We start from the raw sequence: 111,209 nt of genomic DNA on the forward strand, positions 1-111,209 counted from the left end.
TGCTGCGCTCCGCGCGCTGGTTCACCGCCGCCAAGGCGAAGGCCGAGCGCTCGTACCGTCCCGCGAGCGGCGCCGGCGAACAGTGGAACTCCTGGGCCGCGCACCAGGCGTGGACCACGGTCGAGGTGGAACCGGACGACGACGGGGACGCGCCCTCCGACTCGGCCAGGGACGCCTACCGCGCCCTCTTCGTCGACGGCACCGCACACGGCCGTGACGGCTGGACGGGAACCGGCCCTCAGGCCACGGTGTACGTGAAGCTGGTGCGCTCGGGCAAGGGCGAGCCGTGGCGGGTGGACGAGGTGCGTACGGTGGAGGCAGCGATACCGACACCGGACCCGTCCACGTCGGCCGCGGCCGCCACCCCCGCAACTCCTCTTTCTCCTTCTCCTTCTGCCCGACCCGAGTGAGGGAACGATGACTCGACTCAGCCGCGAACAGAAGCGGGAACTCAAGCGCGCGGGACGCGTGCCGGCCGGGCTCACCCCGATCGACGTACGGGTCTCGGCCGAGGCCGGCGCGACGGTCGGTGGCATGCCGGTACCGCCGGCCGCCGGGGAGTCCCTCCAGAGCGCCGCCCTGGACTACCTCCACCGCCTGGCCCTCGCCACCGGTCACCCCGTCCTCGCCACGGTCCACGACGAACGCATCGGCTATGTCGTCCCGCTGCAGATCCAGGTCGACGGCTCCAGCCACTACGCCGGCGAGCCGGTACGGGTGGGCGAGCCGCAGGGGTTCGTGGCGCGGACGGCGAGCGGGACAGCCCCGGAGCCGCCCGCCTCGGCCCCGGCCCCGCGCCGCGACAGGTCGACGCATGTCCTGCGCGCGGTACCGGAGTCGGCGGCCCCGGGCGGACTCCCGGCCGAGCAGGGCGTTCCGCACACCCCGCAGCCCTCCTCGCCACACCCTCACCAGGACCCGAACTGGCAGGCGGTCGCGCATGCCCCTGCCCAGGTCCGGCCCCAGGCCGAGGCTCAGCAGCAGTGGCAGCCTCAGGCGAGGCCGGAGGCGCCGGCGCACCCCGAGCATCGCCCGCAGCCGCAGCCGCAGCCGCAGCCGCAGCCGCAGCCGCAGCCGCAGTCGCAGCCCCAGCCGTCCGTCCAGGCGGAGGTACGGCCGGACGCGCGGCCGGAGTCGCCGTCGCACCCGCAGGGGCAGCCGAGGCGGGAGCCCAGCACGATGCGGTTGGGGGCGAGCGAACCGGCGCTCCAGGCGGAGCCGTTCACCCCCACACCGCAGCCCGAGCGCCCGAAGCGGGAGCCGAGCACCCTCCCTCTGTCGGCGGCGAAGCCCGCGCCCGCGCCGGAACCCGCGCACGCTCCCGAGCCCGCGCACGCTCCCGAGCCCGCGCACGCTCCCGAGCCCGCGCACGCTCCGGAGGCCGTGTCCGCGCACGCCCGCGCACAGACCCCCGAACCGGCACCCGCACCGGCACCGGCACCCGAACCGGCACCCGCACCGGCATCCGCACATGCGCCTGCCTACGAACCCCCGCACGCCCCCGACCACAAGTCGGCCGCACCCGCCCCCTCCGAGCCGGCGCCGCCCGTGAAGCGCGAGCCGCGGACGATGCCGCTCACGGCGGCGAGGGAGAAGCAGGGCGCGCAGGGCGACGCGTCGCAGCCGGCGTCGGGCGCGGTCGTTCCGTCGACGTTCGTGCTGCGCGCGGTGCCGGAACCGACGGAGGGCCCCTTGGCACGGCCGTCGCGCACCCCGGACCTGCGCACCCCGGACCTGCCCCTCACCCTCCCCGGCGTCCCGGTGGACTCGGACGCCCGAACCTCGGCTCCCGAGCCCGCCCAGGACACCGCCCCGGCCGTCGGCACGGTCTCACCCCCGACCGGCGAGTTCGGCCCGCTCACGGCCCCGGCCTCCCTGGACCCGCAGCCGTGGCCCGCGGCCCCCACGGGCCCCGCCCCGGAGTCGGCGCACCCGCACGCCTCGGAGCCGACGCACATCCCGTCCTCGGAGCCCGCCCCGGAGTCCGGGCCCGTCTCGCTGGAGCCCCAGCCCTGGCCCCCCGCTCCGACTCCGGCCCCGATGCAGCACCAGACGCCGCCCACCACCACGCCCACCCCGGAACGCGCATCCCTCTCCACGCCGGCCCCTGCGGAGGAGTCCGCGTCCGACGCCTACTCCGCCCCAGAGTGGAAGGTGCTGGAGGAGGACGACGCGCCGAAGCCCGCGCCGGTACGGGAGTTCGACGCGGTGGCCGAGGCGGTGCTGGACCCGGAGGAGGACGGCGGCACCCCGTCACCGTTCGCGGAGGCCGTCTCGCGCATCAACGAGGCCGTGAAGCTGGGCCGCATCCAGGTAGCCGCGGAGATGGCCGAGCAGACGGTCGCACAGGCGACGGTGGCGCTGGGCCCCCAGCACGCCGAGGTTCTGAAGCTGCGCGAACTCACCGCCTACATCGCCTACTTGGCCGGTGACGCCCTCCGCTCGTTCCATCTGTCGCTCGACCTCGCCGGCCTCCGCCACCGTATGCGCGATCAGCGGGCCGCGTACGGCAACATCCAGAGCGCGGCGGCCGCCTGGCGGGCGGTCCGTGACCCGCTCCAGGGGCTGCACCTGGGCCGCGACCTGATCGCCGTCTGGACCGACCTCGCCGCGGACGCCGGTCCCGCGGCCGACGACCTGGAGCAGCTGGAGAAGGCCCGCACCCGCATGACCCGCCTCACCGACCGGGCCCGCGCCCTCGACTCCGCCCCCTACGCTCATGGCCAGTGACCCCGTTCGAAGCCGCCGACGCCCCCGGTCACCCGCTCGACGGACCACCTCACCGCCCCACCTCACCGCCCCACCCAAGCACCCGACCGCCCCACTCCTACAACCGACCGCCCCACCGACAGACACGACCAGCCCACCCACGCACCCGACCGCCCCACCGGCCTTCCCCGAGTGGCCCGCGAGCGCTCCTCCTCCACGGCGCCCCCCGAACACCGCCATACCCTCCGCCCCCGGGTCGAGGTGGCCGTCAACGAGCTGACCGGCACCCTGAGCTGGCGCACCCTCGACCGGCCGACCCAAGCGCCGCCCGCCCAGCACGGCGCCCCCGGCCCGCCTCACCGCCGTACGCCGGCGCCCCAAACGGTCGCCCCTTGGAGCGCTCGCATCGCGGCCCTCCGCTCCGCCGGTCTCGACCCCTCCCGCACCCCCGTGAGGGGTGCCGCCCCCATCCCGACGCACCCCGGAGCCGTCCGGGCCGCGCTGAGCGTCGACGTCGGAGCGCTCGTCCCGGAGCGGCGCACCAGCCGGTCGGCCCGGCTCGGCGCGCTCCGCTCCGCCGTGGCCGCGGACCTCGCTCACGGCGCCGGCATGCCCACCTCGGTCGCGTCCCGCCTCAGGTCGACGACCGCGACCCCGGCGCACACCCACGCCCTCGCGGCCCGCCGCACCTCGGCCGTGACCCGCCCGTCGACCCCCGCCCCCGCTCCCGCCCACCGCCGGTCACTCTGACCTGCCGCCGTACACACAAACGGGGCCGACCGCGGCGCTCCCCACCGCCGGCCGCCCCCGGAACGACAACGGCCCGGACCTACCTACCGGGCGTCACCACCCGGAACGCCACGCGCCACGCGCCGCGTGCCTCACTCCGACAGCTCCCACACCGCGTACGCCAGCGCGTCCCCGTTCCGGTCGAGCGCCGTGTCGTTGATGTTGGCCGTGGTGTCGCAGGACGAGTGGTAGCAGCGGTCGAAGGCCTGGCCGGACGTACCGCCCCACTTGGCCACCTGCGCCGCGGTCTTCGTCCGGCTCGCCCCCGTGAAGAGCCCGCCGACGGGAACGCCGGCGCTCTTGAACGGCGCGTGGTCGGAGCGGCCGTCGCCCTCGGTCTCGATCTCGGTCGGGACGCCGATGCCCGCGAAGTAGTCCTTGAAGGTCTGCTCGATGACGGGGTTGTCGTCGTAGACGAAGTACCCGGGGTTAGGCGAGCCGATCATGTCGAAGTTGAGGTAACCGCTGATGCGGGCCCGGTTCGCGGAGGAGAGGTTGTTGACGTAGTAGCGGGACCCGACGAGACCCAGCTCCTCCGCGCCCCACCAGGCGAACCGGAGGTGCTTCGTGGGCTGGTAGCCGGTGCGGGCCACGGTCAGCGCGGCCTCCAGCACCGCGGCGGACCCGCTGCCGTTGTCGTTGATGCCCGCGCCCGAGGAGACACTGTCCAGGTGTGAACCGGCCATGACAACCTGGTTCGTGTCGCCGCCCGGCCAGTCCGCGATCAGGTTGTAGCCGGTGCGCCCGCTGGACGTGAAGGTCTGTACCGTCGTGGTGAAACCGGCCGCGTCGAGCTTGCCCTTCACGTAGTTGAGCGACGCGAGGTAGCCGGCGCGGCCGTGGGCTCTGTTGCCGCCGTTGGCGGCGGCGATGGACTGGAACTGGGTCAGGTGCGCCTTGACGTTGGCCACGGGCAGGTCGGGCGCCGCGGCGATCGTCGCCGCCGGAGCGGCGGCCGCCCGGTCGGGGGCGGGGGCGGCCCCCGCTATGGAACCGGTGGTGAACAGCGTGGTCGCCGTGACGGCCGCGGCGACGGCGGTGGCGACGGCGGCGCGGCCCGCGACTGGAACAGAGAGCTTCATGGTGGGGGGCTCCGAATTCCATGGGCCCGCCCCGGACGACACTGTTGATGTGTCCATGGCGAACCCGGTGAATGAGGTGCCTGGATGGTGCGGGCGGGACTGACTCTCCGTCAAGGGTGCTATTTGGCCAGCGGGGTTCGCGCCTCGACGGGGTCCACGACGACGCTCAGTTCCTCCAGCCGCTTGCGTGCCACCCGCGCCGTCCGCAGCGCGTCCCACGTCAGCAGGGACAGCGCCAGCCACACCAGCGCGAAGCCCGCCCACCGCTCGGGCGGCATGGCCTCACCGAAGTAGAGGACGCCCAGCAGGAACTGGAACACCGGCGCCAGGTACTGCAGCAGCCCCAGCGTGGACAGCGGCACCCGGATCGCGGCCGCCCCGAAGCAGACCAGCGGCAGGGCGGTCACCAGTCCGGTCGCGGCCAGCAGCAGCGCGTGCCCCGTCCCGTGCGGACCGAAGGTGGCGTCCCCGCGCGAGCCCAGCCACAGCAGATAGGCCAGCGCGGGCAGGAACTGGATCGCGGTCTCGGCGGCGAGCGACTCCACGCCGCCCAGGTTGACCTTCTTCTTCACCAGCCCGTAGGTGGCGAAGGAGAAGGCGAGACAGAGGGAGATCCACGGCGGCCGCCCGTAGCCGATCGTGAGGACGAGGACGGCCGCGAAGCCGACGCCGACGGCCGTCCACTGGACGGGCCGTAGCCGTTCCTTCAGCAGCAGGACGCCGATGGCGATGGTGACGAGCGGGTTGATGAAGTACCCGAGGGAGGCCTCGACCACCTGGTGGGTGTTGACGGCCCAGATGTAGACGCCCCAGTTGACGGTGATCACCGCCGCCGCGACGGTGATCAGGGCGAGCCTGCGTGGCTGTCGCAGCAGCTCACCGGCCCAGGACCAGCGACGCAGGACCAGCAGCAGGACGGCGACGACCGCGAGGGACCAGACCATGCGGTGGGCGAGGATCTCCGCCGCGCCGGAGGGCTTCAGCAGGGGCCAGAAGAGGGGGACGAGCCCCCACATCCCGTACGCGGCGAAGCCGTTCAGCAGCCCTATCCGGTGTTCGCCCCTCGACTGCGCTGCCACGGCCCCTCCTCCTCGCCCGGCCGCACCGCCGCGACCCCGACCCCTCGACCCTCCCGAAGGTAACGCCGAGCACCCCCGGCTGTCATGCCCGTATCGGCATACGGTCATGACAGCCGGGGGTGAGGCGCCCAGAGGGGGAGGCCGGGGCCCGACCTGGGGGTTGCTCCAGGCGTCGACCGGCGGGCGGGGTGCCGACCGGGTCTTTCGGGCGTCCGCAGGGAGGGGCGGACGCAAGGTGGTGCGGGTGCTGCCTCGGGGTGAGCCGGGGGCGGCCCGGTGCAGCCCCGGGAGCGCGGGACGCAGGCCGGAGGCGCTCCGTACGCCTCCTCGGGGGTAAGGACGCCGGCCGAAGTGCTCAGCCCCGTCCGGTCACGCCTTCAGCGCCACCGCGATCGACTCGGCGATCGGCGTGGTCGGACGGCCGATGAGGCGGGAGAGGTCGCCGGAGGAGACGACCAGCTCGCCCTTGGCGACGGACGCGTCGACGCCCGCGAGGACCTCGGCGAGGAACGGGGGGAGCCCGACGCTGGTCAGAATGCCGGTGAGCACCTCGCCGGGGACGGAGTTGTTCGCTATCTCCTTGCCGGTCTGCGCGCTCAGCTCGGCCGCGTACTCGCCGAAGCTCCACGCGGTGTCGCCGCCCAACTCGTACGTCTTGTTCTCGTGGCCCTCACCGGTCAGCACGGCGACGGCGGCGGCCGCGTAGTCCGCGCGGGCCGCGGAGGAGACCCGGCCCTCACCGGCGGCGTGGGTGACGGCGTTGTGCTCCAGCACCGGCGCGAGCTGCTCGGTGTAGTTCTCGTTGTACCAGCCGTTGCGCAGCAGGGTGTACGGCAGCCCGGACGCGAGCAGCACCTCCTCCGTGCCCCGGTGGTCGTCCGCGAGCGCGGCCGTCAGGCTGCCCGGCGCGCTGGTGTACGCGAGGAGCGCCACCCCCGCGGCCTTGGCGGCGTCGATCACGACCTTGTGCTGGCCCACCCGGTCGGCGCCGATCTCGCTGCCGGAGATCAGCAGCACCTTGTCGCCGGCGGCGAGGACGCCGTCGAAGGTCTCGGGGGCGCTGTAGTCGGCGACGGCGATCTTCACGCCGCGCGCCGCGAAGCCGGCGGCCTTCTCCTCGCTGCGGACGACGGCCGTGATCTGCTCGGCCGGTACCTTCTCCAGCAGGCCCTCGATGACGAACGTGCCGAGGTGGCCGGTGGCTCCGGTGACGACGATGCTCATGGTGGAACTCCTCCAGGGGGCGGATGCGACACTCACCCTAGGGGGTGCACTAACTCTTCGAAAGTACCCACTTTGAAGTAAGGTACTGGCATGGCCGTAAGCAAGGTGTCGCCGCCGCCCGCAGGCAAGTACGAGATGGGCCCCGAGGGGATGTGTCCGTACCGCCTCGTCCTGGAGCACGTCACCAGCCGCTGGGGCGTCCTCGTCCTGATCGAGCTGCTGGAGCGGTCGTACCGCTTCAGCGAGCTGCGCCGGGCCATCGGACGGGTCAGCGAGAAGATGCTCACCCAGACCCTCCAGACCCTGGAGCGCGACGGCCTCGTCCACCGCGACGCCAAGCCCGTCATCCCGCCACGCGTCGACTACTCCCTCACCGACCTCGGCCGCGAGGCCGCCGAACAGGTGCGGTCGCTCGCCCTCTGGACGAGGGACCGCATGGACGCCGTGGAGGAAGCCCGGCGGACGTACGACGAGTCCAGGCAGCCGTAGGGCCAGGCCGGGCAGACGTGTGACCAGTCCGGGCGGACGTAGGGCCAGGCCGGGCGGAGTGCGGCGAGGCCCGGGGCTGAACTGCCCCGGGCCTCGCCGCCCGCTCGTCCTGCGCTCGTCCTGCGCTCGTCCCGCCTGGTCGGCCGCGGTCAGCCGACCACCGTCCAGGTGTCCCCGCCGGCCAGCAGTGCCGCGAGGTCGCCCTTGCCGAACCGGTCGATGGCGGAGTCCAGCTGGTCGGCCATCTGCGTGTCGTAGACGGGCCGTTCGACGGACCGCAGGACACCGATCGGCGTGTGGTGCAGCGTGTCCGGATCGGCCAGCCGCGACAGCGCGAACGCCGTGGTGGGCGACTGCGCGTGCGCGTCGTGGACCAGGATCCGGGACTCGTTCTCCGGGGTCACGGTGACCACCTTCAGATCACCGGTGGCCTCGTCCCGTACGACACCCCGCCCGCCGTCCGCGCCGAACCGGATCGGCTGCCCGTGCTCCAGCCGGATCACGGCCTCCTCGGCCTGCTGCCGGTCCTTGAGGACCTCGAAGGCGCCGTCGTTGAAGATGTTGCAGTTCTGGTAGATCTCCACGAGCGCCGTGCCCGGGTGGGCGGCGGCCTGCCGCAGCACCTCCGTCAGGTGCTTGCGGTCGGAGTCCACGGTCCGCGCCACGAACGACGCCTCCGCCCCGATCGCCAGCGACACCGGGTTGAAGGGTGCGTCCAGCGATCCCATCGGCGTCGACTTGGTGATCTTGCCGACCTCCGAGGTGGGGGAGTACTGCCCCTTCGTCAGACCGTAGATCCGGTTGTTGAAGAGCAGGATCTTCAGGTTCACATTGCGCCGCAGGGCGTGGATCAGATGGTTGCCGCCGATCGACAGCGCGTCCCCGTCGCCGGTCACCACCCAGACGGACAGGTCGCGCCGCGAGGTGGCGAGCCCGGTCGCGATCGCCGGCGCCCGCCCGTGGATGGAGTGCATCCCGTACGTGTCCATGTAGTACGGGAAGCGGGAGGAGCAGCCGATGCCCGAGACGAAGACGATGTTCTCCCTGGCCAGCCCCAGTTCGGGCATGAAGCCCTGGACGGCGGCGAGGATCGCGTAGTCACCGCAGCCCGGGCACCAGCGCACTTCCTGGTCGGACTTGAAGTCCTTCATGGACTGCCGGGCCGTGGCCTTGGGCACGAGGGACAGCGCCTCGATCGTGCCGCCCGTGCCCGCGGTCTCCGTGGACCTCTCAGCCATCGATGGCCTCCTTGAGAGCCGTGGCGAGCTGCTCCGCCTTGAACGGCATGCCGTTCACCTGGTTGTAGGAGTGGGCGTCGACCAGGTACTTCGCCCGTACGAGCGTGGCGAGCTGCCCGAGGTTCATCTCGGGGATCACCACCTTGTCGTAACGCCGCACCACCGTGCCGAGGTTGCGCGGGAAGGGGTTGAGGTGGCGCAGATGGGCCTGCGCGATGGACTCCCCGGCCGTCCGCAGCCGCCGTACCGCCGCCGTGATCGGCCCGTACGTCGACCCCCAGCCCAGCACCAGCGTGCGTGCCCCGTGCGGGTCGTCGACCTCGATGTCGGGGACGTCGATCCCGTCGATCTTCGCCTGCCGCGTGCGCACCATGAAGTCGTGGTTGGCCGGGTCGTAGGAGATGTTGCCCGTGCCGTCCTGCTTCTCGATGCCGCCGATCCGGTGCTCCAGCCCCGGTGTCCCGGGCACAGCCCACGGCCGGGCGAGGGTCTGCGGGTCGCGCTTGTACGGCCAGAAGACCTCGGTGCCGTCGTCCAGCGTGTGGTTGGGCCCCTGGGTGAACTGCACGGTCAGATCCGGCAGTTCGTCGAGCTCGGGGATGCGCCAGGGCTCGCTGCCGTTGGCCAGGTAGCCGTCGGAGAGCAGGAACACGGGCGTGCGGTACGTGAGCGCGATCCGGGCCGCTTCGAGGGCCGCGTCGAAACAGTCGGCCGGGGTGCGCGGCGCGACCACCGGCACCGGGGCCTCGCCGTTGCGCCCGTACATGGCCTGGAGCAGATCGGCCTGCTCGGTCTTGGTCGGCAGCCCGGTGGACGGCCCACCGCGCTGGATGTCGACGACGAGCAGCGGCAGTTCGAGCGAGACGGCGAGCCCGATGGTCTCCGACTTCAGCGCCACACCCGGCCCGGAGGTCGTCGTGACCGCGAGAGAACCCCCGAAGGCGGCCCCCAGCGCGGCCCCGATGCCCGCGATCTCGTCCTCCGCCTGGAAGGTCCGCACCCCGAAGTTCTTGTGCCGGCTCAGCTCGTGCAGGATGTCCGAGGCCGGCGTGATCGGGTACGAGCCCAGGTACAGCGGCAGATCCGCCTGCCGCGAGGCCGCGATCAGCCCGTACGACAGGGCCAGGTTCCCGGAGATGTTCCGGTACGTCCCCACCGGGAAGGCCTGGGTCGCCGGGGCGATCTCGTAACTGACCGCGAAGTCCTCGGTGGTCTCCCCGAAGTTCCAGCCCGCGCGGAAGGCGGCCAGGTTGGCGGCCGCGATCTCCGGCTTCTTGGCGAACTTGGCCGCCAGGAACCGCTCGGTGCCCTCGGTCGGCCGGTGGTACATCCAGGACAGCAGACCGAGCGCGAACATGTTCTTGCTGCGCTCGGCCTCCTTGCGGCTGAGGTCGAACTCCTTGAGCGCCTCGACGGTGAGCGTGGTCAGCGGCACCGGATGGAGGCTGTACCCGTCCAGCGACCCGTCCTCCAGCGGACTGGTCGTGTACCCGACCTTCTGCATCGCCCGCTTGGTGAACTCGTCCGTGTTGACGATGATCTCCGCGCCGCGCGGCACGTCCCCGATGTTCGCCTTGAGAGCGGCCGGGTTCATCGCGACGAGCACGTTGGGCGCGTCACCCGGGGTGAGGATGTCGTGGTCGGCGAAGTGCAGCTGGAAGCTGGAGACGCCCGGCAGGGTGCCGGCGGGGGCGCGGATCTCGGCGGGGAAGTTCGGCAGGGTGGAGAGGTCGTTGCCGAAGGTGGCGGTCTCGGAGGTGAAGCGGTCGCCGGTGAGCTGCATACCGTCACCGGAGTCCCCGGCGAACCGAATGATCACCCGATCGAGTCGCCTGACGTCCTTCGGCCCCGCCGGATTGCGCTGTTCCCTCAGTTCTCCCAGAGCGGACTCGTCGGCCTGCTCCGCTGGGCTGCTGACCTGGCTGGTCACTGAACTGGACCTCCCTTGAGGCGGCTGTCCGGGAACGGCCGACCCGACGGCCCTCCCAGGACCAACCCTACGTCGGTGAGGCCGACGAAAGCCTCGAAGTCCACCCGGAGACCGGACGGGCGACGGAAGAGGAGGAATTGGGAGCCCCCGTCTGACACGGTGTCAGATAATCATGAATTCAGATAGGTGAGCACTGCCAGGACCCGTCGGTGGTCCCCGTCGCTCTGGGACAGCCCGAGCTTCAGGAAGATGTTGCTGACGTGCTTCTCGACGGCCCCGTCGCTGACGACCAGTTGCCGGGCGATCGCCGAGTTGGTCCGCCCCTCCGCCATCAGCCCCAGCACCTCACGCTCCCGGGGGGTGAGCCCCGCGAGCACGTCCTGCTTCCGGCTCCGCCCGAGCAGCTGCGCGACCACCTCCGGGTCCAGCGCCGTACCGCCCCGGGCCACCCGCACCACGGCGTCGACGAACTCCCGGACCTCGGCCACCCGGTCCTTCAGCAGATACCCGACGCCACGGCTGGACCCCGCGAGCAGCTCGGTGGCGTACCGCTCCTCCACGTACTGCGACAGCACGAGCACGCCCAGCTCCGGATGCGACTTCCGCAGCTGTACGGCGGCCCGCACGCCCTCGTCGGTGTGGGTCGGCGGCATCCGCACATCGGCGACGACGACGTCCGGGAGGTCGCCCTGCGCCGCGAACTCGGTGATCGTCTTGATCAGGGCGTTCCCGTCCCCGACCCCCGCGACGACATCGTGCCCCCGGTCGGTCAGCAGCCGCGTGAGCCCCTCCCGCAACAGCACCGAATCCTCGGCGATGACCACCCGCACCCTGTCCTCCACGCCTGTTCCCCCCACTGCACCCCGTACCGCGACAGCCCCCAGCATTCCAGCATCCGGCCGCCCAGTCCCCACACAGCGAAGGAAACCGGGGTGGAACAGGGACGCGCCCACCCCCAAAAAACACACGAGCGCACCCACGCCAAGGCACCCCCAACCGCAACTCACCCACGGCAGAGGGCGCCCCAGGCGAAACGGCACCCCCAGCCCCAGCCGCCCGCAGGGCCCCCTCAGGCCGCCCGCCAGGGCAACTCCGCCGTCACCCGAGTCGGCCCCCCGCCCGGCGAGTCGACCACCAGCACCCCATCAACCGCCCCGATCCGCTCCGCGAGCCCCGCCAACCCGGACCCCGCCCCCGCATCCGCCCCACCCACCCCGTCATCGATCACCTGCAACATCAGCCGGTCCTCGACCTTCCACACATCCACGGTCACCCGAGACGCCCCCGCATGCTTGCTGACGTTCTGCAGCAGCTCGGACACCGTGAAGTACGCGATCCCCTCGATCGCAGGCACCGGCCGCGCCGGCAGGTCCACCTCCACCACCACCGGCACCGCACACCGCGCGGCCACCGCGGACAGCGCCGCGTCGAGCCCCCGGTCGGTCAGCACCGCAGGATGGATCCCCCGCGCCAGATCCCGCAGCTCCTGCAACGCGGTCTTCACCTCACCGTGCGCCGAGTCGACCATCACCGCCGCCGCCCGGGGGTCCTCCGCCAGCTTCTCCTTCGCCAGCCCCAGATCCATGGCCAGCGCCACCAGCCGGGCCTGTGCCCCGTCGTGCAGATCCCGCTCGATCCGCCGCAGATCGGCCGCGGCCGTGTCGACGACGACCCCCCGGTCCGACTCCAGCTCGACGACCCGCGCCCCCAGCCGCGACGGCCCCAGCAGCGTCACCACCATGCCCCGGTCGACCATCGTCAGACCCCGCAGGATCCACGGCGTGGCCATCGTGAAGAGCAGCCCGACCAGCGCGGTCACGGTCACCTCGAACGGGTTGTTCAGATACACGGAGTGCGTCTCGTCCCCGTACAACTGCAACCCGTCCTGCCCGGCCCACACGGGGAACACCCAGAACCACAGCGGGTACGTCAGCAGCGCCCACCCGTACGTCCAGAAGGTCACCGCCACCCCGAACGAGAACACCGACCACGGGAACTGCACGACCGCGTACAACAGCTGCCGCCATGACGCCCCGCTGCGCAGCACCGCGCCCATCCACGCCATCGCCCCGCGCCCCCGCATCCGCAGCGGCTCCGGCGCGTCCACGTCCACCCCGAGCAGCACGCGCGCCCGCGCCCGCTCCAGCGCGCCGAACGCCCGGCACCCGGCCAGCCCCGCCGCCAGCACCGGCACCCCGAGGAACGTGATCAGCAGCCCGGCGCCGACGGACACCATGGTGATGGCGTAGGTGAAGAGCAGGATCCCGATCGGCAGCCCCAGCAGCACGTACCCGAACTCCCGCCAGCTGCGCGCCTCGAACGGCGCCCGCAACCCGGCCGGCACCCGACGCCGCCGCTCCTCGCCCCAACTCCCGTACTCGTCCCGGTACTCCATGGCCATCACCGTCGCCCGCCTCCGCAGATCCCGCACTCCCGATGTCGTACCCCCACCCTCCTCGTCCCCGCCCGCCGGAACCATGGAGCGGGTCGGCGTCTCGATAGGGGGGTTTTCCCCACCCCCGCGCCCCTGAGGAAGGATGGGGCGCAGCCCCGGCTTCTCAGGGGCGCGGGAAACTGCGCGAGAAGCCCCACGCACCCGCACCCGCACCCGCGCACGCCGAAGGGGCACCCACACCGAGCAGGCGCCCCTCACAATCCCGCAGTGGACCTACCGCCCCCGCCAGGGCAACTCCGCGGTCACCGTCGTAGGCCCACCCACCGGCGACTCGATCACGAACAACCCGTCCACCGCGTCCAGCCGCTCCGCCAGCCCGGCGATCCCGCTCCCGCCGTCGAGCCGCGCACCCCCGTGCCCGTCGTCCCACACCTGGATCAGCAGCCGGTCGTCGGACCGCCACACATCCACCGACGCGGCCTTCGCCCCACTGTGCTTGCTGATGTTCTGCAGCAGCTCGGAGACCGTGAAGTACGCGATCCCCTCGATCGCCGCGGCGGGCCGCACGGCCAGATCCACGCTCACCTTCACCGGCGCCGTGCACCGCGAGGCCACCGCCGACAGCGCCGCGTCCAGCCCCCGGTCGGTCAGCACCGCAGGATGGATCCCCCGTGCCAGATCCCGCAGCTCCTGGAGCGCCAGCTTCACCTCACCGTGCGCCTCCTCCACCATCGTGGCGGCCGCGTCGGGATCCTCCAGCAACTTCTCCTTGGCGAGCCCGAGCCCCATCGCCAGATTCACCAGCCGGGCCTGTGCCCCGTCGTGCAGATCCCGCTCGATCCGCCGCAGATCGGCCGCGGCCGTGTCGACGACGACCCCCCGGTCGGACTCCAGTTCGGCGATCCGCCGCTCCAGCTCATCGGACGGCGACAACAGCGACCGCACCATCACCCGGTCCACGTTCGTCAGCCCCCGCACGATGTACGGCAGCACCGGCCACGCCACGAACAACCCCGTCAGGGTGATGACGAACGTCGTGACGGCCCACGGCATCCGGATCAGCTCGTACAGCATCGACCGCCAGCCGACCGGATCCTTCACGCTCATCCACACCTGCGCGAAGAGGCCCTCGTCCGCCCGCCGCCCGTTCCCCCGGAACGGCAGCGGACTCGGTTCGTCCACCCGCACCCGCAGCAGCGCCCGCGCCCGCATCCGCTCCAGCCGTCCCAGCTGCCTCGCCCCCATCAGCGCGGCGGCGAGCAGCGGAAAGCCGATCACTGTCAACGTCAGGAACGCGCTGGTGAACAGCACCGTCGTCACATACACGAACCCGAGCAGCGCGAACGGCAGATTGGCCAGCAGATGCGCGATCTCCCGCCAGGTCTGCCCTTCGAAAGCGAACCGCGCGGGCGGCAGCGGGTCCGAGGACGTCTGACTGGACGGCAGTGGACGACCGTACGGCTGCCCGGAGCCGGTCGGGGAGGAGAGGGGTTCGGTCATGCCCACCAGCCTGCCCGCCGCCTCCCGGCCCGCGCCATGAGGCGGACCGCCCCGGCCACCCTGGGGAAAACCCCACCCTGTCCCATACCTCCCCCTCCCGGCCCGATCACGGCGGCACTCGGGCGTGCCGACCTGTGACGGGCTGCTTACGCTCTCTTTAGCAGGGCCTAGACTCCCGTGCGTACAGATCGTCGAACAGCGACGTACGTACGGCGTCCGCATCCCGTACGTACGTATCGCCAGGCCAGGGAGCGAGGGACGGACGTGCCGGAAACGACCGTCGCCGCAGCGGCGCAGCCGAGCGTCGCCGTCGCGGCGGACTACTTCCAGTCCTACTCGGTGGTCGGACTGCTCGCCGCCGTGGGCGTGCTCTTCGTGGCCGTCGCCTTCGGGGCGGGACGGCTGCTGCGCCCGGAGGTCCCCACCCGGGAGAAGCTCCTGACGTACGAGTGCGGCGTCGACCCCGTCGGTGAGGGCTGGGCCCACACCCAGGTCCGCTACTACGTCTACGCCTTCCTCTACGTCATCTTCGCCATCGACTCGATCTTCCTCTTCCCGTGGGCGACGGTCTTCGCCGATCCCGGCTACGGGGCGACCACCCTCGTCGAGATGTTCGTCTTCCTCGGATTCCTCGCCGTGGGCCTGCTCTACGCATACAAGAAGGGCGTCCTGGCATGGACGTGACGCCAGAAGTGAACCCGCCGGAGCCGGGGGCCGCGCAGCCCGTTCTCCTCCCGGAGCCCAAAAGGCTGGGCGCGCTCGCCCGCCTCGCCCCCGAGCCGATGAAGGTCATCCTGAACTGGGGCCGCCGCTACTCGCTGTGGGTCTTCAACTTCGGCCTCGCCTGCTGCGCGATCGAGTTCATCGCCGCGTCCATGGCCCGCCACGACTTCATCCGCCTCGGCGTCATCCCGTTCGCGCCCGGCCCCCGGCAGGCCGACCTCATGGTCGTCTCTGGCACGGTGACGGACAAGATGGCCCCGGCCGTGAAGCGCCTCTACGAGCAGATGCCCGAGCCGAAGTACGTCATCTCCTTCGGCGCCTGCTCGAACTGCGGTGGCCCCTACTGGGACTCCTACTCCGTCACCAAGGGCGTCGACCAGATCATCCCGGTGGACGTCTACGTCCCCGGCTGCCCGCCCCGCCCCGAGGCTCTCCTCCAGGGCATCCTGAAACTCCAGGAGAAGATCGCCCGCGAATCCCTGGGCGAGCGCTACGGCACCGCCCCCCGCCCCTCCACGGCGGCGCTGCAGAGCGCGCTGGTGAAGCCGCCGACAACCGAGGCCGGATCGGCCGGATCGGCCGGATCGGTTGAATCAGTCGAATCGGTTGAATCGGGGGACAAGTGACCGGCTGGCTGCCCACCCCCGTCGAGGAGCTCTTCGGCCCCGAGGCCACGGCCGAGGAGTCGTACGACGTCCTCACCGTGGACGTCCCGCCCGCGTCCTGGACCGAGGCGCTGCGCACGGCCCGCACCACTCTGGGCTGCACATACTTCGACTGGCTGAGCGCGGTCGACGAGCCGGGCACCGGCTTCCGCGTCTCGGCCCACGTGGTGGCCCTGGCCCCGGTCCGACGCCTCCTGCTGCGCACCACGATTCCCCACGCTTCGCCGCTCCTGCCGTCCGCGGTCGACATCTACGCCGGCGCGGCCTGGCACGAACGCGAGACGCACGAGATGTTCGGCGTCCGCTTCGAGGGCCACCCCGGCCTGGACCACCTCCTCCTCCCGGAGAACTTCGAGGGCCACCCCCTCCGCAAGGACTTCGTCCTGGCCGCCCGAGTGGCCAAGGCCTGGCCCGGCGCGAAGGAACCGGGGGAGTCCGCGGCGGGCGCGGCACACGGAGGCCCGAAGCGCCGCCAGATGCTCCCGCCCGGCGTCCCCGACCCCAACGAATGGGGCCCCCTCAAGGGCCAACTCCCCCCGGCCCCGGCCCGCCCCGCCCGAGCCGCGGCGGCCCGCACCCCCGGCGACCGCCCGGTACGCCGAACCCGCTCGGTCACCGAGGGCTCGGCGAGCCAGGCCACGCCCCCCGAGGCACCGGCCGGCCCGCCCACGTCCGCGCCCCCGCGCCGCTCCCGCACGGCATCGGAAGGCTCAGCGAGCCAGACGGCCACCGGCCCGACCCGGGAGACCCCCGACGGCCCGCCCACGTCCACGCCCCCGCGCCGCTCCCGCACGGCATCGGAAGGCTCAGCGAGCCAGACGGCCACCGGCCCGACCCAGGACGCCCCGGACGGCCCGCCCGCACCCGCGCCCCCGCGCCGCTCCCGCAGCGCGTCGCAGGGCTCGGCCAGCCAGCGCGCCACCCCCGCCGCCTCACCCCAGCCGCGCCGCACCGCAGGCAGCCCGGACGCCCCCTGGCACCACGCCCGCCCGGCTTTCGACACCCCGCCGACCGAGCCGAAGCCTCAGCCTGATCCGGAGCCGAAGGCCGAGCCGGAGCCCGAGGCCACGCCCGAGCCGAAGACCGAGCCGAAGGCCGAGCCGGAAGCGGGCCCGAAGCCGACGCCCGAGCCCGCGCCGGAGGCAGGTGCCGAGCCCGAAGCCGCGCGCACGCCGCCCAGCGACCCCGACGGCGACGGGACCCCGGCCCACCCCGACGACAACGGGCCCCCCGCCGAGCCAGCCTCCGAAGGCACACCCGCCTCCGAAGGCACACCCGACCCTGACGGCGGTACCCCCGACCCCGAACCCGAACCCCCCACAGGAGGCGCGCAGTGAACGACGCTCTGGACGTCGCCCTGCGACTCCTCATCGTCTTCGTCGTCTTCCTGACGTTCCCCTTGATCATCGGTCAGACCGAGCACAAGGTCATGGCCCACATGCAGGGCCGCCTCGGCCCCATGTACGCCGGCGGCTTCCACGGCTGGGCCCAACTCGTCGCCGACGGCGTCAAGTTCGCCCAGAAGGAAGACGTCGTCCCGGCCGGCGCGGACCGCCGGGTCTTCCAACTCGCCCCGGCCGTCGCCCTCCTCCCGTACCTCCTCGTCCTCCTCGCCATCCCGATCGGCCCGGGCGAGGGCGCCGTCGGGGAGGTCATCGACGCGGGCGTCTTCTTCGTCCTCGCCGTGATGGGCGTTGGCGTCCTCGGCTCACTGATGGCGGGCTGGGCGTCCGCCAACAAGTTCTCCCTCCTCGGCGGCCTGCGCACCGCCGCCCAGCTCCTCGCCTACGAACTCCCGATGCTGCTCACGGCGGCCTCCGTCGCGATGGCGGCCGGCACGGTCTCCCTCGTCGGCATCGTCGACGCCTTCGAGTGGTGGTGGCTGCCCTGGCAGATCGTCGGCGCGATCGTCTTCTTCGTCGCCGGCCTCGCCGAACTCCAGCGCCCGCCCTTCGACATGCCCGTCGCCGACTCCGAGATCATCTTCGGTGCCTACACCGAGTACACCGGCCTCCGCTTCGCCCTGTTCCTCCTCGCCGAGTACGCCGGCATCGTCGTCCTGTGCGGTCTGACGACCGTCCTCTTCCTCGGCGGCTGGCACGGCCCGTGGGGCGACGAGGGCCTGGGCTGGGTCTGGACCCTGCTGAAGACCGCCGTCCTCGCCTTCGTCGTCATCTGGCTCCGCGTGACCTACCCCCGCCTGCGCGAGGACCAGCTCCAGAAACTCTCCTGGACCCTCCTCGTCCCCCTCTCCCTCGCCCAGATCGCCCTCACCGGCGTCGTCAAGGTGGTGATCCAGTAGCCATGCCCCCCATTCCTGGTTCCGGCCTCGCCAAGGGCCTGGCCGTCACCCTCCGCACGATGACCCGCAGGACCGTCACCGAGCAGTACCCGGACGTCCAGCCGGAGCTGCCGCCCCGCACCCGTGGTGTCATCGGGCTCTTCGAGGAGAACTGCACGGTCTGCATGCTGTGCGCCCGCGAGTGCCCCGACTGGTGCATCTACATCGACTCCCACAAGGAGACGGTCCCGCCCGCCGCCCCGGGCGGCCGCGAGCGCAGCCGCAATGTCCTGGACCGCTTCGCCATCGACTTCGCCCTCTGCATGTACTGCGGTATCTGCATCGAGGTCTGCCCCTTCGACGCCCTCTTCTGGTCCCCGGAGTTCGAGTACGCGGAGACCGACATCCACGAACTCACCCACGAGCGCGACAAGCTCCGCGAGTGGATGTGGACCGTCCCCTCGCCCCCGGCCCTCGACCCCGCCGCCGAGGAACCCAAGGAACTGGCCGCCGCCCGTAAGACCGCCGAGAAACTGGCGGCCTCCCAGGCCGAGCCGGCCGGCACCGAGGGAGAACCCACATGACCCTCACCCAGGCACCGCAGGGCTTCCTCTCCCCGACGGGTGTGGAGATCGCCTTCGTGCTCGTCGGCCTCGTCACCTTCGGCGCCGCGATCGTCTCCGTCACCACCCGCCAGTTGGTGCACGCCGCCCTCTGGCTGGTGGTGGCGCTCGGCGGGCTCGCCGTCGAGTACCTCCTGCTCACCGCCGAGTTCATCGCCTGGGTGCAGGTCCTCATCTACGTCGGTTCCGTCGTCGTCCTCCTCCTCTTCGGACTGATGCTCACCAAGGCCCCCATCGGCCGCTCCCCGGACGCCGACTCCGGCAACCGCTGGGCCGCCCTCACCGTGGCCGTCGCCTCCGCCCTCGTCTGGGTCGTCGTCGACGCCTTCCGCACCACCTGGATCGACCTGGACGGCCCGGCCGCCGGCTCCACCGAGGCCACCGGCGAGAGCCTCTTCCAGAACTGGGTCCTCCCCTTCGAGGCCCTCTCCGTCCTCCTGCTGGCCGCCCTGGTCGGCGCGATCGTCCTCTCCCGCAAGGCGAAAGCGGCCGCGCCCCCCACTCCGCCCAGGACCCAGAAGGCCCAGCCGCAGGCCCCCACCGGACCCGAGTCGGCCGAGTCGGCCGACTCGGCCGAGGGAGGTGCCCGCTGATGCACCTCGCCTATCCCGTCGTGCTCTCCGCCCTCCTCTTCTGCACGGGCCTGTACGGCGTCCTCGCCCGCCGCAACGCGATCCTCGTCCTGATGTCCGTCGAGCTGATGCTCAACGCGGTCAACCTCAACCTCGTCGCCTTCGACGTCTGGCTCAGCAGGACCGCCGAGGAGACCCTGCACTCCGGCCAGGCCCTGACCCTGTTCACGATCACCATCGCCGCCGCCGAGATCGGCATCGGCCTGGCGATCGTCCTCGCGGTCCACCGCAACCGGGGCACCGCCGACATCGACAAGCTCCGCGACACCGCCGAGCACCCCGACGACCCCGACGGAACTCCCGGCCCCGACGTCGACGACACCCGCGAGCCCGGCCTGCCCGGCCGCCCCGAGCGGAGCGAGAAGGCTGAGGCCACCGCGTGACCACGACCACCCTCGCCGTCCTCGTCCCCCTCCTCCCGTTCCTCGGCGCCGCCGCCGGCCTGCTCCTCGGTCGCACCGCCCCCGGCTTCGTCCGCCCCCTCGCCGTGCTGCCCACCCTGACGGCCTTCGCCCTGGCCACCCTCGTCGCCGTACGCCAGGGCGGCGACCGGACCCTCGACGCGGCCACCCAACTCACCCCGACCGGCTCGGTCCCGATCGACCTCGCCCTGCACATCGACGGCTTCGCCGCCCTCGTCGCCGTCCTGGTCGGCCTCGTCGCCACCTGTGTGCAGATCTACTCGACCGGCTACCTCCGCGACGACCCGCGCTACCCCTCCTACGCCGCCCTCGTCTCCCTCTTCACCTCCGCGATGCTCCTCGTCGTCTACTCCGGCGACCTGATGGTGCTCCTGGTCGGCTGGGAGATCATGGGCATCTGCTCGTACTTCCTGGTCGGCCACTACTGGGAGACCCCGGAGGCCCGCGCCGCCTCCCTGAAGGCCTTCCTGGTCACCAAGCTCGGCGACGTCCCCTTCCTGATCGGTCTGTTCGCCCTCGCCACGGACGCCGGGTCGTTCCGCATCACGCGGATCCTCGCCACCGTCGCCGACGGCGGCCTCGACCACCCCACGCTCGTCGCACTCCTGCTCCTCGCCGGAGTCGCCGGCAAGTCGGCCCAGTTCCCCCTCCACACCTGGCTCCCCGACGCGATGGCGGGCCCCACGCCCGTCTCCGCACTGATCCACGCGGCGACGATGGTCGCCGCCGGTGTCTACTTCGTCGCCCGGCTCCTCCCGGTCTTCGCCGCCTCCTCGGCCGCCCTGGTCGTCCTCGCCGTCATGGCCGCGCTCACCATGGCCGGCTCGGGGCTCGCCGCCCTCGCCCAGGACGACATCAAGCGAGTCCTCGCCTATTCGACGATCGGCCAGCTCGGCTACATGACCGGCGCCCTCGCCGTCGGCGACCGCGGCGCCGCCGTCTTCCACCTCCTCTCGCACGGCGCCTTCAAGGCGCTGCTGTTCCTCGCCGCTGGCGTGATCATCCACGCGTCCGGCACCAACTCCCTGGCCGCCATGTCCCGCATGAGCCACCTGCGCGCCCGAGTCCCCGACGCCTTCTGGACGATGACCGTGGCGCTGCTCGCCCTCGCCGCGATCCCGCCCTTCAGCGGCTTCTTCTCCAAGGAGTCCGTCCTCGGAGCCGCCGAGCACGCCGCCACCGGCCACACCCTCACGGGCCCAGTCGAGCACGTCCCGGCCGCCGCCGGCTGGACCGTCCTGGTCGCCGGTGTCCTCACGGCCCTGCTCACCGCCGCGTACGCCGCCCGACTGTGGCTGCTCGCCTTCCGCGGCCAGGGCACCGAGGCCCCCGACCACGGCCGTCAGCCCCGCGCGATGACCGTGGTGCTGTGGGTGCTGGCAGTCCCGTCCCTCGCCCTCGGCGGACTCGCCTACGGCAGGCTCCCCGACTGGTTCGACGGCGACGACCTGGCTCCCACCCTGGCCACGTCCGTCCTCGGCACGGGCGCCGCCCTGATCGGCGCCCTGGCGATGTACGCGGCCTGGCGGTACACCACGGCGGTGGCCCACCCGCCGCTGGGGGCGGTCGCGGCCCACCCCGACGCGGACGCCGGCACCGTCGAGGCGGAGGCCATCGCCAGCCACACCCCCGCCTACGGGGACGTGGCCTCGGCACCCGATCCGGCCGACCCGGGCCGCCTCCTGCTAGGCCCGCTGCACCGCCACGCCGCCGTCGGCTTCCACCTCGACGCCGTGTACTCGGCACTCTTCGTCCGCCCGGTCCGGTCCGGCGCGAGCCTCGTCCGGTTCCTCGACCGCGAGGTCGTCGACACCTATGTGAGCGGCGCGGGCGCCCTGCCCCGCCTGCTGGGCGCGGCCGTCCGCAAGGCCCAGACCGGCAACGTCCAGACCTATGTGAGCGCGCTGCTCGCCGGCACCGTCGTCCTGGTGGTCGCCGCCCTCGTCGTCGCCACGGGAGCGTGAGCAGGCGTGATCGATATCAACGAGTCCGTGATGCAGGTCCTTCTGGCGTTGATCGTCGTCGGCCCGCTCCTCGGCGCCGCCGCCGCTCTCCTGCCGGCCCCGCCCGGACTGAAGGGGAAGTCACCCGAGCAGGCAGTGCTGCGCCACGGGATCACCGTGACCGGCGTGGTCCTCATCGCCGCGATCGTCCTCGCGCTCGGCTTCGACCACGACCAGCCGTCGAAGATGCAGGCCAGCACGGACATCAGCTGGATCCCGGCACTCGACGTGCGCATCCACCTCGGCATCGACGGCATCTCCCTCCCCCTCCTGGTCCTGACCGCGCTGCTGACCTTCCTCTGCGCGCTCTACTCCTACTTCAAGCAGCAACATCAGCGGCTGACGCCGCGGGCCACGGGGCCCTCCCCGAAGGCGTTCGTCGCTCTCCTGCTCGTCCTGGAGTCCGGCACCCTCGCCACCTTCGCCGTCCTCGACCTGCTGCTGTTCTTCCTCGCGTTCGAGATGGTGCTCATCCCGATGTACTTCCTCATCGCCCGCTGGGGCGGTGAACAACGCACGCAAGCCGCTTGGAAGTTCATCCTCTACACCCTGCTCGGTTCCGTGGTCATGCTGCTGGGCCTGCTCCTGATCGGAATCAAGGCGGGCACATTCGACATGGTGGCACTCGCCACTGACAGTCACCCCGAACTGACCACGTCCGTGCAGGTCATCGCCGCTTTGTCGATCGGGATCGGGCTCGCGGTCAAGACCCCGATGTGGCCCCTGCACAGCTGGCTGCCGGACGCCCACACCGCCGCCCCGACCGTCGGTTCGGTCCTGCTGGCCGGCGTCCTGCTGAAGATGGGCACGTACGGGTTCGTGCGCATCCTGCTGCCGATCACCCCCGACGGGTTCCGCACCTTCGCGCCGTACCTCGCCGCCTTCGCGGTCGTCGGCATCATCTACGGCTCCCTCGCCTGCCTCGCGCTCGCCCGACAGGGCGCCAAGGGCGACCTCAAGCGCCTGATCGCGTACTCCTCCGTGGGCCACATGGGCTTCGTGCTCCTCGGCATCGCCACGATGACCCCGACCGGCGTGAACGGCGCGCTCTTCGCCAACATCGCCCACGGCCTCATCACCGGCCTGCTCTTCTTCCTGGTCGGCGCCCTGAAGGACCGCACCGGCACCACCGACCTCGACACCCTCGCGCAGGAGACCGGCGCCGCCCTCTACGGCAGGGCCCCCCGCCTCGGCGGGCTCCTCGCCTTCGCCGCCGTCGCGTCCCTGGGCCTGCCCGGACTCGCCGGGTTCTGGGGCGAGATGCTGGCCCTGTTCGGCGCGTTCGAACCCGCCGAGGGCCTCAGCCGCCCGGCCTTCCTCACCTTCATGACGATCGCCGCGTTCGGCACGCTCCTCACCGCCGCCTACCTGCTGATCGTGGTCCGCCGCGTGTGCATGGGCGCCGTCCCGAAGGGACCGGGGGAGGGACCACACCGCACGGACGAATCGACGTACGCCCTCGCGGACGTACAGACGTACGAGTTCGCGGCCTGGACCCCGCTCGTGGCCCTCACCGTCCTCGCCGGCCTCTGGCCCGCGGCCCTCCTCGGTCTGACCGACCCGGCCGTGCAGCAGCTCCTCGCAGGAGGCACCCGTTGAGCCCCTTGGCCCAGCCGCCGGTCCACGCCGAGTCCGCCCAGGCCGCCCAGACCCTGGCCGAGTCGGTCGTCCAGTCCGTGGACTGGCTCGCGATCGCGCCGCCCACCGTCGCCGCGGTCGTCGGCCTCGCCGTGCTCGTCGCCGACCTCTTCACGGACGACCGCAGGAAGGCCCTGCTCGGCTGGGTCTCCGTCACGGGCCTCGCCGTCTCCCTGCTGGCCCTGCTGCCCCTCCTGGACGCCGACCGCGCCACCTTCTGCCTGACCGGCGACCCGGACGTCTGCAGCTACACCGCCGACCGGTTCACCCTCGTCATCCAGTTCCTCGTCCTCGGCGGCGCCCTCCTCGCCGCCCTGCTGTCCATGACGGCCCTCAAGGACGACCGGAAGAACCTCCCCGAAGGGGAGTTCTGGTTCCTGCTGCTGTCATCCGCCGCCGGAGCCGCCCTCCTGCCCGCCGCCCGCGACCTCGCGACCCTCGTCGTCGCCCTGGAGGTCGCCTCCCTGCCCGCCTTCGCCCTCGTCGGCATCCGGCACGGCGACCGACGGTCCTCCGAGGCGGCCCTGAAGTTCTTCCTGTCGTCCGTCACCGCGACCGCCGTCAGCCTCCTGGGCATCAGCTTCGTCTACGCCACGACAGGCACCCTCTACCTCACCCAGATCGCCGACCGCGTCGAGAACGTCGACGGCCAGCTGCACACCCTCACCCAGGCCGGCGTCGTCCTCACCCTCATCGGCTTCGCCTTCAAGACGGCCGCCGTCCCCTTCCACTTCTGGGTCCCCGACACCTACGTGGGCGCCCCCCTGCCCGTCGCCGCCTACCTCTCCGTGGTCGGCAAGGCGGTCGGCTTCTCCGGCCTCATCCTCGTCACCGTGGTCGCCCTCCCGTCGTACGCCGACGTCTGGGGCCCCGCCCTCGCCGTGCTGGCCGCCCTCACCATGACCGTCGGCAACCTCGGCGCCCTGAGACAGGGCGCCACGCGCGCGTACAGCGCGGTCCGGCTGCTCGCCTGGTCCTCCGTCGGCCAGGCCGGCTACCTCCTCGTCCCGATCGCGGCGGCCGCCTACGCCGACGACACCGCCGACGCCGAGAAGGCGGTCGGCTCCACCGTCGCCTACGCCCTGATGTACGCCGCCGTGAACCTCGGCGCCTTCGCCGTGGCCGCCCTCGTCGGCCGCACGAAGTCCCTGAACCGGCTCAGCGACTACCGGGGCCTGTACGCGTCGAGCCCCCTGTCCGCCCTGCTCCTGGCCTTCTTCCTGCTCTGTCTCGCCGGACTGCCGCCGGGCGTCATCGGCCTGTTCGCCAAGGTCACCGTCTTCTCGGCGGCCGTCGACGCCGGCCTCGGCTGGCTCACCGTCGTGATGGCCGTCAACGTGGTGATCGCGCTCTTCTACTACCTCCAGTGGACGGCGCTGCTGTTCCGCGCCCCCGAGGGCGACACCGCGGCCGCGCCCCGACCGCACCGCGTCCCCGCCCCGCTCACCCTGGCCCTCGCCCTCACCGGAATCGTCGGCATCGCCCTGTCCGGCGCACCCCAGCTCGTCCTGCGCTTCGCCGACATCGGCCTCTTCTGACGAAGCCGCCGCCCCGCCCTCGCCGAAGCCTCGGCCCCTCGGCGCCCCCGGCGAGGCGGCGGCCACGCCCTCACCCGCCCGGCCCACCGGCCGGGCCACGCGCACCAGGGAACTCGTCATCCCCGCCTGGCGTTGACCAGTTCGGGAGGGTCCACTGAGAAGTGGAATCAACAGCTACAGCGAGCAAAGGGTTCCCCTGCCGCACGATCTGGAGGGCGTACCGTGCACCGCCGGCACAACGGGCTCAGGACCGCCGTTCTCCTCGGGGGACTGTCCGCACTCATCATCGTCATCGGAAGCCTCTTCGGCCGTACGGGCCTGATCATCGCGATCGTCGTCGCCCTCGGCACGAACGCGTACGCGTACTGGAACAGCGGCAAGCTCGCTCTACGCGCAATGCGCGCCCGCCCGGTCAGCGAGTTCGAGGCCCCGGCGCTCTACCGCATGGTCCGCGAGCTCTCCATGCAGGCACGCCAGCCGATGCCGCGCCTGTACATCTCCCCGACGGACGCCCCCAACGCGTTCGCGACCGGCCGCAACCCGCGCAACGCGGCCGTGTGCTGCACCGACGGCATCCTCCGCCTGCTCGACGAGCGAGAGCTGCGCGGTGTCATCGGCCACGAGCTGAGCCACGTCTACAACCGCGACATCCTCATCTCGTCGGTCGCCGGCGCCCTCGCCTCCGTGATCATGTTCCTGGTCAACTTCGCCTGGCTGATCCCCATCGGCCGCTCGGACGACGACGACGGCCCCGGCCTCCTCGGCATGCTGCTGATCATGATCCTGGGGCCGCTCGCCGCATCCCTCATCCAGCTCGCGATCAGCCGCTCCCGCGAGTACGAGGCGGACGCCTCCGGCGCCCAGCTCACCGGTGATCCCCTTGCTCTCGCCAGTGCCCTTCGCAAACTGGAAACGGGTACCAAGCAGCTCCCGCTGCCCCCCGAGCCCCGGATCGAGACCGCGAGCCACATGATGATCGCGAACCCCTTCCGGCCGGGCCGGGGATTCTCCAAGATGTTCTCGACACACCCGCCCATGGCGGAACGCATCGCCCGACTCGAGAAGATGGCAGGTCCCCCGCAGTGAAGACCGTACTGAACATCATCTGGCTGATCCTCAGCGGCTTCTGGCTCTTCCTCGGCTACCTGTTCGCAGGGTTGCTTCTGTGCATCACCATCATCGGTATCCCGTTCGGCATCGCGTCGTTCCGGATCGGGATCTACGCCCTGTGGCCCTTCGGGTACAGCGCCGTGGAGCGGCGTGACGCGGGCGCGCCCTCCTGTCTGGGCAACATCCTGTGGCTGCTCCTGGCGGGCTGGTGGCTGGCGCTGACCCACATCGTCACCGGCCTCGTCCTGTGCGTGACGATCATCGGCATCCCCTTCGGCATCGCCAACTTCAAGCTCGTCCCGGTCTCGCTGATGCCCCTGGGCCGCGAGATCGTCCGCTCCGACCAGCCGTTCGCCCAGCAGCGCTGGTGACGTGACGGGGCGGCCCGTACGCACGCCTCAGCGGCGCCGCCGCAGGCCGTACACGGCCGCCCCCACGCCCAGCACGACCGCGCCCACGGCCACCGACGACGAGGGCAGCGAGAACGCCAGCACGGCGCATCCGACGAGTCCGACCACCGGCACCACCCGGGACCGGGGCGCCGAACTCAGCGTCCAGGCGGACGCGTTGGCGACCGCGTAGTACGCGAGGACCCCGAAGGACGAGAACCCGATCGCGCCCCGTACGTCGACCGTGGCGGCCAGCACCGCGACCACGGCCCCGACGGCCAGCTCGGCCCGGTGCGGCACCTGGAAACGGGGGTGCACGGCGGCGAGCGCCCCGGGCAGGTGCCGGTCCCGGGCCATCGCGAGGGTCGTGCGGGAGACCCCCAGAATGAGCGCCAGCAGCGACCCGAGCGCGGCCACGGCGGCCCCCACGCGCACCACGGGCACCAGCCCCGGCACCCCTGCCGCCCGCACCGCGTCGGCCAGCGGAGCCGAGGCCCGCCCCAGCCCACCGGAGCCCAGCACGGCGAGCGCGGCGACCGCCACGGCCGCGTACACGACCAGCGCGATGCCCAGCGCGAGCGGGATCGCGCGCGGGATGGTGCGCGCCGGATCCCGTACCTCCTCACCCAGGGTCGCGATCCGGGCGTACCCGGCGAAGGCGAAGAACAGCAGCCCGGCCGCCTGGAGCACGCCGCCCAGGCCCCCCGACGTCCCGATGTCCAGCCGCCCGGCGTCGGCCTCGCCGGAGCCCAGGCACACGACCACCACGGCGGCGAGGACCGCCAGCACCACGGCCACGATCGCCCGCGTCAGCCAGGCCGACTTCTGCACACCGCCGTAGTTCACGGCCGTCAGCGCCACCACGGCCGCCACCGCGACGGCGTGCGCCTGCCCCGGCCACACGTACGCGCCCACGGTCAGCGCCATCGCCGCGCACGAGGCCGTCTTGCCGACGACGAACGCCCAGCCGGCCAGGTACCCCCAGAACTCCCCGAGCCGCTCACGCCCGTACACATAGGTGCCGCCCGACTCCGGGTACAGGGCCGCCAGTCGCGCCGACGACATGGCGTTGCAGTACGCGACCACCGCCGCGATCCCGAGCCCGAGCAGCAGCCCCGACCCGGCGGCGCGCGCCGCCGGCCCCAGCGCGGCGAAGATCCCGGCGCCGACCATCGTCCCGAGCCCGACGATCACCGCGTCCCCGACGCCGAGCGTGCGGCGCAGCTCGGCGCCCGATCCGGCCTGTGTCATGTGCCGCACCCTACTGACCGGTGCAACCACCGGATGTCGGGCAGGCGTCCTCCCGGACAACAGGGGCTGGACAGACGCGAGGTACGGCCGGGAACCCGGCCGCTGTCCGCTGTGGGGGGAAACACAGCACGGGTACCGCACGGGTACGGCACGAAAGGGCAGGTGCACGGCATGAGCATCATCGGCTGGATCGTCCTGGGGCTGTTGGCCGGAGCCATCGCCAAGCTCCTGCTGCCGGGCCGCGACCCGGGCGGCTTCATCGGCACGACCCTCATCGGCGTCGCGGGCGCCTTCATCGGCGGCTGGATCTCCGCCCGCTGGCTGGACCACCCGATCTCCGAGAACTTCTACGACGGCCCCACCTGGGCGGCGGCGATCGGCGGTTCCCTGGTCCTGCTGATCGCCTACCGCATCCTGTTCGGCCACTCCCGCCGCTGACCGCGCGGCCACGCCGGGACACACGAAAGGGTGGGCAGCACGGCGAACCGTGCTGCCCACCCTTCCTTGTACGCTCGTGCGCTCGTACGTTCCTGCGCACGGAAGCACCGAGGCGGGAATCGCTCCTACGGGCGCTCCCCGCCGTTCGTCACCGGTAGTTGACGAACTGCACCGCGAAATCGAAGTCCTTGCCCTTGAGCAGGGCGATCACGGCCTGGAGGTCATCGCGGCTCTTGGAGCTGACGCGGAGCTCGTCACCCTGGACCTGGGCCTTGACGCCCTTGGGACCCTCGTCGCGAATGATCTTCGCCACCTTCTTGGCGTTCTCCTGGGAGATGCCTTCCTCGATCGACGCGAAGATCTTGTACTCCTTGCCGGACAGCTGGGGCTCACCCGCGTCCAGCGACTTCAGGGAGATCCCGCGCTTGATCAGCTTGGACTGGAAGACGTCGAGGATGGCCTTCACCCGGTCCTCGGAGTTCGCCTCCATGAGGATCTTCTCGCCGGACCACGAGATCGAGGCGCCGACGCCCTTGAAGTCGTAGCGCTGGGAGATCTCCTTGGCGGCCTGGTTGAGGGCGTTGTCGACCTCCTGCCGCTCGACCTTCGAGACGATGTCGAAACTGGAGTCGGCCATGTCCTGTGGCTCCTTGTATCGGTGAAACGGGAGGCGACAAGCCTAGCCACCCCGCCCCCGCGCGCACTGATCAATCAGGTGGCGAAGCACCCCCGAGCATCAGGTATCGTTTACGACGTCGCCACGGAGCGCCGCCGAAAAGCGGTTCGAAGGACGACGAATCCCAGGCGGTGTGCCCGAGTGGCCAATGGGAGCGGACTGTAAATCCGTCGGCTTAGCCTACCCAGGTTCGAATCCTGGCGCCGCCACGTGGAGGGAAGCCCCTTCCGGACTGTGAGAGCAGTTTCGGGAGGGGCTTCTTCGTGTGCGCGGTGCGTGCGGATCCGGTCAGGGCATCCGGCGGCCAGGCACACTGACTGCATGTCATCGCGTCGCAGGAACTGCCCCGAGTGCCGTCGTGAGATCGCCGTCGTGGCGGGGCGGTTCGCGCGGCACGATCCGCCGGGGGCGAGCGGGGAACTCGTGTCGTGTCCCGGGTCGCGCAGGCCGGCCCAGATCGGGGCGGCCCAGCCCGCGCTCGACGGTTTCGTCGTCCCCGAGTTCCCCGGCCAACTGCCCCTCTTCTGACTCCAGGGGTGGCTCCAGGGGGCAGTCAGCGGCCGGCCCGGGTGCCCCGCCCCCGTAATTGCCCGCCCCCGCAAGCGCCCGCCCCCTCAGTTGCCCGCCACCGACTTCACCGCCACCGACACCGGTGTCGAACCGCTGATCAGCTCCAGGGTGAGACCGGCCGTCGCAGGGGTGTCGAGGAGTTCGAAGAGCGTCGCGGCCACGTCGTCACGGGGGACCGGACCGCGCCCGGTGGACGCCTCCAGGCGTACAAGACCCGTGCCGGCGTCGTCGGTCAGCATGCCGGGCCGCAGGATCGTCCAGTCCAGCGCGTCCAGGCCGCGCACATACGCGTCGGCCTGCCCCTTGGCCCGCAGGTACGCGTCGAAGACGTCGTCGCCCTCGTGGCCCGGATCCGCCCCCATGGACGAGACGACCAGGTGACGTCGTACGCGCGTGCGCACCGCGGCGTCCGCGAACAGGACCGCCGCCCCGCGGTCGACCGTGTCCTTGCGTGCCGTTCCACTGCCCGGACCCGCGCCCGCCGCGAACACGGCCGCGTCGGCGCCCTGCAGGTGCGCGGCGACCTCCTCCACCGACGCCGACTCCAGATCGCACAGCACCGGTTCGGCACCGGCCGCGCGCAGATCGTCCGACTGTTCTGGGCGGCGGATGATCCCCGCGACCTCCTCACCACGCGCAGCGAGCAACCGCTCCAGCCGCAGCGCGATCTGACCATGACCTCCAGCGATGACAATGCGCATGTTTCCGACCGTACGCCCGACCCGACGCGTTTGCCGCGCAACCATCGGGCCGTCCCGAGTGTCTCAACCATGTTCGCCGTACCGGCGAGCACCGGAATTCACGGGGGGACCCATCACCGTCATGCGTAACGCCATGTCCACGACCGTCGTACGTACGTCCATGAAGCGCGCATCCGTCGCGGGGGCGCCCGTGGCCCGCCGGGCCTTCACCGGGGTCGGCTGCGCCGCGGCCGTCCTCGTCACGGTGGCCGCCTGCGGGACCGTGCAGAACCTGACCGCGGGCCAGAAGGTCGACAACGCCGTCGAACGGCTGGGCGAGCAGAAGTCGCTGGCCTTCGGGATCCGGCTCGACGCCGACCCGGACGACCTCGTCGCGCTGATGGGCGAGGACAGCGAGGAAGTGCCGCCGGAGATGGCGGAGTTCTTCACCGGGCTGCGCGTCGACGTGTCGGTCACCTCCAAGAAGCCGCTCGCCGCGTCCGGTGAGAAGGACGTCACCGGCATGGGCATGAAGATCTCGGGCGAGGAGGGCGTGTTCGCCGAGTACCGCCTCGTCGGCGACTACACGTACTACCGCGCCGACATGCGGGCCATGGGCGACGCCATGGGCATGCCCTTCCCGACGGCCGACGAGCTCGACGAACTCCCCGAGGAGGAGCAGCACATGCGGCCGCTCCTGGAGGGTGACTGGGTCAAGGTCAACACGGCCGACCTGCAGGACGCCGCCGAGGACGCGGGCGCCGGCTCCGGCTCGGGCGGCTCCGACGAACTCGACGCCAAGACCCAGAAGAAGATCCTCTCCGCCGTCCGCGGAGTCGTCGCCCGCGAGGTCGACTTCAAGACCAAGAACGGTGAGGACGGCGCCGAGGTCATCACCGCCAAGGCCAACTTCCGCGACCTGCTCACCGGGATCGTCGACAAGCTCCAGCCCATCGAGGGCGACCTCCCGCCGGGCGCCGAACTCCCCACGGGCGAGGACATGAAGGACGCCCCGAACAAGAAGGTCGCGGTGGACTTCACCCTCAAGAACGGTGACCTCACCCGCATCGAGACCGACCTCGCGGTCCTCGCCGACGACGCGAAGGGCGTCAAGGCCCCGCTCGTTCTCACCTTCGGCAAGGCCGGCGACATCAGCGCCCCCAAGGGCGCGTCCGAGATCCCGGTCGAGGAGTTCGGCGGCCCGCTGGGCAGCGGGATGTTCGCCGTCTGACCGACACAGGCCCCTCTCCGGACCGGGCACGCGCGCGTGGAGCACGAAAGCGCCCCACGCGCGCGTGCCGGGGCACCCGGATCACGACGGCTCCCCCCGCCCCTGCCGAGGCAGTTCCGGCGCCGTGCTCGTCGCCGTGCCGCAGTACTCGCGTACCGCGCTGGTGCGCGCCACCACACGCCCCCGGTGCACGACGATCCTGCTGTACGCCAGCGACAGGACCCCCGAGAGCCGCGCACCCCGCACCGCGAGCAGCTCGGCGGGGAAACCGGCCTCGACACGCACCTCGGGCAGCCCCAGGGCGGCACGCGCCGCCCCGCTGACGGTGTCGTACGCCTCCTCGGGACGCAGCCCGTACCGGGACGCCAGCAGGTACGCCGCTTCCAGGGGGTCCCCGCGGCCAACCGGGTTCGACACGTCGCGCAGCGCCCCGCTGCCCGCCGCGACGCGCACGCCGGCCGCGCGCAGCAGCCGTACGGGCGCCGTGCCCCGGCGGTCCACGGTGCCGCAGCCGCCCTGCGGGAGACAGACGACGGTCACCCCGGCCGCCGCGAGCTGGTCGGCGGCGCGGGCGGCGGCCTGGGAGGGAAGGCGGGCGAGACCGCCGCACGGGCCGAGCGTCACGCCGGGCCGCAGGCCGCCCGCCATGGCCGCGAGCCGCGCGAGCCGGGCGGGGTCGTCGCCGTCGGTGTGCAGGTCGACCGGGCAGTCGTGCTCGGAGGCGATCTCCAGGACCGCCTCCACGTACCCGGTGGGATCGGGGTCCAGGTCCGGGCAGCCGCCGACCACGGAGGCGCCCATCTTCACCGCGTCCCGCAGGATCGCGAGGCCGTCCGCCCCCGCCACCCCGGTCAGCACCCGGGGCATCGCCACTGTTCGCACCTCGACGAGGCCCCGCAGCGCCTGCCGCGCGGCGTGCACCGCCGCCAGCGCCCCCAGCCCCTGCACACCGCCCACGTGGACGTGCGAGCGCAACGCCGTGGCCCCGTGCCCGAGTTGCAGCAGCGCGGCCTCGGTGGCCCGCCGCTGGACGTCCAGGTCGTCGTACGGGACGGGCCCCTCGAAATCGGCCGACAGGGCCGTGTCGCCGTGCGCGTGCGGCTCGACGGGGGCCGGCAGGAGCAGATGACCGCCGAGGTCCACCCGGGTGGCGGACACCCCGGACGTGGCGGGCCCGGGGCCCAGACTGCCCGCCGTGCCGACCGCCTCGATCCGCCCGCCGCCCAGCCGGACGTCCACCACCCGGCCGTCGGTCAGTCGCGCCCCGCACAGCAGCAGGGCGCCGGCCTCGTCCGGGCCCGAGGGCGGGCCGGAGGAGGAGGGGGACGGCTGCGGCTGGCTGTCGGGCATCGCGCTCCTGGGGCTACAAGATCACGCAGAGTGAGTCGAGCCTAGGCGGGCCACCCGGCCTCGTCGCGGAGGAGCGCAATAGTCGTACCGGAGCGGTTCGCCTGCCGGGTGAGGGGGCGGCGACGGGCGGTGGGAGGCGGGGGGACTGCCGGGAGAGCCGGGGGCGGTGGTGTGTGTGGGGCGCGTGCGGCCTGCGGAAACGGGACGGGCGACGGTTCCCCGGGTACACCCCGGCGGCTCCGGGAACCTCCGTGGACGACCGGCGGACGGCGCCCGGGCGACCCATGGATCCGGGCCGGGAAACGGATTTGGGCGATCGGCGGTGGGGCGTGTAATGTCTTCATCGCTCGCCCCAATAGCTCAGTCGGCAGAGCGTCTCCATGGTAAGGAGAAGGTCTACGGTTCGATTCCGTATTGGGGCTCTGGTGTGAAAGGTTCCCGTCGCGAGGCGGGATCCGATCGCATCACAGCGGTGTAGCTCAGTCGGTAGAGCAAGCGGCTCATAATCGCTGTGTCACCGGTTCAAGTCCGGTCACCGCTACTGACAGTAGCCGATTGCGGGGTCGGTCCTTCGATCGGCTACTCTTCTATGCGTTAAACCCTGTCCCATCCGTTCGTCAAGGAGCACTCACGTGGCTGCCACCGACGTCCGCCCGAAGATCACGCTGGCCTGCGTGGAGTGCAAGGAGCGGAACTACATCACCAAGAAGAACCGGCGTAACAACCCGGACCGACTGGAGATGAAGAAGCACTGCCCGCGTTGCAACGCGCACACCGCGCACCGCGAAACGCGATAAATCAGGCTCGTACACGAGGCCGTCCCCGAGTGATCGGGGGCGGCCTCGCGTCGTTACATCGACCAGTACCGGTCAGTACCCGCCGGTGCCCGTCCGTACCGCCGTATCCGCAGCAACCAGGAGGTGCCGAGCCCATGGCGCTCGACCAGTCCTTCGTGGGGCGTACCTACCCGCCCACCGACCCCTACGAGGTCGGCCGGGAGAAGATCCGCGAGTTCGCGGAGGCCGTGGGGGACACCAACCCCGTCTACACGGACCCCGAGGCGGCCAAGGCGCTCGGGTACGCCGATGTGATCGCCCCGCCGACCTTCGTGTTCTCGATCACCTTCAAGGCGGCCGACCAGGTCGTCCAGGACCCGCAGCTCGGCCTCGACTACAGCCGCGTCGTGCACGGCGACCAGAAGTTCGCCTACAAGCGCCCGGTGCGCGCCGGTGACCGCCTCACCGTCACCTCGACCATCGAAGCGATCAAGTCCCTCGCGGGCAACGACATCCTGGACATCCGCGGCGAGGTCCACGACGAGTCCGGCGAGCACGTCGTGACCGCCTGGACCAAGCTCGTGGCCCGCGCGGCCGAGGAGGCGTGAGAACCCGATGACCGCGAAGATCTCCTACGACGACGTCGAGGTCGGCACCGAACTGCCCGCCCAGAGCTTCGACGTGACCCGCGCCACCCTCGTCCGGTACGCGGGTGCCTCCGGCGACTTCAACCCGATCCACTGGAACGAGAAGTTCGCCAAGGAGGTCGGCCTCCCGGACGTCATCGCGCACGGCATGTTCACCATGGCCGAGGCGATCCGTGTCGTCACCGACTGGACCGGCGACCCGGGCTCGGTCGTCGAGTACGGCGTCCGCTTCACCAAGCCCGTGGTCGTCCCCAACGACGACGAGGGCGCCACCATCGAGGTCAGCGCCAAGATCGGCGCCAAGCTCGACGACAACACCGTCCGCGTCGACCTGACGGCCATGAGCGGCGGCCAGAAGGTCCTGGGCATGTCCCGGGCGGTCGTCCGACTGGCCTGACGGCCCACGCCGCACGGCCGCACCCCCACGGTCCCCCGCCCCTCCCCGGTGCGGGGGTCTCGTACTCTTGAGCCCGTGCAGGAACTCCACGACGCCCCCCTCGCCCCGCTGACCACCTTCCGGCTGGGCGGGCCCGCGCGCCGGCTGATCACCGCGACCACCGACGACGAGGTCGTCGCCGCCGTCCGCGAGGCCGACGACACCGGTACGCCGCTGCTGCTCATCGGCGGCGGCTCCAACCTGGTGATCGGGGACCAGGGCTTCGCCGGAACCGCGCTGGTCATCGCCACCAAGGGCTTCGCGCTCGACGGGACACGGCTGGAGCTGGCCGCCGGCGAGGTGTGGACCGACGCGGTCGCCCGGACCGTCGAGGCCGGGCTCGCCGGGATCGAGTGCCTGGCCGGCATCCCCGGCTCCGCGGGCGCCACACCGATCCAGAACGTCGGCGCGTACGGCCAGGAGGTCGCCTCCACCATCACCGAGGTCGTCGCCTACGACCGCCGCACCCGCGAGACCGTGACCGTCGCGAACACCGAGTGCGCCTTCTCGTACCGCCACAGCCGCTTCAAGGACGAGCCCGAGCGCTATGTCGTGCTGCGGGTCCGGTTCGAACTGGAGGACGCGGGCGGCCTGTCGGGGCCGATCAAGTACGCCGAGACGGCCCGCACGCTCGGCGTCGAACCCGGCGACCGGGTGCCCCTCGCCGACGCCCGCGAGACCGTGCTCAAGCTGCGCGCCGGGAAGGGCATGGTGCTCGACCCCGAGGACCACGACACCTGGTCCGCCGGATCGTTCTTCACCAACCCGATCCTCACCGACGAGCAGTACGCCGCCTTCCACGCGCGCGTGCGTGAGCGCCTCGGGGACGACGTCACCCCGCCCGCCTACGCCGCCGGCGACGGCCACACCAAGACCTCCGCCGCCTGGCTGATCGACAAGGCCGGCTTCACCAAGGGATACGGCACCGGGCCCGCCCGGATCTCCACCAAGCACACCCTGGCCCTCACCAACCGGGGCGCCGCCACCACCGAGGACCTGCTCGCCCTGGCCCGAGAGGTCGTCGCCGGAGTCCGGGACGCCTTCGGCATCACCCTGGTCAACGAGCCGGTGACGGTCGGCGTCAGCCTCTAGGACACCCCGGGCGGGGCGGCGAGCCAGTCGTCCACGCCGGCCAGCAGCTTCTTCCGCTCCTGCTCCGGGGCCGCCGACCCCCGGATCGACTGCCGGGCCAGCTCCGCCAACTCCTCGTCCGTGAAGCCGTGGTGCCGGCGGGCGATCTCGTACTGGGCCGCGAGACGCGAACCGAACAGCAGCGGGTCGTCCGCGCCGAGCGCCATCGGCACCCCGGCGTCGAACAGCGTCCGCAGGGGGACGTCCTCGGGTTTCTCGTAGACGCCGAGCGCCACGTTCGAGGCCGGGCAGACCTCGCAGGTGATCTGCTGCTCGGCCAGCCGCTGCAACAGGCGCGGGTGCTCCGCCGCCCGCACCCCGTGCCCCACCCGGTTCGCGTGCAGGTCGTCCAGACAGTCCCGCACCGACGACGGACCGGTCAGCTCACCACCGTGCGGCGCCGACAGCAGACCCCCCTCCCGGGCGATCGCGAACGCCCGGTCGAAGTCCCGCGCCATGCCCCGGCGTTCGTCGTTGGAGAGCCCGAAACCGACGACACCCCGGTCCGCGTACCGCACCGCGAGCCGGGCCAGCGTGCGCGCGTCCAACGGGTGCTTCATACGGTTCGCCGCCACCAGCACCCGCATCCCGAGCCCGGTCTCCCGCGCCGTCGTGTCGACCGCGTCCAGGATCACCTCCAGCGCCGGGATCAGCCCGCCCAGCCGGGGCGCGTACGACGTCGGGTCCACCTGGATCTCCAGCCAGCCCGAACCGTCCCGGACATCCTCCTCGGCGGCTTCCCGCACCAGCCGCCGGATGTCGTCGGGCTCCCTGACGCACGAGCGCGCCGCGTCGTACAGCCGCTGGAAACGGAACCACCCGCGCTCGTCCGTCGCCCGCAGCCTCGGCGGTTCCCCGCTGGTCAGCGCCTCCGTCAGCGCCTCGGGCAGCCGGACCCCGTACTTGTCGGCCAGTTCCAGCACGGTCGTGGGCCGCATCGACCCGGTGAAGTGCAGATGCAGATGGGCCTTGGGCAGTTCAGAGAGATCACGTACACGCTCCATCGCCCGATCCTGCCGCACGCCCCCGCCGTCCCGGTAGCGGAATCCTCGAACGTGGTCTTGCTCGCACACATGAATAAGGGGCCGCGCCCGGACACCGGACGCGGCCCCGCGAACGCTCAGGACGTCAGTCCGTCGCCTCCGCCAGCAGCTTCTGCACGCGCGAGACACCCTCGACGAGATCCTCGTCACCCAGCGCGTACGACAGACGCAGATAGCCGGGGGTGCCGAAGGCCTCGCCGGGGACGACCGCGACCTCGGCCTCCTCCAGGATCAGCGCGGCCAGCTCGACCGTGTCCTGCGGGCGCTTGCCGCGGATCTCCTTGCCGATCAGCTCCTTCACCGAGGGGTAGGCGTAGAACGCGCCCTCGGGCTCCGGGCAGAACACGCCGTCGATCTCGTTGAGCATCCGCACGATCGTCTTGCGGCGGCGGTCGAACGCCTCCTTCATCTTCTCGACGGCCGACAGGTCGCCGGAGACGGCGGCCAGCGCGGCCACCTGCGCCACGTTGGAGACGTTCGACGTGGCGTGCGACTGGAGGTTGGTCGCGGCCTTGACGACGTCCTTCGGGCCGATGACCCAGCCCACGCGCCAGCCCGTCATCGCGTACGTCTTCGCGACACCGTTGACCACGATCGTCTTGTCGGCCAGCTCCGGCACGACCACGGGCAGCGAGTGGAACTCGGCGTCGCCGTAGACCAGGTGCTCGTAGATCTCGTCGGTCAGGACCCACAGGCCCTTCTCGGCGGCCCAGCGGCCGATCTCCTCCACCTGAGCGCGCGTGTAGACCGCGCCGGTCGGGTTGGACGGGGAGACGAAGAGGAGGACCTTCGTGTTCTCCGTGCGGGCCGCCTCCAGCTGCTCGACGGAGACCCGGTAGCCCGTGGTCTCGTCGGCGACGACCTCGACCGGGACACCGCCGGCGAGACGGATCGACTCCGGGTACGTCGTCCAGTACGGAGCGGGGACGATGACCTCGTCGCCCGGGTCGAGGATCGCGGCGAACGCCTCGTAGATGGCCTGCTTGCCGCCGTTGGTGACGAGGACCTGCGACGCGTCGACCTCGTAGCCGGAGTCGCGCAGGGTCTTCGCGGCGATCGCGGCCTTCAGCTCGGGCAGACCGCCGGCCGGCGTGTAGCGGTGGTACTTCGGGTTCTTGCAGGCCTCGACGGCCGCCTCGACGATGTAGTCCGGGGTCGGGAAGTCGGGCTCACCGGCGCCGAAGCCGATCACCGGGCGCCCGGCGGCCTTGAGGGCCTTGGCCTTGGCGTCCACGGCGAGGGTGGCGGACTCGGAGATCGCGCCGATGCGCGCGGAGACCCGGCGCTCGGTGGGAGGGGTTGCAGGGCTCATGGACCCCATCGTTTCAGACAGGAAACGCGCCGGGCACGCGGGTTTCACAGACTGAACAGCAACGGAACAACCGTCCGTATCCGCGGCCGGAAACAGTCGATCTTCGACGAGCAACGCCCCTGCGGACGCTTTCTGTTCGACGACAGGCCTCGGACCACGTATGCTCTCTCCTCGTTGGCCTTCACCGGCCGCGCCCGCCAGGTGCACACCGAGCACTCGGTCGGATGCGGTACGTTGGGGGAGAACCGCAAAGGGTCGTAGCTCAATTGGTAGAGCACTGGTCTCCAAAACCAGCGGTTGGGGGTTCAAGTCCCTCCGGCCCTGCTACACACTCCTCACGCCAGGATGTGTGCGCATGTACGTACAGCAATGTTCCGCCGTGCGGCTCAGACCGGGCGCGGCACGGCCACGACCCGGACCGGAATCAGGTGAGGATGAATGACGGACGCCGTGGGCTCCATCGACACGCCTGATGCCCAGGACGAGGTGCCCGAGGACAAGAAGAAGACCCGCAAGGGCGGCAAGCGCGCCAAGAAGGGCCCGCTGAAGCGCCTCGCGCTCTTCTACCGCCAGATCGTCGCGGAGCTGCGGAAGGTCGTCTGGCCGACCCGCTCCCAGCTGACGACCTACACCACGGTGGTCATCGTCTTCGTCGTCATCATGATCGGTCTTGTTACTGTGATTGACTTCGGCCTCGACAAGGCCGCCAAGTACGTCTTCGGCTGAGCCGAGAGCGAAGGGCGCCGTTACCTGGCGCCCCTTTCGCGTGTTCCACCCCCATGATCCAGGAAGAAGCAGCCACGTGTCTGACCCGAACCTGAAGGACGCCATGGAGCCTCGCGGTGAAGGTGCCGAGTCCGTGGACGACGAACTCGACATCGTCGAGGGCTCAGACTCCGAGGACGAGTTCGAGGCTGCCGAGGCCGAGGCGGGGGAGCCGGCCGAGGAAGAGGCGCTGCACGTCGAGGACGACTCCGACGACACGGACGCCGACGAGGACGAGGCGACCGAGGAGGTCGTCGAGGAGGAGACCGAGCCGGTCGACCCCGTCGAGGCCCTCCGCGAGGAACTGCGGACCCTGCCCGGTGAGTGGTACGTCATCCACACGTACGCCGGTTACGAGAACCGCGTGAAGACCAACCTCGAACAGCGTGCCGTCTCGCTGAACGTCGAGGACTTCATCTTCCAGGCCGAGGTGCCGCAGGAAGAGGTCGCGCAGATCAAGAACGGCGAGCGCAAGACGATCCGCCAGAACAAGCTCCCCGGATACGTTCTCGTCCGCATGGATCTGACGAACGAGTCCTGGGGTGTCGTCCGCAACACCCCCGGCGTCACCGGCTTCGTGGGCAACGCCTACGACCCGTACCCGCTGACCCTGGACGAGATCGTCAAGATGCTCGCGCCGGAGGCCGAGGAGAAGGCCGCCCGCGAGGCCGCCGAGGCCGAGGGCAAGCCGGCGCCCGCCCGCAAGGTCGAGGTCCAGGTGCTGGACTTCGAGGTCGGCGACTCGGTCACCGTCACGGACGGCCCGTTCGCCACGCTGCAGGCGACGATCAACGAGATCAACGCGGACTCGAAGAAGGTCAAGGGTCTCGTGGAGATCTTCGGCCGCGAGACTCCTGTCGAGCTGTCGTTCGACCAGATCCAGAAGAACTGAGTCCAAGGACTGAGTTCTCCGGAGCGAGTCAACCCACGCTTCCGACCAGGTCAGGCGAGCTGTCCGCAGCTTGTCTGACCTGCTCGGTTTTTAGCCGCGCATCTATACCCGCTATCGTTGCGCGGTATGCCTTCATCTGGCCGCGAACCGGATGAGGGCGCACTCGAATCGAAAGGACCCGGAGAGTAATGCCTCCCAAGAAGAAGAAGGTCACGGGGCTCATCAAGCTCCAGATCCAGGCCGGCGCGGCCAACCCGGCTCCGCCGGTCGGCCCCGCGCTCGGTCAGCACGGCGTCAACATCATGGAGTTCTGCAAGGCCTACAACGCCGCGACCGAGTCGCAGCGCGGGTGGGTCATCCCGGTGGAGATCACGGTCTACGAGGACCGCTCCTTCACCTTCGTCACCAAGACGCCCCCGGCCGCCAAGATGATCCTCAAGGCCGCGGGTATCGAGAAGGGCTCCGGCGAGCCGCACAAGACCAAGGTCGCCAAGATCACCGAGGCGCAGGTCCGCGAGATCGCCACGACGAAGATGCCCGACCTCAACGCCAACGACCTGGACGCCGCCGCGAAGATCATCGCCGGTACCGCGCGTTCCATGGGCGTCACGGTCGAGGGCTGAACCCCACCTTCGTAGAACCATGCAGCTGCCGTAAGCAGGGGCAGCCGCACGTGGTAGGGCCTGCTCGGCCCGTACACCACGACTCCTTTCAGAACACACAGGAGCAGTTGTGAGCAAGCGCAGCAAGGCTCTCCGCGCTGCGGACGCCAAGGTCGACCGGGACAAGCTCTACGCCCCGCTCGAGGCCGTCCGTCTCGCCAAGGAGACCTCCACCTCCAAGTTCGACGGCACCGTCGAGGTCGCCTTCCGTCTGGGTGTCGACCCGCGCAAGGCCGACCAGATGGTTCGTGGCACCGTGAACCTCCCGCACGGCACCGGTAAGACCGCCCGGGTCCTGGTCTTCGCGACCGGTGACCGTGCCGAGGCCGCGACCGCCGCCGGCGCCGACATCGTCGGCTCCGACGAACTGATCGACGAGGTGGCGAAGGGCCGTCTGGACTTCGACGCCGTCGTCGCCACCCCGGACCTCATGGGCAAGGTCGGCCGCCTCGGCCGCGTGCTCGGTCCCCGTGGTCTCATGCCGAACCCCAAGACCGGCACCGTGACCCCGGACGTCGTGAAGGCCGTCAACGACATCAAGGGCGGCAAGATCGAGTTCCGCGTCGACAAGCACTCGAACCTGCACTTCATCATCGGCAAGACGTCGTTCGACGACACCAAGCTGGTGGAGAACTACGCCGCGGCGCTGGAGGAGATCCTCCGTCTGAAGCCGTCGGCCGCCAAGGGTCGCTACATCAAGAAGGCCGCGATCAGCACCACGATCGGCCCCGGCATCCCGGTCGACTCGAACCGCACCCGCAACCTCCTCGTCGAGGAGGACCCGGCCGCCGTCTGAGCCTGACGCTCACCGGCAGCCGCGTCGCGGTCGCACAGCCCGAGGACGAGCCCCGCAACCTTTCGAGGTGCGGGGCTCGTCCCTTTTCGGCACACGGGCATACGGGCTCCGCACCGGTCTTCACGGCTCCTTCCGGCGTACGGGTGGGCATACGCGCGCGCATGTGCTGCCCTGGTGGGCGGAGCACGGTGAATCTCCCTGGGGGGTGGGGACGGATGACCAGGACGAGCACGCGTCGCCGTACGGCGGTGTCGTTCGCGGTGGTGGCCGCGCTGACGGGGGTGGTGGCCTGCGGCTCCCCGGACGCCGACGGGAACGGCGGGGACGATCCGTTCGCGGCGCTCAAGCTCGCGGACTCCTCCACCCGCGACGCCGACTCGTCGCGGATCGAGTCGACCGGCGACCTGGGCGAGCTGATGTCCATCGAGGCGGACGGCGAGGTCGACTGGGCCGACGGCCTCGACGGCACCATGACCATCACCTACACCGGCGGCCAGGCGGCCGACCAGATGCGCCGCCTGGGCGTCACCTCGACCGAGGCCCGCTATCTGCCCGACGCCTACTACGCGGACATGGGCGACCTGTTCGCCGGGCAGTACGGCGGCAAGCGGTGGATCCGGTACGCGTACGAGGACATGGGCGAGATGATCGGCGGGGCCTCCGGCGCATATGTGCGGGAGCACTTCAAGAGCGTCACACCGAACCAGTCCGTCCGGCTCCTGCTGGCCTCCGGCGACGTCGAGAAGGTCGGTGAGGAGGACGTCCGCGGGGAGCGGACCACGCACTACGCCGGCACCGTGGCCGTCGCCGACCTCCAGGAGCGCAACGCGAACCTCGGCGAGGAGATGCGGGCCGAACTGGAGGAGCAGCTCAGGGCCGCCGGGATCACCACCGTCGACATCGACCTCTGGATCGACGACGACGACCTGCTGGTCAAGAAGGTCGAGAAGGCCGAGACCGCGAACGGCACGGTGAACTCCACGGTCCACTACAGCGACTACGGCGTCGACGTCTCCACCGAGGAGCCGCCGGCCGCCGAGACGGTCGACTACAGGGACCTCATGAGCTCTCTGCCGACGAGCTGAATTCGCGGGACAGGCACGACCGGGCGGCGCTAGTGTCCCAGCCGTCCCACAGAGGTGGGGCGTGAGGGACCAGGGGGACACATGAGGTTTGCCGCGCGCGGCTCCGTAAGCTCCGTACACGGCCGCAGGGCGGTCGGCGTCGCCGTCGCGGCCGCGCTGCTCGGCGGTGCTACCGCCTGCGGCACGGAGGCCCAGGCGGAGGCGAAGCCGAAGACGCCGGCCGAGGCCGTGGCCCGGGCCGCGGAGCGGACCACGGAGGTCACGTCGCTGCGGTACCGGGTGCGGGGCACGCTGCCCGGGCACGGGAAGGTGCGGGCCGAGGCGTCCATGGGCGTGCGGCCCTCCGTGCTGCGCATGGAAGTGACCGGTCTGGGGGCGAGCGAGGAGGGCTCCGTCCAGATCCGGTTCGTGGACGACGCCATGTACACGGAGGTGGACGAGACGACTCTCGGCGACGCCGGGTTCGTGGGGGTGGAGACCGCCGGCCGGCACTGGTTCAGGGCGGCACCGGCCGCGTGGGGTGGCCTCAGCGTGGACAACCAGTCCTATCGGATCCTGCCCCGGCAACTGGAGGGCAGCCCGCTGGTGCAGTCCACGATCCTGAACGGCGCAGAGGACGTGCGGGAGGCCGGCACCGAGGAGGTGGACGGCACCCGGACCACCCGCTACCGCGGCACCGTCACGGCCAAGGGGCTGAGGGCGGCTCGCGGGACGGCCAAGGGCAAGAAGGCCCAGGAGCTCTGGATGAACAGCTTCGACCAGTTCATGGGTCTGGGCCTGAAGGTGGGAAGCGCGCTCGCCATGGAGCTCTGGGTCGACGAGGACGGCGGGACCAGACAGTTCCGGCTGCGCGGGGAGACCAGCACACTGGACAAGAAGGGGCGCTGGGTCGACACCGGTCCCCTCGACATGACCGTCACCTTCCTGGCCGTCGACCCGTCCGTGTCCGTAGAGCCCCCGGCGGCCGACGACACCGTGGACCTCGACGAGGTGGTGGGCCGCCCCGGATCCGGCTGAGTCGGGGCCTGCTCGGGAGCGGATTTGCTTGACACGTCGTGTGTCATCTAACCTTCCGGAGAAGCCAAAGACCGCTGGTCGTTGCCGTGCGCTTGCAAGAGGGCTCGGTGGCCGAAGGATCCGCTGAACCGCGGACGACCCGCGCAGGTGACTGTGGAAGTTGCTCCTGGTCCGGTTCCGTGTCCGCACGGAATTCGTCCGGTCGAGCTACGCCCCGTGCGCCTGCGCCGGGGCGTTTCGTTCTGTTCGGCCCCTTCTGAGCGGTCCTCATCACCCGGAAGGAGGCCGACGCTCTATGGCAAGGCCCGACAAGGCTGCCGCGGTGGCCGAGCTCACGGAGCAGTTCCGTAGCTCGAACGCCGCCGTGCTGACCGAGTACCGGGGTCTCACCGTCGCGCAGCTCAAGAACCTGCGCCGTTCGCTCGGTGAAGACGCCCAGTACGCCGTGGTGAAGAACACGCTGACCAAGATCGCGGCCAACGAGGCCGGGATCTCGACGCTCGACGACCTGTTCAACGGTCCGACGGCGGTTGCCTTCATCACCGGTGACCCGGTGACGTCGGCGAAGGGTCTTCGTGACTTCGCCAAGGACAACCCGAACCTCGTCATCAAGGGCGGCGTCCTTGACGGCAAGGCGATGTCCGCCGACGAGATCAAGAAGCTTGCGGACCTCGAGTCCCGCGAGGTTCTGCTCTCCAAGCTGGCGGGTGCCTTCAAGGGCAAGCAGTCCCAGACTGCTCAGCTCTTCCAGGCGCTTCCCTCGAAGCTCGTCCGCACCGTGGACGCTCTTCGCGCCAAGCAGGACGAGCAGGGCGGTGCCGAGTAACTCGGCTCGCGCATTGATCCGCGTCGCCTGAGGCGCGGGTCGTAGCGGGCCGTAAGTACGCCCGCCGTTTCGATACATCCGGCACCTGCCGAATTAGTGGAAGGATCGCCCATCATGGCGAAGCTCAGCCAGGAAGACCTGCTCGCGCAGTTCGAGGAGATGACCCTCATCGAGCTCTCCGAGTTCGTGAAGGCCTTCGAGGAGAAGTTCGACGTCACCGCCGCCGCGGCCGTCGCCGTCGCGGGCCCGGCCCAGGGTGGCCCGGCCGCCCCGGTCGAGGAGGAGAAGGACGAGTTCGACGTCATCCTCACCGGTGCCGGCGACAAGAAGATCCAGGTCATCAAGGTCGTGCGTGAGCTGACCTCCCTGGGTCTGAAGGAGGCCAAGGACCTCGTGGACGGCGCCCCGAAGCCCGTTCTCGAGAAGGTCGCCAAGGACGCCGCCGAGAAGGCCGCCGAGTCCCTCAAGGGCGCCGGCGCCTCCGTCGAGGTCAAGTAAGGCCCACGGGTCCACTCAGGACCCGCTCGCGCCAGGCTCCGGGCTCGGGGCTGTAACGCGGACGTACCGAAGGGCGATCACCCATGTGGGTGGTCGCCTTTCGGCGTTCCGGGACGTCGAGCGACGGCTGCCTTGCACTGTCGGTGGCGGCGAGTATGGTGATCTTCGTCGTGCCTCCGAGCACCCCTGGTGACCGGCCGCGAGTGACGATCGCAGCATCTGGTTCGGGCATGGGGGGCCTTGACGAACTGCACGCAGCGCGCAATTCTCAGGACGCGTCGTCACACGGATCCGAACTCCGAGGCATGGATCGACGGCGAAGAGGGCAGTATCGATGTGCATCGAGGGCGTGGCTTGCCGCAGGCGTTGAGGAACAACGAGGGTTTCCGAGGGTCCGTAAACCCGCACTGGACATCAGTGGGCCAAGTGGCTACACTGACCCTTTGCGCTGCCTGTTAGCTGCCTCCTGCCCGTCACCAGGGGCATGCCCTCGCTCGAGCACCGACGATTGAACGTCCCTCACCTGGGGCTTTCCATCTCCGCGCCCGGTCGAGGGGGCCGGTACGCGCGTAGTGAGTCCGAGCCCTCGGAAGGACCCCCTCTTGGCCGCCTCGCGCAACGCCTCGACCGCGAATACGAACAACGGCGCCAGCACCGCCCCGCTGCGCATCTCCTTTGCAAAGATCAAGGAGCCCCTCGAGGTTCCCAACCTGCTCGCGCTGCAGACCGAGAGCTTTGACTGGCTGCTCGGGAACACCGCCTGGCAGAGTCGGGTCGAGGAGGCTCTCGAGAGCGGACAGGACGTCCCCACGAAGTCCGGTCTGGAGGAGATCTTCGAGGAGATCTCCCCGATCGAGGACTTCTCCGGGTCGATGTCGCTGACCTTCCGCGACCACCGCTTCGAGCCGCCGAAGAACAGCATCGACGAGTGCAAGGAGCGCGACTTCACGTACGCCGCCCCGCTCTTCGTCACGGCCGAGTTCACCAACAACGAGACCGGTGAGATCAAGTCCCAGACGGTCTTCATGGGCGACTTCCCGCTCATGACGAACAAGGGCACCTTCGTCATCAACGGCACCGAGCGTGTCGTCGTGTCGCAGCTGGTCCGTTCGCCGGGCGTCTACTTCGACTCCTCGATCGACAAGACGTCCGACAAGGACATCTTCTCCGCCAAGATCATCCCCTCCCGGGGTGCCTGGCTGGAGATGGAGATCGACAAGCGCGACATGGTCGGTGTCCGTATCGACCGCAAGCGCAAGCAGTCCGTGACCGTCCTCCTCAAGGCCCTCGGCTGGACCACCGAGCAGATCCTGGAGGAGTTCGGCGAGTACGAGTCCATGCGCGCCACCCTGGAGAAGGACCACACCCAGGGCCAGGACGACGCGCTGCTCGACATCTACCGCAAGCTGCGTCCGGGCGAGCCCCCCACGCGTGAGGCCGCGCAGACGCTGCTGGAGAACCTGTACTTCAACCCCAAGCGCTACGACCTCGCGAAGGTCGGCCGCTACAAGGTCAACAAGAAGCTGGGTGCGGAGGCTCCGCTCGACGCGGGCGTCCTGACCGTCGAGGACGTCATCTCGACGATCAAGTACCTGGTGAAGCTGCACGCGGGCGAGACCGAGACGGCCGCCGACAACGGCCAGACGATCGTCGTCGAGACCGACGACATCGACCACTTCGGCAACCGTCGTCTGCGCAGCGTCGGCGAGCTCATCCAGAACCAGGTCCGTACGGGTCTGGCGCGTATGGAGCGTGTCGTCCGCGAGCGCATGACGACCCAGGACGTCGAGGCGATCACGCCCCAGACCCTGATCAACATCCGGCCGGTCGTCGCCTCCATCAAGGAGTTCTTCGGCACCAGCCAGCTGTCGCAGTTCATGGACCAGAACAACCCGCTGTCGGGTCTGACGCACAAGCGTCGTCTCTCGGCGCTGGGTCCCGGTGGTCTGTCCCGTGAGCGGGCCGGCTTCGAGGTCCGTGACGTGCACCCGTCCCACTACGGACGCATGTGCCCGATCGAGACGCCCGAAGGCCCGAACATCGGTCTGATCGGTTCGCTCGCCTCCTACGGCCGCGTCAACGCGTTCGGTTTCGTGGAGACGCCGTACCGCAAGGTCGTCGACGGTCAGGTCACCGACGAGGTCGACTACCTGACGGCCGACGAGGAGGACCGCTTCGTCATCGCGCAGGCCAACGCCACGCTCAACGACGAACTGCGCTTCACCGAGAACCGCGTCCTGGTCCGCCGCCGTGGCGGCGAGGTCGACTACGTCGCCGGTGACGACGTGGACTACATGGACGTCTCGCCGCGCCAGATGGTGTCGGTCGCGACCGCCATGATCCCCTTCCTGGAGCACGACGACGCCAACCGTGCCCTCATGGGCGCGAACATGATGCGTCAGGCCGTGCCGCTCATCAAGAGCGAGTCCCCGCTCGTCGGCACCGGCATGGAGTACCGCTCCGCCGTCGACGCCGGCGACGTGGTCAAGGCCGAGAAGCCGGGTGTGGTCCAGGAGGTCTCCGCCGACTACATCACCACCGCCAACGACGACGGCACGTACATCACGTACCGCCTGGCCAAGTTCGCCCGCTCCAACCAGGGCACCTCGGTCAACCAGAAGGTCATCGTCAACGAGGGCGACCGGATCATCGAGGGCCAGGTCCTGGCCGACGGTCCGGCCACCCAGAACGGCGAGATGGCGCTGGGCAAGAACCTGCTCGTGGCGTTCATGCCGTGGGAGGGTCACAACTACGAGGACGCGATCATCCTGTCGCAGCGCCTCGTGCAGGACGACGTCCTCTCCTCGATCCACATCGAGGAGCACGAGGTCGACGCCCGTGACACCAAGCTCGGCCCCGAGGAGATCACCCGGGACATCCCGAACGTCTCCGAGGAGGTCCTCGCCGACCTCGACGAGCGCGGCATCATCCGCATCGGTGCCGAGGTCATCGCCGGTGACATCCTCGTCGGCAAGGTCACGCCCAAGGGTGAGACCGAGCTGACCCCCGAGGAGCGCCTGCTCCGCGCGATCTTCGGCGAGAAGGCCCGTGAGGTCCGTGACACCTCGCTGAAGGTGCCGCACGGCGAGACCGGCAAGGTCATCGGCGTCCGCGTCTTCGACCGCGAGGAGGGCGACGAGCTTCCCCCCGGTGTCAACCAGCTGGTGCGCGTCTACGTCGCGCAGAAGCGCAAGATCACCGACGGTGACAAGCTCGCCGGCCGTCACGGCAACAAGGGCGTCATCTCCAAGATCCTGCCGATCGAGGACATGCCGTTCCTGGAGGACGGCACCCCGGTCGACATCATCCTCAACCCGCTCGGTGTGCCGTCCCGAATGAACCCGGGACAGGTGCTGGAGATCCACCTCGGCTGGCTCGCCAGCCGCGGCTGGGACGTCTCCGGTCTCGCCGACGAGTGGGCGCAGCGGCTGCAGGTCATCGGCGCCGACTCCGTCGCCCCCGGCACCAACGTCGCGACCCCGGTCTTCGACGGTGCCCGTGAGGACGAGCTCGCCGGTCTGCTGCAGCACACCATCCCCAACCGCGACGGCGAGCGCATGGTGCTCCCCTCCGGCAAGGCGAGGCTGTTCGACGGCCGCTCCGGTGAGCCGTTCCCGGACCCGATCTCGGTCGGGTACATGTACATCCTCAAGCTGCACCACCTGGTCGACGACAAGCTGCACGCCCGGTCGACCGGCCCGTACTCGATGATCACCCAGCAGCCGCTGGGTGGTAAGGCTCAGTTCGGTGGCCAGCGCTTCGGTGAGATGGAGGTGTGGGCGCTGGAGGCTTACGGCGCCGCGTACGCCCTCCAGGAGCTGCTGACCATCAAGTCCGACGACGTCACCGGCCGCGTGAAGGTCTACGAGGCCATCGTCAAGGGCGAGAACATCCCCGAGCCCGGCATCCCCGAGTCCTTCAAGGTGCTCATCAAGGAGATGCAGTCTCTCTGCCTGAACGTGGAGGTGCTGTCCAGCGACGGTATGTCCATCGAGATGCGTGACACCGACGAGGACGTCTTCCGCGCTGCGGAGGAGCTCGGCATCGACCTGTCCCGGCGCGAGCCGAGCAGCGTCGAAGAGGTCTGACGGGAGTTCGGCCGGGCTCGTGAAGAGCCCGGCCGGCCCCAGGACCCCCGTATCAGACCAAAGACTTACAACCCTGAGAGGGATTGACGCATAGTGCTCGACGTCAACTTCTTCGACGAGCTCCGGATCGGTCTGGCCACCGCTGACGACATCCGTCAGTGGAGCCACGGCGAGGTCAAGAAGCCCGAGACGATCAACTACCGCACCCTGAAGCCCGAAAAGGACGGACTCTTCTGCGAGAAGATCTTCGGTCCGACCCGGGACTGGGAGTGCTACTGCGGCAAGTACAAGCGTGTCCGCTTCAAGGGCATCATCTGTGAGCGCTGTGGCGTCGAGGTCACGCGCGCCAAGGTGCGCCGTGAGCGGATGGGTCACATCGAGCTGGCCGCTCCCGTCACCCACATCTGGTACTTCAAGGGCGTTCCGTCGCGGCTGGGCTACCTGCTCGACCTCGCCCCGAAGGACCTCGAGAAGGTCATCTACTTCGCGGCGTACATGATCACGTACGTCGACGAGGAGCGCCGTACGCGTGACCTGCCCTCCCTGGAGGCGCACGTCTCCGTCGAGCGGCAGCAGATCGAGAACCGTCGCGACGCCGACCTCGAAGCCCGCGCCAAGAAGCTCGAGACCGACCTGGCCGAGCTGGAGGCCGAGGGCGCCAAGGCCGACGTGCGCCGCAAGGTGCGCGAGGGCGCCGAGCGTGAGATGAAGCAGCTGCGCGACCGTTCGCAGCGCGAGATCGACCGTCTCGACGAGGTGTGGACCCGGTTCAAGAACCTCAAGGTCCAGGACCTGGAGGGCGACGAGCTCCTCTACCGCGAGCTGCGTGACCGCTTCGGCACGTACTTCGACGGTTCGATGGGTGCCGCGGCGCTGCAGAAGCGCCTGGAGTCCTTCGACCTCGACGAGGAGGCCGAGCGCCTCCGCGAGATCATCCGCACCGGCAAGGGCCAGAAGAAGACCCGTGCGCTCAAGCGCCTCAAGGTCGTCTCCGCGTTCCTGCAGACCAGCAACAGCCCCAAGGGCATGGTGCTCGACTGCGTGCCGGTCATCCCGCCGGACCTGCGTCCGATGGTGCAGCTGGACGGTGGCCGCTTCGCGACCTCCGACCTGAACGACCTGTACCGCCGTGTGATCAACCGGAACAACCGACTGAAGCGGCTTCTCGACCTCGGCGCGCCCGAGATCATCGTGAACAACGAGAAGCGCATGCTCCAGGAGGCTGTCGACGCCCTCTTCGACAACGGTCGTCGTGGTCGCCCGGTCACCGGTCCCGGCAACCGCCCGCTGAAGTCCCTCAGCGACATGCTGAAGGGCAAGCAGGGTCGATTCCGTCAGAACCTGCTCGGCAAGCGTGTGGACTACTCCGCGCGTTCCGTGATCGTCGTCGGTCCGCAGCTGAAGCTGCACCAGTGCGGTCTGCCGAAGGCGATGGCGCTGGAGCTCTTCAAGCCGTTCGTGATGAAGCGGCTCGTGGACCTCAACCACGCGCAGAACATCAAGAGCGCCAAGCGCATGGTGGAGCGCGGCCGCACCGTCGTGTACGACGTCCTCGAAGAGGTCATCGCCGAGCACCCGGTGCTGCTCAACCGTGCTCCCACCCTGCACCGACTCGGCATCCAGGCCTTCGAGCCGCAGCTGGTCGAGGGCAAGGCCATCCAGATCCACCCGCTCGTCTGCACCGCGTTCAACGCGGACTTCGACGGTGACCAGATGGCCGTCCACCTGCCGCTCTCCGCGGAGGCGCAGGCCGAGGCCCGCATCCTGATGCTGTCCTCGAACAACATCCTCAAGCCCGCCGACGGCCGTCCGGTGACGATGCCGACCCAGGACATGGTCCTCGGTCTGTTCTTCCTCACCACCGACGGCGAGCTCCGTGACACCAAGGGCGAGGGGCGTTCGTTCGCCTCCACGGCCGAGGCGATCATGGCGTTCGACGCCGACGAGCTCGCGCTGCAGTCCGCGATCGACATCCGCTTCCCGGTGGGCACCATCCCGCCGCGCGGGTGGACCCCGCCGGCGCGCGAGGAGGGCGAGCCGGAGTGGCAGCAGGGTGACAGCTTCCGGCTGAAGACCACGCTCGGCCGTGCGCTCTTCAACGAGCTGCTGCCCGAGGACTACCCGTTCGTCGACTACTCGGTGGGCAAGAAGCAGCTCTCCGAGATCGTCAACGACCTCGCCGAGCGCTACCCCAAGGTCATCGTGGCGGCGACGCTCGACAACCTGAAGGCGGCCGGCTTCTACTGGGCGACCCGTTCCGGTGTCACCGTGGCCATCTCCGACGTCGTCGTTCCCGAGGCGAAGAAGGAGATCGTCCGCGGGTACGAGGCGCAGGACGAGAAGGTCCAGAAGCAGTACGAGCGCGGTCTGATCACGAAGGAAGAGCGCACGCAGGAGCTCATCGCGATCTGGACCAAGGCGACCAACGAGGTCGCCGAGGCGATGAACGCGAACTTCCCGAAGACGAACCCCATCTTCATGATGGTCGACTCGGGTGCCCGCGGAAACATGATGCAGATGCGTCAGATCGCCGGTATGCGTGGTCTGGTGTCGAACGCCAAGAACGAGACGATCCCGCGTCCCATCAAGGCGTCCTTCCGCGAGGGCCTGTCCGTGCTGGAGTACTTCATCTCCACGCACGGTGCCCGTAAGGGTCTGGCGGACACCGCCCTGCGTACCGCCGACTCGGGTTACCTGACCCGTCGTCTGGTGGACGTCTCGCAGGACGTCATCATCCGCGAGGAGGACTGCGGCACCGAGCGCGGTCTGAAGCTGCGGATCGCCTCGAAGGACGAGACCGGGGTCCTGCGCAAGGCCGAGGACGTCGAGACCAGCGTCTACGCCCGCATGCTCGCCGAGGACGTCGTCATCGACGGCAAGGTGATCGCGCCGGCCAACGTGGACCTGGGCGACGTGCTCATCGACCAGCTCGTGCACCACGGTGTCGAGGAGGTCAAGACCCGCTCGATCCTGACCTGTGAGTCCAAGGTCGGCACGTGTGCCATGTGCTACGGCCGCTCCCTGGCCACCGGCAAGCTGGTCGACATCGGTGAGGCGGTCGGCATCATCGCCGCCCAGTCCATCGGTGAGCCCGGTACCCAGCTGACGATGCGTACCTTCCACACCGGTGGTGTGGCCGGTGACGACATCACGCAGGGTCTGCCGCGTGTCGTCGAGCTCTTCGAGGCCCGTACGCCCAAGGGTGTCGCGCCGATCTCCGAGGCGGCCGGTCGCGTCCGCATCGAGGAGACGGAGAAGACCAAGAAGATCGTCATCACGCCGGACGACGGCAGCGACGAGACGGCGTTCCCGATCTCGAAGCGCGCCCGTCTGCTGGTGAGCGAGGGCGAGCACGTCGAGGTGGGCCAGAAGCTCACCGTGGGTGCCACCAACCCGCACGACGTGCTGCGCATCCTGGGTCAGCGTGCCGTCCAGGTCCACCTGGTCGGCGAGGTCCAGAAGGTCTACAACTCGCAGGGTGTGTCGATCCACGACAAGCACATCGAGATCATCATCCGGCAGATGCTCCGCCGTGTGACGATCATCGAGTCCGGCGACGCCGAGCTGCTGCCCGGTGAGCTGGTCGAGCGCTCGAAGTTCGAGACCGAGAACCGTCGTGTGGTCCAGGAGGGCGGTCACCCGGCCTCCGGTCGTCCGCAGCTGATGGGTATCACCAAGGCCTCGCTGGCGACGGAATCCTGGCTGTCGGCCGCCTCCTTCCAGGAGACGACCCGAGTCCTGACGGACGCGGCGATCAACGCCAAGTCCGACAGCCTCATCGGCCTCAAGGAGAACGTCATCATCGGTAAGCTCATCCCGGCCGGTACGGGCCTGTCCCGCTACCGCAACATCCGGGTCGAGCCGACCGAGGAGGCCAAGGCCGCGATGTACTCGGCCGTCGGCTACGACGACATCGACTACTCGCCGTTCGGCACGGGCTCCGGCCAGGCCGTCCCGCTGGAGGACTACGACTACGGTCCGTACAACCAGTAGGCGAGCGGTCGCAGTCGCTTGAGTTGAGGGGCGGTCACCTTCGGGTGGCCGCCCTTCGGCGTCTCGCAACGGGCCTGCTGGGGTGGTTTACCGGCACCCGCGGGTCGTCCGGGATGGCGTACGGGCGCCCGGGGTGGCATTCGGGCGCGCGGGACGGGCGTACGGGTGTGCGATGTGGCAGAACCGGGACAGAACCGGTGCGGGGGAACCGGTGCCGGGGGCCGTGCGTTGTCGCATCATGGGGGGACAACCAGTCCGGGGGAGTTTCTCGTGTCGAATCCGTCGTGGCAGCCGATGCCGTGGCAGCAGGCGCAGGGCAGTGGTCCCTCCATGCTCGCCGCACATGCCGACCGTGAGCGTGCCGTCGATGTGCTGAAGGCCGGCTTCAGCGAGGGCCGCCTCCCGCAGGACGAGTACGAGAGGCGCGTCGAGAGGGCCTACCAGGCGCGCACGGTGGGGGAGCTGACCCTTCTGGTCGCGGACCTGCCCCAGGGGCCCACAGCGGCGCAGCCGAGCGTCATGGCGCCCATGGTCCCGAGAACGTTCATGCCGGCGCCCGTGCTGCCGCCGCCCACCAACGGCAAGGCCGTGGGCGCGATGGTCTGCGGTGTGCTCACGACCATGACGCTGGGGCTCACCGGCGTCCCGGCGGTCATCCTGGGCCACACCGCCCGCGCCGAGATGAAGCGCACCGGCGAGGGCGGTGAGGGCTTCGCCCTGGCCGGTCTGATCCTCGGCTGGCTCTCCGTGGCGGGCTGGGCCTTCTTCCTGCTGGTTCTGATGATCGCGGGAGTGTCGTCGAGCAGCGGAACCTGAGCTCCGGCGGGCCGGCGGCGCGGACGTGTCGGTGCGGAGACGTTCGTCGTTAAACCACTGCCCGCCCATTTGTTTTGACCATAGCGAATGAGGTAGGTACGCTCAGACCTTGTGCCTGGGGTGTGCCCTGGCTCTCGTGCGTGCCTTCAACCGCACAGGGGGAGCCGTAAGCGGCCGCCGTACTCTGCGCCCTTTCTGCCTCGCGGCGGGAGTTCAGCAGTTTCGACACACCCGACCGCGTGGGTCGGCGAATGTTCCGGGTTAGCTTCACCATTCGGCACACAGAAACCGGAGAAGTAGTGCCTACGATCCAGCAGCTGGTCCGTAAGGGCCGGCAGGACAAGGTCGAGAAGAACAAGACGCCCGCACTCGAGGGTTCGCCCCAGCGTCGCGGCGTCTGCACGCGTGTGTTCACGACCACCCCGAAGAAGCCGAACTCGGCCCTGCGTAAGGTCGCGCGTGTGCGTCTGACCAGCGGGATCGAGGTCACCGCTTACATTCCGGGTGAGGGACACAACCTGCAGGAGCACTCCATCGTGCTCGTGCGTGGTGGCCGTGTGAAGGACCTGCCGGGTGTTCGCTACAAGATCATCCGCGGTTCCCTCGACACCCAGGGTGTCAAGAACCGCAAGCAGGCCCGCAGCCGCTACGGCGCCAAGAAGGAGAAGTAAGAATGCCTCGTAAGGGCCCCGCCCCGAAGCGCCCGGTCATCATCGACCCGGTCTACGGTTCTCCTCTTGTCACGTCGCTCATCAACAAGGTGCTGCTGAACGGCAAGCGCTCCACCGCCGAGCGCATCGTCTACGGCGCCATGGAGGGCCTGCGTGAGAAGACGGGCAACGACCCGATCATCACGCTGAAGCGCGCTCTGGAGAACATCAAGCCGACCCTCGAGGTCAAGTCCCGCCGTGTCGGTGGTGCGACGTACCAGGTTCCGATCGAGGTCAAGCCCGGTCGTGCCAACACGCTCGCGCTGCGCTGGCTGGTCGGTTACTCCCGCGCCCGTCGCGAGAAGACCATGACCGAGCGTCTGCTCAACGAGCTTCTCGACGCCTCCAACGGCCTGGGTGCCGCTGTGAAGAAGCGCGAGGACACGCACAAGATGGCCGAGTCCAACAAGGCCTTCGCGCACTACCGCTGGTAGTCGCAGACCCCATCGAGACCGAGAGAAGACTGAAGCCTTATGGCTACCACTTCGCTTGACCTGGCCAGGGTCCGCAACATCGGGATCATGGCCCACATCGACGCGGGCAAGACGACCACCACCGAGCGGATCCTGTTCTACACCGGCGTTTCGTACAAGATCGGTGAGGTCCACGACGGCGCCGCCACCATGGACTGGATGGAGCAGGAGCAGGAGCGTGGCATCACGATCACCTCTGCTGCCACCACCTGTCACTGGCCGCTCGAGGGCGTCGACCACACCATCAACATCATCGACACCCCGGGGCACGTCGACTTCACCGTAGAGGTGGAGCGTTCGCTCCGCGTCCTCGACGGTGCCGTGACGGTGTTCGACGGCGTTGCCGGCGTGGAGCCGCAGTCGGAGACGGTGTGGCGTCAGGCCGACCGTTACGGCGTGCCCCGCATCTGCTTCGTCAACAAGCTGGACCGTACCGGCGCCGAGTTCCACCGCTGCGTGGACATGATCTCGGACCGCCTGGGCGCCCAGCCGCTCGTCATGCAGCTCCCGATCGGCGCCGAGGCCGACTTCAAGGGCGTCGTCGACCTCGTGACGATGAAGGCCCTGGTCTGGTCCGCCGAGGCCGCCAAGGGTGAGATGTACGACGTCGTCGACATCCCGGCCACGCACACCGAGGCTGCCGAGGAGTACCGCGGCAAGCTCGTCGAGGCCGTCGCCGAGAACGACGAAGAGATCATGGAGCTGTACCTGGAGGGCGAGGAGCCCACCGAGGAGCAGCTGTACGCCGCGATCCGTCGCATCACCATCGCGTCCGGCAAGTCCAACGACACCACGGTCACCCCGGTGTTCTGTGGCACCGCGTTCAAGAACAAGGGCGTCCAGCCCCTGCTCGACGCGGTCGTGCGCTACCTCCCCACCCCGCTTGACGTCGAGGCCATCGAGGGCCACGCCGTCAACGACCCGGAGGAGGTCGTCAAGCGCAAGCCGTCCGACGACGAGCCGCTGTCCGCGCTGGCGTTCAAGATCATGAGCGACCCGCACCTCGGCAAGCTCACCTTCGTCCGGGTCTACTCGGGCCGCCTGGAGTCCGGCACCGCCGTGCTGAACTCCGTCAAGGGCAAGAAGGAGCGCATCGGCAAGATCTACCGCATGCACGCGAACAAGCGTGAGGAGATCGAGTCGGTGGGCGCCGGCGACATCATCGCCGTCATGGGTCTGAAGCAGACCACGACCGGTGAGACGCTGTGCGACGACAAGCAGCCGGTGATCCTGGAGTCCATGGACTTCCCGGCGCCGGTCATCCAGGTCGCGATCGAGCCCAAGTCCAAGGGTGACCAGGAGAAGCTGGGTGTCGCCATCCAGCGTCTCGCGGAGGAGGACCCCTCCTTCCAGGTTCACTCGGACGAGGAGACCGGCCAGACCATCATCGGTGGTATGGGCGAGCTGCACCTCGAGGTGCTGGTCGACCGTATGCGCCGTGAGTTCAAGGTCGAGGCCAACGTCGGCAAGCCGCAGGTCGCCTACCGCGAGACGATCCGCAAGGCCGTCGAGCGCGTCGACTACACGCACAAGAAGCAGACCGGTGGTACCGGTCAGTTCGCCAAGGTGCAGATCGCGATCGAGCCGATCGAGGGCGGCGACGCCTCGTACGAGTTCGTGAACAAGGTGACCGGTGGCCGTATCCCGAAGGAGTACATCCCTTCGGTGGACGCCGGTGCGCAGGAGGCCATGCAGTTCGGCATCCTCGCGGGCTACGAGATGACGGGCGTCCGCGTCACGCTCATCGACGGTGGCTACCACGAGGTCGACTCCTCCGAGCTCGCGTTCAAGATCGCCGGTTCGCAGGCCTTCAAGGAGGCCGCGCGCAAGGCGTCCCCCGTGCTCCTTGAGCCGATGATGGCCGTCGAGGTCACCACGCCCGAGGACTACATGGGTGAGGTCATCGGCGACATCAACTCCCGCCGTGGTCAGATCCAGGCCATGGAGGAGCGGGCCGGTGCCCGCGTCGTGAAGGGCCTCGTGCCCCTCTCGGAGATGTTCGGCTACGTCGGAGACCTCCGCAGCAAGACCTCGGGTCGCGCAAGCTACTCGATGCAGTTCGACTCCTACGCCGAGGTTCCGCGGAACGTCGCCGAGGAGATCATCGCGAAGGCCAAGGGCGAGTGACGCACGGCGTTGAACCACCGCGTTCAACGCACCGCGTGCACACGCTTTAGGCTTGACTCCGGAGCCTCGTGGGGCAAACGGCCGCAAAGACGGTTGTTTGCCCCGGGACCCGGACTTTCCAGCAAAGATCACCTGGCGCCGATGAAGCAAGGCGTTCAGAACCACTCCACAGGAGGACCCCAGTGGCGAAGGCGAAGTTCGAGCGGACTAAGCCGCACGTCAACATCGGCACCATCGGTCACATCGACCACGGTAAGACGACCCTCACGGCCGCCATTACCAAGGTGCTGCACGACGCGTTCCCGGACCTGAACGAGGCCTCGGCGTTCGACCAGATCGACAAGGCTCCCGAGGAGCGCCAGCGCGGTATCACCATCTCCATCGCGCACGTCGAGTACCAGACGGAGACCCGTCACTACGCCCACGTCGACTGCCCCGGTCACGCGGACTACATCAAGAACATGATCACGGGTGCGGCGCAGATGGACGGCGCCATCCTCGTTGTCGCCGCCACCGACGGCCCGATGCCGCAGACCAAGGAGCACGTGCTCCTGGCCCGCCAGGTCGGCGTTCCGTACATCGTCGTCGCCCTGAACAAGGCCGACATGGTGGACGACGAGGAGATCCTGGAGCTCGTCGAGCTCGAGGTCCGTGAGCTGCTCTCCGAGTACGAGTTCCCGGGCGACGACGTTCCGGTCGTCAAGGTCTCCGCGCTCAAGGCGCTCGAGGGCGACAAGGAGTGGGGCCAGTCGGTCCTGGACCTGATGGCCGCCGTCGACACCGCGATCCCGGAGCCGGAGCGCGACGTCGACAAGCCGTTCCTGATGCCGATCGAGGACGTCTTCACGATCACCGGTCGTGGCACCGTCGTCACCGGTCGTATCGAGCGTGGTGTCCTCAAGGTCAACGAGACCGTCGACATCATCGGTATCAAGACCGAGAAGACCACCACCACGGTCACCGGCATCGAGATGTTCCGCAAGCTGCTCGACGAGGGCCAGGCCGGTGAGAACGTCGGTCTGCTCCTCCGTGGCATCAAGCGCGAGGACGTCGAGCGCGGCCAGGTCATCATCAAGCCCGGTTCGGTCACCCCGCACACCGAGTTCGAGGCCCAGGCCTACATCCTGTCCAAGGACGAGGGTGGCCGCCACACGCCGTTCTTCAACAACTACCGTCCGCAGTTCTACTTCCGTACGACGGACGTGACGGGCGTTGTGACCCTCCCCGAGGGCACCGAGATGGTGATGCCGGGTGACAACACCGAGATGAAGGTGGAGCTCATCCAGCCCATCGCCATGGAAGAGGGCCTGAAGTTCGCCATCCGTGAGGGTGGCCGGACCGTGGGCGCCGGCCAGGTCACCAAGATCAACAAGTAAGCTTGTCGGTCTGACCTGGTAGCTCCAGCACCGCTTGAGCTCCTGAAGGGGCCCGTACGACTTCGGTCGTACGGGCCCTTTCGCATGCCCGGCATCGCTTGCCCCGTAACGCTTCCGGCCCGGCGGACCAAGTAGGGGTGACAGCATGACCGAGGACGAGAGGTGCACACCTTGGCACCGCACACGAGAAGCAGGGGCGGTCCGCCGGGAGAGATGTACGACCCGGCCGCGTTCGAGATCTTCTACCGCCGCCACGTCGACGCCGTCACGCGCTTCATGGCCCGGCGGGTCACCGATCCGCACACCGTCGCCGATCTCACCGCCGAGACCTTCCTCGCGGTGATCGACTCCGCCCGCGCCTACCGGCCCGACCTCGGCAGCGAGACGGCCTGGCTGTACGGCATCGCGCGCAACGTGGCGGCGGCGGAGGCGCGCCGCAGCGCGCGGCAGAGCGCACTGGGCAGCAGGGTCGCCGGGCGACGGCTGCTGGAGGCCGACGACATCGGTCGGCTGGAGGAGAAGCTCGACGCGGAGGAGGCCGGGCGCCGGGCGTTGGCCGCCCTGGAGGGGCTGCCCGACGGGGAGCGGGCGGTGATCGAGCTGGTCGCCGTCGACGAGCTGAGCGTCACCGAGGCGGCCACGGCGCTGGGGATACGCAAGGTCACGGCGCGCGTACGGCTGCACCGGGCGCGCAGGGCGCTGCGGTCGGCCGCGACGGGCGGGGACGGCGGGCAGACGGCAGCACTCACGTACGCGGGGGGAGAGGCATGAGCACGGACGGGACGAGGACGACGGGGAACGCGAAGACCTTCGAGGACCGGCTGCTGGAGGAGCTTCAGCGGGAGATCGCGCTGCGGGCGGAGGACCCGGTGCTGGAGCCGCAGCCGGTGATCCGCCGCCGGATCACCGCGCGGCGCGCGCTCGTCGCCCTCGCGGCGTGTGTCGTGGCGGCGGGGGCGACGGTGGTGGCGCTTCCCGCGTCGACCGGGGGAGCGCAGGCGTACGCGATCGAACAGCATGAGGACGGCAGTGTCACGGTCAGCGTCGACGACATCGAGAAGTGGGAGTTCCAGGGAGAACTGGCCGAGCGGCTGCGGGAGTTGGGCATCTTCGTCAGTCTCGACAGGCCCAGGAGCGGCTATGTCTGCGCGCAGCCGCGCGGTGAGTCGTCACCTCCTGGCACGGTCGTCCGCGCGGACGAAGTCTGGAAGTACACACTGCGTCCCGGTGACACCCTCGTCTTCGAGGAGCCCGAGTCGGTGAAGGGCGGTGTGAGCCCCGCCGGAAGCATGTACATGGTCAAGGGACGGATCAAGCCGTGCAGGGAGGTGCCCTGGGAGGGGCCCGAGGTGTTCGAGAAGTCCCTGAAGTCGAAGTAGGCCGATCGGGCCCGTACGGCGTCGGCCGTACGGGCAGCTCGTTCGAAACTATTCGGCGCGTACGACCCGTTGTCCCCCTGCTTCACTCCCTCCACTATTTGTCAGGTCGCTGAGCAAATCCCGGTTCGGGACGACCGATCGAGGGGTGGGGCATGTCTGGGTACGTCAGCCGCAGGGGTGTGCTCGGAGCGGGGATCGGTGCTGTGCCGGTGCTCTCGGTGGGGGGCGGGGGTGCGTGGGCCGAAGGGGCGGGCGGGGCGCCGCGGGTGACCGATCCGGGCGCGTACCTCTCCTTCGCGCCCGTGGTCGGCGGATTCTCGCTCGTGGGCGCCCCGGTCGTGGTCAGTTCCGAGGATCATCCCGGGGTCGTACGGGTCGCGGGGGATCTGCGGGACGACATCGAGCGGGTGACGGGGGTCCGGCCGGGGAGCGAGGTCGCGCGGGAGGTGGTCCTGGTGGGGACCATCGGACGCAGTCCCCTGATCGACGGGCTGATCGATGCCGGGAAGCTGGACGTCGACGGGGTGCGGGGGAAGTGGGAGACCTCGCTGCAGACGGTCGTCGAGCGGCCGATGCCCGGGGTGCGGCGGGCCTTCGTCATCGCGGGCAGCGACCAGCGCGGCACGATCTTCGGGGCGTACGACGTCTCGTACGGGCTCGGCGTCTCGCCCTGGTACTGGTGGGACGACGTGCCGCCGGTCCGGCGGACGGCGGTGTACGTGCGGCCGGGCCGCTTCAGTCAGGGGACGCCGGCCGTGAAGTACCGCGGTGTCTTCATCAACGACGAGAACCCGGCGCTCGGGACGTGGGCGCCGGCGTACTTCGGGCCCGGGAAGGCGCCGGGGCACCCCGGGGGCTTCACCGCGGACTTCTGGGCCAAGGTCTTCGAGGCGCTGCTGCGGCTCAAGGGCAACTATGTCTGGCCGGCGGTGTGGGGGCGGGCCTTCGCCGAGGACGATCCGGAGAACCACGCGCGGGCGACCGAGTACGGGATTGTCATGGGCACGTCTCACGAGGCGCCCATGATGCGGGGGATCGAGGAGTGGAACCGCCATGCGGTGCCGGCCGTGCGGGACAGCGCGGGCAATGTCGTCACCCCCGGCCGGGACCCCTACGGGGGCACCGGGGAGTGGTCGTACCGGCGCAACGCCGAGGCCGTGCGGGCGTACTGGCGCGACGGCATCCGGCGCATGGTGGACCAGGGATTCGAGGGCGTCGTCACGCTGGGCATGCGGGGGAACGGCGACACGAGCCTGCCGGACGGTGACGGCATCGAGCTGATGCAGGAGATCATCGCGGCGCAGCGCGGGATCATCGAGGAGGAGACGGGGCGGCCCGCGTCTCAGACCCCGCAGGTGTGGACCCTCTACAAGGAGGTCCAGCGCTACTGGGACCGGGGGCTGCGGGCGCCCGACGACGTGACCGTGGTCCTCACGGACGACAACTGGGGGAACATCCGCAAGCATCCGGACCCCGGGGAGCCCGTACGGCCCGGGGGCTACGGGCTGTACTACCACTTCGACTACGTCGGGGTCGGGCGCAACTACAAGTGGGTCGACACCGCCAACCTGGTGAACCTCTGGGAGCAGCTCCACGAGGCGGACGCCTACCGCAACCACGGCCTGTGGGTGGCGAACGTCGGCGACCTGAAGGGCAACGAGCTGCCGACCGCGTTCTTCCTCGACTACGCCTGGAATCCCGGGCGTTGGGGCCTGGAGAACCTGGGGGAGTGGGAGCGGGGCTTCGCGCGGCTGCACTTCGGGGACGCGGCCGCGGCAGAGATCGCCGAGGTGCTGAGCACGTACGGACAGCTCCAGGGGCGCCGCAAGCCCGAGCTGCTGAACCGGCGGATCACGGTCGCCGAGGGCACCACCGAGGTGGTCTACGACGACCAGGAGACACCCTTCTCCTTCGGTCACCGCGAGCTGGAGCGGGTCACGGAGGAGTGGCGGGCCCTGGCGAGACGGGCCGAGCGGGTCGGCAGGCGGCTTCCGGAGAGCATGCGGGACGCGTGGTTCGAGCTGGTCGGGTACGCGGTGGCGGCCACCGCGAACCTGTACCGGCTGCGGGAGGCCGAGTTCCGCAACCTGCTGTACGCGAGGCAGGGGCGGGCCGCGACGAATCGTATGGCGGCCGAGGCGGAGGCGGGTCTGGAGCGGGACTTCGCGCTGGCCGACCGCTTCAACACCGAGGTCGCGGGCGGGAAGTGGCGGGGCTTCCAGACCCAGCCGCACATCGGGTACGGGGACGTGGAGCGCTACGGCCCGAACGCCGGATGGCAACAGCCGGAGAAGGACCACATGGCGCTGCCGGACGAGATCTTCCCCAAGGTGCGGCGCATCGAGGTGCCGGAGGCCGCCGAGTTGGGGGTGGCGGTGGACGGTTCCGAGGACTCCGGGCAGTGGTGGCCCCGGTCGGGCGCTTCTGGTGCTTCTGCTGCGGAGCCGGTGCTTCCGGTGTTCAGCCCGTACCAGACCAGGCCCCGGCAGTACGTGGAGATCTTCAACCGGGGGCGTACGCCCTTCTCGTACCGGATCGAGTCGTCGGTGCCGTGGCTGGTGGTGGAGCGGTCGCGGGGGCGGGTCGAGGAGCAGGAGCGGGTGGCGGTGCGGGTGGACTGGGGGCGGGCGCCGGTGGGGCGCGCCTCGGGCTCGTTGACGGTGACCGGGGCGGGGGCCTCGGTCACCGTGCGGGCCGTCGCGGAGAAGCCGTCGGCGAGCCAGGCGCGGGGGCTCAGGGGATTCGTCGAGGCGGGCGGCTATGTGGCGATCGACGCGGAGCACTATGCGCGGGCGGTGGGGTCGGCCGACGGGCGCGTGCGCTGGCGCCGGATCGAGCGGATAGGACGCACGGGGGCGGGGGTGACGCCGTGGCCCGTGACGGCGCCCCGGCAGACGCCGGGCGGGGCCGGGCCGCGGCTGGAGTACGAGGTGACTCTCCTGTCGGCCGTGGAGGAGGTGACGGTCCGGGCGTATCTCTCGCCGAGGAATCCGGCGCTTGCGACGGGTGGCCTGCGGTACGGGGTGTCGTTCGACGGTGGAGCACCCCAGATCGTCGACATCAACGCCGTCACCGGGGCCGACGACGGGGTCATGAACAAGCAATGGGCGCGCAACACGTCGGACAACGTCAACGTGACGGTGACCCGGCACGCGATCTCCGGGCCCGGGGTGCACCGGCTGACGTTCTGGATGGTCGACCCGACGGTGGTGGTGCAGCGCCTGGTGATCGACACGGGTGGGTTGACGCCGACGTATCTGGGGCCGCTGGAGAGCCACCGGATCTGAGTTCTGAGATCTGAGTTCCGAGTTCTGAGATCTGAGAAGGGACCTGGAGATGACGTACATGAACCGGTTGCGCATGCCCGCGCTCGCGGTGGTCGCCGGAGCGCTGCTGTCCACGGCGGTGGCCGTGCCGTCGGCCTCGGCGCACGGCCCTCATACCGGCCCGTCGTTGAGGGCGCTCGCCGACCGCGTCGGCGTACGCGTCGGCACGGCCGTCGACATGGCGGCCCTCGCGGACGACCGGACGTACCGCCGGACGACGGTCCGTGAGTTCAACTCGGTGACCGCCGAGAACGTCATGAAGTGGGAGTCGGTGGAGCCGCAACGGGGTGTCTACGACTGGAAGGCCGCCGACGACCTGGTCCGTTTCGCGCGGGCGAACGGGCAGGTGGTGCGCGGGCACACCCTGGTCTGGCACAGCCAGCTGCCGGGCTGGCTGACGGCCGGGGTGGAGGACGGATCGATCGGCGCGACGGAGTTGCGCGGCATCCTCAGGAAGCACATCACCACCGAGGTGAAGCGGTACAAGGGGAAGATCCAGCAGTGGGACGTGGTCAACGAGGTCTTCGAGGAGGACGGCAGCCTGCGGAACTCGATCTGGCTGCGTGAGCTGGGCCCGTCGTACATCGCGGACGCGTTCCGCTGGGCGCACGCCGCCGACCCGAAGGCGAAGCTCTTCCTCAACGACTACAACGTGGAGGGCGTCAACGCGAAGTCCACGGCGTACTACGAACTGGCGAAGCGGTTGCGCGCGGAGGGCGTACCGGTGCAGGGCTTCGGCGCGCAGGGGCACCTCGCGATCCAGTACGGCTTCCCGGGGCAGGTCGCGGAGAACCTGGCCCGCTTCGAGGCGCTGGGGATGCGGACGGCGTTCACGGAGGTGGACGTGCGGATGATCCTGCCGGTGGACGAGACGAAGTCGGCGACGCAGGCCAGCTACTACCGGCAGTTGCTGGACGCCTGCCTGGGGGCGCGGAGCTGCACGTCGTTCACGGTGTGGGGATTCACGGACAAGTACTCGTGGGTGCCCGGAGTCTTCGACGGCGAGGGCTCGGCGACGCCGATGGACGAGGAGTACGGGCGCAAGCCGGCGTACGGGGCGCTGCGGGAGGGGTTGGCGGCCGGGAGGTGAGCGGCCTCGACCTCAGTCCTCGGCCGGGTAGCGGGGCAGGTTCTCCGTGGAGATGGTCCAGTCGGCGATGGTGACGTCCTCGCCGTACACGAAGTCCTTACGGGTGGCGTAGCGCGGGCCGTCCGGGGTGGCGTGGATGTAGGTGAGGACGGCGCCTGTGCCGGTGCGGGGGTCGAAGACGGCGTAGACGGGGATGCCGAGCAGGGGGTGGTCGCGCATCTTCGCGACCCAGTCGTTGTCCGGGTTGGAGCGGGAGACGACCTCGACGGCGGCGTGAATGGTGCGGGGCTCGAAGGCTCCCTCCACCGCGTCGTCGTGACCGCGGACCAGGTAGTCCATGGCGTTGCCCACCCTCTGCGGCGGGCTGACGAGGGAAAGCGCCGCGAGATCACTCTTGGTACCCTGCCGCCTCCTAACAAGAGCATCTGTTCGAAGAGGTGTGAATGAAGTCAGGCAGACGGACCGTCGCGGTGGCCACGCTTGTGGGGGCGCTCGGGTTCTCGGTGCTGAACGCGCCGGCGGCTCAGGCGGCGGACACCGGTATCACCGTGTCGGGCATCGTCATCAATCACGGCAAGCCGATCGTGGTCGGCACGTCGAAGGAGGTCGAGCCGCCCCTCTCCTTCAACATCGCGCTGCCGTCGGGGTACAGCACGTCCAATCCCTCCCGCTACGACGCGTATCCCTTCCTCTACCGCGGCACCATGAAGACGGCGGCCGGCACCGGGGAGAACTTCATCGGGCCGGGCGGTTACACCTGCTACGAGATCGACTCCAAGCACGCCCGCTGTGAGGGCAACCTCTACATCGACCCGCACCCGACCCAGGAACACGTCGACTCCAACAGCGATGCCACGACGTGGAAAGTCGGCGTCGCGCTGCGGCTGTGGAAGGCGGACGGCGGTCTCAAGGCGGAGGAGTACGAGACGCGGTCCAAGACCGCCCAGCTCAAGCGCGCGGCCAAGGCCACGGCCAACGCCTCCCCGGAGCCCGTCACCAAGGGCAAGGCCATCACCGTCACGGGCAAGCTGACCCGGGCGAACTGGAGCACGAAGAAGTACGACGGCTACGGCGGCCGTACCGTGAGCCTCCAGTTCAAGGCCAAGGGCACCGACACCTTCAAGACGGTGAAGAAGGCCACCACCAGCAGCACGGGGGCGCTGAAGACCACGGTCACGGCCTCCGCCGACGGCTCGTACCGCTGGGTCTACTACGGCAACTCGACGACCGGCGTCGCCACCAGCGCGTCGGACTACGTCGACGTCCTCTGACCCTCTCCGTCTCAGGCGCAGTCTCAGTACAGGGTCGGTACCTCGCCGCCCTCCGCCCGCGTCAGCGTGACTCCCGCCAGACCGCGTAGCCGGCGTTCCGCCACGGCGGTCAGCGCGGCGGCGGTCGGCGGGGTCTGCCCCAGGCCGATGGCGTAGCGGGCGGGGGCCGTGGTGAAGGGGCGGGGCCAGGCGTGGCAGTCGGGGGCCAGTTCGGCGAGGTCCGTGATCAGGGCCCGCATCCTGCCGCGGACACGGCCCTCGTCCGCGCCCTCGTCCCGGCTTCCGCTCCCGCCCGAACCCACCGTCACGACCGCCCAGGCGGCGTGGCGGCGGTGGAGCGGGGGAGGGGCGAGGACGTCGGTCCAGGGGGCGCCCTCCTCCAGCAACTCCCAGGCCCGGAAAAGCTCTTGGGTGATCAGGTCCCGCATGCCCGCCGTCACCTGGTCCGTGCACGGGCGGACCGGAGCCGAGGGGGTGGTGATGGTGAGGGGGAGGAGCGGGCCGGAGGTGTCCGCGAGGTCCCCCACCGGCTCGCGCCAGTCCCACGCCGCCCACGTCGCGAAGAAGCTCCGGAGGAGGTCGGCCGACGGCAGGCCGCCCGCCTCGCTCGCTTCTTCCATCTCGCCCGCCTCCCGCGCCGTGTGGGCCGCCAGCACCGACCACGCCAGGCCCGGGAGCCCGCCGAACGGCGCCGAGTCCAGGCCCCTGGCCCTCGCCCATGCCTTGACCTGCCTGGCCAGTCGAGTGAAGGCCGCACCACGGTCGCCCACCGACGCGAGCACCGCCTCCGCGTCGCTCACCGCGCTGAGCGCGATCGCCGCCGCCTCACCCAGCTCGGCCCGCCGCTCCACGGCCTCCGCCGGATCCATCACCCCGGTGGCCACGACCGCCAGATCCACATCCAGCCCGTCGAGCCGCAGCCGTACGCCGGGGACGCGAGCGCCGATCACCTCGCGCACATCGCCGACCGCCACGCCCGTCATCGCGGTCAACTTCGTCTGCACCTCGGCCAGTTCGACCGTTCCCGGCAGTGCCGCCACCAGGTCCAGATCCGCGCCCGGCAGTGCGCAGCCCATGCGCCGGGAGCCGACCACGTGGACGACGCCGTCCGGGAGCGCGTCCGCGACGAGGCGGGCGGCCCGGTCGGCCACCTCGTCCCCACCGGCCCCGCCCACCTCGTGCGGCGACGGCTCCTGCGCCCACCGCACCTCTCCCGTCCCCAGGCTCACCGTCCCGCGCACCCGCATGGGCTCGTCCCCGCGCCGTGACAGCAGCGCCAGTTCGCCGATCCTCGCCCGCAGGGGGGTCAGCCGGGCCTCGCAGGCCTTGGCCAGGGTGTTCGGGTCGGTGGTGCGGCCCAGGCTGAGGTGCGGGGTGAAGCCCTCGCGGCGGCCGCGACAGTGCGGGAAGTGGCGTGCGAGGGTGCTGTGCAGCTCGGCCCACGGGCCCTCGCCGGCCGCCGCCGGGTCCAGCCACACCGTCGCGTCATCGCGATGCCCGAACCAGTGCACGCCCTCCAGCCGGGCTTCGAACGGCGAGGTCGGGGCTGTCGCGAGCAGCGCGGCCGCCTCCTCGAAGGCGTGTTCCGGCACAAAGCCGAAGAGGACGTTCACATGCGGGGGCCAGCGGTGGATCTGCGGGTCGTGGTCACGGCGGATGGCCTGGATCGGCGGCCACAGCTCCTCGGGAGGGAGCCAGGCCAGTGCCGTACGGGCCGTCGGCCGGGCGTCCAGGCTCGCGGGGGTGACCGTGTCCGGTGCCTCGGGTGCCACCTCCGCCCGTACGCCGTAGTGGTCCGAGACGTACAGCCCCTCCGGCGTGGGCGAGTCCCCGTAGAGCCGGGCCGAGCGCACCCCCAGACCCGTGCCGCGCAGCAGTACCCGGTCCAGTCGGGACGCCCGTCCGGACAGGGACGAGACGGCGGCCAGCGGGTTGGCGGCCGGGTCGAAGGTCGGGGTGCTGTCGGCGGGGCCGTGGGTCTCGCTCCAGGCGTCCCGCATGCCGAGGGTCAGCTGAGGGGTGTCGCCACCGTCGTTGAAGTCGCCGAGGAGCAGCAGATCGGCGTCCAGGGTCGCGAACCCCTCGGACAGCCGGGCCAGTTCGGCGACGCGGCGGCCCGCGCCGTCGGTGGAGTGGTCACTGCTCAGATGCGTCGCCGCCACGACCAGGGGGCGTGCGCCCGCTGCCACGACCACGGCGGTCACCGCCTTGTGCGGGCCCAGCGTGTGGAACGCGGCCTCGCGGACCGGCAGCCGGCTCAGCAGGAGCAGACCGCACTCGTCCACGTCCCGCCCGCGCGGATCCGACCCCAGGGTCCAGCCGTCCCGTACCCAGGGCTCGCGCACCAGCATGGCCAGCAGCTCGGCCTCGACCTCCTGCAACGCGATCACGTCCACGTCGGCCTCACGCAGCGCCCGCAGCAGCAGCGGCCTGCGGCGGGCGCTGTCGATGAGGTCGGCGTCGTAGCGGTCCCAGAGGGTGTTCCAGGTCAGTACGCGTACGTCTCCCGCGGCGGCGCTGCCCGGTGAGCGCGCGGGGGCCCAGTCCTCTCCGTCCCACGTGTACGGCGTGCGCGCCGTGAAGAACGGCGCTCGGAGCAGACGCGCCTCCCGTACGCGCCCCGCGTCCGTCGCGTCGATCCGGTCCGTCCCCGTGGCCCGGTCCCAGACCAGCTCGCCGTCCGCCTCGAAGAACAGCACCCGGTGCCACGGGATCTCGCCGCCGGGCACGAACGCGGGCAGCGGGACCCGCTTGGGGGCGGCGTTCCGCTGGAGCACGCCGAGCACGAAGCGGGCCGGGTCGAAGCGCGCGTCCCAGCGCACCCGGTGGTAGATCTCCTCGCTCGTCCGCACGGTTCCTCGGACCTCTCCCTCAGATCTCGTCCTCTATGGTCCCGCTCGCACCGATGTACCAGGTGCGGTGGGCGTCGCCCGGATACGGCGGGGTGAAGCGGCGCGACTGGGCCGTGAGCACGTCCGGCGGCACGGGGTGCTCGCGGCGGCCGTTGCGGCGGACCAGCTCTTCCTCGTCGACCAGGACCACGGCGTGCGTGATCAGGGCGTTGCGGCGGTGGGCGACCGCGTGCACCAGTGAGCGCTGCTGGTGCGTGAGGGAGGTGGCGTCCCACACCGTCGTCCCGCCGGCGGCGAGCGCCGCGTCCAGCCGGTCGAGCCCGGCGCGCAGCACCTCGGCGTTGGCCCGCTGGTCGGCGCGTGCGCCGCGCGCGGCGCGCAGGTCGTCCAGCGATACATACGTGTCCACGCCCGCGAGCCCCCGTGCGAACGTGCTCTTGCCGCTGCCCGCCGGGCCGACCAGCTGGATCAGCCCGGGGAAGACCCCCGACCGCCACCGCCAGGTGGCCGCGACGGCCTCCGCCGCGTCTCCCACGCGCCCCCGCACATACGCCTCCCGGGCCTCCGCCCGGCACCGGACCGCCGCGTCGGCCGGCAGCTCCGCGAACGCCTCCGCCAAGGCCCCCTCGTCGAGGCCCCGTACCTCCTCGGCGTGCAGGGCCGACCACTCCACCTGCTCGCGCGCCTCGTCCGTGGTCGCCGTGGCGCGGGCGACCGCGTGCAGCAGACCGAGATCGGCGGCCAGGGACAGCCGGGCCAGGCCCGTCCGGCGGTCCTCCTCGGGATACGGCCGGTGCAGCGCGGGGTGCAGCCCCGTCAGGTCGGCGACCCGGCGCGCGAGCGGCATCCCCACGGGCCCGGCCAGCCGCGCGGCGACCCGGGCCCGCCGGCCGCCCGGGGAGTGCCCGTGCAGCAGCGCGGCCAGCATGCCGGCGAGCCGCTCGTCCCCGGTCCGCCCCTCCGGGTCGAAGCGGGCCACGGCCTCCCGGTCGCCCTCGCCGGGCAGCCCGACGGCCTCCGCCAGCGCGTCGGCGTCCACGGGCGCGCCGGAGCGCACGGCCCACAGCGGCGCCCGCGCCCCGAGCCTGTTCTCCACCACGGCCGCGTGCATCCAGTGGGTGTCCGTCCGCACATGCCCGGCCCGCACCCACTTGGCGACGCGTGTGCCGAACTCGTCCGCGGCGAAACCGTCCACGACACGGACGACGTACCCCTCCTGCCGCCCGAGGTCCAGCCGCAGCGCGCGCAGTGCCTTCTCGTCGAACACACCCCGCCACAGCACGCGCGGCACGGGGACGCCGAGACCGCGCAGCAGGTCCACCGTGCGGTCCCAGCCCAGGCAGTGCCCGTCCGCGTCCCACACCGAGAAGCCGTAGAAGAAGCTGTCCAGGTCGTCGTACGCGAGCGAGTGGCGCGCGAACATGTTCTCGCCGCACACCCGCCAGCCCGCCGGGACCGCGTGGCCGATACGGGCCTGGAGGGCCTTGACCCAGGTGCGGGAGGGGTGGTGCGCGGAGTCGAGCGAGCGGGCGTGCAGGCCGTCGGCGTAGAGCGTGGTGTTCTCGCCGTCGAGTTTCTCGGTCACGACGACCTCGCGGCCGCGCAGGCCCGACAGGTCGGTGACCCGCAGGTCGTCGGCGGTCGCGCCGGGGGACCAGGGCAGATGCCTGGTCCGCGGATAGTGCGTGCGCATGATGGACGTTCCCCCGTGACGGCCGACTTACCTGATCAGCGTAGGAGTGCGCCTCATGGGCGGGCGAGCGGATTACGCGCGGCCTAGGGTCCGGGTATGAAGCCCAGAGCGGGTGTCGGGCTGACCACGATCATGGTGGTGCTGACGGTGACGACCGGTGTGATCGAGGCCGTCAGCTTCCTGGTCCTCGGCCCGGTGTTCACCGCCGTGCAGACCGGCAACCTCCTCTTCCTCTCCTTCGCGCTCACCGGTGCCGCCGGGCTGTCCCCAGCGGCGGCGGGCGTCTCGTTCGTCGGCTTCACGGTGGGCGCGGTGCTCGGTTCCCGGTTCGAGTCGATCGTGGACGCCCGTGGCCGGCGCTGGTTCCCGCCCGCCCTGATCGGCGAGGCGCTGCTGCTGGGGCTCGGCGGAGTGGTCGCCTGGCGCACGGGCCTCGACGCGCCGGGCGCGTCGGCGGACGGTCCGCACTTCGCCGTGGTCGCGCTGGTCGCCGGGGCCATGGGCGTGCGCAACGTCACCACCCTGCGTGCGCGGGTCGCAGACCTGCCCACCACCGTGTCCACGCGCGCCCTGACCGCGCTCCTCGGCGGACTGCCCCTGCTCGCCGACACCCGGATCGGCTCGGGGGCCACGAACGAGGGCCGCCGCCTCGCCTCGGTCGGCGCCATGTTCACCGGCGGCCTGCTGGGCGCCTGGCTCCTCCACGAGGGGGTACGCCCGGCGGCGGTCCTGCTGGTCCCGGCCGTCCTGGTCCTGGCGCTGGGCACGGTGTACTGGCTGACACCCCGGGAGCGCACCTCGGAAACCGGCTGAGCCGGAGGTACGACGTGGGCGATCATGGCGCCCATGAGTCATTTAGTGATGCGCATGACAGGTGTGGTGACGATTCTGGCCGCCGTCTCCCTCGCTTTCTGGCTGGTCTTCGGCGCTCCCCGTGACTGGGACGGGGGCATGCGCTTCCTGCGGCTGGCTCTGGGACTGGGGTGCCTGGGGGTGATCAGGGGCGGAGCCAAGCTCGTGTTCCCCGACTCCGGGGACGACGCCGACCCGGGCGAGGCCCCCGACCGCCCTCAGGGCGACGGCCGCGACACCCGGGTTTGACCTCCGTCACTCTCGGGGTAATCTCTCCGGCTCGATTGGCGGAGGCGCTGCGCCGTATGGCAGACTAGCGGGGTTGCTCGGTCGAGTGTTGATGCTGCGCGCCTCCCGCCGGGAGGACCGGAAGCGAGTCCCACAGTACTCGTCGCCCCAACTGCCTCATGGCAGCGCTGGAGCGGACGTACGGGAATCTTTCGGGAAGCAAGGTGCGGCGCCGACCAGGCACCCGGTGGGCCTCCGCCCCCGGCCCGCGGTACCGGAAGGGCCGTGTTTCCCAGACTGGGGATGCTCGAACAAGGGGCATCTGTGTCAGCGGGAGCACGACACGCCCGACCGCGTGGGTCGGAGGAGCGGGTGACGGAACACCGGGTTCCAGAGCGTTAAACGAGACAAAGGACTACTGAGTAGCCATGGCGGGACAGAAGATCCGCATCCGGCTCAAGGCCTACGACCACGAGGTCATCGACTCCTCGGCGAAGAAGATCGTCGAGACGGTGACCCGCACTGGTGCGTCGGTCGCGGGCCCGGTGCCGCTGCCCACTGAGAAGAACGTGTACTGCGTCATCAAGTCGCCGCACAAGTACAAGGACTCGCGCGAGCACTTCGAGATGCGCACGCACAAGCGCCTGATCGACATCCTCGACCCGACGCCCAAGACCGTTGACTCTCTGATGCGACTCGACCTCCCGGCCGGTGTCGACATCGAGATCAAGCTCTGAGGGTCGGTGATCTGAGAATGGCTAAGCAGATCAAGGGCATCCTGGGCGAGAAGCTCGGCATGACGCAGGTGTGGGACGAGAACAACCGTGTTGTTCCGGTCACCGTCGTCAAGGCCGGCCCCAACGTCGTGACCCAGGTCCGTACGAACGATGTCGACGGCTACGAGTCGGTCCAGATCGCCTTCGGCGAGATCGACCCGCGCAAGGTGAACAAGCCCCTCAAGGGCCACTTCGCCAAGGCCGACGTCACCCCCCGCCGCCACCTCGTCGAGATCCGCACCGCGGACGCCTCCGAGTACACGCTGGGCCAGGAGATCTCCGCCGAGGTCTTCGAGGCCGGCGTCAAGGTGGACGTGACCGGCAAGAGCAAGGGCAAGGGCTTCGCCGGTGTCATGAAGCGTCACAACTTCAAGGGCCTCGGCGCCGGACACGGCACCCAGCGCAAGCACCGCTCCCCCGGCTCCATCGGTGGCTGCGCCACCCCGGGCCGTGTGTTCAAGGGCCTCCGCATGGCGGGTCGCATGGGCAACGAGCGGGTCACCACCCAGAACCTGACCGTCCACGCCGTTGACGCGGAGAAGGGTCTGCTGCTCATCAAGGGCGCGGTTCCCGGTCCGAACGGCGGCCTCGTCCTGGTCCGCACCGCGGCCAAGGGGGCCTGAGGTACCGATGAGCACTGTTGACATCCTTTCGCCTGCCGGCGAGAAGACCGGAAGCGTCGAACTCCCCGCGGAGATCTTCGGCGTGGAGAAGGTCAGCATCCCGCTGATCCACCAGGTCGTCGTCGCGCAGAACGCGGCTGCCCGTCAGGGCACGCACAAGACCAAGACCCGCGGCGAAGTCCGTGGTGGTGGCAAGAAGCCTTACCGGCAGAAGGGCACCGGCCGCGCCCGTCAGGGCTCGACCCGCGCGCCGCAGTTCGCCGGTGGTGGCGTCGTGCACGGTCCCGTGCCGCGTGACTACTCGCAGCGGACCCCGAAGAAGATGAAGGCCGCGGCCCTGCGCCACGCCCTCACCGACCGGGCCCGCCACAACCGCATCCACGTCGTCTCCGGCGTGATCGAGGGCGAGACCCCGTCCACGAAGGCCGCCAAGTCGCTGTTCGGCAAGATCTCGGAGCGCAAGAACCTGCTCCTGGTCGTCGAGCGTGCCGACGAGGCCGCGTGGCTCTCCGCCCGCAACCTGCCCCAGGTCCACATCCTGGAGCCGGGCCAGCTGAACACGTACGACGTGATCGTCTCCGACGATGTGGTCTTCACCCAGGGCGCCCTGGAGTCCTTCGTGTCCGGCCCGAACAAGGCCAACGACACCGAAGGGACTGAAGGCTGATGGCTATCCGTCACCCCTCCATCGCCTCCAAGGCGGCCAAGGCCGCCAAGGCCGCGCGCGTCGCCAAGGCGCGTCGCCACGCCGCCGAGGGCAAGAACACCGTCGTCACCGCGCCCAGCAAGGCGTTCACGGACCCCCGTGACGTGCTGCTGAAGCCGGTCGTGTCGGAGAAGAGCTACGCGCTCCTCGACGAGGGCAAGTACACGTTCATCGTGGCCCCCGGCGCCAACAAGACCCAGATCAAGCAGGCCGTCCAGGCGGTCTTCTCGGTCAAGGTCACCGGGGTCAACACGATCAACCGCCAGGGCAAGCGCAAGCGGACCCGCACGGGCTTCGGCAAGCGTGCCGACAGCAAGCGCGCGATCGTGACCCTCGCCGAGGGCGACCGTATCGACATCTTCGGCGGTCCGACCGCGTAAGCGGGTCGGATCGTCCGATATCGGACGAGGACTGAGAAATGGGAATCCGCAAGTACAAGCCGACTACGCCGGGCCGTCGCGGCTCCAGCGTCGCCGACTTCGTCGAGATCACGCGGTCCACGCCGGAGAAGTCGCTGGTCCGCCCCCTGCACAGCAAGGGCGGCCGTAACAACGCCGGTCGTGTGACCGTTCGCCACCAGGGTGGCGGACACAAGCGCGCCTACCGTGTCATCGACTTCCGTCGTCACGACAAGGACGGCGTGCCGGCGAAGGTCGCGCACATCGAGTACGACCCCAACCGCACCGCGCGCATCGCGCTGCTGCACTACGCCGACGGCGAGAAGCGCTACATCCTCGCCCCGCGCAACCTGCAGCAGGGTGACCGCGTGGAGAACGGTCCCGGGGCCGACATCAAGCCGGGCAACAACCTGGCCCTCCGCAACATCCCGGTCGGTACCACGATCCACGCGATCGAGCTCCGTCCCGGTGGCGGTGCCAAGTTCGCCCGCTCCGCCGGTGCCTCCGTGCAGCTGCTCGCGAAGGAGGGCGCCTACGCCCACCTCCGCATGCCGTCCGGTGAGATCCGCCTGGTCGACGTGCGCTGCCGCGCCACCGTCGGCGAGGTCGGCAACGCCGAGCAGAGCAACATCAACTGGGGCAAGGCCGGCCGTAAGCGCTGGCTGGGCGTCCGCCCGACCGTTCGCGGTGTGGCGATGAACCCGGTTGACCACCCCCACGGTGGTGGTGAGGGCAAGACCTCCGGTGGTCGCCACCCGGTCAGCCCCTGGGGTCAGAAGGAGGGTCGTACTCGTTCGCCGAAGAAGGCTTCGAACAAGTACATCGTCCGCCGCCGCAAGACGAACAAGAAGCGCTAGGAGCGGGTTTAGATGCCGCGCAGTCTCAAGAAGGGGCCCTTCGTCGACGACCACCTGATCAAGAAGGTGGACGCCCAGAACGAAGCCGGCACCAAGAACGTCATCAAGACCTGGTCCCGTCGCTCGATGATCATCCCGGCCATGCTCGGCCACACGATCGCGGTGCACAACGGCAAGACCCACATTCCGGTGTTCGTCACCGAGTCGATGGTCGGCCACAAGCTCGGCGAGTTCTCGCCGACGCGCACCTTCCGGGGTCACGTCAAGGACGACCGGAAGTCGAAGCGCCGCTAACAGCGGGGTGGAATGACCATGACAGACACTGGAAGGACAACCATGGAAGCCAGGGCCCAGGCGCGGTACATCCGCGTCACGCCCATGAAGGCCCGCCGCGTGGTGGACCTCATCCGTGGCCTCGACGCCACGGAGGCTCAGGCGGTCCTGCGTTTCGCCCCGCAGGCCGCGAGCGTGCCGGTCGGCAAGGTGCTGGACAGCGCCATCGCCAACGCCGCGCACAACTACGACCACACGGACGCCTCCTCGCTGTTCATCAGCGAGGCGTACGTCGACGAGGGCCCGACCCTGAAGCGGTTCCGTCCGCGTGCGCAGGGCCGTGCCTACCGGATCCGCAAGCGGACCAGCCACATCACCGTGGTCGTCAGCAGCAAGGAAGGAACCCGGTAATGGGCCAGAAGGTAAACCCGCATGGGTTCCGGCTCGGTGTCACGACCGACTTCAAGTCGCGTTGGTACGCCGACAAGCTGTACAAGGACTACGTCAAGGAAGACGTCGCCATCCGTCGGATGATGACGTCCGGCATGGAGCGCGCCGGCATCTCCAAGGTCGAGATCGAGCGCACCCGTGACCGTGTCCGCGTGGACATCCACACCGCGCGTCCGGGCATCGTCATCGGCCGCCGTGGCGCCGAGGCCGACCGCATCCGCGGTGACCTCGAGAAGCTCACGGGCAAGCAGGTCCAGCTGAACATCCTCGAGGTCAAGAACCCCGAGACGGACGCTCAGCTCGTGGCCCAGGCCGTCGCCGAGCAGCTCTCCTCCCGCGTCTCCTTCCGCCGCGCCATGCGTAAGAGCATGCAGTCGGCGATGAAGGCCGGCGCCAAGGGCATCAAGATCCAGTGCGGTGGCCGCCTCGGTGGCGCCGAGATGTCCCGCTCGGAGTTCTACCGCGAGGGCCGTGTGCCCCTGCACACGCTCCGCGCGAACGTGGACTACGGCTTCTTCGAGGCCAAGACGACCTTCGGCCGCATCGGCGTGAAGGTCTGGATCTACAAGGGCGACGTCAAGAACATCGCCGAGGTCCGCGCCGAGAACGCCGCTGCCCGTGCGGGTAACCGCCCGGCGCGCGGCGGTGCCGACCGCCCGGCCCGTGGTGGCCGCGGTGGCGAGCGGCGCGGTCGCAAGCCGCAGCAGGCTGCCGGCGCCGAGGCCCCCAAGGCCGAGGCTCCCGCTGCCGCCGCTCCGGCTGAGAGCACCGGAACGGAGGCCTGACCGACATGCTGATCCCCCGTAGGGTCAAGCACCGCAAGCAGCACCACCCGAAGCGCCGTGGTCAGGCCAAGGGCGGTACGACGGTCGCGTTCGGCGAGTACGGCATCCAGGCCCTCACGCCGGCGTACGTGACCAACCGCCAGATCGAGGCGGCCCGTATCGCCATGACCCGCCACATCAAGCGTGGTGGCAAGGTCTGGATCAACATCTACCCGGACCGCCCGCTCACGAAGAAGCCCGCCGAGACCCGCATGGGTTCCGGTAAGGGTTCGCCGGAGTGGTGGATCGCGAACGTGCACCCGGGCCGGGTCATGTTCGAACTGTCCTACCCGAACGAGAAGATCGCCCGTGAGGCTCTGACTCGCGCCGCCCACAAGCTGCCGATGAAGTGCCGGATCGTCAAGCGCGAGGCAGGTGAAGCGTGATGTCGGCCGGTACCAAGGCGTCCGAGCTGCGCGAGCTGGGCAACGAGGAGCTTCTGGCGAAGCTCCGCGAGGCCAAGGAAGAGCTGTTCAACCTCCGCTTCCAGGCGGCGACCGGACAGCTCGAGAACCACGGCCGTCTGAAGGCGGTCCGCAAGGACATCGCGCGGATCTACACCCTGATGCGCGAGCGTGAGCTGGGCATCGAAACGGTGGAGAACGCCTGATGAGCGAGAACAACGTGACTGAGACGAACACCGAGGCGCGCGGATTCCGCAAGACCCGTGAGGGCATCGTCGTCAGCGACAAGATGGACAAGACCGTCGTCGTCGCCGTCGAGGACCGCAAGAAGCACGCCCTGTACGGCAAGGTCATCCGCAGCACGAGCAAGCTCAAGGCCCACGACGAGCAGAACGCCGCCGGCGTCGGCGACCGTGTCCTCCTGATGGAGACCCGGCCGCTGTCCGCCACGAAGCACTGGCGCGTCGTCGAGATCCTCGAGAAGGCCAAGTAATTTCCTGCGGGGTACATCCGCAGGTCAGTTCCGCCAGGCTCGGCAGGGGTCCTCGTCCATGAGGCCCCTGCCGGGAACCGGCAGACAATCAGGAGATAGACGTGATCCAGCAGGAGTCGCGACTGCGTGTCGCCGACAACACTGGTGCGAAGGAGATCCTTTGCATCCGTGTGCTCGGTGGCTCCGGTCGCCGCTACGCGGGCATCGGTGACGTCATCGTCGCCACCGTCAAGGACGCGATCCCCGGTGGCAACGTGAAGAAGGGTGACGTCGTCAAGGCGGTCATCGTTCGCACCGTCAAGGAGCGCCGCCGTCCGGACGGCTCGTACATCCGCTTCGACGAGAACGCCGCCGTCATTCTGAAGAACGACGGCGACCCTCGCGGCACCCGTATCTTCGGCCCGGTCGGCCGTGAGCTGCGCGAGAAGAAGTTCATGAAGATCATCTCGCTCGCGCCGGAGGTGCTGTAAGCATGAAGATCAAGAAGGGCGACCTGGTCCAGGTCATCACCGGTAAGGACAAGGGCAAGCAGGGCAAGGTCATCGCGGCCTTCCCCCGCGAGGACCGCGTCCTGGTCGAGGGTGTCAACCGGGTCAAGAAGCACACCAAGGCCGGGCCGACCGCTCGCGGTTCGCAGGCCGGCGGGATCATCACCACCGAGGCCCCGATCCACGTCTCCAACGTCCAGCTGGTCGTGGAGAAGGACGGCAAGAAGGTCGTGACCCGCGTCGGTTACCGCTTCGACGACGAGGGCAACAAGGTTCGCGTTGCCAAGCGGACGGGTGAGGACATCTGATGGCTACCACCACCACTCCGCGTCTCAAGACGAAGTACCGCGAGGAGATCGCGGGCAAGCTGCGTGACGAGTTCAAGTACGAGAACGTCATGCAGATCCCCGGCCTCGTCAAGATCGTGGTCAACATGGGTGTGGGCGACGCCGCCCGCGACTCCAAGCTGATCGAGGGCGCCATCCGCGACCTCACCACGATCACCGGTCAGAAGCCGGCCGTCACCAAGGCCCGCAAGTCCATCGCGCAGTTCAAGCTGCGTGAGGGCCAGCCGATCGGTGCCCACGTCACGCTCCGTGGCGACCGCATGTGGGAGTTCCTGGACCGCACCCTGTCGCTCGCGCTCCCGCGCATCCGCGACTTCCGTGGCCTGTCCCCCAAGCAGTTCGACGGCCGTGGCAACTACACCTTCGGTCTCACCGAGCAGGTCATGTTCCACGAGATCGACCAGGACAAGATCGACCGTACCCGGGGCATGGACATCACCGTGGTGACCACGGCGACCAACGACGCTGAGGGCCGCGCGCTCCTTCGTCACCTCGGCTTCCCCTTCAAGGAGGCGTGAGCGAGATGGCGAAGAAGGCTCTGATTGCCAAGGCTGCTCGTAAGCCCAAGTTCGCCGTGCGCGCGTACACCCGCTGCCAGCGGTGTGGCCGTCCGCACTCCGTGTACCGCAAGTTCGGCCTGTGCCGCGTGTGCCTCCGTGAGATGGCTCACCGTGGCGAGCTGCCGGGCGTGACCAAGAGCTCCTGGTAATCCCTTCTTCTAGGGATTCCCGAAGCTCTCGGTAAGCACTGGGCGTGTCAGGCGCCCTCCCTTCCATGGCTTAGGCTTGGAGGGTTGGGCGCCTGACGGTCGCCCGTACGACTTACTACGCCGTAGGTCCACCGCACCGCACCCGCCTCGTCTCGGATCGAGGAGAGGGATGGGCACCTGGAAACCCCGGCGAGAGAGGCCGAAGGCCAATTCATGACCATGACTGATCCGATCGCAGACATGCTTACGCGTCTGCGGAACGCGAACTCGGCATACCACGACTCCGTGACGATGCCGGCATCGAAGATCAAGTCTCACATCGCGGAGATCCTCCAGCAGGAGGGCTTCATCACGGGCTGGAAGGTCGAGGACGCCGAGGTCGGCAAGAACCTCGTCCTGGAGCTGAAGTTCGGCCCCAACCGTGAGCGCTCCATCGCGGGCATCAAGCGGATCTCCAAGCCCGGTCTCCGGGTTTACGCGAAGTCCACCAACCTGCCCAAGGTGCTGGGCGGCCTCGGCGTGGCGATCATCTCCACGTCCCACGGGCTCCTCACCGACAAGCAGGCCGGCAAGAAGGGCGTAGGCGGAGAAGTCCTCGCCTACGTCTGGTAGCGGAAAGGAATCGGAGGAAACAGCTATGTCGCGTATTGGCAAGCTCCCCATCACGGTTCCCGCCGGCGTGGACGTCACCATCGACGGCCAGACGGTCTCGGTCAAGGGCCCCAAGGGCTCGCTGACCCACACCGTCGCCGCGCCGATCGAGATCGCCAAGGGTGAGGACGGCGTTCTGAACGTCACCCGCCCCAACGACGAGCGTCAGAGCAAGGCCCTGCACGGCCTGTCCCGCACGCTGGTGGCGAACATGATCACCGGCGTGACCCAGGGTTACGTGAAGAAGCTCGAGATCAGCGGTGTCGGTTACCGCGTGCAGGCCAAGGGTTCGAACCTCGAGTTCGCGCTCGGCTACAGCCACCCGATCACCGTCGAGGCGCCCGAGGGCATCACCTTCAAGGTGGAGACCCCGACCCGCTTCCAGGTCGAGGGCATCGACAAGCAGAAGGTCGGCGAGGTTGCGGCCAACATCCGCAAGCTGCGCAAGCCCGACCCGTACAAGGCCAAGGGCGTCAAGTACGAGGGCGAAGTCATCCGCCGCAAGGTCGGAAAGGCGGGTAAGTAAGCCATGGCATACGGGCAGAAGATCCTCAAGGGCGACGCTTACAAGCGTGCTGCCATCAAGCGCCGCCACATCCGGATCCGTAAGAAGGTCAACGGTACGGCTGAGCGTCCCCGCCTGGTCGTGACCCGCTCGAACCGCCACATCGTGGCCCAGGTGATCGACGACCTCAAGGGTCACACCCTTGCGTCGGCGTCCACCCTGGACTCGTCGATCCGTGGTGCGTCGGAGGACAAGTCGGCGCAGGCCGGCAAGGTCGGCGCCCTGGTCGCCGAGCGTGCCAAGGCCGCCGGTGTCGAGGCCGTTGTGTTCGACCGAGGTGGTAACCGGTACGCGGGTCGCATCGCGGCCCTGGCCGACGCCGCCCGCGAGGCCGGGCTCAAGTTCTGAGCTCGCTGCGTAGCTAGCGGAAAGAGAGAGGTAAATCCAATGGCTGGACCCCAGCGCCGCGGTGGCGGTGCCGGTGGCGGCGAGCGGCGGGACCGGAAGGGCCGTGACGGCGGCGCAGCTGCCGCCGAGAAGACCGCGTACGTTGAGCGCGTTGTCGCGATCAACCGCGTCGCCAAGGTTGTGAAGGGTGGTCGTCGCTTCAGCTTCACCGCGCTGGTCGTGGTGGGCGACGGTGACGGCACCGTGGGTGTCGGTTACGGCAAGGCCAAGGAGGTGCCGGCCGCCATCGCCAAGGGTGTTGAGGAGGCCAAGAAGCACTTCTTCAAGGTCCCCCGTATCCAGGGCACCATCCCGCACCCCATCCAGGGTGAGAAGGCTGCCGGCGTCGTCCTGCTCAAGCCCGCGTCCCCCGGTACCGGTGTTATCGCCGGTGGTCCGGTGCGTGCCGTGCTCGAGTGCGCCGGTATCCACGACGTGCTGTCGAAGTCGCTCGGCTCCGACAACGCGATCAACATCGTGCACGCGACCGTGGAGGCCCTGAAGGGTCTGCAGCGTCCCGAGGAGATCGCGGCCCGCCGTGGTCTGCCCCTCGAGGACGTCGCCCCCGCGGCTCTTCTCCGTGCGCGTGCCGGGGCGGGTGCGTAATCATGGCGCAGCTCAAGATCACGCAGGTCAAGTCCTACATCGGCAGCAAGCAGAACCACCGTGACACCCTGCGTTCCCTTGGTCTCAAGGGCATCAACACGCAGGTCGTCAAGGAGGACCGCCCCGAGTTCCGCGGCATGGTGCACACCGTCCGCCACCTCGTGACGGTCGAGGAGGTCGACTGATCATGGCGGAGAACAACCCGCTCAAGATCCACAACCTCCGTCCCGCCCCCGGTGCCAAGACCGCGAAGACCCGTGTCGGTCGTGGTGAGGCGTCGAAGGGTAAGACGGCCGGTCGTGGTACCAAGGGTACGAAGGCCCGCTACCAGGTTCCGGAGCGCTTCGAGGGTGGCCAGATGCCCCTCCACATGCGTCTCCCGAAGCTGAAGGGCTTCAAGAACCCCTTCAAGACGGAGTTCCAGGTCGTGAACCTGGACAAGCTCGCCGCCCTCTACCCCGAGGGTGGGGAGGTCACCGTTGCCGACCTGGTCGCCAAGGGTGCCGTCCGCAAGAACAGCCTCGTCAAGGTCCTCGGCCAGGGCGAGATCTCCGTGGCGCTGCAGGTGACGGTCGACGCCGTCTCCGGCTCCGCCAAGGAGAAGATCACCGCCGCCGGCGGTACCGTCACCGAGCTCGTCTGAACACACCAGGTGTCTCGATGACTTGAGCGATCCCGACCGGGGATACCCCACAAATGGGGTATCCCCGGTTGGTCGTTCCAAGGGAAGCAGTCTCGCCGGTAAGGTGACCTGCGCTGCCCGTTTTCACAGGGTGCTCTCATCCGGGCACTCGCCGCGGCAGTTAAACGTTACGTAAGTCGTCCTCATCAGAATCTCAAAACCGTCACCCTTGACGCAGTAGCGCGGGGGTCGCAGGAGGCACCGTGCTCACCGCGTTCGCCCGGGCGTTCAAGACGCCCGACCTGCGCAAGAAGCTGCTCTTCACGCTCGGCATCATCGTGATCTACCGGGTCGGTACACACGTCCCGATCCCGGGTGTCGACTACACCGTCGTCCAGTACTGCATCGACCAGACCAAGAGCAACTCCGGTCTCTTCGGGCTGGTCAACATGTTCAGTGGTGGCGCGCTGCTGCAGATCACGGTCTTCGCGCTCGGCATCATGCCGTACATCACGGCGAGCATCATTCTGCAGCTGCTGACCGTGGTGATCCCGCGTCTGGAAGCCCTGAAGAAGGAGGGGCAGTCCGGTACGGCGAAGATCACGCAGTACACGCGTTACCTGACGGTGGCCCTCGCCGTCCTCCAGGGCACGGGCCTCGTCGCCACAGCCCGCAGCGGCGCGCTGTTCAGTAGCTGTCCGCAGGGCTCCGAGATCGTTCCCGACCAGTCGATCTTCGCCACCATGGTCATGGTCATCACGATGACTGCCGGTACAGCCGTCGTCATGTGGCTCGGTGAGCTGATCACCGACCGCGGTATCGGCAACGGTATGTCGATCCTGATGTTCATCTCGATCGCCGCCACGTTCCCCTCCTCGCTGTGGGCGATCAAGGAGCAGGGAGACCTGGCGGGCGGCTGGATCGAGTTCGCCGTCGTCATCGCCGTCGGTCTGGTCATGGTCGCGCTGGTGGTCTTCGTCGAGCAGGCCCAGCGTCGGATCCCGGTGCAGTACGCGAAGCGCATGATCGGCCGTCGGTCCTACGGCGGCACCTCGACGTACATTCCGCTGAAGGTCAACCAGGCAGGCATCATCCCTGTGATCTTCGCCTCGTCGCTTCTCTACATCCCGGCGCTGGTCGCGCAGTTCGCCGGAGGAACTTCCGGTTGGAAGACCTGGATCGAGAAGAACCTTGCGCTGCCGGACGCTCCGGCGCACATCACGCTCTACTTCTTCCTCATCATCTTCTTCGCCTTCTTCTACGTGGCCATCTCGTTCAACCCCGAGGAAGTCGCGGACAACATGAAGAAGTATGGTGGCTTCATCCCGGGCATCCGGGCTGGCCGACCGACCGCTGAGTACCTGAGCTACGTACTCAACCGGATCACCTGGCCGGGTTCGCTGTACCTGGCTCTGATCTCTCTTGTGCCGACAATGGCGTTGGCGCCTCTCGGGGCAAACCAGAACTTCGTGTTCGGCGGGACCAGCATCCTGATCATCGTGGGTGTGGGTCTGGAGACCGTGAAGCAGATCGAGAGCCAGCTCCAGCAGCGCAATTACGAAGGGTTCCTCCGCTGATGCGAATCGTCCTCGTCGGGCCGCCGGGTGCGGGTAAGGGAACGCAGGCCGCGTTCCTGGCACAGAACCTGTCGATCCCGCACATCTCCACGGGCGACCTGTTCCGGGCCAACATCAGCAAGCAGACGGAGCTCGGCAAACTCGCGAAGTCCTACATGGACAAGGGCGAGCTGGTGCCGGACGAGGTCACCATCGCGATGGCCAAGGACCGCATGGAGCAGCCGGACGCCGAGCACGGTTTCCTGCTCGACGGCTTCCCGCGCAACGTCTCGCAGGCCGAGGCGCTGGACGTGACGCTCCAGGAAGAGTCCATGAACCTGGACGCGGTGCTGGACCTGGAGGTCCCCGAGGACGAGGTCGTCAAGCGGATCGCCGGCCGTCGCATCTGCCGCAACGACTCCGCCCACGTCTTCCACGTCACGTACAAGAAGCCGAAGCAGGAGGGTGTCTGCGACGCCTGCGGCGGCGAGCTGTACCAGCGTGACGACGACTCCGAGGAGACGGTCCGCAAGCGCCTGGAGGTCTACCACACCCAGACCGAGCCGATCATCGACTACTACAAGGCCCAGGGCCTCGTGGTGACGATCTCGGCGCTCGGTCCGGTGGAGGAAGTCACCCAGCGCGCCATGGAGGCGCTCAAGCGCGAGGACGACGACCAGTAGGTCGTCGGTCGGTACGTCGGCCGCGGTGCCCGTGAGGGGCGCCGCGGCCGTACTGTTGTGTAGGCAAAAACGCGAGAACGAGATCCCGTGCCTCGTGGACGACAAGGAAGACGGAGAGCGCAGGCCCCCATGGTGCAGATCAAGAGTCCCGAGCAGATCGCCAAGATGCGTGAGGCGGGGCTGGTCGTCGCCGCCATCCACGCGGCCACCCGGGAGGCCGCCGTGCCGGGTGCCTCCACGAAGGATCTCGACGAGGTCGCCCGCAAGGTGATCGCGGAGCACGGGGCCAAGTCGAACTTCCTCGGGTACGGCGGCTTCCCGGCGACGATCTGCACCTCGGTGAACGAGGTCGTGGTCCATGGGATCCCGAGCGACGAGGTCGTCCTGAAGGACGGCGACATCATCTCCATCGACTGCGGCGCGATCGTCGACGGCTGGCACGGTGACGCGGCCTACACCGCGTTCGTGGGGTCCGGGCACGCTCCGGAGCTGATCGAGCTGTCGCGGGTGACCGAGGAGTCCATGTGGGCCGGGATCGCCGCGATGAAGCAGGGGAACCGGCTCGTCGACGTCTCGCGGGCCATCGAGACGTACATCCGCCGGCAGCCGAAGCCGGGCGGGGGGAAGTACGGGATCGTCGAGGACTACGGCGGCCACGGCATCGGGACCGAGATGCACATGGACCCGCACCTGCTGAACTACGTCGAGCGGCGGCGGGGCAAGGGGCCGAAGCTGGTGCCCGGCTTCTGCCTCGCGATCGAGCCGATGGTGTCGCTGGGTACGCCGAAGACGGAGGTCCTGGCGGACGACTGGACCGTGGTGACGACGGACGGGACGTGGTCGTCGCACTGGGAGCACTCGGTCGCCCTGACCGAGCAGGGGCCGCTCGTGCTGACGGCTCCCGATGGGGGCAAGGCGAAGCTGGCCGAGTACGGGATCGTCGCGGCTCCGGACCCGGTGGGCTGAGTTCTCGTCGCCGGGTGCGGGTGAGTGGGGGCTGGTCGCGCAGTTCCCCGCGCCCCTTGGTGGGGCTGCGCCGCATAAGGATCTTCGTGCCGGGGCATCCTTACCCGAATTCGTGTTTCTGGAGGCCCTGGCGTAGACTGACTCGTCGGCTCTCGTGTTTCCGTGTGTCCTCATTCGGTTACGCGGAGTCGATCAAGGTAGTCGATTCGAAGGGCGAAGCGTGGCCAAGAAGCAAGGTGCCATCGAGATCGAGGGCACTGTCGTCGAGTCTCTGCCGAACGCCATGTTCAAGGTCGAGCTCCAGAACGGCCACCAGGTCCTGGCACACATCAGCGGCAAGATGCGTATGCACTACATCCGCATCCTCCCTGACGACCGGGTCGTGGTGGAGCTGTCTCCGTACGACCTGACGCGTGGCCGGATCGTCTACCGCTACAAGTAGATCTTGCCCCCGCTCTCCGTGCCCCGGTCTATCGGGACGCGGGTGGTGGCACTGACCCGGAGAACCTCACCCCATGAAGGTCAAGCCGAGCGTCAAGAAGATCTGCGACAAGTGCAGGGTGATCCGCCGTCACGGTCGGGTCATGGTCATCTGCGAGAACCCGCGCCACAAGCAGCGCCAGGGCTGACGCACGTACGACCACTCCCTCTGCATCTTCATCGCAGGGATTCGCGCGACGCGAGCTGAATTGTTCATACGCAGGACCCAGGCGCCGCACGGTGTCTGACACCCCCGGCTCGGAGGCCGGGGACCCGGTTCGTACCTGGTACGGCGGCCGGGAGCCGGTTCTGTGGAAGACCTCCGACAATCACCAGGAGCCATTGAATGGCACGCGTTTCCGGTGTTGACATCCCGCGCGACAAGCGCGTGGAGGTCGCCCTCACCTATGTGTTCGGCATCGGCCGGACCCTCTCCCAGGAGACGCTGGCAGCGACCGGCGTCAACCCGAACACCCGCGTTCGCGACCTCTCCGAGGAGCAGCTCGTCGCGATCCGCGAGTACGTGGACAACAACATCAAGACCGAGGGTGACCTCCGTCGCGAGATCCAGGCCGACATCCGCCGCAAGGTCGAGATCGGCTGCTACCAGGGTCTCCGTCACCGTCGCGGTCTGCCCGTCCGCGGTCAGCGCACCAGCACCAACGCTCGCACCCGCAAGGGCCCGCGTCGCGCCATCGCCGGTAAGAAGAAGCCGGGCAAGAAGTAGTCCTCAGCGGACAACGCTTCATCAGCGGTCTTCGCTGTAGGACCGACCACCTCCCCGTAGGAGTTAGTAGATGCCCCCCAAGGGTCGTCAGGGCGCTGCCAAGAAGGTGCGCCGCAAGGAAAAGAAGAACGTCGCTCACGGCCACGCGCACATCAAGAGCACGTTCAACAACACGATCGTCTCCATCACGGACCCCTCGGGCAACGTGATCTCCTGGGCCTCCGCCGGCCACGTCGGCTTCAAGGGCTCCCGGAAGTCCACGCCGTTCGCCGCGCAGATGGCCGCCGAGTCGGCCGCCCGTCGCGCGCAGGAGCACGGCATGCGCAAGGTCGACGTGTTCGTCAAGGGCCCGGGCTCGGGTCGTGAGACGGCCATCCGTTCGCTCCAGGCGACCGGTCTCGAGGTCGGCTCCATCCAGGACGTCACGCCCACCCCGCACAACGGCTGCCGTCCGCCCAAGCGCCGCCGCGTCTGATCTTCCGTAGATCTTCGACGCAGGCCGCTTGGTCTGAGGTTTTCGGGCGGTACGGCTCTTACGGGGCGTACCGCCCGTACCCTTGTAGTACTCAAGGGCATCAAATAGTGGGTGCCCATGACTGAAGGACTCACCACATGCTGATCGCTCAGCGTCCCTCGTTGACCGAAGAGGTCGTCGACGAGTTCCGCTCCCGGTTCGTGATCGAGCCGCTGGAGCCGGGCTTCGGCTACACCCTCGGCAACAGCCTCCGTCGCACGCTCCTGTCGTCGATCCCCGGCGCTGCTGTCACCAGCATCCGGATCGACGGTGTCCTGCACGAGTTCACCACCGTGCCGGGCGTCAAGGAGGACGTCACCGACCTGATCCTCAACATCAAGCAGCTGGTCGTCTCCTCGGAGCACGACGAGCCGGTCGTGATGTACCTGCGCAAGCAGGGCCCGGGTCTGGTCACCGCCGCCGACATCGCGCCCCCGGCCGGTGTCGAGGTGCACAACCCCGACCTGGTCCTCGCCACGCTCAACGGCAAGGGCAAGCTGGAGATGGAGCTGACGGTCGAGCGCGGCCGCGGTTACGTCTCCGCCGTGCAGAACAAGCAGGTGGGCCAGGAGATCGGCCGTATCCCGGTCGACTCCATCTACTCGCCGGTTCTCAAGGTCACGTACAAGGTCGAGGCCACGCGTGTCGAGCAGCGCACCGACTTCGACAAGCTGATCGTCGACGTCGAGACCAAGCAGGCGATGCGTCCCCGTGACGCCATGGCCTCCGCCGGTAAGACGCTGGTCGAGCTCTTCGGTCTCGCCCGTGAGCTCAACATCGACGCCGAGGGCATCGACATGGGTCCGTCCCCGACGGACGCCGCCCTGGCCGCCGATCTGGCGCTGCCGATCGAGGAGCTGGAGCTCACCGTTCGGTCGTACAACTGCCTCAAGCGTGAGGGCATCCACTCCGTGGGTGAGCTGGTCGCGCGCTCCGAGGCCGACCTGCTCGACATCCGCAACTTCGGTGCGAAGTCGATCGACGAGGTCAAGGCGAAGCTGGCCGGCATGGGCCTGGCCCTGAAGGACAGCCCGCCCGGATTCGACCCGACCGCCGCGGCGGACGCGTTCGGCGCCGACGACGACGCGGACGCGGGCTTCGTCGAGACCGAGCAGTACTAGTCGCTCCGCGAGACGGCCGGATTCCGACTGCGGGTCCGTAGTGGCTGGTCGCGCAGTTCCCCGCGCCCCTTACGGGGCGCGGACCCTCCGGAGTCGAAAAGAACTCCGGATCTTCGACGGGCATCCGCCCGCTCGGATACTGACCCCGGTACCTGATACGGCCGGGGCAGACACCTAGGAGAAACACCATGCCGAAGCCCACCAAGGGTGCCCGTCTGGGCGGCAGCGCCGCGCACGAGAAGCTGCTCCTCGCGAACCTCGCGAAGTCGCTCTTCGAGCACGGCCGCATCACCACCACCGAGGCGAAGGCCCGCCGTCTGCGGCCGTACGCCGAGCGTCTGGTCACCAAGGCGAAGAAGGGCGACCTTCACAACCGCCGCCAGGTGCTCCAGGTCATCACGGACAAGAGCGTCGTGCACACGCTCTTCACCGAGATCGGCCCGCGGTACGAGAACCGTCCGGGTGGCTACACCCGTATCACCAAGATCGGTAACCGTCGTGGCGACAACGCGCCCATGGCTGTCATCGAGCTGGTCGAGGCGCTGACGGTCGCGCAGCAGGCGACGGGTGAGGCCGAGGCCGCCACCAAGCGTGCCGCCAAGGACGCGGAGACGCCTGCCGCTGAGGCCAAGGTGGACACCACCAAGGCTGACGACAGCGCGGACGAGGCTGCCGAGGAGTCCAAGGACGCGTAAGCGTTCTGCGGGGTGCTGTGCGGTTGGCGGCTGCGGGTTCGTGGTGGCTTGTCGCGCAGTTCCCCGCGCCCCTGGAAGACGGGGCGCGTCTGAGTGGGTCCGTTCCTGTTATGGGAGCGGGCCCGCTTTTTTGTACCTGAGAGGATCCAGGGGTGAGTGACGAAGTACAGCCCGGTCACGTCCGTGTGCGGCTCGATCTGTCGTACGACGGGAGTGAGTTCTCCGGGTGGGCCAAGCAGGCCGGCGGGCGGCGGACCGTGCAGGGGGAGATCGAGGACGCCCTGCGGACCGTGACGCGGTCCCGGGAGACCTTCGAGCTGACCGTGGCCGGGCGGACGGACGCCGGGGTGCACGCGCGGGGGCAGGTGGCGCACGTGGACCTGCCGGAGGCGGTCTGGCGTGAGCACCACGAGAAGCTGCTGAAGCGGCTCGCGGGGCGTCTGTCGAGGGACGTGCGGGTCTGGGCGCTCAGGGAGGCGCCCAGCGGCTTCAACGCGCGGTTCTCGGCGATCTGGCGGCGGTACGCCTACCGGGTCACCGACAACCCCGGCGGTGTCGATCCGTTGCTGCGCGGTCACGTCCTGTGGCACGACTGGCCGCTGGACGTCGACGCCATGAACGAGGCGGCGCGGCGGCTGCTGGGGGAGCACGACTTCGCCGCGTACTGCAAGCGGCGGGAGGGGGCCACCACCATCCGCACGCTGCAGGAGCTGAGCCTGGTGCGGGGCGACGACGGGATCATCACCGCCACGGTGCGGGCCGACGCCTTCTGCCACAACATGGTGCGCTCGCTGATCGGGGCCCTGCTGTTCGTGGGCGACGGTCACCGGGGGCCCGAATGGCCCGGGAAGGTGCTGGCCGCCGGCGTACGGGACTCCGCCGTGCATGTCGTCCGGCCGCACGGGCTGACCCTGGAGGAGGTCGGGTACCCGGCGGACGAGCTGCTGGCCGCGCGGAGCAGGGAGGCGCGGAACCGGCGGAGTCTGCCAGGGGCGCCCGGGGCCGGCTGCTGCTGACCCCGGGCGGCGGGGGGCGTGACGGGCTACTGCCCGTTGGCCGCGGCGGCCGCCTGGGTCTCGCCGCGGCGCCGGATCTGTCCGTACGTGGAGCTGCTGAGGTCGTCGCCGGCGGTGAAGACGGCCTTGTCCTTCTCCGTGACGTCCTTGCCGTCGGTGAAGCCGGAGAGGGTGAAGTAGGCGTAGCGGCCGTAGGAGTTGGCGGTCGTGCGGCAGACCGTCGTACGGCAGAAGGCGGGGACACCGTCACCGGACAGGGAGACGATGGTGCTCTGCTTGTCCCAGTCGTCCTTGACCTTGGTCGCCTTGGCCTCGGTGTCGAACAGGGCGACGCCGATGGTGGTCGCGACCTTCTCCCGGAAGTAGGTCACGCGCATGAAGCGGGTGCAGCCGTTGTCCGTGAGGAGCTTGTCGAGGGTGCCCTGGACGACCGAGGCGCAGTCCTTCGTCGAGGCTGTGGCGCCCTTGCGGTAGACGACACCCTCGCGCTTGGTGAACTGGGAGCCCGGGAAGAGGATGTCCGGGCTGATCGGCGCCTTGTCCTTGCCCGAGCTGGAGATGAAGTCCTTCGGGTTCAGCGGGGGCGGGGCCGACGTCGGTGCGAACGACGGGTCCGTCTTGGCGCTGGCGCTCGGTATGCCCTGCGTGGCCGGCGGGTCGTTCGGGCCGTTGGCCGTGGTGCTGCCGCCGTGGTCGGTGTTGACGACGGCCACCGCCACGGCGACGCCTATGCCGACCGTGGCGAGGGCGCCGCCGACGATCAGCAGGAGTCTGCGGCGCCTGTTGCGTGTCTCGGACTGCTCGGCGAGTGACGCCCAGTCCGGGGTCTGGTTACTGGAGGAACTCCACTGATTGTCCCACGGATTGTGGGAACCCCCGGGGCTCCACTGAGACCCCCCCTGCCCAAAGCTCATGGGCCGCAGTTTAGACGGGCGAGGGGAGGCCTTCTTCAGTTATGGGTCACGCCTTGGTACCGCGTTACTCCGCGGTACCGGGTTACGCCTTGTCCTTCCAGCTGGCCACGAGCTTGTACGAGTTGTGGTCGTTCAGCTTCGTGTACGAGGAGACGTTGATGTCGAGCTTGTGCCCGTTCTTGAACTTCATGTCGCAGGTCTTGGTCTTGCCCTTGCCCTTGACGTGGCAGGTGTCGAACGTCGGGTTCTTCGCGGACTCGTCGTAGACGGAGACGTAGAGACCGGTCTTGCCCGCCTTCTTGTCCCAGATCTTGAGGATCTCGCCCTTGGACGTGAACTTCACCTCGCCGCCGGGCACCGAGTAGTAGCTCGACGCGGACGCCGTGCCGGCGCTGCCCAGGGTCAGGGCGACACCGGCCGCCACGATCGCGGCGGCAACGTTCTTGCGAAACTTCATATGTGAACCCCGTTGGTTTGCAGATTGCATGCCTGAACCGCGTGCCTCGCGGCACGTGGGGCCGGATCGTATCGAACCCGTGGGCGAAGTGGATCAACGGGTGCGTGGCCCCAGGCCCGGGGTCGTTTTGACCCGTCCGGGGCCGCGCGAGTACTCTTGCCGATTGTTATGCGTACTGGCTTGGTCGCTCTCAGGCGAGAAGCCCTTACGCGGGTTCCCTGGAGCAGTTACCAGTGGGCGGCATACGGGCAGCGTTCCCGGCACTGTCGTCCCCAGCTGCACGATCGCTTCAGTGATGCCATGTGTCACCATCCATCCACTGAAGAAGAAGGCTGCGAAGTGCGTACGTACAGCCCCAAGCCCGGCGATGTGACTCGCCAGTGGCACGTCATCGACGCACAGGACATCGTCCTGGGCCGTCTGGCTACCACTGCGGCGAACCTCCTCCGCGGCAAGCACAAGCCGACCTATGCCCCTCACATGGACATGGGTGACTTCGTCATCATCATCAACGCCGACAAGGTTCACCTGTCCGGCAACAAGAAGACCCAGAAGCTGGCGTACCGCCACTCCGGTTACCCGGGTGGTCTGCGCTCCGTCCGTTACGACGAGCTGCTGGCGAAGAACCCCGAGAAGGCCGTCGAGAAGGCCATCAAGGGCATGATCCCCAAGAACTCCCTGGGCCGTCAGATGCTCTCGAAGCTGAAGGTCTACTCGGGCGACCAGCACCCCCACGCTGCACAGCAGCCGGTGCCGTTCGAGATCACCCAGGTCGCGCAGTAGTTCCGGCCACACCCCCAAACAGAAAAGATCTGAGGAGAATCGTGGCCGAGACCACTGCCGAGCAGCCGCTCGAAGAGCTTGACATCGACAGCTACACCACGGAGTCGGACGTCCCCGTCGAGGGCGAGTACACCTCCGAGTCCATGGCCTCCCGCTTCGGCGACCCGCAGCCGGCCGCCGGCCTGGGCCGTCGCAAGAACGCCATCGCCCGCGTCCGGATCGTCCCGGGCTCCGGCAAGTGGAAGATCAACGGTCGCACCCTTGAGGACTACTTCCCCAACAAGGTGCACCAGCAGGAAGTCAACGAGCCCTTCAAGGTGCTGGAGCTCGAGGGCCGCTACGACGTCATCGCCCGCATCGCCGGTGGCGGTGTCTCCGGTCAGGCCGGTGCGCTCCGTCTCGGTGTCGCCCGCGCGCTGAACGAGGCCGACGTCGACAACAACCGTGGCGCCCTCAAGAAGGCCGGCTTCCTCCGCCGCGACGACCGTGCGGTCGAGCGCAAGAAGGCCGGTCTGAAGAAGGCCCGCAAGGCTCCGCAGTACAGCAAGCGCTAAATCACGCTCGCGCCGCTGGGCGCGATCCGCGTGCGTCGCGCATTGCGCGTATCGCCCCGGTGGCACGTATTCGTGCCGCCGGGGCGGTTTGCTTGGCAGGGCGTACCAGCACGCGTCCCTTCATCGCAGGCTTATACACAGACTGTCGGTACAACCCCGAAAGGGGGAGGACAGTCTCAGGGGATGTACTTGGTCAGGGGAATGCCGGGACACTCGTGACCATCAGTACGAGCCGCACATTCTGAGCAATTTCGGAGGACACCACAGTGGGACGACTCTTCGGCACGGACGGCGTGCGCGGTGTCGCCAACGCGGATCTGACGGCCGAGCTCGCGCTCGGACTCTCCGTCGCGGCGGCACACGTACTCGCCGAGGCGGGAACCTTCGAGGGCCACAAGCCGGTGGCGGTGGTCGGGCGGGATCCGCGAGCGTCCGGGGAGTTCCTGGAGGCGGCCGTCGTGGCCGGCCTCGCCAGCGCGGGCGTCGACGTGCTGCGTGTCGGTGTGCTGCCCACCCCCGCGGTGGCGTTCCTCACCGGCGAGCTGGGCGCCGACCTCGGTGTGATGCTCTCCGCCAGCCACAACGCGATGCCCGACAACGGGGTCAAGTTCTTCGCCCGCGGCGGTCACAAGCTCGCCGACGAGCTGGAGGACAAGATCGAGGGCGTCTACGAGGAGCACCGCACCGGGGCTCCCTGGGAGCGACCCACGGGTGCGGGCGTCGGGCGCGTCCGGTCCTACGACGACGGCTTCGGGCAGTACGTCGAGCACCTGCTCGCGGCCCTCCCCAACCGGCTCGACGGTCTGAAGATCGTCCTGGACGAGGCGCACGGCGCCGCCGCCGGGGTCTCGCCGGAGGTGTTCACCCGCGCCGGCGCCGAGATTGTCACGATCGGGGCCGAGCCGGACGGGCTCAACATCAACGACGGGTGCGGGTCGACGCACCTCGGGCCGCTGAAGGCCGCCGTCCTGGAGCACGGGGCGCACCTCGGGATCGCGCACGACGGGGACGCGGACCGGTGCCTGGCCGTGGACCACGAGGGCAACGAGGTCGACGGGGACCAGATCCTCGCCGTTCTCGCGCTGGCCATGCGGGAGCGCGGCGAGCTGCGGTCCGACACCGTGGTCGCCACTGTGATGTCCAACCTCGGGTTCAAGCTGGCGCTGGAGCGGGAGGGGCTGCGGCTGGTGCAGGCCGCGGTCGGTGACCGGTACGTGCTGGAGGAGATGAAGGAGCACGGGTACGCGCTCGGGGGCGAGCAGTCCGGGCACGTGATCATCTCCGACCACGCGACGACGGGTGACGGCACGCTGACAGGGCTGCTGCTGGCGGCGCGGGTCGCGCAGACGGGCCGTACGCTCCAGGAGCTGGCCGGGGTGATGGAGCGGCTGCCGCAGGTGCTCGTCAACGTGCCGGACGTGGACCGGTCGCGGGTGTCCACGTCCGCGGAGCTGGCGGCGGCGGTCGGGGAGGCCGAGGCCGAACTGGGTTCCACGGGGCGGGTGTTGCTGCGACCGTCCGGGACCGAGCCGCTGGTGCGGGTGATGGTGGAAGCTGCCGACATCGAGCAGGCTCGGGCTGTGGCCGGGCGGCTGGCCGATGTGGTGAAGTCCGCGCTCGGGTAGGGCCGGGGGTTGTGCGTTCCGGGTAGGTCCGGGGTTCGTTCCGGGGCTTGTTCCGGGTAGGTCCGGGGTTCGTCCCGGGGTTTGTTCCGGGTAGGGGCGTGGGGTTCTGTGCTTGGCGGGCTGCGGGATTCGTCGTGGCTTGTCGCGCAGTTCCCCGCGCCCCTTCTTGTGCGGGCCCCGGCTATGACGTGCTGCGTTGCCTTGCCCACAGCCACTTCTGGAGGAGGAGGGTGAGGGTGCCTGCCAGGAGGATGCCCAGGAGGTTGAGGAGCAGTTGCTCCGTGGAGCCCACCGTCTGCTTCGTGTCGCCGTAGGCCAGGGCCACCGCCGCGTTCGCGGCGGCCGGGACCGTGGTGACCGAGATGGCCACGCCCACCAGGGCTCCGGACTTGGCCGAGGTCAGGGAGAGGGTACCGGCGATGCCCGCCAGGACCGCCACGATGAAGGAGAAGGCGTCGGGGGCGTAGACGAAGGCGGTGTTGGGGCGGTCGGCATCCAGTTTGGCCTCGGTGAAGTACCCGAGTGCGTCCATGAAGAGGCTGAAGACGACCGTCACCGCCATGGCCGCCGCGAAGCCCACGAGGAGCGCCATCAGGGAGCGCAGGGCGAGGCGCGGTTGGCGCTGGACGATGGACGTGCTGATGCCGGCCAGGGGGCCGAACTCCGGGCCGACGGCCATCGCGCCGACGATCAGGACCGCGTTGTCGAGGACCACACCGCAGGCCGCGATCATCGTGGCGAGGGTGATGAAGGCGACGTAGGTGACGGAGAGCGTCGACTCTTCTTGGGTCGCGTCCGTCAGGTGCTCCCAGAGGACCGCGTCGGCGGCCTCGCCCGGTGCGTCGTCCGCGGCCTTGTCGGCGCGCTCGGAGAGCGACAGGTCGATGTTCTCGACGGCGATGGAGCCGGTCCTGTCGAGGTCCAAGGCCCTGAGCTCGCCGATCAGTTCGTCGCCCGCCTCGCGTGCCACGTCGCACATGACGACGTCTCCGGCGGGGTCGCGGGCGGCGCCCGGTACGACGACGAGGTGGGTGCACCCGACCGTGCCCTCGATCAGGCGCACCACGTCGTCGGTCCGGTCGGCCGGGGTGATCAGGCGCAGATGCAGCATGCCCGCACAGTAGCCGGGGCCGGTGACGGGGCTAAAGCTTGCGCAGGCTGAGGCGGCGGACCTTGTGGTCGGCGCCCTTGCGGATGATGAGGGTGGCGCGGCCGCGGGTGGGGGCGATGTTCTCGACCAGGTTGGGCTTGTTGATGGTGCGCCAGAGGGTGCGGGCGTAGTCGAGGGCGTCGTCCTCGGAGACCTGGGTGTACTTGCGGAAGTACGAGTCGGGGTTCTGGAACGCGGTCTGGCGGAGCTTCTTGAACCGGTTGAGGTACCAGCGCTCGATGTCGTCGGCGCCGGCGTCGACGTACACGCTGAAGTCGAAGTAGTCGGCGAGACCGACGCGGGTGCGGCCGTCCTGGCCGGGGAGGGCGGGCTGGAGGACGTTCAGGCCCTCGACGATGAGGATGTCGGGGCGGCGGACGGTCAGCTTCCGGTCGGGGACGATGTCGTAGATGAGGTGGGAGTAGACGGGGGCCGTCACCTCGTCCTTGCCGGCCTTGATGTCGGCGACGAAACGGGTCAGGGCCCGACGGTCGTACGACTCGGGGAAGCCCTTGCGGGAGACCAGGCCGCGCTCCTGGAGGTCCTTCATGGGGAGCAGGAAGCCGTCGGTGGTGACCAGTTCCACGCGCGGGTGTTCGGGCCAGCGGGCCAGGAGGGCCTGGAGGAGGCGGGCGACGGTCGACTTGCCGACGGCCACGGAGCCGGCGACGCCTATGACGAACGGGGTGCCGGACTGGGAGCCCTGCTCGCCCAGGAAGGTGTTCAGGGCGCCGCGCAGGCCGTGGGTGGCGCCGACGTAGAGGTTGAGGAGCCGGGACAGCGGCAGATAGATGTCCCGTACCTCGTCGAGGTCGATGACATCGCCCAGACCGCGCAGCCGTTCGACCTCCTCGGCGTTCAGCGGGAGCGGCGTCTTTTCGCGCAGCGCGCTCCACTCGGCACGGGTGAGGTCGACGTAGGGAGTCGCCTCCGGCCTGGGCCGGTGGGCGCTCCGCGGCAACGAGGAGACCGGTGAGATCACAGTCCATTGTTAACGGAGTTCGAACGGCGTGGCGGGGTGGGGGCCGGTGGGTTCCGTCACGCCGGGCGGGGGCGCGGTCCGGGGTTGTCCCTTCGCTGTGCGTGAACTGTGACGAAGGTATGGACCTCGGGTGGGGGGAGGACTAGCGTCCGGGCGGTCGGGAGGGAGCCGCCTCCCGGTCGACCAGGGGGAAATGGGGGATCGGTATGGCTTTCGGTGGGCGTCTGACATTACGGGGCGCCGTTCGACGGGGGTCTACGCGCGGTGACGCGGAGCTCGCCGGACGGGTGTGCAGCGAGCTCTCGGCGGACCTGCCGGACGAGGATGTGGGCGAGCACCTCGATGACGCGATCGACATGTACCGGATGGGCAGCAAGCCGCGGTGCGAGGAGGTCGAGTACCTGGGGATGGTGCGGGAGGCGATCGACCGGATCGAGGAAGGGGAGTGAGGGCGGTCGAGTCTCGTGGGTGGGGTGTCGCCGGCCGGGTGGGGGTCAGGAGATGACGTCCCGCCAGGCCGCCGGGATCGACTCCGCCACGTCGTGGGCGCCTGCCGGGGCGCCGTTCGCGGCGTAGCGGCCCGCCAGGCCGTGGAGGTAGGCCGCCGTGCTCGCCGCGTCCAGGGGGGAGAGGCCGGCTGCCAGGAGGGAGCCGGCCAGGCCCGAGAGGACGTCGCCGCTGCCCGCCGTCGCCAGCCACGGGGTGCCGGTGGGGTTGGCGCGGACCGGGGAGGTGGGGTCCGGGTCGGCGACGAGGGTGGTGGAGCCCTTGAGGAGCACCGTGGCGTCGTAGGCGCGGGCCAGGTCGCGTACGGCGGTGAGGCGGGCGGACTCGACCTCCTCCCGGGTGATGCCCAGGAGCGCGGCCGCCTCCCCCGCGTGCGGGGTCATCAGGGTCGGGGCCTGACGGGTGCGGACCGTGTCGCGGTCGGCCAGGCGGAGGCCGTCCGCGTCCAGCAGGACCGGGACGTCCGAGGCCAGGGCCTCGGCGACCGGGGCCGGGTCGTCGCCCGCGCCGGGGCCCGCGACCCAGGCCTGGACCCGGCCCGCCTTCTTCGGGCCCGTGTTCGAGACGAGGGTCTCCGGGTAGCGGGCGAGGACCGCTTCGGTGGCGGCGCCCACGTAGCGGACGGCGCCCGCGCCGCCCCGCAGGGCGCCCGCGACCGCGAGGACCGCCGCGCCCGGGTAGCGGGACGAGCCCGCCGCGATGCCCACGACTCCCCTGCGGTACTTGTCGCTCTCGCCGGCGGGGCGGGGGAGGAGGGCGGCCACGTCGGCGTGCTGGAGGGACTCCAGGGCCGGGGTGGGCGGGAGCGTCTCCGCCAGGCCGATGTCGATCAGGCGGACCGAGCCGGCGTACTCGCGGGCCGGGTCGATGAGGAGGCCCGGTTTGTGGGTGCCGAAGGTCACGGTGAGGTCGGCGCGGACGGCTGCGCCGTGCACCTCGCCGGTGTCGGGCTCGATGCCGGACGGGAGGTCGACGGCGACGACCAAGGCCCGTGCGGTGGCGGCGAGTTCGGCGAGCGGCGCGGCGTCGGGGCGGAGGCCGCCCTTGCCGCCGATGCCGACGATGCCGTCCAGGACCAGATCGGCCCGGTGGATGGCGTGGGCCGCCTCGTGGGGCGGGAGCACGGTGCCGCCCGCTCGGCGCAGGGCCGTCAGGGCGGCGGGGTGGGTGCGGTCGGGGGTGAGGAGTACGGCGGTGACGCCCGCGCCTCGCCTTGCCAGGCGTGCGGCGGCGTACAGGGCGTCGCCGCCGTTGTCGCCGCTGCCGGTGAGGACGACGACGCGGGTGCCGTAGACCCGGCCGAGGAGGTCGGCGCAGGCCGTGGCCAGGCCGGCGGCGGCGCGTTGCATCAGGGCGCCGTCGGGGAGGCGGGCCATGAGGGTGCGTTCGGCTGTGCGGACGGTTTCTACGCGGTGGGCTGAGCGCATGTGACGAGTGTGCCTTGTTCTTGGGGCGGCGGGGGGTGGCTGGGGGGCCGTTGGGTTTACGGGCGCCCTCTGCTGTAGCTGGGCGGGGTTGGGGTCCGCTGCTCGGCGGTTACGAGGCGCCGCCTGCGCCCACCCTCCCCCACTCTCGGCTTCGCCCGAGCGGGAGGTGCCCTCATCGCCCCAGCGGCACGATTGCCCGCAAGGAGGGGGAGGGGGAGGGGGACACCTTCACCCCGTCATCCCTCCGCGATCACCACCGCCGAGGCCACCCCCGCGTCGTGGCTCAGGGAGATGTGCCAGGACTGGACGCCCAGTTCGGAGGCGCGGGACGCGACCGTGCCGGTGACGCGGAGGCGGGGCTGGCCGGACGGCTCGACGTAGACCTCCGCGTCGGTCCAGCGCAGGCCGCTCGGCGCGCCGAGGGCCTTGGCGAGGGCCTCCTTCGCCGCGAACCGTGCCGCCAGGGAGGCGATGCCCCGGCGCTCGCCGCTGGGGAGGAGCAGTTCGCCGGGGAGGAAGAGGCGGTCGGCCATGCTGGGAGTGCGCTCCAGCGAGGCACGGAAACGGTCGATCTCGGCGACGTCGATGCCGACTCCGATGATGGGCATGATCCGCACCCTAGCCCCAGCCCCAGCGGTGCGGGCCGCGGCCGCTCACTCCACCGTCACCGACTTCGCCAGGTTGCGCGGCTGGTCCACCTCGTTGCCGCGGGCCGTGGCCAGTTCGCAGGCGAAGACCTGGAGGGGGACCGTGGCGACCAGGGGCTGCAGGAGCGTCGGGGTCGCCGGGACGCGGATCAGGTGGTCGGCGTAGGGGACGACCGCCTCGTCGCCCTCCTCCGCGATGACGATCGTGCGGGCGCCCCGCGCGCGGATCTCCTGGATGTTGGAGACGATCTTGTCGTGGAGGAGGGAGCGGCCCGCCGGGGAGGGGACCACGACGACCACCGGGAGGTCCTCCTCGATCAGGGCGATCGGACCGTGCTTCAGCTCGCCCGCCGCGAAGCCCTCCGCGTGCATATAGGCCAACTCCTTGAGTTTCAGGGCGCCTTCCAGGGCGACCGGATACCCCACGTGGCGGCCCAGGAACAGCACCGTGTTCTTGTCGGCCAGGGTGCGGGCCAACTCCCGTACCGGCTCCATCGTTTCGAGCACCCGCTCCACCTCGCACGAGATCCGGGACAGGTCGCGGATCACGGCCCGGATCTCGTCGCCCCACTTGGTGCCCCGTACCTGCCCGAGATACAGCGCCACCAGGTAGCACGCCACCAACTGGGTGAGGAACGCCTTCGTCGAGGCGACCGCCACCTCGGGGCCCGCGTGGGTGTAGAGGACCGCGTCGGACTCGCGGGGGATCGTCGAGCCGTTGGTGTTGCAGATGGCGAGGACCCGGGCGTCCTGCTCGCGGGCGTGCCGCAGCGCCATCAGCGTGTCCATGGTCTCGCCGGACTGGGAGATGGCGATGACCAGGGTGCGCGGGCCGAGGATCGGGTCGCGGTAGCGGAACTCGCTCGCCAGCTCCACCTCGCACGGGATACGGGTCCAGTGCTCGATGGCGTACTTGGCGATGAGGCCCGCGTGGAACGCCGTACCGCAGGCGACGATGACCACCTTGTCCAGCTCGCGCAGCTCCCGGTCGGGGATGCGGACCTCGTCCAGGGACAGCGAGCCCGCGGCGTCGATCCGGCCGAGGAGCGTGTCGGCGACCGCCTTGGGCTGCTCGGCGATCTCCTTGAGCATGAAGTAGTCGTAGCCGCCCTTCTCCGCCGCCGACGCGTCCCAGTCGACGTGGTACGAGCGGACGTCTGCGGGGCGGCCGTCGAAGGTGGTCACCGTCACACCGTCGCGGCGCAGTTCGACCACCTGGTCCTGGCCCAGCTCGATCGCGGAGCGGGTGTGGGCGATGAACGCGGCCACGTCCGACGCGAGGAAGGCCTCGCCCTCGCCGACGCCGACCACCAGGGGCGAGTTGCGGCGGGCGCCCACGACCACGTCCGGCGCGTCCGCGTGCACCGCGACCAGGGTGAACGCGCCCTCCAGGCGCCGGCACACCAGCCGCATCGCCTCCGCGAGGTCGTCGCAGGAGGAGAACTCCTCGGCGAGGAGGTGGGCGACGACCTCGGTGTCCGTCTCGGAGGTGAGGGTGTGGCCCCGCTCGGCCAGTTCGGCGCGCAGCGCGGCGAAGTTCTCGATGATGCCGTTGTGGACGACGGCGACCCGGCCCGCGTTGTCGAGGTGCGGGTGGGCGTTGGCGTCCGTGGGGCCGCCGTGGGTGGCCCAGCGGGTGTGGCCGATGCCGGTCGAGCCCGTCGGCAGCGGGCGGCCGACCAGCTCCTTCTCCAGGTTGACCAGTTTCCCGGCCTTCTTCGCGGCGGCGAGGCCCCCGTCGGCGAGCACTGCCACGCCGGCGGAGTCGTACCCGCGGTACTCCAGCCGCTTCAGTCCGGCGAGGACCACGTCGAGGGCGGACTGCGAGCCGACGTATCCCACGATTCCGCACATAGCAACCCCTGTGTTGTGCCGTGTTGTGCCGTTTGCGACCTGTCGTGTGTCGTGGGTGACTGTACGTGACAGTTCGGCGGCGAGTCAGTGCATCGCGTTCGGGGTGGGTGGTTTCTGTGCGTGGCGGAGTGCGGGTGTGTCGTGGCTGGTCGCGCCCACGCGGGGGAGCCGCAGATCGATACCGCGCCGTGCCCCTCATCGAACCGGGCTGCGCCCGTCCGATGAGGCTGCCATGCCCAATGCGACACTGGGGCTGACATGAGTGAGACAGCACCTGTGCCGCACGCGCCCCTTCGGGCCCGGGCGGAGATCGATCTGGATGCCCTGCGGGCCAATGTGCGGACGTTGCGCGCCTCGGCCCCGGGCGCCGCGCTGATGGCCGTGGTCAAGTCCGACGCCTACGGCCACGGCGCGGTGCGCTGTGCGCGGGCGGCGGTCGAGGCGGGGGCCACCTGGCTGGGGACGGCCACGCCCGAGGAGGCGTTGGCCCTGCGCGCGGCGGGGTTGTCGGGGCGGCTGATGTGCTGGCTGTGGGCGCCGGGCGGGCCCTGGCGCGAGGCGATCGAGGCGGATCTCGATGTCGCGGTCAGCGGGTTGTGGGCGCTGCGGGAGGTCGCCGAAGCGGCGCGGCAGGCAGGCCTGCGCGCCCGGGTGCAGCTGAAGGCCGACACCGGGCTCGGACGCAACGGCTGCCAGCCCGAGGACTGGCCGGAGTTGGTCGCCGAGGCGCTGCGAGCGGAGGCCGAGGGCCTCGTGAGGGTCACCGGACTCTGGTCGCACCTCGCGTGCGCCGACGAGCCGGGGCACCCCTCCATCGACGCCCAGCTCACCCGCTTCCGCGACATGGTCGCGTACGCGGAGGGCCGGGGCGTCCGCCCCGAGGTGCGGCACATCGCCAACTCGCCCGCCACGCTCACCCGGCCGGACGCGCACTTCGATCTCGTACGGACGGGCATCGCGGTCTACGGCATCTCGCCCAGCCCGGAGCTGGGCAGCTCCGCCGACCTCGGGCTGCGGCCCGTGATGCGGCTCAGCGCCTCGCTGGCGCTGGTCAAGCACGTCACCGCCGGGCACGGCGTCAGCTACGGGCACCACTACGTCACTCCGGGCGCCACGACCCTCGGTCTGGTCCCGGTCGGCTACGCGGACGGCATCCCCCGGCACGCCTCCGGCAGCGGGCCCGTGCTGGTCGGCGGCAAGTGGCGGACGGTCGCGGGCCGGGTGGCCATGGACCAGTTCGTCGTCGACCTCGGCGGGGACGAACCCGCAGCCGGGGACGAGGTCGTGCTGTTCGGCTCCGGGGAGGGCGGTGAACCGACCGCCGAGGACTGGGCGAAGGCGGCCGGGACCATCGCGTACGAGATCGTCACGCGCATCGGAACCCGCGTCCCGCGCGTCTACGTCAACACGGGTGAGTGAGCGGGCGCGCAGGACCGGGGCCCGTGAGGATGGAAATCCCGGGCAGCCGAGCACGAGTAAGGGCACGAGCAGGGCACGAGTAAGTGCATGACCAAGCGCTCGAGTAAGTGCATGAGCAAGTACATGAGTACGTGAAAGACGAACGAGACGGGTAACTCCGTACAGGCGTGCGGAGCGAGAGTAGTACCGAACAGGTCGGCGAAGAGGAGCGGGACGTGAGCGAGAGCAGCGCCGAGGCCGTGGAGGCCGTGGCGAGCGCGGCCGCCGCCACGGCCGCTTCCGGCGACGGGATCTGGCGCAGAGCCGGGGTCGCGGGGGCGGCGATAGGCGTCGTCGCGGCGGGCGCGGCGGCCGGTGTCGCCATAGAGCGGCTCACCGTCGGGCGCGGCATGCGCCGGAAGGCCCGTCTGGCGCTCGATTCCACCGGCCCGTACGGGGCGCTGCGCGGCGTCCCCGCCAAGGCGGTGGCCGACGACGGCACCGAGCTGTACTACGAGGTCGACGACGTCGAGCCCGAGGCGGGTCTCTCGCCCCGCAGGCGCCGCCTGTTCGGCCGCAAGGCCCCGGCCCCCGTCACCGTCGTCTTCAGCCACGGCTACTGCCTCAACCAGGACTCCTGGCACTTCCAGCGGGCCGCGCTGCGCGGTGTCGTGCGGACCGTGCACTGGGACCAGCGCAGCCACGGCCGTTCCGGGCGCGGGGCGGCCCAGCTGCGCGACGGGCTGCCGGTCACCATCGACCAGCTCGGCCGTGACCTCAAGGCCGTCATCGACGCGGCGGTGCCCGAGGGGCCCATCGTGCTCGTCGGCCACTCCATGGGCGGTATGACCGTGATGGCGCTGGCCGCGCACTACCCCGAGCTGATCCGTGAGCGGGTCGTCGCCGTCGCGCTGGTCGGTACGTCGTCGGGGCGGCTCGGCGAGGTCAACTTCGGGCTGCCCGTCGCCGGCGTCAACGCGGTGCGGAGGGTGCTGCCGGGGGTGCTGAGGGCGCTCGGGCAGCAGGCCGCGCTGGTGGAGCGGGGACGGCGGGCGACGGCCGATCTGTTCGCCGGGATCATCAAGCGGTATTCGTTCGCGTCGCGGGACGTCGACCCGGCGGTCGCGCGGTTCGCCGAACGGATGATCGAGGGCACGCCCATCGACGTCGTCGCCGAGTTCTACCCGGCGTTCACCGAGCACGACAAGACCGAGGCGCTGGCGACCTTCACCGAGCTGCCGGTGCTCGTGCTGGCCGGGGTCAAGGACCTGGTCACCCCGAGCGAGCACAGCGAGGCCATCGCCGATCTGCTGCCGGACGCGGAGCTGGTGCTCGTGCCGGACGCGGGGCATCTGGTGATGCTGGAGCACCCCGAGGTGGTGACCGACCGGCTGGCCGACCTGCTCACCCGCGCGGGGGCCGTGCCGGCGGGGGCTACCGTAAGTGGTTATGGAAGCGCCAGCAGCACCGCACGTCCCGGGTGAGTCCGGGGCGGCTCTTCAGATCACCGTCCAGTCGCCCGACCAGATGCTGGAGCTGGGCCGTCGCCTGGCCAAGCTCCTGCGTGCGGGTGATCTCGTGATGCTCAACGGGGAGTTGGGCGCCGGGAAGACGACGCTCACCCGGGGGCTCGGCGAGGGGCTCGGGGTGCGCGGGGCCGTCACCTCGCCGACCTTCGTCATCGCCCGGGTCCATCCGTCGCTCGGGGCGGGGCCGCCGCTCGTCCATGTCGACGCGTACCGCCTGGGCGGCGGGCTGGACGAGATGGAGGATCTCGACCTCGATGTCTCGCTGCCGGATTCGGTGATCGTCGTCGAGTGGGGCGAGGGCAAGGTCGAGGAGTTGACCGACGACCGGCTGAATGTCGTCATCCACCGGGCGGTCGGGGACACGACGGACGAGGTACGGCATGTGGCGGTCACCGGACTGGGTGAACGGTGGGCGGCCGTGGAGCTCGGGGCGCTGTCCGCGTAACGGCTGGTGGACGTGTCGTCACCGCCCGTCGGTCCGGCTGTCGGTCCCGACATCGGTCCGGCTGTCGTCTGTTCCGACAAGCTGTCGGCAAGATGTTGCGTCGGCCGTCCTCGGCGTGGTCACATGGTAACCAGTCCTTGGTTAGGTGTACCTAACTTGGTTGCCGTGGCACCAGGAGGCGTCCATGCCTACAGCAGAGCGGGTTCCCTCCGGGGCGGGCGGGGTGTCGATGTGGGACCTTTTGGCGTCCTGTGCGGCGGCGAAGGTCATTTCCACGCCGCCGCCGGCTCCGCCGGTCAAGCAGGAGGAGCGTGGGCCTGGGGATCGACGGTGCCCCAAGGCTGCGTAGGCGTTTGCGCTCCGGGCGGGGTGGTTGTGGTGGTGGGGCGGCTGCGGGTTCGGTGGGGGTTCTCGCGCAGTTCCCCGTGCCCCTGAGCGGAGCGGCGGGCGCTGCAGGCGGCCAGAAGGGCAGGGCCCCCTACTCCACCACGACCACCTTCGTGCCGATGCCTGCGAAGAGCCACATCGCCTTGCCGTCCTTGCGGGACTCCCGGATGCCGCCCGTCTTCGTGGTGGGGTCGGGGCGGGGGGTGGAGCCGTCGACCGCCGCGCTGAAGCCCACCGAGATGCCGTCGACCGAGGCGAAGCGGACGACGTGCTCGATCGGGGTGCCGTCCGATCCGGTGATGGCGGCCGAGCGGGACGAGACCGTGTACGTGGCGGGAGTGGGGTCGACCGTGCTCGGGGTGACCTCGAACGTGCGGGTGACCTTCTCGTTGGCGCCGACCAGCCAGACACGGTCCTCGTCGAGGGAGTAGACGACCCGCTCGCCGGTGCCCGAGTCGTCGGGGAGGACCTCGTCGGTGTCCTTCTTCCCCTTGCCGGGAGCCTTGGACTGCTTGGCCTTCGGAGACTTTGATGCGGACGGTTTCCCCAGGTCGTCCGGCGCTTTCGCCGACGCCTGGTAGGTGAGGAAACCGACTGCGGCGATGGCCGCCGCGGTGAGCCCGGCCACGAATCCCGAGCTGCTACTGGCCACCTTCTGCGCCCACCTCTCGTACCCACGTACGCCCTTGAAGTACGTCTGTGCTGTGACGGTAGCAGCAGGGGGAGCGTGCACCGGGTCGGCCGTGGCCCGGGCCGAAGCGCCGTAGGCTGTTTGCGTGCTCTTGCTCGCTCTGGATACCGCCACCCCCGCCGTCACCGTCGCGCTGCACGACGGGACGGATGTCGTCGCCTCGTCGAGCCAGGTGGACGCGCGACGCCACGGAGAACTCCTGCTGCCCGCCGTCGACCGGGTCCTCGCCGAGGCGGGCACCCGCCTCGACGCCGTCACCGGCATCGTCGTGGGCATCGGTCCCGGCCCCTACACCGGGCTGCGCGTCGGCCTCATGACCGCCGACACCTTCGGCCTCGCCCTCGGGGTCCCCGTCCACGGTCTGTGCACCCTCGACGGGCTCGCGTACGCGGCCGGGGCCGAGGGGACCGTCGAGGGGCCGTTCGTGGTCGCCACCGACGCCCGGCGCAAGGAGGTGTACTGGGCGCGGTACGAGGACGCGCGCACGAGAGCGACCGAGCCGGCCGTCGACCGGCCCGCCGAGATCGCGGACACGGTGGCCGGCCTCCCCGCCGTGGGGGCGGGCGCGCTGCTGTACCCCGACACCTTCACCGACGCCCGCGCGCCCGAGCACGTCAGTGCCGCCGCCCTCGCCGCGCTCGCCGCGGAACGGCTCGCGGCCGGCGAGGAGCTGCCGGCGCCCCGGCCGCTGTACCTGCGCCGGCCCGACGCTCAGGTCCCCAAGAACTACAAGGTGGTCACCCCCAAGTGACGACCTCGGTGCTGCGCGAGATGCGCTGGTGGGACATCGAGCCCGTCCTGGAGCTGGAGAAGGACCTCTTCCCCGAGGACGCCTGGTCCCGGGGCATGTTCTGGTCGGACCTCGCCCACGCGCGGGGCCCGAACGCCACCCGTCGGTACGTGGTCGCCGTGTCCCCGGACGAGGACGGGCGGATCGTCGGCTACGGAGGTCTGGCCTCCGCCGGGGACACCGCCGACGTCCAGACCATCGCCGTCGCCCGGGAGCACTGGGGCACCGGCCTCGGCGCGCTGATCCTCACCGAGCTGCTGCGGGCCGCCACCGCCTTCGAGTGCGCCCAGGTGATGCTCGAATGCCGGGTCGACAACGTCCGCGCCCAGAAGCTCTACGAACGCTTCGGCTTCGAGGCGATCGGCTTCCGCCGCGGCTACTACCAGCCGGGGAACGTGGACGCGCTGGTCATGCGCCTCAACGACCCTTCCACATCCGTACAAGGAACCGAGATCAATGGCTAGGGATGGCAAGGTCAATGGCTGACGAACCGCTGGTCCTGGGGATCGAGACCTCCTGCGACGAGACCGGCGTCGGCGTCGTGCGCGGGACGACCCTGCTGGCCGACGCGATCGCGTCGAGCGTCGACGAGCACGCCCGGTTCGGTGGCGTGGTGCCCGAGGTCGCCTCCCGGGCGCACCTGGAGGCGATGGTCCCGACCATCGACCGCGCGCTGCAGGAAGCGGGGGTGAGCGCGAAGGACCTGGACGGGATCGCCGTCACCGCCGGGCCGGGGCTCGCGGGCGCGCTCCTGGTGGGCGTCTCGGCCGCCAAGGCGTACGCGTACGCGCTGGGCAAGCCGCTCTACGGGGTGAACCACCTGGCCTCCCACATCTGCGTCGACCAGCTGGAGCACGGGGCGCTGCCCGAGCCGACGATGGCGCTGCTGGTGTCCGGCGGCCACTCGTCGCTGCTGCTGTCGACGGACATCACGTCGGACGTCCGGCCGATGGGCGCGACCATCGACGACGCGGCGGGCGAGGCCTTCGACAAGATCGCGCGCGTGCTGAACCTCGGGTTCCCGGGCGGCCCGGTCATCGACCGGTACGCGAAGGAGGGGGACCCTACGGCCATCGCCTTCCCGCGCGGGCTGACCGGGCCCCGCGATCCCGCCTACGACTTCTCCTTCTCCGGGCTGAAGACCGCCGTGGCCCGCTGGATCGAGGCCAAGCGGGCGGCCGGGGAGGACGTTCCGGTGCGGGACGTCGCCGCGTCCTTCCAGGAGGCCGTGGTGGACGTGCTGACCAGGAAGGCCGTACGGGCCTGCCGGGACGAGGGCGTCGACCACCTGATGATCGGCGGCGGTGTCGCCGCCAACTCCCGGCTCCGGGCCCTCGCCCAGGAACGCTGCGAGGCCGCCGGCATCCGACTCCGGGTGCCCCGGCCCAAGTTGTGCACGGACAACGGGGCGATGGTGGCCGCGCTGGGCGCGGAGATGGTCGCGCGGGGGCGCTCCGCTTCGGACTGGGACCTGTCGGCGGACTCTTCGCTGCCGGTGACGGATCCGCATGTGCCGGGGGTCGCTTCCGGGCGCGCGCATGACCACGGGCATGGGCATGGGCACGATCACGTGCACGAGGTCAGCAAGGAGAACCTTTACTCGTGACGGTCGCGCTGATGTGGGAGGCGCGGGCGGTGGCCGGGCGAGGAGAGGAGCTTCTCGCCTGGGCACGGGAGCAGGTCCAGGAGCTTTCCGTACGGCCGGTGCGGCGCGAGACCTTCCGGGCGCCGCAGGACCGGGTGCTGGTCATCACGTGGTGGGACGCGGCGTACGACGCCGAGCTGCCCGAACTGCCGGAGCCGGATGGGGAGTTGGTCAGTCGGGCCGTGCACCGGTGGCGGTTCGAGTCGCTGGGGTCGTGAGTCCGCGTCGGTGCCGGCGTTCGCCGACGAACGGTCGGCTCATCGCTGACGCGAAGGACATGGCTCTCCTCAACCAGCGTTATGTGAAACTGCGGTCGAAGGCTCTCACCCCGGAGGACTCCGTGAGCTTGTTGGAGCGACTGCGAGGAACCCTGTGGCTACCGCCGAACTCGCTTGGTTCAAGGCCAGCTACAGCACGGACCAGGGTGACAGCTGCATAGAGGTCGCCCCCACCCCCACCACCGTCCACGTCCGCGACTCCAAGGACACCACCCGTCCCCACCTCGGTCTCGGCCTCGCCGCCTGGGCCGCGTTCGTCGTGCACGCGGCGGCCCAGGCGGACTGAAACCGCGGACTTCAGCTCTCCACGGTCCGGACCTCCGTCCCGCAGTGCAGCCGGCGGTCCGAGCCGACCTCCCGTACCGGGCCCTCCAGCGTCAGCCCCACCCGGTGGCGGATGTCCGTGCTCGACGCGCCCAGGCGCAGTTCCAGGGCGCCCGGTTCCACCACGAGCCGTCCTGAGCGGTCCGTGAAGCACGAGACGTCGGGGTGGAAGCGGAACGTGACACGCGAGGCATCCCCCGGCCCCAACTCCAGCCGCTGATAGGCGATCAGGCGGATGTCGGGACGCGTCACCGAGGCCACCGGGTCGTGCAGGTACAGCTGCACGATCTCCGCGCCCGCCCGCTCACCCGTGTTGCGGACTGTCACCGACACGTCGTGCCCTTCATCCCCGACACCCTCGTCCTCGAAGTCCGTCCACGCGAACGTCGTGTACGAGCGACCGTGTCCGAAGGGGTACAGCGGCGTCGGGTCGATGCTGCTCGCGCCGCCGAGCAGGCCCATGGGCGGCTGGAGGTACGTCCACGGCTGGCCGCCGGGGCGGTCCGGGACGCTGACCGGGAGGCGGCCGGAGGGGGAGATGCGGCCCGACAGCACTCCCGCCACCGACGGGCCGCCCTCCTCCCCGGGGAAGAACGCCTGGACGGTGGCCGCCAGCCGGCCGTTCCAGCGGCCCAGCGCGTAGGGGCGGCCGGTCAGGAGGAGCAGGACCACCGGCGTGCCCGTGGCGACCAGCGCGTCCAGCAGCTTCCCCTGGACGCCCGGCAGCCGGAGGTCCTCCGCGTCGCAGCCCTCGCCGGAGGTGCCACGGCCGAAGAGCGCGGCGCGGTCGCCGAGGACCGCCACGCAGACGTCGGCCTCGGAGGCACGGGCGACCGCCTCGGGGAACCCGTCGGTGTCGGCGCCGTCGACCGTGCTGCCGGCGGCGTACGTGATCTTCGCGTCGGGGAGTTCCGTGCGCAGGGAGTCCAGGACGGTCGGGATCTCGATGCCGAGGGCGGTGCCGGGGTGGGCGGGCAGGACGTGGGACGGGAAGGAGTAGCAGCCCAGCATGGCCAGCGGGTCGTCGGCGCGGGGGCCCACGACCGCGATCCTGAGGTCGGGCGCGAGCGGCAGCACGGCGCCGGGGTTGTCCAGCAGGACCACCGACTCCTCGGCCAGGCGACGGGCCAGGGCGCGGTTGCGCGGGGGGTCCAGGTCGGCGGCGGGGGCGGCCGGCTCGGGGCTCCAGTCCTCGTCCAGAAGGCCCAGTTCGCACTTCTGGAGCAGGACGCGGCGGGCGGCCACGTCCACCAGGGACTCGGGGATCTCGCCCGCCTTCACGGCCTCGATCAGGGGCTCGCCGTAGCAGCGCAGGCTCGGCAGCTCCACGTCGACACCGGCGGCCAGCGCGGCGTGCGCGGCCTCCGCCCGGCTGCCCGCCACCCGGTGGTTGGTCTCCAGGAAGCCGATGCCGAAGTAGTCGGAGACGACCGTGCCGGTGAAGCCCCAGTCGTCGCGGAGGAGTTCCGTGAGCAGGGCCCGGTCGGCCGACACGGGGATGCCGTCGGTCTCCGTGTAGGCCGCCATCACCGAGCGGGCGCCGCCCTCCCGCAGCGCCATCTCGAAGGGCGGCAGGACCACGTCGCCGAACTCGCGGACGCCCGCGCGCACGGGCGCGTGGTTGCGGGCGCCCACCGAGGCGGCGTACCCGGCGAAATGCTTCAGCGTGGCGACGATCCCGGCGGACTCCAGGCCCCGTACGTACGCCGAGCCGATGGTGCCCACCAGGTACGGGTCCTCGCCCACGGTCTCCTCGACCCGTCCCCAGCGCGGGTCGCGGACGACGTCCAGGACGGGGGACAGGCCCTGGTGGACACCGACCGACGCCATGTCGTGGCCGATGTTCCGGGCCATCTCCTCGACGAGCGAGGGGTCGAAGGTCGCGCCCCAGGCGAGGGGGACCGGGTACGCCGTCGCGCGCCAGCTGGTGAAACCGGCCAGGCACTCCTCGTGGGCGACGGCCGGGATGCCGAAACGGCTCGCGGCCATGATGCGGCGCTGGAAGCGGGCCAGCACCTTGGCGCCCTCGGCCGGGTCGAGGGGAGCCGTGCCGAAGACCCGGGTGAGCTGGCCGAGGCCCCGGGTGATCAGCTCGTCGAAGTCGAACGCCTCCGTCATGCCCGCCTCGTCGGGGGCGATGTCCTCGCCGTTCGCGTCGTTCTTCACCCACACGCCGTACAGCTGCGCGGTCTTTTCCTCCAGGGTCATCCTGGAGAGCAGGTCGTCGACCCGGGCCGCTGCGGGCAGGGCCGGGTCACGCCAAGGGGTTGTCATGAAACTCCTTCAGGGGTCGGCGAGTTTCAGAAGGTCGCGGGTGCCGGAGCAGGTGAGTCACTTGCCGCCCACGCCCATCAACCCGCCCACCAGCGCCCGCCGCGCCACCAGGTACACGGCGAAGATCGGGATGCCGGACAGGACGACCGAGGCGAGCAGGGCGGGGATGTTCACGCCGAACTGGCTGACGTAGTTGAACAGTCCGAGGGTGAGGACCCGGGGTCCGTCGGACTGGGTGAAGATCAGTGGGAAGAGGAAGCCGTTCCAGGCCTGGAGCGCCGAGAAGATGACGACCGTGCTGATGCCGCCCTTGGCGAGCGGGATCGTCAGCTGGAAGAGCACCCGCAGCGGGGACGCGCCGTCCAGGGCCATCGCCTCGTACAGGTCCTCGGAGACGTCCCGGAGGGTGCCCACCAGGACCAGGACCGAGACGGGCATCGCGAAGGCCGCCGTCGGGAGGATGACGGCCAGGAGGGTGTCGTAGAGGTCGAGTTTGGCGATCAGCAAATACAACGGGACGACCACTGCCTGGGCCGGGATCGCCACGCCCAGGAGGAACAGGCGGAAGGCGGCGTTCGACCAGCGGTCCCGGGTGCGGACCGCCACGTACGCCAGTGGGATGGACAGGGCCAGGACGATGCCCACGACCGACACCGCGACGATCGCCGTGTTGCTCAGCAGATGGCCGAAGCCGCTGGTGAGGACGGTGTTGTAGTTGTCGAGCGTCGGGTCCGTGGGAGGCTTCAGGGGGTTGCCCGTCAATGCCTTGTCCGCGCCCGTGAGGGAGGCCGACAGCATCGCGTAGATCGGGATCAGGACGACGACCAGCCAGACGAACGCGCCGAGGCCCGCCACCGGGTTGGGCCGCCGGGTCCAGTGCCGTCGGCGCCGGGGTGGCTCCGTGGACGGGCTCCCGTCCGGCTGTCGGGTGCTCGCGGGGCGCGCCAACGTGTCGTGTGACACTCCGTCACATCCCTTCGCGGGTGCTGCGCATGGCGCCGAAGCCGGTCAGCCGGACCAGGACCAGTGAGAGGCCCGTAGCGGCGATGACCAGGAACGACGCGATGGCGCTCGCGTAGCCGAAGTCGTACGTCTTGAAGCCGGCCTCGTACATCAGGTACGGCAGGATCGCGGTGTCCGTGCCGGGGCCGCCCTTGGTGAGGATCAGGACCGTCTCGAAGTAGGTCAGGGAGCCGACGACCATCAGGACCGTGGACGTGGTGATCGTGTGCCGCAGCTGCGGCAGCGTGATCGAGAAGAACTGGCGGTAGCGGCCGGCGCCGTCGATGGCGGCGGCCTGGTAGAGGACCTCGGGGATCTGACGAGCCCCGCCCTGGTAGATCAGGGTGTGGAAGGGGATGAACTGCCAGCCGCCGACGAAGACGATCGCGAGGAACGCGCCGCTCTGCGAGCCCAGGGTGTCCGCCTGGATGATGCCGAAGTTCGGGTCGAGCAGGGCGTAGAACAGGATCGCGATGGCGGTCGAGGAGAGCAGGAACGGCACGAAGAAGATCGCGGAGAGGATCGCGCGGTTGCGCTGCCGGCCCGCCGCCCAGACGCCGAGCAGCAGGGCGATGACCGTCTGGAAGACCCAGCTGGCGACCGTCAGGACGACGGTCAGCCACAGGGACTGGGTCATCCGCGGGTCGTCGAGGAGCTTCTTCCAGTTGTCGAGGCCCACGGGCCGGGGGTCACCGAGGCCGTCCCAGCTGGTGAAGGAGAGGTAGAGGGCGAGGGCCATCGGGACGACCGCGAAGAACGTGAAGAACAGGACACCGGGAAGGGCCCAGGCGGCG

115 protein-coding genes, 4 tRNA genes and 1 pseudogene (2 of these 120 running past the window's edge) are annotated in these 111,209 nt (G+C 69.9%); 92 read left to right on the forward strand and 28 right to left on the reverse strand.

Going from position 1 to position 111,209, the window contains the following annotated elements; all coding sequences use genetic code 11:
* The 3 genes from GWK25_RS03750 to GWK25_RS03760 all read left to right on the forward strand — a co-directional run.
* On the forward strand, positions 1-410 hold the 3' portion of the coding sequence (locus tag GWK25_RS03750) for a hypothetical protein (RefSeq protein ID WP_215457185.1). The gene continues 352 nt to the left of window position 1, outside the view; the window shows 410 of its 762 coding nt (coding positions 353-762); its start codon lies beyond the left edge, outside the window; its stop codon occupies positions 408-410.
* A 7-nt stretch (positions 411-417) separates the two neighbouring features.
* A complete protein-coding gene (locus tag GWK25_RS03755; protein WP_215448484.1) occupies positions 418-2,730 on the forward strand; it encodes a hypothetical protein in 2,313 nt (770 codons plus the stop codon).
* A gap of 171 nt (positions 2,731-2,901) precedes the next feature.
* Positions 2,902-3,459, forward strand: coding sequence for a hypothetical protein (locus GWK25_RS03760; RefSeq protein WP_215448485.1), 558 nt, complete (start codon positions 2,902-2,904; stop codon positions 3,457-3,459).
* Between the two features lie 131 nt (positions 3,460-3,590).
* Here the strand turns inward: GWK25_RS03760 and GWK25_RS03765 are convergent, their stop codons facing one another.
* The 3 genes from GWK25_RS03765 to GWK25_RS03775 all read right to left on the reverse strand — a co-directional run bounded on the left by GWK25_RS03765 (position 3,591) and on the right by GWK25_RS03775 (position 6,883).
* Positions 3,591-4,580, reverse strand: a complete 990-nt coding sequence (locus tag GWK25_RS03765; protein WP_215448486.1) for a M28 family metallopeptidase — start codon at positions 4,578-4,580, stop codon at positions 3,591-3,593.
* 119 nt (positions 4,581-4,699) lie between these two features.
* Positions 4,700-5,659, reverse strand: a complete 960-nt coding sequence (gene rarD, locus GWK25_RS03770; RefSeq protein WP_215448487.1) for an EamA family transporter RarD — start codon at positions 5,657-5,659, stop codon at positions 4,700-4,702.
* Between the two features lie 369 nt (positions 5,660-6,028).
* Positions 6,029-6,883, reverse strand: coding sequence for an SDR family oxidoreductase (locus GWK25_RS03775; protein WP_215448488.1), 855 nt, complete (start codon positions 6,881-6,883; stop codon positions 6,029-6,031).
* Between the two features lie 90 nt (positions 6,884-6,973).
* Here GWK25_RS03775 and GWK25_RS03780 point away from each other — a divergent pair, with 90 nt between their 5' ends.
* Positions 6,974-7,372, forward strand: a complete 399-nt coding sequence (locus tag GWK25_RS03780; protein ID WP_251828700.1) for a helix-turn-helix domain-containing protein — start codon at positions 6,974-6,976, stop codon at positions 7,370-7,372.
* Between the two features lie 149 nt (positions 7,373-7,521).
* Here the strand turns inward: GWK25_RS03780 and GWK25_RS03785 are convergent, their stop codons facing one another.
* The 5 genes from GWK25_RS03785 to GWK25_RS03805 all read right to left on the reverse strand — a co-directional run bounded on the left by GWK25_RS03785 (position 7,522) and on the right by GWK25_RS03805 (position 14,435).
* The gene (locus GWK25_RS03785) at positions 7,522-8,610 is read right to left on the reverse strand and encodes a 2-oxoacid:ferredoxin oxidoreductase subunit beta (RefSeq protein WP_215448489.1); all 1,089 of its coding nucleotides are present in this window, start codon (positions 8,608-8,610) and stop codon (positions 7,522-7,524) included.
* On the reverse strand, positions 8,603-10,540 hold the full coding sequence (locus GWK25_RS03790; protein WP_215448490.1) for a 2-oxoacid:acceptor oxidoreductase subunit alpha: 1,938 nt from the start codon (positions 10,538-10,540) through the stop codon (positions 8,603-8,605). Before GWK25_RS03790 ends, GWK25_RS03785 begins: the two co-directional genes overlap by 8 nt.
* 170 nt (positions 10,541-10,710) lie before the next feature.
* Entirely contained in the window at positions 10,711-11,370 is a 660-nt protein-coding gene (locus tag GWK25_RS03795) for a response regulator transcription factor (protein WP_308404470.1), read from the reverse strand.
* Between the two features lie 239 nt (positions 11,371-11,609).
* On the reverse strand, positions 11,610-12,941 hold the full coding sequence (locus GWK25_RS03800; protein WP_215457187.1) for a sensor histidine kinase: 1,332 nt from the start codon (positions 12,939-12,941) through the stop codon (positions 11,610-11,612).
* 267 nt (positions 12,942-13,208) lie between these two features.
* A complete protein-coding gene (locus GWK25_RS03805; protein WP_215448491.1) occupies positions 13,209-14,435 on the reverse strand; it encodes a sensor domain-containing protein in 1,227 nt (408 codons plus the stop codon).
* A 264-nt stretch (positions 14,436-14,699) separates the two neighbouring features.
* Here GWK25_RS03805 and GWK25_RS03810 point away from each other — a divergent pair, with 264 nt between their 5' ends.
* The 12 genes from GWK25_RS03810 (at position 14,700) to GWK25_RS03865 (ending at position 26,441) form a co-directional block, all read left to right on the forward strand.
* Positions 14,700-15,119, forward strand: a complete 420-nt coding sequence (locus GWK25_RS03810) for an NADH-quinone oxidoreductase subunit A (protein ID WP_215448492.1) — start codon at positions 14,700-14,702, stop codon at positions 15,117-15,119.
* The gene (locus tag GWK25_RS03815) at positions 15,110-15,784 is read left to right on the forward strand and encodes an NADH-quinone oxidoreductase subunit B (RefSeq protein WP_215448493.1); all 675 of its coding nucleotides are present in this window, start codon (positions 15,110-15,112) and stop codon (positions 15,782-15,784) included. Before GWK25_RS03810 ends, GWK25_RS03815 begins: the two co-directional genes overlap by 10 nt.
* The gene (locus tag GWK25_RS03820; protein ID WP_215448494.1) at positions 15,781-17,160 is read left to right on the forward strand and encodes an NADH-quinone oxidoreductase subunit C; all 1,380 of its coding nucleotides are present in this window, start codon (positions 15,781-15,783) and stop codon (positions 17,158-17,160) included. The genes GWK25_RS03815 and GWK25_RS03820 overlap by 4 nt, the downstream gene beginning before the upstream one ends.
* The gene (locus GWK25_RS03825; RefSeq protein WP_215448495.1) at positions 17,157-18,125 is read left to right on the forward strand and encodes a complex I subunit 1 family protein; all 969 of its coding nucleotides are present in this window, start codon (positions 17,157-17,159) and stop codon (positions 18,123-18,125) included. The genes GWK25_RS03820 and GWK25_RS03825 overlap by 4 nt, the downstream gene beginning before the upstream one ends.
* A 2-nt stretch (positions 18,126-18,127) precedes the next feature.
* Positions 18,128-18,688, forward strand: coding sequence for an NADH-quinone oxidoreductase subunit I (locus tag GWK25_RS03830; protein ID WP_215448496.1), 561 nt, complete (start codon positions 18,128-18,130; stop codon positions 18,686-18,688).
* Positions 18,685-19,320, forward strand: coding sequence for an NADH-quinone oxidoreductase subunit J (locus GWK25_RS03835; RefSeq protein ID WP_215448497.1), 636 nt, complete (start codon positions 18,685-18,687; stop codon positions 19,318-19,320). The genes GWK25_RS03830 and GWK25_RS03835 overlap by 4 nt, the downstream gene beginning before the upstream one ends.
* Entirely contained in the window at positions 19,320-19,742 is a 423-nt protein-coding gene (gene nuoK, locus GWK25_RS03840; RefSeq protein WP_215448498.1) for an NADH-quinone oxidoreductase subunit NuoK, read from the forward strand. Before GWK25_RS03835 ends, nuoK begins: the two co-directional genes overlap by 1 nt.
* Entirely contained in the window at positions 19,739-21,745 is a 2,007-nt protein-coding gene (locus GWK25_RS03845) for an NADH-quinone oxidoreductase subunit L (protein WP_215448499.1), read from the forward strand. The genes nuoK and GWK25_RS03845 overlap by 4 nt, the downstream gene beginning before the upstream one ends.
* 6 nt (positions 21,746-21,751) lie before the next feature.
* Positions 21,752-23,383 carry a NuoM family protein gene (locus GWK25_RS03850; protein ID WP_215448500.1) on the forward strand — a complete coding sequence of 544 codons (1,632 nt, stop codon included), beginning with the start codon at positions 21,752-21,754 and terminating at the stop codon, positions 23,381-23,383.
* Complete coding sequence (locus tag GWK25_RS03855) at positions 23,380-24,960, forward strand: NADH-quinone oxidoreductase subunit N (protein ID WP_374200590.1); 1,581 nt, start codon at positions 23,380-23,382, stop codon at positions 24,958-24,960. The genes GWK25_RS03850 and GWK25_RS03855 overlap by 4 nt, the downstream gene beginning before the upstream one ends.
* 222 nt (positions 24,961-25,182) lie before the next feature.
* Positions 25,183-26,046, forward strand: coding sequence for a zinc metalloprotease HtpX (htpX, locus tag GWK25_RS03860; RefSeq protein WP_215448501.1), 864 nt, complete (start codon positions 25,183-25,185; stop codon positions 26,044-26,046).
* On the forward strand, positions 26,043-26,441 hold the full coding sequence (locus GWK25_RS03865) for a YccF domain-containing protein (protein ID WP_215448502.1): 399 nt from the start codon (positions 26,043-26,045) through the stop codon (positions 26,439-26,441). Before htpX ends, GWK25_RS03865 begins: the two co-directional genes overlap by 4 nt.
* Positions 26,442-26,468: 27 nt before the next feature.
* Here GWK25_RS03865 and GWK25_RS03870 read toward each other — a convergent pair whose 3' ends face one another.
* Entirely contained in the window at positions 26,469-27,710 is a 1,242-nt protein-coding gene (locus tag GWK25_RS03870) for an APC family permease (RefSeq protein WP_215448503.1), read from the reverse strand.
* Positions 27,711-27,881: 171 nt separating this feature from the next.
* Between GWK25_RS03870 and GWK25_RS03875 the strand changes: the two genes are divergently transcribed.
* A complete protein-coding gene (locus tag GWK25_RS03875; RefSeq protein ID WP_215448504.1) occupies positions 27,882-28,148 on the forward strand; it encodes a GlsB/YeaQ/YmgE family stress response membrane protein in 267 nt (88 codons plus the stop codon).
* Between the two features lie 148 nt (positions 28,149-28,296).
* Here GWK25_RS03875 and GWK25_RS03880 read toward each other — a convergent pair whose 3' ends face one another.
* The gene (locus GWK25_RS03880; RefSeq protein ID WP_215448505.1) at positions 28,297-28,785 is read right to left on the reverse strand and encodes a YajQ family cyclic di-GMP-binding protein; all 489 of its coding nucleotides are present in this window, start codon (positions 28,783-28,785) and stop codon (positions 28,297-28,299) included.
* A 166-nt stretch (positions 28,786-28,951) separates the two neighbouring features.
* On the opposite strand from GWK25_RS03880, the gene GWK25_RS03885 reads away from it, so the two are divergent.
* Together GWK25_RS03885 and GWK25_RS03890 are read left to right on the forward strand one after the other, a co-directional pair.
* Positions 28,952-29,033, forward strand: a tRNA-Tyr gene (locus tag GWK25_RS03885).
* A 112-nt stretch (positions 29,034-29,145) separates the two neighbouring features.
* Complete coding sequence (locus GWK25_RS03890; RefSeq protein WP_086803756.1) at positions 29,146-29,352, forward strand: hypothetical protein; 207 nt, start codon at positions 29,146-29,148, stop codon at positions 29,350-29,352.
* A gap of 86 nt (positions 29,353-29,438) precedes the next feature.
* Here the strand turns inward: GWK25_RS03890 and GWK25_RS03895 are convergent, their stop codons facing one another.
* Positions 29,439-30,095 (reverse strand): SDR family oxidoreductase, encoded by a 657-nt coding sequence (locus GWK25_RS03895; RefSeq protein WP_215448506.1) that lies wholly within the window; start codon positions 30,093-30,095, stop codon positions 29,439-29,441.
* Positions 30,096-30,216: 121 nt separating this feature from the next.
* Here GWK25_RS03895 and GWK25_RS03900 point away from each other — a divergent pair, with 121 nt between their 5' ends.
* Positions 30,217-31,305 (forward strand): hypothetical protein, encoded by a 1,089-nt coding sequence (locus tag GWK25_RS03900; RefSeq protein ID WP_251828702.1) that lies wholly within the window; start codon positions 30,217-30,219, stop codon positions 31,303-31,305.
* 81 nt (positions 31,306-31,386) lie between these two features.
* On the opposite strand, the gene GWK25_RS03905 is transcribed toward GWK25_RS03900, so the two are convergent.
* Complete coding sequence (locus GWK25_RS03905; protein WP_215448507.1) at positions 31,387-32,655, reverse strand: amidohydrolase family protein; 1,269 nt, start codon at positions 32,653-32,655, stop codon at positions 31,387-31,389.
* Between the two features lie 349 nt (positions 32,656-33,004).
* Here GWK25_RS03905 and GWK25_RS03910 point away from each other — a divergent pair.
* From GWK25_RS03910 to GWK25_RS03935, 6 genes are all read left to right on the forward strand, one after another.
* A tRNA-Thr gene (locus tag GWK25_RS03910) sits at positions 33,005-33,077 on the forward strand.
* Between the two features lie 46 nt (positions 33,078-33,123).
* A tRNA-Met gene (locus tag GWK25_RS03915) sits at positions 33,124-33,196 on the forward strand.
* Between the two features lie 91 nt (positions 33,197-33,287).
* On the forward strand, positions 33,288-33,452 hold the full coding sequence (gene rpmG / locus GWK25_RS03920; RefSeq protein WP_003948671.1) for a 50S ribosomal protein L33: 165 nt from the start codon (positions 33,288-33,290) through the stop codon (positions 33,450-33,452).
* A 134-nt stretch (positions 33,453-33,586) separates the two neighbouring features.
* Entirely contained in the window at positions 33,587-34,039 is a 453-nt protein-coding gene (locus tag GWK25_RS03925; RefSeq protein ID WP_215448508.1) for a MaoC family dehydratase N-terminal domain-containing protein, read from the forward strand.
* Positions 34,040-34,046: 7 nt separating this feature from the next.
* Positions 34,047-34,475, forward strand: coding sequence for a MaoC family dehydratase (locus GWK25_RS03930; protein ID WP_215448509.1), 429 nt, complete (start codon positions 34,047-34,049; stop codon positions 34,473-34,475).
* Positions 34,476-34,550: 75 nt separating this feature from the next.
* Entirely contained in the window at positions 34,551-35,606 is a 1,056-nt protein-coding gene (locus tag GWK25_RS03935) for a UDP-N-acetylmuramate dehydrogenase (protein ID WP_215448510.1), read from the forward strand.
* Here GWK25_RS03935 and GWK25_RS03940 read toward each other — a convergent pair.
* A complete protein-coding gene (locus tag GWK25_RS03940) occupies positions 35,603-36,649 on the reverse strand; it encodes an adenosine deaminase (RefSeq protein ID WP_215448511.1) in 1,047 nt (348 codons plus the stop codon). The two genes, GWK25_RS03935 and GWK25_RS03940, sit on opposite strands and share 4 nt — an antisense overlap.
* A 124-nt stretch (positions 36,650-36,773) precedes the next feature.
* Positions 36,774-38,000, reverse strand: a complete 1,227-nt coding sequence (locus tag GWK25_RS03945; protein ID WP_215448512.1) for a pyridoxal phosphate-dependent aminotransferase — start codon at positions 37,998-38,000, stop codon at positions 36,774-36,776.
* A 251-nt stretch (positions 38,001-38,251) separates the two neighbouring features.
* Between GWK25_RS03945 and GWK25_RS03950 the strand changes: the two genes are divergently transcribed.
* The 20 genes from GWK25_RS03950 (at position 38,252) to GWK25_RS04045 (ending at position 63,919) form a co-directional block, all read left to right on the forward strand.
* A tRNA-Trp gene (locus GWK25_RS03950) sits at positions 38,252-38,324 on the forward strand.
* Between the two features lie 114 nt (positions 38,325-38,438).
* Positions 38,439-38,726: a preprotein translocase subunit SecE gene (gene secE / locus GWK25_RS03955; protein WP_033528314.1), complete on the forward strand. Its 288-nt coding sequence runs from the start codon at positions 38,439-38,441 to the stop codon at positions 38,724-38,726.
* 76 nt (positions 38,727-38,802) lie between these two features.
* Positions 38,803-39,657, forward strand: a complete 855-nt coding sequence (nusG, locus tag GWK25_RS03960) for a transcription termination/antitermination protein NusG (protein ID WP_215448513.1) — start codon at positions 38,803-38,805, stop codon at positions 39,655-39,657.
* A gap of 188 nt (positions 39,658-39,845) precedes the next feature.
* A complete protein-coding gene (rplK, locus tag GWK25_RS03965) occupies positions 39,846-40,280 on the forward strand; it encodes a 50S ribosomal protein L11 (RefSeq protein WP_033528316.1) in 435 nt (144 codons plus the stop codon).
* 109 nt (positions 40,281-40,389) lie between these two features.
* Positions 40,390-41,115 carry a 50S ribosomal protein L1 gene (gene rplA, locus GWK25_RS03970; protein ID WP_184904681.1) on the forward strand — a complete coding sequence of 242 codons (726 nt, stop codon included), beginning with the start codon at positions 40,390-40,392 and terminating at the stop codon, positions 41,113-41,115.
* Between the two features lie 215 nt (positions 41,116-41,330).
* Positions 41,331-42,200 (forward strand): hypothetical protein, encoded by an 870-nt coding sequence (locus GWK25_RS03975; RefSeq protein ID WP_215448514.1) that lies wholly within the window; start codon positions 41,331-41,333, stop codon positions 42,198-42,200.
* Between the two features lie 81 nt (positions 42,201-42,281).
* Positions 42,282-43,217: a hypothetical protein gene (locus GWK25_RS03980; RefSeq protein WP_215448515.1), complete on the forward strand. Its 936-nt coding sequence runs from the start codon at positions 42,282-42,284 to the stop codon at positions 43,215-43,217.
* Positions 43,218-43,512: 295 nt separating this feature from the next.
* Positions 43,513-44,043, forward strand: coding sequence for a 50S ribosomal protein L10 (rplJ, locus tag GWK25_RS03985; protein WP_215448516.1), 531 nt, complete (start codon positions 43,513-43,515; stop codon positions 44,041-44,043).
* Between the two features lie 114 nt (positions 44,044-44,157).
* Positions 44,158-44,541: a 50S ribosomal protein L7/L12 gene (gene rplL, locus GWK25_RS03990; RefSeq protein WP_030039747.1), complete on the forward strand. Its 384-nt coding sequence runs from the start codon at positions 44,158-44,160 to the stop codon at positions 44,539-44,541.
* Positions 44,542-45,143: 602 nt separating this feature from the next.
* A complete protein-coding gene (rpoB, locus tag GWK25_RS03995; RefSeq protein ID WP_215448517.1) occupies positions 45,144-48,629 on the forward strand; it encodes a DNA-directed RNA polymerase subunit beta in 3,486 nt (1,161 codons plus the stop codon).
* A 93-nt stretch (positions 48,630-48,722) separates the two neighbouring features.
* The gene (locus tag GWK25_RS04000) at positions 48,723-52,622 is read left to right on the forward strand and encodes a DNA-directed RNA polymerase subunit beta' (RefSeq protein ID WP_215448518.1); all 3,900 of its coding nucleotides are present in this window, start codon (positions 48,723-48,725) and stop codon (positions 52,620-52,622) included.
* Between the two features lie 330 nt (positions 52,623-52,952).
* Positions 52,953-53,438, forward strand: a complete 486-nt coding sequence (locus tag GWK25_RS04005) for a DUF1707 and DUF4190 domain-containing protein (protein WP_215457190.1) — start codon at positions 52,953-52,955, stop codon at positions 53,436-53,438.
* A gap of 299 nt (positions 53,439-53,737) precedes the next feature.
* A complete protein-coding gene (gene rpsL, locus GWK25_RS04010; RefSeq protein ID WP_003948652.1) occupies positions 53,738-54,109 on the forward strand; it encodes a 30S ribosomal protein S12 in 372 nt (123 codons plus the stop codon).
* Between the two features lie 2 nt (positions 54,110-54,111).
* Positions 54,112-54,582, forward strand: coding sequence for a 30S ribosomal protein S7 (gene rpsG / locus GWK25_RS04015; protein WP_003992340.1), 471 nt, complete (start codon positions 54,112-54,114; stop codon positions 54,580-54,582).
* A gap of 39 nt (positions 54,583-54,621) precedes the next feature.
* Positions 54,622-56,748 (forward strand): elongation factor G, encoded by a 2,127-nt coding sequence (gene fusA / locus GWK25_RS04020; RefSeq protein ID WP_215448519.1) that lies wholly within the window; start codon positions 54,622-54,624, stop codon positions 56,746-56,748.
* Positions 56,749-56,930: 182 nt separating this feature from the next.
* Complete coding sequence (gene tuf, locus GWK25_RS04025; RefSeq protein WP_115906452.1) at positions 56,931-58,124, forward strand: elongation factor Tu; 1,194 nt, start codon at positions 56,931-56,933, stop codon at positions 58,122-58,124.
* A gap of 213 nt (positions 58,125-58,337) precedes the next feature.
* On the forward strand, positions 58,338-58,895 hold the full coding sequence (locus tag GWK25_RS04030; protein WP_215457191.1) for an RNA polymerase sigma factor: 558 nt from the start codon (positions 58,338-58,340) through the stop codon (positions 58,893-58,895).
* Positions 58,892-59,503 carry a hypothetical protein gene (locus GWK25_RS04035; protein WP_215448520.1) on the forward strand — a complete coding sequence of 204 codons (612 nt, stop codon included), beginning with the start codon at positions 58,892-58,894 and terminating at the stop codon, positions 59,501-59,503. The genes GWK25_RS04030 and GWK25_RS04035 overlap by 4 nt, the downstream gene beginning before the upstream one ends.
* Positions 59,504-59,655: 152 nt before the next feature.
* Positions 59,656-62,790 carry a glycosyl hydrolase 115 family protein gene (locus GWK25_RS04040; protein WP_215448521.1) on the forward strand — a complete coding sequence of 1,045 codons (3,135 nt, stop codon included), beginning with the start codon at positions 59,656-59,658 and terminating at the stop codon, positions 62,788-62,790.
* A 49-nt stretch (positions 62,791-62,839) separates the two neighbouring features.
* Positions 62,840-63,919 (forward strand): endo-1,4-beta-xylanase, encoded by a 1,080-nt coding sequence (locus GWK25_RS04045; RefSeq protein ID WP_215448522.1) that lies wholly within the window; start codon positions 62,840-62,842, stop codon positions 63,917-63,919.
* A 12-nt stretch (positions 63,920-63,931) separates the two neighbouring features.
* On the opposite strand, the pseudogene GWK25_RS04050 reads toward GWK25_RS04045, so the two are convergent.
* Positions 63,932-64,231: pseudogene (locus GWK25_RS04050) on the reverse strand (Uma2 family endonuclease); the annotation flags it as partial.
* Positions 64,232-64,362: 131 nt separating this feature from the next.
* Between GWK25_RS04050 and GWK25_RS04055 the strand changes: the two are divergent.
* Positions 64,363-65,190 carry a hypothetical protein gene (locus GWK25_RS04055; protein ID WP_215448523.1) on the forward strand — a complete coding sequence of 276 codons (828 nt, stop codon included), beginning with the start codon at positions 64,363-64,365 and terminating at the stop codon, positions 65,188-65,190.
* 23 nt (positions 65,191-65,213) lie between these two features.
* On the opposite strand, the gene GWK25_RS04060 is transcribed toward GWK25_RS04055, so the two are convergent.
* Positions 65,214-68,042, reverse strand: coding sequence for an RNA repair domain-containing protein (locus tag GWK25_RS04060; protein WP_215448524.1), 2,829 nt, complete (start codon positions 68,040-68,042; stop codon positions 65,214-65,216).
* A 19-nt stretch (positions 68,043-68,061) separates the two neighbouring features.
* Positions 68,062-69,735 carry an RNA ligase family protein gene (locus GWK25_RS04065; RefSeq protein WP_215448525.1) on the reverse strand — a complete coding sequence of 558 codons (1,674 nt, stop codon included), beginning with the start codon at positions 69,733-69,735 and terminating at the stop codon, positions 68,062-68,064.
* A 96-nt stretch (positions 69,736-69,831) separates the two neighbouring features.
* Here GWK25_RS04065 and GWK25_RS04070 point away from each other — a divergent pair, with 96 nt between their 5' ends.
* The 33 genes from GWK25_RS04070 (at position 69,832) to truA (ending at position 88,752) form a co-directional block, all read left to right on the forward strand.
* Positions 69,832-70,548: a YoaK family protein gene (locus tag GWK25_RS04070; protein ID WP_215448526.1), complete on the forward strand. Its 717-nt coding sequence runs from the start codon at positions 69,832-69,834 to the stop codon at positions 70,546-70,548.
* 33 nt (positions 70,549-70,581) lie between these two features.
* Positions 70,582-70,836: a hypothetical protein gene (locus tag GWK25_RS04075; RefSeq protein WP_215448527.1), complete on the forward strand. Its 255-nt coding sequence runs from the start codon at positions 70,582-70,584 to the stop codon at positions 70,834-70,836.
* A 407-nt stretch (positions 70,837-71,243) separates the two neighbouring features.
* The gene (gene rpsJ, locus GWK25_RS04080; protein WP_003948644.1) at positions 71,244-71,552 is read left to right on the forward strand and encodes a 30S ribosomal protein S10; all 309 of its coding nucleotides are present in this window, start codon (positions 71,244-71,246) and stop codon (positions 71,550-71,552) included.
* A gap of 17 nt (positions 71,553-71,569) precedes the next feature.
* A complete protein-coding gene (gene rplC / locus GWK25_RS04085) occupies positions 71,570-72,214 on the forward strand; it encodes a 50S ribosomal protein L3 (RefSeq protein ID WP_005481233.1) in 645 nt (214 codons plus the stop codon).
* A gap of 7 nt (positions 72,215-72,221) precedes the next feature.
* On the forward strand, positions 72,222-72,881 hold the full coding sequence (gene rplD, locus GWK25_RS04090) for a 50S ribosomal protein L4 (protein ID WP_215448528.1): 660 nt from the start codon (positions 72,222-72,224) through the stop codon (positions 72,879-72,881).
* Entirely contained in the window at positions 72,881-73,300 is a 420-nt protein-coding gene (rplW, locus tag GWK25_RS04095; protein WP_215448529.1) for a 50S ribosomal protein L23, read from the forward strand. The genes rplD and rplW overlap by 1 nt, the downstream gene beginning before the upstream one ends.
* A gap of 38 nt (positions 73,301-73,338) precedes the next feature.
* A complete protein-coding gene (gene rplB, locus GWK25_RS04100; RefSeq protein WP_055517283.1) occupies positions 73,339-74,175 on the forward strand; it encodes a 50S ribosomal protein L2 in 837 nt (278 codons plus the stop codon).
* A 12-nt stretch (positions 74,176-74,187) separates the two neighbouring features.
* A complete protein-coding gene (gene rpsS, locus GWK25_RS04105) occupies positions 74,188-74,469 on the forward strand; it encodes a 30S ribosomal protein S19 (protein WP_033528345.1) in 282 nt (93 codons plus the stop codon).
* A 42-nt stretch (positions 74,470-74,511) separates the two neighbouring features.
* Positions 74,512-74,859, forward strand: coding sequence for a 50S ribosomal protein L22 (rplV, locus tag GWK25_RS04110; protein WP_184904641.1), 348 nt, complete (start codon positions 74,512-74,514; stop codon positions 74,857-74,859).
* Positions 74,859-75,683 (forward strand): 30S ribosomal protein S3, encoded by an 825-nt coding sequence (gene rpsC, locus GWK25_RS04115; protein WP_010036723.1) that lies wholly within the window; start codon positions 74,859-74,861, stop codon positions 75,681-75,683. Before rplV ends, rpsC begins: the two co-directional genes overlap by 1 nt.
* A 5-nt stretch (positions 75,684-75,688) precedes the next feature.
* Entirely contained in the window at positions 75,689-76,108 is a 420-nt protein-coding gene (gene rplP, locus GWK25_RS04120; RefSeq protein ID WP_004927269.1) for a 50S ribosomal protein L16, read from the forward strand.
* Positions 76,108-76,332 carry a 50S ribosomal protein L29 gene (gene rpmC / locus GWK25_RS04125; protein ID WP_007494763.1) on the forward strand — a complete coding sequence of 75 codons (225 nt, stop codon included), beginning with the start codon at positions 76,108-76,110 and terminating at the stop codon, positions 76,330-76,332. Before rplP ends, rpmC begins: the two co-directional genes overlap by 1 nt.
* Positions 76,332-76,619, forward strand: a complete 288-nt coding sequence (gene rpsQ, locus GWK25_RS04130) for a 30S ribosomal protein S17 (protein WP_006130775.1) — start codon at positions 76,332-76,334, stop codon at positions 76,617-76,619. Before rpmC ends, rpsQ begins: the two co-directional genes overlap by 1 nt.
* 101 nt (positions 76,620-76,720) lie before the next feature.
* Positions 76,721-77,089: a 50S ribosomal protein L14 gene (rplN, locus tag GWK25_RS04135; protein ID WP_003998823.1), complete on the forward strand. Its 369-nt coding sequence runs from the start codon at positions 76,721-76,723 to the stop codon at positions 77,087-77,089.
* 2 nt (positions 77,090-77,091) lie between these two features.
* Positions 77,092-77,415 carry a 50S ribosomal protein L24 gene (gene rplX / locus GWK25_RS04140; RefSeq protein WP_184904637.1) on the forward strand — a complete coding sequence of 108 codons (324 nt, stop codon included), beginning with the start codon at positions 77,092-77,094 and terminating at the stop codon, positions 77,413-77,415.
* On the forward strand, positions 77,415-77,972 hold the full coding sequence (gene rplE / locus GWK25_RS04145; RefSeq protein ID WP_020135807.1) for a 50S ribosomal protein L5: 558 nt from the start codon (positions 77,415-77,417) through the stop codon (positions 77,970-77,972). Before rplX ends, rplE begins: the two co-directional genes overlap by 1 nt.
* 5 nt (positions 77,973-77,977) lie before the next feature.
* Entirely contained in the window at positions 77,978-78,163 is a 186-nt protein-coding gene (locus tag GWK25_RS04150) for a type Z 30S ribosomal protein S14 (protein WP_004571834.1), read from the forward strand.
* 213 nt (positions 78,164-78,376) lie between these two features.
* Positions 78,377-78,775 (forward strand): 30S ribosomal protein S8, encoded by a 399-nt coding sequence (gene rpsH, locus GWK25_RS04155; RefSeq protein WP_007384075.1) that lies wholly within the window; start codon positions 78,377-78,379, stop codon positions 78,773-78,775.
* A 25-nt stretch (positions 78,776-78,800) separates the two neighbouring features.
* Positions 78,801-79,340: a 50S ribosomal protein L6 gene (rplF, locus tag GWK25_RS04160; RefSeq protein ID WP_184904635.1), complete on the forward strand. Its 540-nt coding sequence runs from the start codon at positions 78,801-78,803 to the stop codon at positions 79,338-79,340.
* A gap of 3 nt (positions 79,341-79,343) precedes the next feature.
* Positions 79,344-79,727: a 50S ribosomal protein L18 gene (rplR, locus tag GWK25_RS04165; RefSeq protein WP_215448530.1), complete on the forward strand. Its 384-nt coding sequence runs from the start codon at positions 79,344-79,346 to the stop codon at positions 79,725-79,727.
* A gap of 39 nt (positions 79,728-79,766) precedes the next feature.
* On the forward strand, positions 79,767-80,372 hold the full coding sequence (rpsE, locus tag GWK25_RS04170; protein ID WP_009190144.1) for a 30S ribosomal protein S5: 606 nt from the start codon (positions 79,767-79,769) through the stop codon (positions 80,370-80,372).
* A gap of 2 nt (positions 80,373-80,374) precedes the next feature.
* A complete protein-coding gene (gene rpmD, locus GWK25_RS04175) occupies positions 80,375-80,557 on the forward strand; it encodes a 50S ribosomal protein L30 (protein WP_003974250.1) in 183 nt (60 codons plus the stop codon).
* Between the two features lie 2 nt (positions 80,558-80,559).
* Positions 80,560-81,015 carry a 50S ribosomal protein L15 gene (gene rplO, locus GWK25_RS04180; protein ID WP_059079051.1) on the forward strand — a complete coding sequence of 152 codons (456 nt, stop codon included), beginning with the start codon at positions 80,560-80,562 and terminating at the stop codon, positions 81,013-81,015.
* 242 nt (positions 81,016-81,257) lie between these two features.
* Positions 81,258-82,571, forward strand: a complete 1,314-nt coding sequence (gene secY / locus GWK25_RS04185) for a preprotein translocase subunit SecY (protein ID WP_215448531.1) — start codon at positions 81,258-81,260, stop codon at positions 82,569-82,571.
* The gene (locus GWK25_RS04190; RefSeq protein ID WP_215448532.1) at positions 82,571-83,233 is read left to right on the forward strand and encodes an adenylate kinase; all 663 of its coding nucleotides are present in this window, start codon (positions 82,571-82,573) and stop codon (positions 83,231-83,233) included. Before secY ends, GWK25_RS04190 begins: the two co-directional genes overlap by 1 nt.
* Positions 83,234-83,362: 129 nt before the next feature.
* On the forward strand, positions 83,363-84,199 hold the full coding sequence (map, locus tag GWK25_RS04195) for a type I methionyl aminopeptidase (RefSeq protein WP_215448533.1): 837 nt from the start codon (positions 83,363-83,365) through the stop codon (positions 84,197-84,199).
* Between the two features lie 220 nt (positions 84,200-84,419).
* Complete coding sequence (infA, locus tag GWK25_RS04200; RefSeq protein WP_003948620.1) at positions 84,420-84,641, forward strand: translation initiation factor IF-1; 222 nt, start codon at positions 84,420-84,422, stop codon at positions 84,639-84,641.
* A 73-nt stretch (positions 84,642-84,714) separates the two neighbouring features.
* A complete protein-coding gene (rpmJ, locus tag GWK25_RS04205; protein ID WP_003998809.1) occupies positions 84,715-84,828 on the forward strand; it encodes a 50S ribosomal protein L36 in 114 nt (37 codons plus the stop codon).
* A gap of 197 nt (positions 84,829-85,025) precedes the next feature.
* A complete protein-coding gene (gene rpsM, locus GWK25_RS04210) occupies positions 85,026-85,406 on the forward strand; it encodes a 30S ribosomal protein S13 (protein ID WP_128433137.1) in 381 nt (126 codons plus the stop codon).
* 70 nt (positions 85,407-85,476) lie between these two features.
* Positions 85,477-85,881, forward strand: coding sequence for a 30S ribosomal protein S11 (gene rpsK / locus GWK25_RS04215; protein WP_003956432.1), 405 nt, complete (start codon positions 85,477-85,479; stop codon positions 85,879-85,881).
* Positions 85,882-86,018: 137 nt separating this feature from the next.
* Complete coding sequence (locus GWK25_RS04220) at positions 86,019-87,041, forward strand: DNA-directed RNA polymerase subunit alpha (RefSeq protein ID WP_003966937.1); 1,023 nt, start codon at positions 86,019-86,021, stop codon at positions 87,039-87,041.
* A 188-nt stretch (positions 87,042-87,229) separates the two neighbouring features.
* On the forward strand, positions 87,230-87,736 hold the full coding sequence (rplQ, locus tag GWK25_RS04225) for a 50S ribosomal protein L17 (RefSeq protein ID WP_215448534.1): 507 nt from the start codon (positions 87,230-87,232) through the stop codon (positions 87,734-87,736).
* A gap of 152 nt (positions 87,737-87,888) precedes the next feature.
* Positions 87,889-88,752 (forward strand): tRNA pseudouridine(38-40) synthase TruA, encoded by an 864-nt coding sequence (gene truA, locus GWK25_RS04230; protein WP_215448535.1) that lies wholly within the window; start codon positions 87,889-87,891, stop codon positions 88,750-88,752.
* A 26-nt stretch (positions 88,753-88,778) separates the two neighbouring features.
* Here the strand turns inward: truA and GWK25_RS04235 are convergent, their stop codons facing one another.
* Positions 88,779-89,666, reverse strand: coding sequence for a hypothetical protein (locus GWK25_RS04235; protein WP_215448536.1), 888 nt, complete (start codon positions 89,664-89,666; stop codon positions 88,779-88,781).
* A gap of 82 nt (positions 89,667-89,748) precedes the next feature.
* On the reverse strand, positions 89,749-90,123 hold the full coding sequence (locus GWK25_RS04240; protein WP_215448537.1) for a hypothetical protein: 375 nt from the start codon (positions 90,121-90,123) through the stop codon (positions 89,749-89,751).
* Between the two features lie 339 nt (positions 90,124-90,462).
* Between GWK25_RS04240 and rplM the strand changes: the two genes are divergently transcribed.
* From rplM to glmM, 3 genes are all read left to right on the forward strand, one after another.
* Complete coding sequence (gene rplM, locus GWK25_RS04245) at positions 90,463-90,906, forward strand: 50S ribosomal protein L13 (RefSeq protein ID WP_033528354.1); 444 nt, start codon at positions 90,463-90,465, stop codon at positions 90,904-90,906.
* Positions 90,907-90,947: 41 nt separating this feature from the next.
* Complete coding sequence (rpsI, locus tag GWK25_RS04250; protein ID WP_215448538.1) at positions 90,948-91,460, forward strand: 30S ribosomal protein S9; 513 nt, start codon at positions 90,948-90,950, stop codon at positions 91,458-91,460.
* Positions 91,461-91,726: 266 nt separating this feature from the next.
* Positions 91,727-93,085, forward strand: a complete 1,359-nt coding sequence (gene glmM, locus GWK25_RS04255; protein ID WP_215448539.1) for a phosphoglucosamine mutase — start codon at positions 91,727-91,729, stop codon at positions 93,083-93,085.
* A 181-nt stretch (positions 93,086-93,266) separates the two neighbouring features.
* On the opposite strand, the gene GWK25_RS04260 is transcribed toward glmM, so the two are convergent.
* A complete protein-coding gene (locus GWK25_RS04260; protein WP_215448540.1) occupies positions 93,267-94,196 on the reverse strand; it encodes a DUF389 domain-containing protein in 930 nt (309 codons plus the stop codon).
* A gap of 31 nt (positions 94,197-94,227) precedes the next feature.
* Positions 94,228-95,217 carry a type I pantothenate kinase gene (coaA, locus tag GWK25_RS04265; protein WP_215448541.1) on the reverse strand — a complete coding sequence of 330 codons (990 nt, stop codon included), beginning with the start codon at positions 95,215-95,217 and terminating at the stop codon, positions 94,228-94,230.
* Between the two features lie 287 nt (positions 95,218-95,504).
* On the opposite strand from coaA, the gene GWK25_RS04270 reads away from it, so the two are divergent.
* Complete coding sequence (locus GWK25_RS04270) at positions 95,505-95,666, forward strand: hypothetical protein (protein ID WP_251830809.1); 162 nt, start codon at positions 95,505-95,507, stop codon at positions 95,664-95,666.
* 45 nt (positions 95,667-95,711) lie between these two features.
* On the opposite strand, the gene GWK25_RS04275 is transcribed toward GWK25_RS04270, so the two are convergent.
* The 3 genes from GWK25_RS04275 to glmS all read right to left on the reverse strand — a co-directional run bounded on the left by GWK25_RS04275 (position 95,712) and on the right by glmS (position 99,652).
* The gene (locus GWK25_RS04275) at positions 95,712-97,151 is read right to left on the reverse strand and encodes an NAD(P)H-hydrate dehydratase (RefSeq protein WP_215448543.1); all 1,440 of its coding nucleotides are present in this window, start codon (positions 97,149-97,151) and stop codon (positions 95,712-95,714) included.
* Positions 97,152-97,387: 236 nt separating this feature from the next.
* Positions 97,388-97,759 carry a holo-ACP synthase gene (locus tag GWK25_RS04280; protein ID WP_215448544.1) on the reverse strand — a complete coding sequence of 124 codons (372 nt, stop codon included), beginning with the start codon at positions 97,757-97,759 and terminating at the stop codon, positions 97,388-97,390.
* A gap of 45 nt (positions 97,760-97,804) precedes the next feature.
* Entirely contained in the window at positions 97,805-99,652 is a 1,848-nt protein-coding gene (glmS, locus tag GWK25_RS04285) for a glutamine--fructose-6-phosphate transaminase (isomerizing) (RefSeq protein ID WP_215448545.1), read from the reverse strand.
* A 258-nt stretch (positions 99,653-99,910) separates the two neighbouring features.
* Between glmS and alr the strand changes: the two genes are divergently transcribed.
* The 3 genes from alr to tsaE all read left to right on the forward strand — a co-directional run bounded on the left by alr (position 99,911) and on the right by tsaE (position 103,024).
* Positions 99,911-101,071 carry an alanine racemase gene (gene alr, locus GWK25_RS04290; protein ID WP_215448546.1) on the forward strand — a complete coding sequence of 387 codons (1,161 nt, stop codon included), beginning with the start codon at positions 99,911-99,913 and terminating at the stop codon, positions 101,069-101,071.
* A gap of 215 nt (positions 101,072-101,286) precedes the next feature.
* Positions 101,287-102,534: an alpha/beta fold hydrolase gene (locus GWK25_RS04295; RefSeq protein ID WP_215448547.1), complete on the forward strand. Its 1,248-nt coding sequence runs from the start codon at positions 101,287-101,289 to the stop codon at positions 102,532-102,534.
* Positions 102,500-103,024 carry a tRNA (adenosine(37)-N6)-threonylcarbamoyltransferase complex ATPase subunit type 1 TsaE gene (tsaE, locus tag GWK25_RS04300; protein WP_215448548.1) on the forward strand — a complete coding sequence of 175 codons (525 nt, stop codon included), beginning with the start codon at positions 102,500-102,502 and terminating at the stop codon, positions 103,022-103,024. Before GWK25_RS04295 ends, tsaE begins: the two co-directional genes overlap by 35 nt.
* A gap of 478 nt (positions 103,025-103,502) precedes the next feature.
* Here tsaE and GWK25_RS04305 read toward each other — a convergent pair whose 3' ends face one another.
* Positions 103,503-104,063 carry a hypothetical protein gene (locus tag GWK25_RS04305; RefSeq protein ID WP_215448549.1) on the reverse strand — a complete coding sequence of 187 codons (561 nt, stop codon included), beginning with the start codon at positions 104,061-104,063 and terminating at the stop codon, positions 103,503-103,505.
* Between the two features lie 124 nt (positions 104,064-104,187).
* Here GWK25_RS04305 and tsaB point away from each other — a divergent pair, with 124 nt between their 5' ends.
* The 5 genes from tsaB (at position 104,188) to GWK25_RS04330 (ending at position 107,101) form a co-directional block, all read left to right on the forward strand.
* Positions 104,188-104,853, forward strand: a complete 666-nt coding sequence (tsaB, locus tag GWK25_RS04310) for a tRNA (adenosine(37)-N6)-threonylcarbamoyltransferase complex dimerization subunit type 1 TsaB (RefSeq protein ID WP_215448550.1) — start codon at positions 104,188-104,190, stop codon at positions 104,851-104,853.
* A gap of 20 nt (positions 104,854-104,873) precedes the next feature.
* Positions 104,874-105,356, forward strand: a complete 483-nt coding sequence (gene rimI, locus GWK25_RS04315; protein ID WP_215457192.1) for a ribosomal protein S18-alanine N-acetyltransferase — start codon at positions 104,874-104,876, stop codon at positions 105,354-105,356.
* 14 nt (positions 105,357-105,370) lie between these two features.
* Positions 105,371-106,498, forward strand: a complete 1,128-nt coding sequence (tsaD, locus tag GWK25_RS04320) for a tRNA (adenosine(37)-N6)-threonylcarbamoyltransferase complex transferase subunit TsaD (RefSeq protein WP_374200591.1) — start codon at positions 105,371-105,373, stop codon at positions 106,496-106,498.
* Positions 106,495-106,755: a hypothetical protein gene (locus tag GWK25_RS04325; RefSeq protein WP_215448552.1), complete on the forward strand. Its 261-nt coding sequence runs from the start codon at positions 106,495-106,497 to the stop codon at positions 106,753-106,755. Before tsaD ends, GWK25_RS04325 begins: the two co-directional genes overlap by 4 nt.
* Positions 106,756-106,909: 154 nt before the next feature.
* The gene (locus GWK25_RS04330) at positions 106,910-107,101 is read left to right on the forward strand and encodes a DUF397 domain-containing protein (protein WP_215448553.1); all 192 of its coding nucleotides are present in this window, start codon (positions 106,910-106,912) and stop codon (positions 107,099-107,101) included.
* 11 nt (positions 107,102-107,112) lie between these two features.
* Here the strand turns inward: GWK25_RS04330 and GWK25_RS04335 are convergent, their stop codons facing one another.
* The 3 genes in view from GWK25_RS04335 to GWK25_RS04345 are tightly spaced (at most 57 nt apart) and all read right to left on the reverse strand, a layout consistent with a single transcriptional unit that may run on beyond the window.
* Positions 107,113-109,413 (reverse strand): glycoside hydrolase family 3 N-terminal domain-containing protein, encoded by a 2,301-nt coding sequence (locus tag GWK25_RS04335; RefSeq protein WP_215448554.1) that lies wholly within the window; start codon positions 109,411-109,413, stop codon positions 107,113-107,115.
* A 57-nt stretch (positions 109,414-109,470) separates the two neighbouring features.
* On the reverse strand, positions 109,471-110,376 hold the full coding sequence (locus GWK25_RS04340; RefSeq protein WP_374105915.1) for a carbohydrate ABC transporter permease: 906 nt from the start codon (positions 110,374-110,376) through the stop codon (positions 109,471-109,473).
* A gap of 4 nt (positions 110,377-110,380) precedes the next feature.
* On the reverse strand, positions 110,381-111,209 hold the 3' portion of the coding sequence (locus GWK25_RS04345; protein ID WP_215448555.1) for a carbohydrate ABC transporter permease. Its footprint extends 95 nt past the window's final position; 829 of the gene's 924 nt are visible here — the last part of the coding sequence; its start codon lies off the right edge, out of view — the gene reads right to left on this strand; its stop codon occupies positions 110,381-110,383.

Source organism: Streptomyces sp. ATCC 21386 (assembly GCF_018728545.1).
GTDB lineage: Bacteria > Actinomycetota > Actinomycetes > Streptomycetales > Streptomycetaceae > Streptomyces.

Excerpts from the sequence above, each read along its gene's own strand:
- rplD (WP_215448528.1), top strand. The coding sequence starts at position 72,222 with ATGAGCACTGTTGACATCCTTTCGCCTGCCGGCGAGAAGACCGGAAGC.
- rplL (WP_030039747.1), top strand. The coding sequence starts at position 44,158 with ATGGCGAAGCTCAGCCAGGAAGACCTGCTCGCGCAGTTCGAGGAGATG.
- rplP (WP_004927269.1), top strand. The coding sequence starts at position 75,689 with ATGCTGATCCCCCGTAGGGTCAAGCACCGCAAGCAGCACCACCCGAAG.
- GWK25_RS03835 (WP_215448497.1), top strand. The coding sequence starts at position 18,685 with ATGACCCTCACCCAGGCACCGCAGGGCTTCCTCTCCCCGACGGGTGTG.
- GWK25_RS03765 (WP_215448486.1), bottom strand. The coding sequence starts at position 4,580 with ATGAAGCTCTCTGTTCCAGTCGCGGGCCGCGCCGCCGTCGCCACCGCC.
- GWK25_RS03815 (WP_215448493.1), top strand. The coding sequence starts at position 15,110 with ATGGACGTGACGCCAGAAGTGAACCCGCCGGAGCCGGGGGCCGCGCAG.
- GWK25_RS04150 (WP_004571834.1), top strand. The coding sequence starts at position 77,978 with ATGGCGAAGAAGGCTCTGATTGCCAAGGCTGCTCGTAAGCCCAAGTTC.
- GWK25_RS04235 (WP_215448536.1), bottom strand. The coding sequence starts at position 89,666 with ATGAGCTTTGGGCAGGGGGGGTCTCAGTGGAGCCCCGGGGGTTCCCAC.
- GWK25_RS03775 (WP_215448488.1), bottom strand. The coding sequence starts at position 6,883 with ATGAGCATCGTCGTCACCGGAGCCACCGGCCACCTCGGCACGTTCGTC.
- rplK (WP_033528316.1), top strand. The coding sequence starts at position 39,846 with ATGCCTCCCAAGAAGAAGAAGGTCACGGGGCTCATCAAGCTCCAGATC.
- GWK25_RS04070 (WP_215448526.1), top strand. The coding sequence starts at position 69,832 with ATGAAGCCCAGAGCGGGTGTCGGGCTGACCACGATCATGGTGGTGCTG.
- rpsG (WP_003992340.1), top strand. The coding sequence starts at position 54,112 with ATGCCTCGTAAGGGCCCCGCCCCGAAGCGCCCGGTCATCATCGACCCG.
- tsaD (WP_374200591.1), top strand. The coding sequence starts at position 105,371 with ATGGCTGACGAACCGCTGGTCCTGGGGATCGAGACCTCCTGCGACGAG.
- rplC (WP_005481233.1), top strand. The coding sequence starts at position 71,570 with ATGGCTAAGCAGATCAAGGGCATCCTGGGCGAGAAGCTCGGCATGACG.
- GWK25_RS03805 (WP_215448491.1), bottom strand. The coding sequence starts at position 14,435 with ATGACCGAACCCCTCTCCTCCCCGACCGGCTCCGGGCAGCCGTACGGT.
- GWK25_RS03900 (WP_251828702.1), top strand. The coding sequence starts at position 30,217 with ATGCGTAACGCCATGTCCACGACCGTCGTACGTACGTCCATGAAGCGC.
- GWK25_RS04065 (WP_215448525.1), bottom strand. The coding sequence starts at position 69,735 with ATGCGCACGCACTATCCGCGGACCAGGCATCTGCCCTGGTCCCCCGGC.
- rpsJ (WP_003948644.1), top strand. The coding sequence starts at position 71,244 with ATGGCGGGACAGAAGATCCGCATCCGGCTCAAGGCCTACGACCACGAG.
- rpsC (WP_010036723.1), top strand. The coding sequence starts at position 74,859 with ATGGGCCAGAAGGTAAACCCGCATGGGTTCCGGCTCGGTGTCACGACC.
- GWK25_RS03780 (WP_251828700.1), top strand. The coding sequence starts at position 6,974 with ATGGCCGTAAGCAAGGTGTCGCCGCCGCCCGCAGGCAAGTACGAGATG.
- GWK25_RS04240 (WP_215448537.1), bottom strand. The coding sequence starts at position 90,123 with ATGAAGTTTCGCAAGAACGTTGCCGCCGCGATCGTGGCGGCCGGTGTC.
- GWK25_RS03940 (WP_215448511.1), bottom strand. The coding sequence starts at position 36,649 with ATGGAGCGTGTACGTGATCTCTCTGAACTGCCCAAGGCCCATCTGCAT.
- GWK25_RS04275 (WP_215448543.1), bottom strand. The coding sequence starts at position 97,151 with ATGCGCTCAGCCCACCGCGTAGAAACCGTCCGCACAGCCGAACGCACC.
- GWK25_RS04040 (WP_215448521.1), top strand. The coding sequence starts at position 59,656 with ATGTCTGGGTACGTCAGCCGCAGGGGTGTGCTCGGAGCGGGGATCGGT.
- GWK25_RS03890 (WP_086803756.1), top strand. The coding sequence starts at position 29,146 with ATGTCATCGCGTCGCAGGAACTGCCCCGAGTGCCGTCGTGAGATCGCC.
- rplQ (WP_215448534.1), top strand. The coding sequence starts at position 87,230 with ATGCCGAAGCCCACCAAGGGTGCCCGTCTGGGCGGCAGCGCCGCGCAC.
- GWK25_RS04055 (WP_215448523.1), top strand. The coding sequence starts at position 64,363 with ATGAAGTCAGGCAGACGGACCGTCGCGGTGGCCACGCTTGTGGGGGCG.
- rpmD (WP_003974250.1), top strand. The coding sequence starts at position 80,375 with ATGGCGCAGCTCAAGATCACGCAGGTCAAGTCCTACATCGGCAGCAAG.
- GWK25_RS03895 (WP_215448506.1), bottom strand. The coding sequence starts at position 30,095 with ATGCGCATTGTCATCGCTGGAGGTCATGGTCAGATCGCGCTGCGGCTG.
- rpmJ (WP_003998809.1), top strand. The coding sequence starts at position 84,715 with ATGAAGGTCAAGCCGAGCGTCAAGAAGATCTGCGACAAGTGCAGGGTG.
- rplV (WP_184904641.1), top strand. The coding sequence starts at position 74,512 with ATGGAAGCCAGGGCCCAGGCGCGGTACATCCGCGTCACGCCCATGAAG.
- map (WP_215448533.1), top strand. The coding sequence starts at position 83,363 with ATGGTGCAGATCAAGAGTCCCGAGCAGATCGCCAAGATGCGTGAGGCG.
- rplF (WP_184904635.1), top strand. The coding sequence starts at position 78,801 with ATGTCGCGTATTGGCAAGCTCCCCATCACGGTTCCCGCCGGCGTGGAC.
- rpsS (WP_033528345.1), top strand. The coding sequence starts at position 74,188 with ATGCCGCGCAGTCTCAAGAAGGGGCCCTTCGTCGACGACCACCTGATC.
- rplJ (WP_215448516.1), top strand. The coding sequence starts at position 43,513 with ATGGCAAGGCCCGACAAGGCTGCCGCGGTGGCCGAGCTCACGGAGCAG.
- GWK25_RS03755 (WP_215448484.1), top strand. The coding sequence starts at position 418 with ATGACTCGACTCAGCCGCGAACAGAAGCGGGAACTCAAGCGCGCGGGA.
- GWK25_RS03945 (WP_215448512.1), bottom strand. The coding sequence starts at position 38,000 with ATGAGCCCTGCAACCCCTCCCACCGAGCGCCGGGTCTCCGCGCGCATC.
- rplE (WP_020135807.1), top strand. The coding sequence starts at position 77,415 with ATGGCTACCACCACCACTCCGCGTCTCAAGACGAAGTACCGCGAGGAG.
- alr (WP_215448546.1), top strand. The coding sequence starts at position 99,911 with ATGAGTGAGACAGCACCTGTGCCGCACGCGCCCCTTCGGGCCCGGGCG.
- GWK25_RS04220 (WP_003966937.1), top strand. The coding sequence starts at position 86,019 with ATGCTGATCGCTCAGCGTCCCTCGTTGACCGAAGAGGTCGTCGACGAG.
- GWK25_RS03975 (WP_215448514.1), top strand. The coding sequence starts at position 41,331 with ATGACCAGGACGAGCACGCGTCGCCGTACGGCGGTGTCGTTCGCGGTG.
- rpsM (WP_128433137.1), top strand. The coding sequence starts at position 85,026 with ATGGCACGCGTTTCCGGTGTTGACATCCCGCGCGACAAGCGCGTGGAG.
- GWK25_RS03800 (WP_215457187.1), bottom strand. The coding sequence starts at position 12,941 with ATGGCCATGGAGTACCGGGACGAGTACGGGAGTTGGGGCGAGGAGCGG.
- secE (WP_033528314.1), top strand. The coding sequence starts at position 38,439 with ATGACGGACGCCGTGGGCTCCATCGACACGCCTGATGCCCAGGACGAG.
- rpsE (WP_009190144.1), top strand. The coding sequence starts at position 79,767 with ATGGCTGGACCCCAGCGCCGCGGTGGCGGTGCCGGTGGCGGCGAGCGG.
- GWK25_RS03785 (WP_215448489.1), bottom strand. The coding sequence starts at position 8,610 with ATGGCTGAGAGGTCCACGGAGACCGCGGGCACGGGCGGCACGATCGAG.
- rplX (WP_184904637.1), top strand. The coding sequence starts at position 77,092 with ATGAAGATCAAGAAGGGCGACCTGGTCCAGGTCATCACCGGTAAGGAC.
- fusA (WP_215448519.1), top strand. The coding sequence starts at position 54,622 with ATGGCTACCACTTCGCTTGACCTGGCCAGGGTCCGCAACATCGGGATC.
- GWK25_RS03980 (WP_215448515.1), top strand. The coding sequence starts at position 42,282 with ATGAGGTTTGCCGCGCGCGGCTCCGTAAGCTCCGTACACGGCCGCAGG.
- GWK25_RS04260 (WP_215448540.1), bottom strand. The coding sequence starts at position 94,196 with ATGCTGCATCTGCGCCTGATCACCCCGGCCGACCGGACCGACGACGTG.
- rimI (WP_215457192.1), top strand. The coding sequence starts at position 104,874 with ATGCGCTGGTGGGACATCGAGCCCGTCCTGGAGCTGGAGAAGGACCTC.
- GWK25_RS03905 (WP_215448507.1), bottom strand. The coding sequence starts at position 32,655 with ATGCCCGACAGCCAGCCGCAGCCGTCCCCCTCCTCCTCCGGCCCGCCC.
- rpmC (WP_007494763.1), top strand. The coding sequence starts at position 76,108 with ATGTCGGCCGGTACCAAGGCGTCCGAGCTGCGCGAGCTGGGCAACGAG.
- rplW (WP_215448529.1), top strand. The coding sequence starts at position 72,881 with ATGGCTATCCGTCACCCCTCCATCGCCTCCAAGGCGGCCAAGGCCGCC.
- tsaE (WP_215448548.1), top strand. The coding sequence starts at position 102,500 with ATGGAAGCGCCAGCAGCACCGCACGTCCCGGGTGAGTCCGGGGCGGCT.
- GWK25_RS04035 (WP_215448520.1), top strand. The coding sequence starts at position 58,892 with ATGAGCACGGACGGGACGAGGACGACGGGGAACGCGAAGACCTTCGAG.
- GWK25_RS04030 (WP_215457191.1), top strand. The coding sequence starts at position 58,338 with ATGTACGACCCGGCCGCGTTCGAGATCTTCTACCGCCGCCACGTCGAC.
- rpsK (WP_003956432.1), top strand. The coding sequence starts at position 85,477 with ATGCCCCCCAAGGGTCGTCAGGGCGCTGCCAAGAAGGTGCGCCGCAAG.
- GWK25_RS03875 (WP_215448504.1), top strand. The coding sequence starts at position 27,882 with ATGAGCATCATCGGCTGGATCGTCCTGGGGCTGTTGGCCGGAGCCATC.
- rplR (WP_215448530.1), top strand. The coding sequence starts at position 79,344 with ATGGCATACGGGCAGAAGATCCTCAAGGGCGACGCTTACAAGCGTGCT.
- GWK25_RS03930 (WP_215448509.1), top strand. The coding sequence starts at position 34,047 with ATGACCGCGAAGATCTCCTACGACGACGTCGAGGTCGGCACCGAACTG.
- GWK25_RS04005 (WP_215457190.1), top strand. The coding sequence starts at position 52,953 with ATGCTCGCCGCACATGCCGACCGTGAGCGTGCCGTCGATGTGCTGAAG.
- GWK25_RS03880 (WP_215448505.1), bottom strand. The coding sequence starts at position 28,785 with ATGGCCGACTCCAGTTTCGACATCGTCTCGAAGGTCGAGCGGCAGGAG.
- rplO (WP_059079051.1), top strand. The coding sequence starts at position 80,560 with ATGGCGGAGAACAACCCGCTCAAGATCCACAACCTCCGTCCCGCCCCC.
- rplB (WP_055517283.1), top strand. The coding sequence starts at position 73,339 with ATGGGAATCCGCAAGTACAAGCCGACTACGCCGGGCCGTCGCGGCTCC.
- nuoK (WP_215448498.1), top strand. The coding sequence starts at position 19,320 with ATGCACCTCGCCTATCCCGTCGTGCTCTCCGCCCTCCTCTTCTGCACG.
- rpsH (WP_007384075.1), top strand. The coding sequence starts at position 78,377 with ATGACCATGACTGATCCGATCGCAGACATGCTTACGCGTCTGCGGAAC.
- GWK25_RS03870 (WP_215448503.1), bottom strand. The coding sequence starts at position 27,710 with ATGACACAGGCCGGATCGGGCGCCGAGCTGCGCCGCACGCTCGGCGTC.
- GWK25_RS04190 (WP_215448532.1), top strand. The coding sequence starts at position 82,571 with ATGCGAATCGTCCTCGTCGGGCCGCCGGGTGCGGGTAAGGGAACGCAG.
- GWK25_RS03925 (WP_215448508.1), top strand. The coding sequence starts at position 33,587 with ATGGCGCTCGACCAGTCCTTCGTGGGGCGTACCTACCCGCCCACCGAC.
- GWK25_RS04280 (WP_215448544.1), bottom strand. The coding sequence starts at position 97,759 with ATGCCCATCATCGGAGTCGGCATCGACGTCGCCGAGATCGACCGTTTC.
- glmS (WP_215448545.1), bottom strand. The coding sequence starts at position 99,652 with ATGTGCGGAATCGTGGGATACGTCGGCTCGCAGTCCGCCCTCGACGTG.
- GWK25_RS03830 (WP_215448496.1), top strand. The coding sequence starts at position 18,128 with ATGCCCCCCATTCCTGGTTCCGGCCTCGCCAAGGGCCTGGCCGTCACC.
- GWK25_RS04335 (WP_215448554.1), bottom strand. The coding sequence starts at position 109,413 with ATGACAACCCCTTGGCGTGACCCGGCCCTGCCCGCAGCGGCCCGGGTC.
- rpsQ (WP_006130775.1), top strand. The coding sequence starts at position 76,332 with ATGAGCGAGAACAACGTGACTGAGACGAACACCGAGGCGCGCGGATTC.
- GWK25_RS04045 (WP_215448522.1), top strand. The coding sequence starts at position 62,840 with ATGACGTACATGAACCGGTTGCGCATGCCCGCGCTCGCGGTGGTCGCC.
- GWK25_RS04075 (WP_215448527.1), top strand. The coding sequence starts at position 70,582 with ATGAGTCATTTAGTGATGCGCATGACAGGTGTGGTGACGATTCTGGCC.